The 111824-nt window shown below is 72.1% G+C and carries 109 protein-coding genes and 2 pseudogenes (2 of these 111 cut by a window edge); 58 read left to right on the plus strand and 53 right to left on the minus strand.

The window, feature by feature from the left end:
- The 4 genes from tatA to ABZS69_RS27425 all read left to right on the plus strand — a co-directional run.
- On the plus strand, positions 1-208 hold the 3' portion of the coding sequence (gene tatA / locus ABZS69_RS27410) for a Sec-independent protein translocase subunit TatA (RefSeq protein WP_355377536.1). The gene continues 143 nt to the left of window position 1, outside the view; 208 of the gene's 351 nt are visible here — the last part of the coding sequence; its start codon lies beyond the left edge, outside the window; its stop codon occupies positions 206-208.
- A gap of 31 nt (positions 209-239) precedes the next feature.
- The gene (gene tatC / locus ABZS69_RS27415) at positions 240-1139 is read left to right on the plus strand and encodes a twin-arginine translocase subunit TatC (RefSeq protein ID WP_355377538.1); all 900 of its coding nucleotides are present in this window, start codon (positions 240-242) and stop codon (positions 1137-1139) included.
- Positions 1140-1155: 16 nt separating this feature from the next.
- Complete coding sequence (locus ABZS69_RS27420; RefSeq protein WP_355377540.1) at positions 1156-2061, plus strand: YegS/Rv2252/BmrU family lipid kinase; 906 nt, start codon at positions 1156-1158, stop codon at positions 2059-2061.
- Between the two features lie 115 nt (positions 2062-2176).
- Positions 2177-4900, plus strand: a complete 2724-nt coding sequence (locus ABZS69_RS27425) for a DEAD/DEAH box helicase (RefSeq protein WP_355377542.1) — start codon at positions 2177-2179, stop codon at positions 4898-4900.
- 49 nt (positions 4901-4949) lie between these two features.
- Here ABZS69_RS27425 and ABZS69_RS27430 read toward each other — a convergent pair whose 3' ends face one another.
- Positions 4950-5135, minus strand: coding sequence for a hypothetical protein (locus ABZS69_RS27430; RefSeq protein ID WP_355377544.1), 186 nt, complete (start codon positions 5133-5135; stop codon positions 4950-4952).
- Between the two features lie 516 nt (positions 5136-5651).
- Between ABZS69_RS27430 and ABZS69_RS27435 the strand changes: the two genes are divergently transcribed.
- From ABZS69_RS27435 to ABZS69_RS27445, 3 genes are all read left to right on the plus strand, one after another.
- Positions 5652-7355, plus strand: coding sequence for an ABC transporter ATP-binding protein (locus ABZS69_RS27435; protein ID WP_355377546.1), 1704 nt, complete (start codon positions 5652-5654; stop codon positions 7353-7355).
- A gap of 323 nt (positions 7356-7678) precedes the next feature.
- Positions 7679-8248 (plus strand): helix-turn-helix domain-containing protein, encoded by a 570-nt coding sequence (locus tag ABZS69_RS27440; protein ID WP_355377548.1) that lies wholly within the window; start codon positions 7679-7681, stop codon positions 8246-8248.
- A gap of 198 nt (positions 8249-8446) precedes the next feature.
- Positions 8447-8617, plus strand: a complete 171-nt coding sequence (locus ABZS69_RS27445; protein WP_355377550.1) for a hypothetical protein — start codon at positions 8447-8449, stop codon at positions 8615-8617.
- A 59-nt stretch (positions 8618-8676) separates the two neighbouring features.
- Here the strand turns inward: ABZS69_RS27445 and ABZS69_RS27450 are convergent, their stop codons facing one another.
- The 3 genes from ABZS69_RS27450 to ABZS69_RS27460 all read right to left on the minus strand — a co-directional run bounded on the left by ABZS69_RS27450 (position 8677) and on the right by ABZS69_RS27460 (position 11246).
- On the minus strand, positions 8677-10095 hold the full coding sequence (locus ABZS69_RS27450) for an RNB domain-containing ribonuclease (RefSeq protein WP_355377551.1): 1419 nt from the start codon (positions 10093-10095) through the stop codon (positions 8677-8679).
- Between the two features lie 27 nt (positions 10096-10122).
- Positions 10123-10446: an STAS domain-containing protein gene (locus ABZS69_RS27455; RefSeq protein WP_355377553.1), complete on the minus strand. Its 324-nt coding sequence runs from the start codon at positions 10444-10446 to the stop codon at positions 10123-10125.
- Positions 10447-10661: 215 nt separating this feature from the next.
- Complete coding sequence (locus ABZS69_RS27460; protein ID WP_355377555.1) at positions 10662-11246, minus strand: TetR family transcriptional regulator; 585 nt, start codon at positions 11244-11246, stop codon at positions 10662-10664.
- Between the two features lie 229 nt (positions 11247-11475).
- On the opposite strand from ABZS69_RS27460, the gene ABZS69_RS27465 reads away from it, so the two are divergent.
- The 3 genes from ABZS69_RS27465 to ABZS69_RS27475 all read left to right on the plus strand — a co-directional run bounded on the left by ABZS69_RS27465 (position 11476) and on the right by ABZS69_RS27475 (position 15324).
- The gene (locus ABZS69_RS27465) at positions 11476-12183 is read left to right on the plus strand and encodes a hypothetical protein (protein ID WP_355377557.1); all 708 of its coding nucleotides are present in this window, start codon (positions 11476-11478) and stop codon (positions 12181-12183) included.
- 150 nt (positions 12184-12333) lie between these two features.
- Positions 12334-14406, plus strand: a complete 2073-nt coding sequence (locus ABZS69_RS27470) for an alpha-galactosidase (RefSeq protein WP_355377559.1) — start codon at positions 12334-12336, stop codon at positions 14404-14406.
- 99 nt (positions 14407-14505) lie between these two features.
- Complete coding sequence (locus ABZS69_RS27475; RefSeq protein WP_355377561.1) at positions 14506-15324, plus strand: hypothetical protein; 819 nt, start codon at positions 14506-14508, stop codon at positions 15322-15324.
- 65 nt (positions 15325-15389) lie between these two features.
- Here the strand turns inward: ABZS69_RS27475 and ABZS69_RS27480 are convergent, their stop codons facing one another.
- From ABZS69_RS27480 to ABZS69_RS27535, 12 genes are all read right to left on the minus strand, one after another.
- Positions 15390-16715, minus strand: coding sequence for an aminopeptidase P family protein (locus ABZS69_RS27480; protein WP_355377563.1), 1326 nt, complete (start codon positions 16713-16715; stop codon positions 15390-15392).
- The gene (locus ABZS69_RS27485) at positions 16708-17982 is read right to left on the minus strand and encodes an alpha/beta fold hydrolase (protein ID WP_355377564.1); all 1275 of its coding nucleotides are present in this window, start codon (positions 17980-17982) and stop codon (positions 16708-16710) included. Before ABZS69_RS27485 ends, ABZS69_RS27480 begins: the two co-directional genes overlap by 8 nt.
- Positions 17979-18791 (minus strand): ATP-binding cassette domain-containing protein, encoded by an 813-nt coding sequence (locus ABZS69_RS27490; protein ID WP_355377566.1) that lies wholly within the window; start codon positions 18789-18791, stop codon positions 17979-17981. Before ABZS69_RS27490 ends, ABZS69_RS27485 begins: the two co-directional genes overlap by 4 nt.
- Complete coding sequence (locus tag ABZS69_RS27495; protein ID WP_355377568.1) at positions 18788-19600, minus strand: ABC transporter ATP-binding protein; 813 nt, start codon at positions 19598-19600, stop codon at positions 18788-18790. Before ABZS69_RS27495 ends, ABZS69_RS27490 begins: the two co-directional genes overlap by 4 nt.
- The gene (locus ABZS69_RS27500) at positions 19597-20595 is read right to left on the minus strand and encodes an ABC transporter permease (RefSeq protein WP_355377570.1); all 999 of its coding nucleotides are present in this window, start codon (positions 20593-20595) and stop codon (positions 19597-19599) included. The genes ABZS69_RS27495 and ABZS69_RS27500 overlap by 4 nt, the downstream gene beginning before the upstream one ends.
- The gene (locus tag ABZS69_RS27505; RefSeq protein ID WP_355377572.1) at positions 20592-21506 is read right to left on the minus strand and encodes an ABC transporter permease; all 915 of its coding nucleotides are present in this window, start codon (positions 21504-21506) and stop codon (positions 20592-20594) included. The genes ABZS69_RS27500 and ABZS69_RS27505 overlap by 4 nt, the downstream gene beginning before the upstream one ends.
- Complete coding sequence (locus ABZS69_RS27510; RefSeq protein ID WP_355377573.1) at positions 21507-23207, minus strand: ABC transporter substrate-binding protein; 1701 nt, start codon at positions 23205-23207, stop codon at positions 21507-21509.
- The gene (locus ABZS69_RS27515) at positions 23204-25117 is read right to left on the minus strand and encodes a beta-L-arabinofuranosidase domain-containing protein (protein WP_355377575.1); all 1914 of its coding nucleotides are present in this window, start codon (positions 25115-25117) and stop codon (positions 23204-23206) included. The genes ABZS69_RS27510 and ABZS69_RS27515 overlap by 4 nt, the downstream gene beginning before the upstream one ends.
- 132 nt (positions 25118-25249) lie before the next feature.
- On the minus strand, positions 25250-25627 hold the full coding sequence (locus tag ABZS69_RS27520) for a hypothetical protein (protein ID WP_355377577.1): 378 nt from the start codon (positions 25625-25627) through the stop codon (positions 25250-25252).
- Positions 25628-25749: 122 nt separating this feature from the next.
- The gene (locus tag ABZS69_RS27525; protein WP_355377578.1) at positions 25750-26043 is read right to left on the minus strand and encodes a hypothetical protein; all 294 of its coding nucleotides are present in this window, start codon (positions 26041-26043) and stop codon (positions 25750-25752) included.
- Positions 26044-26063: 20 nt separating this feature from the next.
- Positions 26064-26351: a hypothetical protein gene (locus tag ABZS69_RS27530; RefSeq protein ID WP_355377579.1), complete on the minus strand. Its 288-nt coding sequence runs from the start codon at positions 26349-26351 to the stop codon at positions 26064-26066.
- Positions 26352-26373: 22 nt separating this feature from the next.
- Positions 26374-26691 carry a hypothetical protein gene (locus ABZS69_RS27535; protein WP_355377581.1) on the minus strand — a complete coding sequence of 106 codons (318 nt, stop codon included), beginning with the start codon at positions 26689-26691 and terminating at the stop codon, positions 26374-26376.
- 148 nt (positions 26692-26839) lie between these two features.
- On the opposite strand from ABZS69_RS27535, the gene ABZS69_RS27540 reads away from it, so the two are divergent.
- Both ABZS69_RS27540 and ABZS69_RS27545 read left to right on the plus strand, forming a co-directional pair.
- On the plus strand, positions 26840-27829 hold the full coding sequence (locus ABZS69_RS27540) for an aldo/keto reductase (protein ID WP_355377582.1): 990 nt from the start codon (positions 26840-26842) through the stop codon (positions 27827-27829).
- Positions 27830-27898: 69 nt separating this feature from the next.
- Positions 27899-28546 (plus strand): DedA family protein, encoded by a 648-nt coding sequence (locus tag ABZS69_RS27545; protein WP_355377584.1) that lies wholly within the window; start codon positions 27899-27901, stop codon positions 28544-28546.
- Here the strand turns inward: ABZS69_RS27545 and ABZS69_RS27550 are convergent.
- Entirely contained in the window at positions 28490-29230 is a 741-nt protein-coding gene (locus tag ABZS69_RS27550) for a GntR family transcriptional regulator (protein ID WP_355377585.1), read from the minus strand. The genes ABZS69_RS27545 and ABZS69_RS27550 overlap by 57 nt on opposite strands.
- A gap of 104 nt (positions 29231-29334) precedes the next feature.
- On the opposite strand from ABZS69_RS27550, the gene ABZS69_RS27555 reads away from it, so the two are divergent.
- The gene (locus ABZS69_RS27555; RefSeq protein WP_355377587.1) at positions 29335-30108 is read left to right on the plus strand and encodes an inositol monophosphatase family protein; all 774 of its coding nucleotides are present in this window, start codon (positions 29335-29337) and stop codon (positions 30106-30108) included.
- Positions 30109-30131: 23 nt separating this feature from the next.
- On the opposite strand, the gene ABZS69_RS27560 is transcribed toward ABZS69_RS27555, so the two are convergent.
- The 3 genes from ABZS69_RS27560 to ABZS69_RS27570 form a co-directional block, all read right to left on the minus strand.
- Positions 30132-30860 carry an HAD family hydrolase gene (locus ABZS69_RS27560; protein ID WP_355377588.1) on the minus strand — a complete coding sequence of 243 codons (729 nt, stop codon included), beginning with the start codon at positions 30858-30860 and terminating at the stop codon, positions 30132-30134.
- A gap of 26 nt (positions 30861-30886) precedes the next feature.
- On the minus strand, positions 30887-31612 hold the full coding sequence (locus ABZS69_RS27565; protein ID WP_355377589.1) for a hypothetical protein: 726 nt from the start codon (positions 31610-31612) through the stop codon (positions 30887-30889).
- A 124-nt stretch (positions 31613-31736) separates the two neighbouring features.
- Positions 31737-32390, minus strand: coding sequence for a GntR family transcriptional regulator (locus ABZS69_RS27570; RefSeq protein WP_355377591.1), 654 nt, complete (start codon positions 32388-32390; stop codon positions 31737-31739).
- 70 nt (positions 32391-32460) lie between these two features.
- Here ABZS69_RS27570 and ABZS69_RS27575 point away from each other — a divergent pair, with 70 nt between their 5' ends.
- Positions 32461-33648: a CoA transferase gene (locus ABZS69_RS27575; RefSeq protein ID WP_355377592.1), complete on the plus strand. Its 1188-nt coding sequence runs from the start codon at positions 32461-32463 to the stop codon at positions 33646-33648.
- A complete protein-coding gene (locus tag ABZS69_RS27580; protein WP_355377593.1) occupies positions 33645-34472 on the plus strand; it encodes a CoA ester lyase in 828 nt (275 codons plus the stop codon). Before ABZS69_RS27575 ends, ABZS69_RS27580 begins: the two co-directional genes overlap by 4 nt.
- Here the strand turns inward: ABZS69_RS27580 and ABZS69_RS27585 are convergent.
- Entirely contained in the window at positions 34469-35107 is a 639-nt protein-coding gene (locus tag ABZS69_RS27585; protein ID WP_355377594.1) for a TetR/AcrR family transcriptional regulator, read from the minus strand. The two genes, ABZS69_RS27580 and ABZS69_RS27585, sit on opposite strands and share 4 nt — an antisense overlap.
- 118 nt (positions 35108-35225) lie before the next feature.
- On the opposite strand from ABZS69_RS27585, the gene ABZS69_RS27590 reads away from it, so the two are divergent.
- The 9 genes from ABZS69_RS27590 to ABZS69_RS27630 all read left to right on the plus strand — a co-directional run bounded on the left by ABZS69_RS27590 (position 35226) and on the right by ABZS69_RS27630 (position 46210).
- Positions 35226-36209 (plus strand): sugar ABC transporter substrate-binding protein, encoded by a 984-nt coding sequence (locus tag ABZS69_RS27590; protein ID WP_355377595.1) that lies wholly within the window; start codon positions 35226-35228, stop codon positions 36207-36209.
- On the plus strand, positions 36206-37237 hold the full coding sequence (locus ABZS69_RS27595; protein ID WP_355377597.1) for an ABC transporter permease: 1032 nt from the start codon (positions 36206-36208) through the stop codon (positions 37235-37237). The genes ABZS69_RS27590 and ABZS69_RS27595 overlap by 4 nt, the downstream gene beginning before the upstream one ends.
- The gene (locus ABZS69_RS27600) at positions 37234-37989 is read left to right on the plus strand and encodes an ATP-binding cassette domain-containing protein (RefSeq protein ID WP_355377598.1); all 756 of its coding nucleotides are present in this window, start codon (positions 37234-37236) and stop codon (positions 37987-37989) included. The genes ABZS69_RS27595 and ABZS69_RS27600 overlap by 4 nt, the downstream gene beginning before the upstream one ends.
- 103 nt (positions 37990-38092) lie before the next feature.
- Positions 38093-39049 (plus strand): alpha/beta hydrolase, encoded by a 957-nt coding sequence (locus ABZS69_RS27605; protein ID WP_355377600.1) that lies wholly within the window; start codon positions 38093-38095, stop codon positions 39047-39049.
- A gap of 168 nt (positions 39050-39217) precedes the next feature.
- Entirely contained in the window at positions 39218-40525 is a 1308-nt protein-coding gene (locus ABZS69_RS27610; protein WP_355377602.1) for an MFS transporter, read from the plus strand.
- Positions 40522-41442 carry a hypothetical protein gene (locus ABZS69_RS27615; protein WP_355377604.1) on the plus strand — a complete coding sequence of 307 codons (921 nt, stop codon included), beginning with the start codon at positions 40522-40524 and terminating at the stop codon, positions 41440-41442. Before ABZS69_RS27610 ends, ABZS69_RS27615 begins: the two co-directional genes overlap by 4 nt.
- Positions 41439-42479, plus strand: coding sequence for a DUF917 domain-containing protein (locus tag ABZS69_RS27620; protein WP_355377606.1), 1041 nt, complete (start codon positions 41439-41441; stop codon positions 42477-42479). Before ABZS69_RS27615 ends, ABZS69_RS27620 begins: the two co-directional genes overlap by 4 nt.
- A complete protein-coding gene (locus tag ABZS69_RS27625; protein ID WP_355377608.1) occupies positions 42476-44035 on the plus strand; it encodes a helix-turn-helix domain-containing protein in 1560 nt (519 codons plus the stop codon). Before ABZS69_RS27620 ends, ABZS69_RS27625 begins: the two co-directional genes overlap by 4 nt.
- A gap of 93 nt (positions 44036-44128) precedes the next feature.
- Positions 44129-46210, plus strand: coding sequence for a hydantoinase/oxoprolinase family protein (locus ABZS69_RS27630; RefSeq protein ID WP_355377610.1), 2082 nt, complete (start codon positions 44129-44131; stop codon positions 46208-46210).
- 341 nt (positions 46211-46551) lie between these two features.
- Here the strand turns inward: ABZS69_RS27630 and ABZS69_RS27635 are convergent.
- Together ABZS69_RS27635 and ABZS69_RS27640 are read right to left on the minus strand one after the other, a co-directional pair.
- A pseudogene (locus ABZS69_RS27635) lies at positions 46552-46680 on the minus strand (helix-turn-helix domain-containing protein); the annotation flags it as partial.
- Positions 46677-47129 carry a recombinase family protein gene (locus tag ABZS69_RS27640; protein WP_355377612.1) on the minus strand — a complete coding sequence of 151 codons (453 nt, stop codon included), beginning with the start codon at positions 47127-47129 and terminating at the stop codon, positions 46677-46679. The pseudogene ABZS69_RS27635 and the gene ABZS69_RS27640, both read right to left, overlap by 4 nt.
- A gap of 36 nt (positions 47130-47165) precedes the next feature.
- Between ABZS69_RS27640 and ABZS69_RS27645 the strand changes: the two genes are divergently transcribed.
- On the plus strand, positions 47166-48809 hold the full coding sequence (locus ABZS69_RS27645; protein WP_355377615.1) for a hydantoinase B/oxoprolinase family protein: 1644 nt from the start codon (positions 47166-47168) through the stop codon (positions 48807-48809).
- On the opposite strand, the gene ABZS69_RS27650 is transcribed toward ABZS69_RS27645, so the two are convergent.
- The 4 genes from ABZS69_RS27650 to ABZS69_RS27665 all read right to left on the minus strand — a co-directional run bounded on the left by ABZS69_RS27650 (position 48810) and on the right by ABZS69_RS27665 (position 51970).
- The gene (locus ABZS69_RS27650; RefSeq protein WP_355377616.1) at positions 48810-50102 is read right to left on the minus strand and encodes an MFS transporter; all 1293 of its coding nucleotides are present in this window, start codon (positions 50100-50102) and stop codon (positions 48810-48812) included.
- On the minus strand, positions 50102-50686 hold the full coding sequence (locus ABZS69_RS27655) for a winged helix-turn-helix domain-containing protein (protein ID WP_355377617.1): 585 nt from the start codon (positions 50684-50686) through the stop codon (positions 50102-50104). Before ABZS69_RS27655 ends, ABZS69_RS27650 begins: the two co-directional genes overlap by 1 nt.
- A gap of 87 nt (positions 50687-50773) precedes the next feature.
- Positions 50774-51610 carry a metallophosphoesterase gene (locus ABZS69_RS27660; RefSeq protein WP_355377618.1) on the minus strand — a complete coding sequence of 279 codons (837 nt, stop codon included), beginning with the start codon at positions 51608-51610 and terminating at the stop codon, positions 50774-50776.
- 18 nt (positions 51611-51628) lie between these two features.
- A complete protein-coding gene (locus ABZS69_RS27665) occupies positions 51629-51970 on the minus strand; it encodes a hypothetical protein (RefSeq protein ID WP_355377621.1) in 342 nt (113 codons plus the stop codon).
- A gap of 80 nt (positions 51971-52050) precedes the next feature.
- Between ABZS69_RS27665 and ABZS69_RS27670 the strand changes: the two genes are divergently transcribed.
- Complete coding sequence (locus ABZS69_RS27670; protein ID WP_355377622.1) at positions 52051-52671, plus strand: YigZ family protein; 621 nt, start codon at positions 52051-52053, stop codon at positions 52669-52671.
- On the opposite strand, the gene ABZS69_RS27675 is transcribed toward ABZS69_RS27670, so the two are convergent.
- Positions 52672-53901: an isochorismate synthase gene (locus tag ABZS69_RS27675; RefSeq protein ID WP_355377623.1), complete on the minus strand. Its 1230-nt coding sequence runs from the start codon at positions 53899-53901 to the stop codon at positions 52672-52674. It abuts the gene before it with no gap.
- A gap of 216 nt (positions 53902-54117) precedes the next feature.
- Here ABZS69_RS27675 and ABZS69_RS27680 point away from each other — a divergent pair, with 216 nt between their 5' ends.
- Positions 54118-54951 carry a GDSL-type esterase/lipase family protein gene (locus ABZS69_RS27680; RefSeq protein WP_355377625.1) on the plus strand — a complete coding sequence of 278 codons (834 nt, stop codon included), beginning with the start codon at positions 54118-54120 and terminating at the stop codon, positions 54949-54951.
- 8 nt (positions 54952-54959) lie between these two features.
- On the opposite strand, the gene ABZS69_RS27685 is transcribed toward ABZS69_RS27680, so the two are convergent.
- A complete protein-coding gene (locus tag ABZS69_RS27685; protein WP_355377626.1) occupies positions 54960-55673 on the minus strand; it encodes an HNH endonuclease family protein in 714 nt (237 codons plus the stop codon).
- Between the two features lie 72 nt (positions 55674-55745).
- Between ABZS69_RS27685 and ABZS69_RS27690 the strand changes: the two genes are divergently transcribed.
- The 6 genes from ABZS69_RS27690 to ABZS69_RS27715 all read left to right on the plus strand — a co-directional run bounded on the left by ABZS69_RS27690 (position 55746) and on the right by ABZS69_RS27715 (position 63662).
- Complete coding sequence (locus tag ABZS69_RS27690; protein WP_355377628.1) at positions 55746-56207, plus strand: CrcB family protein; 462 nt, start codon at positions 55746-55748, stop codon at positions 56205-56207.
- Positions 56204-56560 (plus strand): fluoride efflux transporter CrcB, encoded by a 357-nt coding sequence (gene crcB, locus ABZS69_RS27695; RefSeq protein ID WP_355377630.1) that lies wholly within the window; start codon positions 56204-56206, stop codon positions 56558-56560. The genes ABZS69_RS27690 and crcB overlap by 4 nt, the downstream gene beginning before the upstream one ends.
- Positions 56561-56696: 136 nt before the next feature.
- Positions 56697-58562 (plus strand): translation factor GTPase family protein, encoded by a 1866-nt coding sequence (locus ABZS69_RS27700; RefSeq protein ID WP_355377632.1) that lies wholly within the window; start codon positions 56697-56699, stop codon positions 58560-58562.
- Positions 58563-58648: 86 nt separating this feature from the next.
- Positions 58649-58774 (plus strand): hypothetical protein, encoded by a 126-nt coding sequence (locus ABZS69_RS27705; protein ID WP_355377634.1) that lies wholly within the window; start codon positions 58649-58651, stop codon positions 58772-58774.
- A 159-nt stretch (positions 58775-58933) separates the two neighbouring features.
- Positions 58934-62053 carry a PDZ domain-containing protein gene (locus ABZS69_RS27710; RefSeq protein WP_355377636.1) on the plus strand — a complete coding sequence of 1040 codons (3120 nt, stop codon included), beginning with the start codon at positions 58934-58936 and terminating at the stop codon, positions 62051-62053.
- Positions 62054-62210: 157 nt separating this feature from the next.
- On the plus strand, positions 62211-63662 hold the full coding sequence (locus tag ABZS69_RS27715) for a glycosyltransferase family 4 protein (protein ID WP_355377638.1): 1452 nt from the start codon (positions 62211-62213) through the stop codon (positions 63660-63662).
- 78 nt (positions 63663-63740) lie between these two features.
- Here ABZS69_RS27715 and ABZS69_RS27720 read toward each other — a convergent pair whose 3' ends face one another.
- Positions 63741-64700: a trypsin-like peptidase domain-containing protein gene (locus tag ABZS69_RS27720; RefSeq protein ID WP_355377639.1), complete on the minus strand. Its 960-nt coding sequence runs from the start codon at positions 64698-64700 to the stop codon at positions 63741-63743.
- Positions 64701-64960: 260 nt separating this feature from the next.
- On the opposite strand from ABZS69_RS27720, the gene ABZS69_RS27725 reads away from it, so the two are divergent.
- On the plus strand, positions 64961-65419 hold the full coding sequence (locus ABZS69_RS27725; protein ID WP_355377641.1) for a hypothetical protein: 459 nt from the start codon (positions 64961-64963) through the stop codon (positions 65417-65419).
- A gap of 272 nt (positions 65420-65691) precedes the next feature.
- On the opposite strand, the gene ABZS69_RS27730 is transcribed toward ABZS69_RS27725, so the two are convergent.
- The 3 genes from ABZS69_RS27730 to ABZS69_RS27740 form a co-directional block, all read right to left on the minus strand.
- Entirely contained in the window at positions 65692-67251 is a 1560-nt protein-coding gene (locus ABZS69_RS27730; RefSeq protein WP_355377643.1) for an endonuclease/exonuclease/phosphatase family protein, read from the minus strand.
- 234 nt (positions 67252-67485) lie between these two features.
- On the minus strand, positions 67486-68454 hold the full coding sequence (locus ABZS69_RS27735) for a DMT family transporter (RefSeq protein WP_355377645.1): 969 nt from the start codon (positions 68452-68454) through the stop codon (positions 67486-67488).
- Positions 68455-69243: 789 nt separating this feature from the next.
- Positions 69244-70278, minus strand: coding sequence for an Rv2578c family radical SAM protein (locus ABZS69_RS27740; RefSeq protein WP_355377647.1), 1035 nt, complete (start codon positions 70276-70278; stop codon positions 69244-69246).
- A 134-nt stretch (positions 70279-70412) separates the two neighbouring features.
- Between ABZS69_RS27740 and ABZS69_RS27745 the strand changes: the two genes are divergently transcribed.
- Both ABZS69_RS27745 and ABZS69_RS27750 read left to right on the plus strand, forming a co-directional pair.
- Positions 70413-70694, plus strand: coding sequence for a DUF3040 domain-containing protein (locus ABZS69_RS27745; protein ID WP_355377649.1), 282 nt, complete (start codon positions 70413-70415; stop codon positions 70692-70694).
- 633 nt (positions 70695-71327) lie between these two features.
- Complete coding sequence (locus tag ABZS69_RS27750) at positions 71328-71501, plus strand: hypothetical protein (RefSeq protein WP_355377650.1); 174 nt, start codon at positions 71328-71330, stop codon at positions 71499-71501.
- A gap of 23 nt (positions 71502-71524) precedes the next feature.
- On the opposite strand, the gene ABZS69_RS27755 is transcribed toward ABZS69_RS27750, so the two are convergent.
- On the minus strand, positions 71525-72013 hold the full coding sequence (locus ABZS69_RS27755; protein ID WP_355377652.1) for an OsmC family protein: 489 nt from the start codon (positions 72011-72013) through the stop codon (positions 71525-71527).
- A complete protein-coding gene (locus ABZS69_RS27760) occupies positions 72010-72654 on the minus strand; it encodes a GntR family transcriptional regulator (protein WP_355377653.1) in 645 nt (214 codons plus the stop codon). The genes ABZS69_RS27755 and ABZS69_RS27760 overlap by 4 nt, the downstream gene beginning before the upstream one ends.
- A 62-nt stretch (positions 72655-72716) precedes the next feature.
- Between ABZS69_RS27760 and ABZS69_RS27765 the strand changes: the two are divergent.
- Positions 72717-73155 (plus strand): annotated as a pseudogene (locus tag ABZS69_RS27765) (LuxR C-terminal-related transcriptional regulator); the annotation flags it as partial.
- A 166-nt stretch (positions 73156-73321) separates the two neighbouring features.
- On the opposite strand, the gene ABZS69_RS27770 reads toward ABZS69_RS27765, so the two are convergent.
- Together ABZS69_RS27770 and ABZS69_RS27775 are read right to left on the minus strand one after the other, a co-directional pair.
- A complete protein-coding gene (locus ABZS69_RS27770; protein WP_355377656.1) occupies positions 73322-73840 on the minus strand; it encodes a S26 family signal peptidase in 519 nt (172 codons plus the stop codon).
- A 79-nt stretch (positions 73841-73919) separates the two neighbouring features.
- Positions 73920-74111, minus strand: a complete 192-nt coding sequence (locus ABZS69_RS27775; RefSeq protein ID WP_355377658.1) for a hypothetical protein — start codon at positions 74109-74111, stop codon at positions 73920-73922.
- 346 nt (positions 74112-74457) lie between these two features.
- Here ABZS69_RS27775 and ABZS69_RS27780 point away from each other — a divergent pair, with 346 nt between their 5' ends.
- Complete coding sequence (locus ABZS69_RS27780) at positions 74458-76266, plus strand: ABC transporter ATP-binding protein (protein ID WP_355377660.1); 1809 nt, start codon at positions 74458-74460, stop codon at positions 76264-76266.
- 67 nt (positions 76267-76333) lie between these two features.
- Positions 76334-77554, plus strand: coding sequence for a glycosyltransferase (locus tag ABZS69_RS27785; protein ID WP_355377662.1), 1221 nt, complete (start codon positions 76334-76336; stop codon positions 77552-77554).
- 112 nt (positions 77555-77666) lie between these two features.
- On the opposite strand, the gene ABZS69_RS27790 is transcribed toward ABZS69_RS27785, so the two are convergent.
- From ABZS69_RS27790 to ABZS69_RS27815, 6 genes are all read right to left on the minus strand, one after another.
- Positions 77667-78863, minus strand: coding sequence for a M24 family metallopeptidase (locus ABZS69_RS27790; protein ID WP_355377663.1), 1197 nt, complete (start codon positions 78861-78863; stop codon positions 77667-77669).
- A gap of 51 nt (positions 78864-78914) precedes the next feature.
- Positions 78915-80519, minus strand: a complete 1605-nt coding sequence (locus ABZS69_RS27795; RefSeq protein ID WP_355377665.1) for a penicillin-binding transpeptidase domain-containing protein — start codon at positions 80517-80519, stop codon at positions 78915-78917.
- Between the two features lie 30 nt (positions 80520-80549).
- Positions 80550-81209 (minus strand): lysophospholipid acyltransferase family protein, encoded by a 660-nt coding sequence (locus ABZS69_RS27800; RefSeq protein ID WP_355377667.1) that lies wholly within the window; start codon positions 81207-81209, stop codon positions 80550-80552.
- A gap of 300 nt (positions 81210-81509) precedes the next feature.
- Positions 81510-82106, minus strand: a complete 597-nt coding sequence (locus ABZS69_RS27805; protein ID WP_355377668.1) for a CoA pyrophosphatase — start codon at positions 82104-82106, stop codon at positions 81510-81512.
- Positions 82107-82148: 42 nt separating this feature from the next.
- Positions 82149-83321, minus strand: coding sequence for a HAMP domain-containing sensor histidine kinase (locus ABZS69_RS27810; RefSeq protein WP_355377670.1), 1173 nt, complete (start codon positions 83319-83321; stop codon positions 82149-82151).
- Positions 83318-83971: a response regulator transcription factor gene (locus ABZS69_RS27815; protein ID WP_355377671.1), complete on the minus strand. Its 654-nt coding sequence runs from the start codon at positions 83969-83971 to the stop codon at positions 83318-83320. The genes ABZS69_RS27810 and ABZS69_RS27815 overlap by 4 nt, the downstream gene beginning before the upstream one ends.
- 164 nt (positions 83972-84135) lie before the next feature.
- Between ABZS69_RS27815 and ABZS69_RS27820 the strand changes: the two genes are divergently transcribed.
- Genes ABZS69_RS27820 through ABZS69_RS27835 form a run of 4 tightly spaced genes read left to right on the plus strand, consistent with a single transcriptional unit; the run spans position 84136 to position 87675 of the window.
- A complete protein-coding gene (locus ABZS69_RS27820; protein ID WP_355377673.1) occupies positions 84136-84672 on the plus strand; it encodes a hypothetical protein in 537 nt (178 codons plus the stop codon).
- Complete coding sequence (locus tag ABZS69_RS27825; RefSeq protein WP_355377675.1) at positions 84669-85727, plus strand: peptidoglycan-binding protein; 1059 nt, start codon at positions 84669-84671, stop codon at positions 85725-85727. The genes ABZS69_RS27820 and ABZS69_RS27825 overlap by 4 nt, the downstream gene beginning before the upstream one ends.
- Positions 85724-86464 (plus strand): ABC transporter ATP-binding protein, encoded by a 741-nt coding sequence (locus tag ABZS69_RS27830; RefSeq protein WP_355377677.1) that lies wholly within the window; start codon positions 85724-85726, stop codon positions 86462-86464. Before ABZS69_RS27825 ends, ABZS69_RS27830 begins: the two co-directional genes overlap by 4 nt.
- Positions 86461-87675, plus strand: a complete 1215-nt coding sequence (locus tag ABZS69_RS27835; RefSeq protein ID WP_355377678.1) for an ABC transporter permease — start codon at positions 86461-86463, stop codon at positions 87673-87675. The genes ABZS69_RS27830 and ABZS69_RS27835 overlap by 4 nt, the downstream gene beginning before the upstream one ends.
- An 8-nt stretch (positions 87676-87683) precedes the next feature.
- On the opposite strand, the gene ABZS69_RS27840 is transcribed toward ABZS69_RS27835, so the two are convergent.
- The 4 genes from ABZS69_RS27840 to ABZS69_RS27855 all read right to left on the minus strand — a co-directional run bounded on the left by ABZS69_RS27840 (position 87684) and on the right by ABZS69_RS27855 (position 91140).
- Positions 87684-88541, minus strand: a complete 858-nt coding sequence (locus ABZS69_RS27840) for an alpha/beta hydrolase (protein WP_355377680.1) — start codon at positions 88539-88541, stop codon at positions 87684-87686.
- A 161-nt stretch (positions 88542-88702) separates the two neighbouring features.
- Positions 88703-89350, minus strand: coding sequence for a PadR family transcriptional regulator (locus ABZS69_RS27845; protein WP_355377681.1), 648 nt, complete (start codon positions 89348-89350; stop codon positions 88703-88705).
- Positions 89351-89443: 93 nt separating this feature from the next.
- Positions 89444-90082, minus strand: coding sequence for a response regulator transcription factor (locus ABZS69_RS27850; RefSeq protein ID WP_355377683.1), 639 nt, complete (start codon positions 90080-90082; stop codon positions 89444-89446).
- Complete coding sequence (locus tag ABZS69_RS27855; protein WP_355377685.1) at positions 90079-91140, minus strand: histidine kinase; 1062 nt, start codon at positions 91138-91140, stop codon at positions 90079-90081. The genes ABZS69_RS27850 and ABZS69_RS27855 overlap by 4 nt, the downstream gene beginning before the upstream one ends.
- A 113-nt stretch (positions 91141-91253) precedes the next feature.
- On the opposite strand from ABZS69_RS27855, the gene ABZS69_RS27860 reads away from it, so the two are divergent.
- Positions 91254-92615 (plus strand): alpha/beta fold hydrolase, encoded by a 1362-nt coding sequence (locus ABZS69_RS27860; RefSeq protein WP_355377687.1) that lies wholly within the window; start codon positions 91254-91256, stop codon positions 92613-92615.
- On the plus strand, positions 92606-93337 hold the full coding sequence (locus ABZS69_RS27865) for a hypothetical protein (protein WP_355377689.1): 732 nt from the start codon (positions 92606-92608) through the stop codon (positions 93335-93337). Before ABZS69_RS27860 ends, ABZS69_RS27865 begins: the two co-directional genes overlap by 10 nt.
- A gap of 56 nt (positions 93338-93393) precedes the next feature.
- Here ABZS69_RS27865 and ABZS69_RS27870 read toward each other — a convergent pair whose 3' ends face one another.
- Together ABZS69_RS27870 and ABZS69_RS27875 are read right to left on the minus strand one after the other, a co-directional pair.
- Positions 93394-93699, minus strand: a complete 306-nt coding sequence (locus ABZS69_RS27870; protein WP_355377691.1) for a hypothetical protein — start codon at positions 93697-93699, stop codon at positions 93394-93396.
- Positions 93700-93786: 87 nt separating this feature from the next.
- Positions 93787-95769, minus strand: coding sequence for an ATP-binding domain-containing protein (locus ABZS69_RS27875; protein WP_355377693.1), 1983 nt, complete (start codon positions 95767-95769; stop codon positions 93787-93789).
- Positions 95770-95837: 68 nt separating this feature from the next.
- Here ABZS69_RS27875 and ABZS69_RS27880 point away from each other — a divergent pair, with 68 nt between their 5' ends.
- Positions 95838-96461, plus strand: coding sequence for a TetR family transcriptional regulator (locus ABZS69_RS27880; protein WP_355377695.1), 624 nt, complete (start codon positions 95838-95840; stop codon positions 96459-96461).
- A gap of 235 nt (positions 96462-96696) precedes the next feature.
- Positions 96697-98319: a SulP family inorganic anion transporter gene (locus tag ABZS69_RS27885; RefSeq protein ID WP_355377800.1), complete on the plus strand. Its 1623-nt coding sequence runs from the start codon at positions 96697-96699 to the stop codon at positions 98317-98319.
- 187 nt (positions 98320-98506) lie between these two features.
- On the opposite strand, the gene ABZS69_RS27890 is transcribed toward ABZS69_RS27885, so the two are convergent.
- Entirely contained in the window at positions 98507-99478 is a 972-nt protein-coding gene (locus tag ABZS69_RS27890; protein ID WP_355377697.1) for a tyrosine-type recombinase/integrase, read from the minus strand.
- 144 nt (positions 99479-99622) lie between these two features.
- On the opposite strand from ABZS69_RS27890, the gene ABZS69_RS27895 reads away from it, so the two are divergent.
- Positions 99623-100168 (plus strand): hypothetical protein, encoded by a 546-nt coding sequence (locus ABZS69_RS27895; protein ID WP_355377699.1) that lies wholly within the window; start codon positions 99623-99625, stop codon positions 100166-100168.
- A gap of 49 nt (positions 100169-100217) precedes the next feature.
- Here the strand turns inward: ABZS69_RS27895 and ABZS69_RS27900 are convergent, their stop codons facing one another.
- Complete coding sequence (locus ABZS69_RS27900) at positions 100218-101873, minus strand: acetolactate synthase large subunit (protein ID WP_355377701.1); 1656 nt, start codon at positions 101871-101873, stop codon at positions 100218-100220.
- 139 nt (positions 101874-102012) lie between these two features.
- Between ABZS69_RS27900 and ABZS69_RS27905 the strand changes: the two genes are divergently transcribed.
- Positions 102013-102729 carry a BTAD domain-containing putative transcriptional regulator gene (locus ABZS69_RS27905; RefSeq protein ID WP_355377702.1) on the plus strand — a complete coding sequence of 239 codons (717 nt, stop codon included), beginning with the start codon at positions 102013-102015 and terminating at the stop codon, positions 102727-102729.
- 194 nt (positions 102730-102923) lie between these two features.
- Complete coding sequence (locus tag ABZS69_RS27910; protein WP_355377704.1) at positions 102924-103139, plus strand: hypothetical protein; 216 nt, start codon at positions 102924-102926, stop codon at positions 103137-103139.
- 58 nt (positions 103140-103197) lie between these two features.
- Here ABZS69_RS27910 and ABZS69_RS27915 read toward each other — a convergent pair whose 3' ends face one another.
- Positions 103198-104388, minus strand: a complete 1191-nt coding sequence (locus ABZS69_RS27915) for a cysteine desulfurase-like protein (protein ID WP_355377706.1) — start codon at positions 104386-104388, stop codon at positions 103198-103200.
- Positions 104389-104397: 9 nt separating this feature from the next.
- On the opposite strand from ABZS69_RS27915, the gene ABZS69_RS27920 reads away from it, so the two are divergent.
- From ABZS69_RS27920 to ABZS69_RS27955, 8 genes are all read left to right on the plus strand, one after another.
- Positions 104398-105444 (plus strand): winged helix DNA-binding domain-containing protein, encoded by a 1047-nt coding sequence (locus ABZS69_RS27920; protein ID WP_355377708.1) that lies wholly within the window; start codon positions 104398-104400, stop codon positions 105442-105444.
- Between the two features lie 25 nt (positions 105445-105469).
- Positions 105470-106900, plus strand: coding sequence for a wax ester/triacylglycerol synthase family O-acyltransferase (locus ABZS69_RS27925; protein ID WP_355377710.1), 1431 nt, complete (start codon positions 105470-105472; stop codon positions 106898-106900).
- A gap of 123 nt (positions 106901-107023) precedes the next feature.
- Entirely contained in the window at positions 107024-107344 is a 321-nt protein-coding gene (locus tag ABZS69_RS27930; RefSeq protein WP_355377712.1) for a hypothetical protein, read from the plus strand.
- A 161-nt stretch (positions 107345-107505) separates the two neighbouring features.
- A complete protein-coding gene (locus ABZS69_RS27935; RefSeq protein ID WP_355377714.1) occupies positions 107506-108501 on the plus strand; it encodes an RNA polymerase sigma factor in 996 nt (331 codons plus the stop codon).
- Positions 108502-108588: 87 nt separating this feature from the next.
- Complete coding sequence (locus ABZS69_RS27940) at positions 108589-109347, plus strand: class I SAM-dependent methyltransferase (RefSeq protein ID WP_355377716.1); 759 nt, start codon at positions 108589-108591, stop codon at positions 109345-109347.
- Between the two features lie 57 nt (positions 109348-109404).
- Entirely contained in the window at positions 109405-110352 is a 948-nt protein-coding gene (gene add, locus ABZS69_RS27945; protein WP_355377717.1) for an adenosine deaminase, read from the plus strand.
- A gap of 5 nt (positions 110353-110357) precedes the next feature.
- Positions 110358-111260, plus strand: coding sequence for a phosphotransferase (locus ABZS69_RS27950; RefSeq protein ID WP_355377719.1), 903 nt, complete (start codon positions 110358-110360; stop codon positions 111258-111260).
- 17 nt (positions 111261-111277) lie between these two features.
- Entirely contained in the window at positions 111278-111742 is a 465-nt protein-coding gene (locus tag ABZS69_RS27955; protein ID WP_355377721.1) for a hypothetical protein, read from the plus strand.
- On the opposite strand, the gene ABZS69_RS27960 is transcribed toward ABZS69_RS27955, so the two are convergent.
- Positions 111739-111824, minus strand: partial view of an NUDIX hydrolase gene (locus tag ABZS69_RS27960; RefSeq protein ID WP_355377723.1) — the 3' end only. The gene runs 367 nt beyond the window's last position; the window shows 86 of its 453 coding nt (coding positions 368-453); its start codon lies off the right edge, out of view; its stop codon occupies positions 111739-111741. The two genes, ABZS69_RS27955 and ABZS69_RS27960, sit on opposite strands and share 4 nt — an antisense overlap.

The following is a 111824-nucleotide window of genomic DNA, read 5'->3' on the forward strand; positions in this document are numbered from 1 at the left end:
GGAGGACGAGGACACCCACACGGTGCAGGCCCAGGCGCAGGCCCCGGCTCAGCCGCAGCCCCAGCCCCAGCCCCAGCCGGTGCAGCCCCAGCCGATCCAGGCCGCCCCCGCCCCCACGCTCTCGGTGGAGGAGCAGGCCAGGCAGCTTGAGGAGCAGGCCGCCAGGCTGCGTGCCAGCGCCGCCCCCCAGGCTGACAAGCGCGTCTGATCCCATCCCTCCTCGTCACCTGGACTGCTAGATGGCGCTGCTCAAACGGTCGAGCCAGCCCGCACCTGACTCCGAGGGCCGCATGCCCCTCATGGAGCACCTGCGCGAGCTGCGCAACAGGTTGCTCATCGCGGCCGTCGCCGTCGTCGTGGGCATCATCATCGGGTGGATCTTCTTCGATCCGGTCTGGGCGTTCATCAAGGAGCCCTTCTGCGAGACGCCGCAGGCCCAGCAGCTGCGTGTCGGCGAGTGCACGCTGACCTACGGCGGCATCTTCCAGTCGTTCTTCCTGACGTTGAAGGTCTCGGCGATGGTGGGCATCGTCGTGGCCTCGCCCGTCTGGCTCTACCAGGTCTGGGCCTTCGTCACCCCGGCCCTCTACCGCAACGAGAAGCGCTACTCGATCGCCTTCCTCGGGCTGGCGATCCCGCTGTTCGTGGTCGGCGCGATGCTGGCGTACATCATCATGGACACCAGCCTGGCCATCCTGCTCGGGTTCGCGCCGAGCGACACCGTGGCCATCATCCAGATCGATGAGTACGTCAACTACGTGCTGATCATGGTGGTGATCTTCGGCATCTCGTTCGAGCTGCCGCTGCTGCTGGTGTTCCTCAACATCATCGGCGTGCTCCCCCACGCCACGGTCAAGAAGCACCGCCGCTGGGTGGTCTTCGCCATGTTCGTCTTCGGCGCGGTCATCACGCCCGGCGGCGACCCGCTGACGATGATGGCGCTGGCCGCGCCCATGGTCGTGCTGTACTTCCTGGCCGAGTTCTTCATGTACGTGCGCGAGAAGCGCATGCCCGCCACCGAGGACTTCTCCCACCTCGACGACGACGAGGCCTCCCCGCTGGTGGAGGACTCCACCGCGCTCGACACCACGTCGGCCGACGACGAACGGCCCGGGGAGGATTCCGGTTCCACGCGATAGGCGATAAATTCCGGGCGTGTCCCCTCAACTCGCCCTGCTGGTCAACCCCGCCGCCCGCGGCGGCCGTACGCTGCGCCTGATCGAGCCCGTGGCGCGCCGGCTGCGCGCGGGCGGGGCCGAGCTGTCGGTGATCGTCGGCGACGACGCCACCGACGCCCTTGAGCGTGCCTGCGCGGCCGTGGCCGAGCGCCCCGACGCGCTCGTGGCCTTCGGCGGTGATGGGCTGGTCCACCTGGCCGTGCAGGCCGTGGCCGGCACCGACGTGCCGCTCGGCATCATCCCCGCGGGCACCGGCAACGACTTCGCGGCCGCGCTCGGCGTGCCGCTGGGCGACCCCATGGCGGCGGCCCGCGCCGTGCTGCGCATGAAGTCGCGCCTCGTGGACGTCGCCCGGGTTCGGGCCGGGCAGGCGGACGAGCTGTTCGCCGGGGTGATGTGCTGCGGGTTCGACTCGCGGGTCAACGAGCGGGCCAACCGGATGACGTGGCCGCCCGGGATGGCGCGCTACCTGGTGGCGACGGTGGAGGAACTGCGCTCCTTCCGGCCGATCCCGTTCCGGGTGACCCTCGACGAGGAGGAGGTCGTCGAACGCGAGGCCATGCTGGTCGCGGTGGCCAACACGCGCTCGTACGGGGCGGGGATGCGGGTGTGCCCCGACGCGCGGCCCGACGACGGGCTGCTGGACGTGATGATGCTGGAGGCGGTGTCCAAGGCCGAGTTCCTGCGGGTGTTCCCGAGGGTGTACCGGGGGACGCACGTGGGGCATCGGGCGGTGTCGGTGCGGCGGGTGCGCAGCGTGCGGCTGGAGGTCATGCCGGGGGACACGGACACGGGCGCGGTCGCCTACGCCGACGGCGAACGCGTGGGCCCGGCCCCGGTCCACTGCGAGGTTCGCCCCGGGGCGTTGCGGGTCATCGTTTGAAATCTACATTGTAAAGGCGCCCGGCCGGGGCTCGTCTGCGGGGGACGGGGGCCCGGAGGGGCGGCCGGAGTACGGGGGGACTGACCGGAAAGGCGATTTCGGTAGGCTGGCGGGTATGACAACGCCAGCGGAACGCTACGCTGCCTTCCGTCAGAGACATGGGGACGACGGGGGCGCGCTGAGATCGTTCCGAGGTCTCTACGACTTCGAGCTGGACGACTTCCAGCTAGACGCCTGCCGCGCCCTGGAGGCCGGCGACGGCGTCCTGGTGGCGGCGCCGACGGGGTCGGGCAAGACGGTCGTGGGCGAGTTCGCCGTCCACCTGGCCTTGGAACAGGGCCAGAAGTGCTTCTACACCACCCCCATCAAGGCACTGTCCAACCAGAAGTACAACGACCTGGTCAAGCGCTACGGCACCGCCAAGGTCGGCCTGCTCACGGGCGACAACAGCGTCAACGGCGAGGCCCCCATCGTCGTCATGACCACCGAGGTGCTGCGCAACATGCTCTACGCCGGGTCGGCGACCCTGGCGGGGCTCGGGTTCGTGGTCATGGACGAGGTCCACTACCTCGCCGACCGGTTCCGCGGCGCGGTCTGGGAAGAGGTGATCATCCACCTGCCGGAGTCGGTGCGGCTGGTCGCGCTGTCGGCGACGGTGAGCAACGCCGAGGAGTTCGGCGAGTGGATGGGCGAGGTGCGCGGCGACACCACGGTGATCGTGGACGAGCACCGTCCGGTGCCGCTGTGGCAGCACATGATGGTCGGCAACCTCCTCTACGACATGTTCGTGAACGACGACCTGACCCTGCGCGTCAACCCCACGCTGATGCGGGTGACGCGCGACGCCGAGCGGCTGACGGCGGGGCGGGGCCGGCGCGGCTACGGCAGGCCGCAGCGTTCGCGCCCGCCGGACCGGGTGCAGGTGATCGAGAAGCTCGACGCCGAGGGGCTGCTGCCGGCGATCACGTTCATCTTCTCGCGCGCCGGGTGCGCGGCCGCCGTCCAGCAGTGCTTGTACGCCGGGATCCGGCTGACCACCGACCGCGAGCGGCACGAGATCAGGCAGCTCGTGGACGAGCGCACGGCGCATCTGCCGGACGAGGACCTGGCCGTCCTGGGCTACCTGGAGTGGCGTGACTGCCTGGAGCGCGGGCTGGCCTCCCATCACGCGGGCATGCTGCCGGCGTTCAAGGAGGTCGTGGAGGAGCTGTTCACGCGCGGGCTGGTCAAGGCCGTGTTCGCGACGGAGACGCTCGCCCTGGGCATTAACATGCCGGCCCGCAGCGTGGTGATCGAGAAGCTCGACAAGTGGAACGGCGAGACCCACGCCGACCTGACGCCGGGCGAGTACACCCAGCTCACCGGGCGGGCGGGGCGGCGCGGCATCGACGTCGAGGGCCATGCAGTGGTGCTGTGGCAGCAGGGCATGGATCCGCTGTCGGTGGCGGGTCTGGCCGGTACGCGCACGTACCCGCTGCGTTCGAGCTTCCAGCCGTCGTACAACATGGCGGTCAACCTCGTCGGTCAGTTCGGCAGGGAACGGGCCAGGACGCTGCTTGAGGAGTCGTTCGCGCAGTTCCAGGCCGACCGGGCGGTCGTCGGGCTGGCCAAGCAGCTGCGCAAGCACGAGGAGGCGCTGGAGGGCTACCAGGAGGCCATGACGTGTCACCTGGGAGACTTCCCCGAATACGCGGAGCTACGCCGTCGGCTCTCCGATCGTGAGGCGGACCTGGCCAGGCAGCGCGGCGCCGCGCGCCGGGCGGCCGCCGTGCGGTCGTTGGAGGCGCTGGAGCCGGGCGACGTCATCCGGGTGCCGGGCGGGCGCCGGGCGGGGCTGGCGATCGTGCTCGATCCCGGCCGCAACCCGCGCGGTCAGGGGCCGAGCCCGCTGGTGCTGACGATCGGCAAGCAGGTCAAGAAGCTCGACCCGGCGGACTTCCCCGTCCCGGTCGAGCCGCTGGAGAAGCTGCGCATCCCGAAGAACTTCAACGGCCGCTCGCCCAAGGAGCGCGCCAACCTGGTCTCCACGCTGCTGGCCAAGCTCGGCGACCGCGACCTGGGCAAGCCGGTGCGGGCGCGCGACCACGCGGTGGAGGACGACGAGATCAACGAGCTGCGCCGGCTCATCCGCCAGCATCCGTGCCACGGCTGCGACGAGCGTGAGGACCACGCCCGCTGGGCCGAGCGCTACCACAAGCTGCTGCGCGAGACCGAGGGGCTGCGCCGCCGGGTCGAGGGGCGCTCGCACGTCATCTCGCGGACGTTCGACCGCATCTGCTCGGTGCTGGAGCAGCTCGGCTACCTGGACGGCGAGGCCGTCACCGACGAGGGCCGCCGGCTGGGGCGCATCTACACCGAGCTCGACCTGCTGACCGCCGAGTCGCTGCGTCAGGGGCTGTGGGAGGAGCTCGACCCGGCCGAGCTGGCGGCGTGCGTGTCGGCGCTGGTGTTCGAGTCGCGGGCGCCCGACGACGCGCGCCGTCCGAAGGTGCCCGCCGGGCGGACGCAGCAGGCGCTGACGTCGATGATCCGGCTGTGGGGGGAGCTGGAGGGCATCGAGTCCGACCACCAGCTGTCCACGATCAGGGAGCCCGATCTGGGGTTCGCGTGGGCGGCGTTCCGGTGGACGAAGGGGCACAGCCTGGACGCCGTGCTCCGGGACGGTGTGAACGGCAACGAGCTGGCCGCCGGTGACTTCGTACGGTGGGTCAAGCAGCTGATGGACCTGCTGGGTCAGCTCGGGAACGCAGCCCCGCCGGGCAGCAAGATCAAGCAGACGGCGGGCAAGGCGGTCGACGCGATGCGTCGCGGCGTGGTGGCCTACTCCTCGCTCACCTGACCTTGCCCGGAGGTCCTGCCCGCCCTCTCCGGAGGGCGGGCTCGGGGCGCTAGGAGTCCTTGGCGAGCGCGCCGATCGTCAGGAGCAGGCCCGCGACGCCCACCACGGCGCCGGCGACGGTCAGGGCGGTGCCGTCGAGCACCAGGTGCAGCAGGCCGAAGTTGCTTCCGAAGAAGTGCTTGGCGATGAGGCTGCCGAAACCCTGGATCATGAGGATGACGCCGAAGAATGCCATGAGTCCATGATCCTGGCCGTAGACGTCGGATCCATCGGACGAAAGTATCGGGTCACCTACACCTTGGAACCGGTGCCGGGCGGCGTCCTTTGGCATTCCCGTTACCAGAGTTAGCGGTGCTGTTTATTTACGCTCGATTTAACGGGCGCGGGCAACGGCCTTTGTCGGCCGGTTTTGCTGGTCAAGTTCCTTTTAAAATGTCGATTTCTCGTGCTTTGTCCCATTTCGGGTGCTAACGTGCGATTTGTGCAAGTCAGCAAACGGGGGAGGAATCATGGCTGGCACTCAGCTCACCAGGATCGACTTCCAGCAGGGTTGCTGCCGTCGTAGGCGCCGGCGTTGTGGGTGGCGCGGTTGGCGCTGCCGCTCACGCCGCTGGTGGTGGGGGTGGTAAATCGCTCCCGTGAGAGCCGGTGGCCTGGCCGCCGGCTCTCATTGACTGTCTCCGGCCGAGAACTCGCTCCGGCGATTTCCATTCGCCGCACCTTTCGCGAGTTCTGGCCGGACACCCGCGGGTTGCGCCGACTATTCGCGGCCGGCGTCGTGTTCGCCGTCGTGGCCGCGCTGTGCGAGGTCGCCGCGATCCGCCTGTTCGGCCACATCACCGACGAGGTGCTGACCACCCGACGGCTGGGCGAGTTCTGGGTTCCGGCCTTCACCTGGCTGGGGCTCGCCGCGGTCGCCGGGGTGACGTCCTTCGCGGCGACGTACGTCACCGCGCTGGGCGCCGAACGGTTCCTGCTGGCCCTGCGCGACCGCGTCTACGAGCACCTGCAGACGCTCGCGCCGGACTTCTCGGAGAACCGGCGCCTCGGCGACCTGATGGCACGGCTGACCGACGACATCGAGGCCATCGAGGAGCTCGTGGGGTCAGGGGTGGTCAAGGCGCTCACCACGGCCGCCAGCGTGGTGTTCTTCGCCGGGGCGGCCTTCTTCATCCGCTGGGACCTCGCCCTCGTCACGATGGCGCTGATCCCGCTGTTCCTGGTGGTGTCCAAAGTGTTCGCGGGCAGGTTCAGGACGGCCGCGGCCCGGGAGCGCTTCAGCAACGGCGCCATGAACAGCGTCCTGGAGGAGGGGCTGGCCAACCAGCCGCTCGTGCAGGCCTACAACCGGCAGGAGGCCGAGTCGGGCCGCCTGCACCGGGAGGGCGGCATGTGGCTGCGCGCCAACATGACGCAGGCCTGGCTGTCCGGCCTGTACGGGCCCACCGTCCAGGTCATCGAGACCGTCTGCCTGATCGTCGTCCTCGGGTTCGGCGCGTGGGAGATCGCCGCAGGCCGGCTGACCCTGGGCGGCCTGCTGGCCTTCGCCGCGTACCTGGCACTGCTGTATCCGGCGGTCCAGTCGCTGGGAGAGCTGGCGCTGACGGTGTCCGAGGCGGCGGCCGGGTCCGACCGGGTCATCGAGATCCTGCGGGTCAGGCCGGCCGTCACCGACGCGCGGGACGCCGTGCCCGCAGGGAGGAGCCGGGGCCTGGTCGAGTTCGACCGGGTCGGGTTCACCTACCCGCGGCGGGGGCGGCAGGTGCTGCAGGACGTGACGTTCACCGCCTCGCCCGGCAAGGTCGTCGTCCTCACCGGGCCCAGCGGCGTCGGCAAGTCCACGCTGGCCAAGCTGATGCTGCGGTTCTACGACCCGGAAGCGGGCCGCATCCTGCTGGACGGGACCGACATCCGGCGCCTGACCCGGCGGTCGCTGCGCGAGAACATCACGATCCTGCACCAGGAGACGCTGCTGTTCTCGGCGTCCGTACGCGACAACATCGCCTACGGCCGCCCCGACGCCTCGCTGGAGGAGATCGTCGAGGCGGCGGAGGCGGCGGGGGTGCACGACTTCGCCGAACTGCTGCCGCAGGGCTACGACACGCCGGTGGGGCAGCGGGGGCGGCTCCTGTCGGGCGGGCAGCGGCAGCGGATCGCCATCGCCAGGGCCATCCTGCGGGACGCGCCGGTGCTGGTGCTCGACGAGCCCATGACGGGGCTGGACGAGGCCACGGCCGCGCAGGTCATGAAGCCGCTGCTACGGCTCATGGCCGGGCGGACGACGCTCCTCATCACGCACGACCTGCGGCTCGTGCCGGAGGGGGCGCGCATCGTGGAGCTGTCGCCGGTGCGCAGGGAGGAGCGCATCCGCCTGAAGCGCTTCGCCCGCGCCCACCCGCGCCCGCTCACCCGCAGCCGGCCGTCCCTGACCGACCACGGCCCCACACCCCCCTGACCGGCCCCCCGAAACACCCGCCCTTCCGGGGCGGGTGTTTCGGTTTTGGGAGCTTCGGGGGCACTCGCAAGCGGAGGCGAAGCGGCCACCCGGCACGTGTGGCTGGTTGGCGGCCTCGGGGTGGCGGCTCTTCGAGGGGGCGGCGCTCATGGCGGTAGGCGGTCCTCATGGCGCGCCTCACGTGGATGCGGGACGGCCGCTCGGGCCCGCCCGCGGCGTGCCGCCCCTTCGTCTTCGCCTGCGTCGGTGCGAGGGGTGCGGGTGGGGAGGGGCGGTCGATAGAATCGGAGAGATCCCTCCGGTTGTTGAAGGCAGGTTCGTTCATGGGCGACGACCACAGCTCGGCCAGGCCGTTACGGGCCGACGCCCGGCGGAACCGGGAGCGGGTGCTGCAGATCGCGCAGGAGGCGCTGGCCAGCGACGGCCTGACGATCTCCTTCGACGAGATCGCGCGGCGGGCCGGGTTCGGGGTGGGCACCGTCTACCGGCACTTCCCGACCAAGGAGGCGCTGTTCGAGGCGGTGCTGCTGGGGCGGATCGAGCGGTTCGTGGCCGACGCCCGCGCGCTGGCGACGGCGGAGGATCCCGGGAAGGCGTTCTTCGGCTGGTTCGCCAGGGTGGTCGAGCAGGCGTCGGAGAACCAGGCGCTGTGCGACATGCTCGACAGCGGGGCCGGGATGAGGGCGTCGTTGCAGGACGATCTCGGCAGGGCGGTCGCCCGATTACTGGACCGGGCCCAGCGGGCCGGGGCGGCGCGCAGGGATCTGGCGGGGGAGGACGTGCTGGATCTGCTGCGGGGGGGCCTGGCGGCCGAGCGCAGGGCGCGGGCCAGGGCGGCGGCGGTACGGATGGCGGACGTGATCTGCGACGGGATGCGGGCGAAAGGGGCCTGAGGCCGCGACCGCGCGGGAGAGACTGGCCGGCCGGTCAATGTGGTGTCGTCATTCGTTCACGGAACGTCACCTTCGGGGCAGTTTTTCGGCCGATGTTGCTGGAAATCCCCATGTCAGAGACATCCTCGGACGCACTCGCCGAGGCCCGCCCCCTCGGATGCGCGGCGTCCGGCCGGCCCCGTTCGGAGGTAGCCACCTATGTTCGCCCTCGTCGCCGCACTGCTGTTCGTGATCGCCCTCGTCTTCGAGATCGCCGGCCTCGCGGTCGGCAGCGTGGTCACGGTCACCACGCTCGGCACCGCCGGGTTGCTCTGCGTCGCGCTCCACCTCATGGGTGTGGGCGCGGGGTGGAGCCTGCTCAAGAAGTGACGCCGGCGAGGGGCCGCGCGCGGAACATGCCGTGCGCGGCCCCTCCACGCGCCGGGCCGTCACGTGGCGAGGGTGAAGCGGACCTCACGGGTCGCCGGGTCCGCCTGCGCCAGGCGTACGGTGACCTGCTCCCCGAGAGGGAGGGCGCCGTCGCAGCGGGCGATCACGGCCGGGTCGACGAGCTGCACCTGCCCGCCCCCGCGGCGCTCGTCCACGTCGATCACCATCGCCTGGAACGCCTGCCCGATCCGCTCGCGCAGCAGGAACGCCTCCACCAGGTCCACGCACGCCCGCTCCACGGCCCCGGCGCGCCGTCCGGTCGAGCCCATGATGGCGGGCAGGGCCGCCAGGCCCGCGCGGATGTCGGACGGCACCGGCTCGCCCGCCGCGACCGCCAGGCACACCTCGGTCGCGTAGCGGTCGACCAGGCGCCGCAGGGGCGCCGTGACGTGCGCGTACGGCGCCGCCACCGCCGCGTGCTCGGCCAGCTTGGGCGGAGCGCCGTCGAAGGCCACGTAGCCCGCGCCGCGCAGCAGCACCTTGGACTCGTGCAGGAACGCCGCCTGCTGCGGGTTCTTGGGGTCCAGGTCGTGCACCACGGCGCCGTAGGCGGCCCCGTCGGGCCAGGGGACCTCCAGCGCCCGGGCCACCCGGCGGACCTTCGCCAGGTCGTCGGCGCGCGGCCGGGGCAGCACGCGCAGGATGCCGATCTCGGCGTCGAGCATCATCGAGGCCGCGGCCATGCCGGTCAGCAGGGAGATCTGCGCGTTCCACGCCTCGGCGGGCAGCGGCAGCCGGAACTCCAGCCGGTAGGCGCCGTCGCCGTCGGGGACCACCTCCTGCTCGGGGGTGGGCAGGGTGACGCCACCGCGCTCGCGTTCGAGGGCCAGCCGCAGGCGGCCGATCTCGGCCAGCAGCCCCAGGACGCCGTCGGCGGTGCCGGTGTCGACGGCCGCCTGCACATAGGCGTAGTCGAGGCGTTCGCGGCTGCGGACGAGCGCGCGCCGCACGTCGGCGCCGACCGTGCGGCCGTCGGCGTCGAGGTCGATGCGCCAGACCGCGGCAGGCCGCAGCGCGCCGGGCAGCAGGCTGGCCGCGTCCTCCGACAGGACCTTGGGGTGCAGGGGCACCTTGCCCGCGGGCAGGTAGACGGTCTCGCCTCTGGTGCGGGCCTCGGCGTCGATGGGGCCGCCCGGCCGGACGAACGCGCCGACGTCGGCGATCGCGTACCAGACGCGGTAGCCGGCACGCAGCCGTTCGAGGTGCACGGCCTGGTCGAGGTCCATCGAGCCGGGCGGGTCGATGGTGACGAACGGTACGTCGGACATGTCCTCGGCGTCGAGCCGCGGCACCCGCGCCACCCACGCGGCCTCGTCGAGCACGGCGCGGGGGAAGTCGTCGGGCAGGTCGAGCTCCCGCCTGACGCGTTCGAACCCGTCCTCCAGCTTCAGGGGTATCTGATCGGGAACCTGAATCACGCCTGACAACCTACAGGTGGCGGGTGTTCAGGTGAGGCGCCCCTCCAGGCCGGTGAGGCGCAGCAGCCGTCGCATGGACGGCGGGACGCCCGTGATGAGCAGCGGGGTCTGCTGGCGCTGGGCGGCGTTGTGGGCGAAGACGAGGATGCCGAGCCCGGCGGCGTCGATGAAGGTCAGCCGGCTCACCTCGATGACCAGCGCGACCTGCTTGCGCGGGGCGCTGTCCGCCTCCCGCAGCAGGTCGAGCAGGTGGCCGCGCAGCAGCTCGGTGGTGGCGATGTCGAGCTCGCCCGACACGCTGACGGTCAGGGTGCCGTTGCGGCGGACGGTGGTCAGGTGTAGTGGCTCCATGAATTGGCTCCGCGCTCTGTCAGGGCCGGGAACCTCCTGCCCATTGCGCGGGCCAGCCCTTGCGTTGGGCACCTGCTGCCATGATGGCGTCACTGAGAGCGACAGTGTTCGAGACCGAGTGTACAGGTCCGTTCCGAGGTGAACGGTGATGCGGGTGGAGAGGATTCATCCCCGGAGAAACAATTCCCGTTACCAGATGTAAGAACATCACACCGTCAGCGGGGTTCGAGCCCGAGCAGGATGAGGTCGCACAGGGCGGTGAAGTCGTCCTCGATGCCCGGCCGGCTCCATTCGGCGGCGTGGGCCGGGTTGTGGAAGCGGGTCGCGGCGTGGAAGACGGCCCTGGCCGCGGCGGCGGGGTCGGGGGCGGCGAACTCGCCCCGCGCGAGCCCGGCGTCCACGATCTGCCTGATCTGGCCGACCAGGTCGGCGATGTGCCGGTCGACGACCTGGCTGGACTCGCCCACGAGCTTGACGTACGTGGCGAACAGCTCGGGGTCGTCGAGCGCCCGCCTGCGCTTGGAGCGGAACAGCGCGCCCAGCCACTCGCGCAGCCGCGCGCCGGCCGGGGCGCCGGAGGCCAGTACGGTGGCCAGCTCGGCGTGCGACTCGTCGAGCCAGCGCTGGGTCACGGCCTCGCGCAGGGCCGTCTTGCTCGGGAAGTGCCGGTAGACGCTGCCGTGGCTGACGCCGAGCGCCCGCGCGACGTCGACGACCGTGGCCTTGGCCGGACCGTAGCGGCGCAGGACGTCCTCGGCCGCCGCGAGGATCTGGTCCGGTGTCAGGATGCCATCTGTCACCTATCCAATTCTGTCAGTCGCCGGGGTATACACGATCCCGCGGGTCAGCTGTCCTTATTTGCAGAAATTTGAGCATTCATCCGGCCGGAGCGCACTACGCTGCTACCGCTGTCAGTTACGAGCGGCAAGCATGCAACGAGCGGCAAGCATGCAACGAGCGGCAAGCATGCAACGAGCGGCAAGCATGCAACGAGCGGCAAGCATGCAACGAGGGAAAGCAAACAACATCGTGTGGATCGCAGTCGTGGCGCTGGCCGCCGTCGTCGTGGGGGCGGTGGTCTGGTGGTTCCGCCGTGACCCGGCCGGCCAGGCCGCCGGTGACGCCGGCAACAGGGTCGAGGCGGACACGGACCTCGGGATCCCGGCCGAGGCCGAGCCCGCGTTCATGGAGGGGCTGCGGGCCTGCCCGCTGCGGGTGAGCGGCACGCGGGGGGTGCTCACGACGTACGAGCCGCCCCGGCTGATCTCGCTGTACCTGCTCGCCGACGCCTTCGCGGCCAGGGGGAACGCCGCCCTGCACGACCCGGAGGGCACGGTCGTGGCCCTGATCGCGCAGCTGGCGGCCGTGGAGCGGCCGGGCGTGCTGCACCTGCGCGAGGACTGGCTGGACGGCGAGGTGGACGGCATGGACCGGGCCCGCTTCGCCGAGGCGGTGCGCGAGGCCGTGTCCGGCGAGTGCGCCTGGTCGGCCGACCCTGCCGTTGGAGCGTTGCAGATCGCCGTGCGCGAGGCCAACGCGATGATGCTCGACCTGGCCAGGGTGCTGGAGCTGTACCGGGAGGCCCGGGAGAAGCAGCCTGAGGCCACGGCGGGGGAGCTGCTGCGCGAGGTCATGCCGCGCCTGATCGCCGCCGGCGGGCCGGGGCTCACCTGGACGAAGCCGCCCACGCAAGAGGACCTGCGCGTCGTCCTCGGAGGCGCGCCCGAGCCCGCCTGACCGGCACGGCTGCGGCAGCGCCGCTCAGGACGGTGCCCGGGCCGGGCACGATCTCCTGCTCCCGCCGCGGAGGGGCCGCCCCATGATCAAGGTAAGTGTCCTGGTCCGGTAGGTTCGCGGCGTAACGCCGAGCTGAACGAGGAGCCTGACTTGTCACCCCTCATCCTTTCCGCCGCGGGGGCCGCCCTGGTGCTCGACGCCTCGGGCCCCGGCCTGCCGCGCGTGCGCCACTTCGGCGCCGACCTCGGGCCCGCGACCGGCGCCGACCTGACGCCCGCGCTGGCCTCCCTCACCCCCGCGCCGACGCTGCTGCCCGCCCAGGGAGACAGCTGGTACGGCCGGCCGGGCCTGTCGGGCGGCCGGGACGGCGAACACTGGCCGGTGCGCTGGACGCTGGACCGGCTCGACGTGGACGCGACGCCCGGGCAGGGCGGCACGGTCACCGTGGCCGCCTCCGACGCGCGCGCGGGCCTGGCGCTGGTCAGCGAGCTGGCCATGGACGCCGGCGGCCTGGTGACGATGCGGCACACGCTCACGAACACCGCCGCCGCCCCGTACCGGCTGGGCGGGCTGACCTGCGCGCTGCCGGTGCCGGCGCGCGCCGGCGAGCTGCTGGACTTCACCGGGCGGTGGGCGCTGGAGAAGGTGCCGCAGCGCACCGCGTTCGGGCAGGGCGTGTGGTCGCGGGAGAACCGGCGCGGCCGGACCGGGCACGACGGCACGGGGCTGCTGGTGGCCGGGACCGCGGGGTTCGGGTTCCGGGGCGGCGAGGTGTGGGCGGTGCACGCGGGCTGGAGCGGCAACCACCTCCACCACGCCGAGCGGCTGGCGGAGGGCCCGGCGCTGCTGGCGGCGGGCGAGCTGCTGGAGCCGGGCGAGATCGTGCTGGCCGAGGGGGCGAGCTACCGCACGCCGCTGGTGTACTTCACCTGGTCGCGCGACGGGCTGGACGAGGCGAGCGCCCGGCTGCACGACCACCTGCGCGCCGCCCGCCCGCTGGGGGTCCGCCCGGTCACGCTGAACAACTGGGAGGCCACCTACTTCGACCACGGCCTCGACCGGCTGCTGGAGCTGGCCGGCAAGGCCGCGGCGGCGGGGATCGAGCGGTTCGTGCTCGACGACGGCTGGTTCCGCCATCGCCGCCACGACCGGGCCGGGCTCGGCGACTGGTACGTCGACGAGGGCGTCTGGCCGCAGGGCCTGCACCCCCTCGCCGAGCACGTGCGCAAGCTCGGCATGCAGTTCGGGCTGTGGTTCGAGCCGGAGATGGTCAACCCGGACTCCGACCTGCTGCGCGCGCACCCCGACTGGGTCCTCGGGCAGGCCGAGCGGATGCCGCCGCCGCAGCGCAACCAGCAGGTGCTCGACCTGGCCCGGCCCGAGGCGTACGACTACCTGCTGGAGCGGCTGGACAGCCTGGTCGGCGAGTACGCCCTCGACTACATCAAGTGGGACCACAACCGCGACATCGCCGAGCCGGTGCACGACGGGGCGCCCGGGGTGCACGCGCAGACTCTGGCGGCGTACCGGCTGCTGGACGAGCTGCGCGCCCGCCACCCCGGGCTGGAGATCGAGTCGTGCTCGTCGGGCGGCGCCCGCATCGACTACGGCGTCCTGGCCCGCACCGACCGGGTGTGGACGTCCGACTGCAACGACGCGCTCGACCGGCAGGCGATCCAGCGCTGGACCGGGCTGCTCGTGCCGCCGGAGCGGATGGGCAGCCACGTGGGCGCCCCGCAGGACCACAGCACGGGCCGGTCGCTGCCGCTGGCCTTCCGGGCCGCGACCGCGCTGTTCGGGCACATGGGCGTGGAGTGGGACCTGACTTCGGCGAGCCAGGCCGAGCTGGACGAGCTGGCCGAGTGGATCGCCCTGCACAAGCGGCTGCGACCGGCGCTGCACGCCGGGCGGGTGGTGCGCGCCGACCACCCGGACCCGTCGGCGCTGCTGCACGGGGTGGTGCTGCCGGAGCGCGGGGTGTTCGCGTTCGTCCAGCTCACCTCCAGGGTCCCCATCGGGCCCGCGCCGCTGCGGCTGCCCGGGCTCGACCCCGCGGCGACGTACGAGGTGCGGGTCGCGGGCCCCAGGCCCCGCGGGGCCGGGCTGCCGGAGTGGACGTCGGGCCCGGTGCGGCTGAGCGGCGCGGTCCTGGGCGAGCTGGGGCTGCCCGCCCCCGTGCTGCGGGCCGAGTCGGCGCTGGTCTTCGAGGTCGAACGGGTGTAAGGGGCCCGTCATGAACGGGCCATGCGGTTAGGGCGGTTTAATGCCGTCGCAATCGCGCCGTTCGTGATCAGGAAACACGTCCCGCTGACACTTGGGTGCATGAGCGATGCACCCAAGGTTATGAACGGTACTCGGCGCTCCTGGCGGCGGGAGATCGTCGAGCTGGCCGCGCTGTTCCTCGCGGTCGGCCTGGCGCACCTGCTCGCGACCCTGCTCGGCCACCGCGAACCGGGCCCGGTCGTGCTGGTCGGGCTGGGGGTGGCGTTGATCGTCGGGGCGGCGGTGCACAAGCGGATGGGCAGCCGCCCCGCACGCAAGGTCCCCGCGCTTCCCGTGGAGGAGGGCGCGGGGTCGGCCATGGTGCTGTGGCGCATCCGCATACGGGTGGTGGAGCGGCCGGGGCGGCTCGCCGTGGTGGCGGGCGCGTTCGGGCGGCTGGGCTGCAACATCCTGGCGCTGCACATCGCGCCGACCGGCAGCAGCGCGATCACGCCCGCGGGGTGTGACGCGCTGGACGAGTTCGTCATCGAGGCGCCGCCGGGGCTGGCGCTGGAGGCGCTGGCCGGGGCGCTGGCCGAGGCGGGCGGGCACGACGTCGTGATCGTGCCCGCGCAGGTGAAGGACCTCACCGATCCCGGGGTGCAGGCCCTCGTGCTGGCGCAGCGGGTGAGCGCGGACCCCGATCGGCTGCCGGAGGCGATGGGGGAGCTGCTGCGGGTCTCGCAGGTGGAGTGGCGGCGGCCGGGTGACACCGTGGACGAGGGCGCCGAGCTCAACACCACGATGGTGATCTCCGTGAATCCGGACCGGGCGCTGCTGATCCGGCGGCCCGAGCTGCCGTTCACACCGACGGAGGCGGCCAGGGCGGCGGCTCTCACCGCCGCCGCCCGCCAGGCCCGCTACACCGGCTCCGGCTGACTTCGGGGCGCCGCGGCCGGGGGCTTCCGGCACCGTGTGGGGTGGTGCCGGAAGGCCCCCGCGAGTCAGGCGGTGGACTCCTTGGCCCAGCGCTCCAGGCCGGCCGCGTCGATGGGCAGGGCGTCCGAGAGGATCTCCGTCCCGTCCGGCGTGACCAGCAGGTCGTCCTCGATCCGCACCCCGACCCCGCGCAGCTCCGGCGGGACCGTCAGATCGTGGGCGTGGAAGTACAGTCCGGGCTCGACGGTGAGCACCATCCCCGGCGCCATGACGGCCCCGTGGTAGGCCTCCGGCCGGGACTGGGCGCAGTCGTGCACGTCCAGGCCCAGGTGGTGGCCGATGCCGCAGATGAGGTAGCGGCGGTGGTGCTGGCCCTGGTCCGACAGGGCCTCGTCCACCGAGACCGGCAGCAGGCCCCAGTCGTCCAGCCCGCGCGCGATGACCTCCATGGCGGCGTGGTGGAAGTCGGTGAAGCGCCGGCCGGGGGCGACCGCCGCCAGGCCCGCCCGGTGGGCCTTCTCCACCAGGTCGTGCACCTGCCGCTGGGCGGGGGAGAAGGCTCCGGAGGCGGGGAAGGTGCGGGTGACGTCGGCGGTGTAGTGGCTGCGGACCTCCACGCCCATGTCGAGCAGCAGCAGCTCGTCCGGCAGGACGGGCCCGTCGCAGCGCACCCAGTGCAGGGTGGGGGCGTGCGGGCCGCTGCCGACGATGGTGGCGTAGCCGGGTCCGTTGCCGTACGCCCTGGCGTAGCGGTCGAAGGTGCCCTGCAGCCACCGCTCGCCCGCCCCTTCGATCGCCGCCGGGACCTCGGCCAGCACGGCCGCGAAGCCCTCGACGGTCCGGTCCACGGACTCGCGCAGCTGGCCGATCTCCCACTCGTCCTTGACCATGCGCAGCTCGGCCAGCACCCGGGGCAGCTCCTCCACCGGTTCGGATGCGTCCGTGAACTCCGACAGCGGCCGGACCGCGACCCCGAGCGCCGCCGACCACTCGGCCAGGGACGGGGACGGGCCCACCCACAGCTCCCCGTACGCGGCGTCGGAGAAGAAGCCGAGCTCGCCGGGGCGGGCGGGCGGCGGCAGGTAGAGGGTGGCGGCGCCGCCGGAGATCACGGCCACGGCGTTCTCCACGGCGCAGCCGGTAAGCCAGTAGAAGTCGCTGTCCACGCGGAAGTCGTAGGCGGTGTCGTTGCTGCGGACCGGAGCCCGGCCCGCCTTCACCACCACGGTCCTGCCGGGCAGCGCGGCGGCCAGGCGCTCGCGGTGCCCGGCCGCCGCCTCGGCCGCGCCGGGCACGAGGTCGGGGGTGCGGGCGGGGGCGTCCCAGCCCTGGGCGATGTAGTCGACGAACGCGGGGACCTCTGTCAGCCTGGGGGGTTTGCCGTCACTCACCGGTGATTCCTCCTCCTATGTCGCGTACCAGTCCGGTCAGGCGGGCGAAAACGCGTTCCTCGCCGATGCCGTCGTGCTCGTACTCGTTGGTGACCCAGGCCTGCGCGTTGCCGACCCTGGACGCGGTGTCCAGTTGCAGGCCGGAGTCGACGTACATGTCGTCGAAGTAGACCGCCGCCGCCACCGGCACCTCGTTGGCGGCCAGGCGGTCCAGGTCGTACAGGGCCGGCCAGTCGGCGCGCTCGGCGAGCAGGTCGACGGCGGCGTGGAAGGGGCGCAGCGCGCGGATCTCCTCGAACATCCAGGGATAGATCATCTCGCCGGTGAACAGCAGCGGCCGGGCGTTCTCGGCGAAGGCGGGGTGGGCGGCGCGCTCGCGCTGCGCCGCCCACGCGGTCGCGCCGGGGCCGGAGCCGTAGATGCTCTCCTGCAGGGCGGCGAACAGCGGGTTGTCGGCGTAGGAGGAGCGGGCCAGCACCTGGTGCAGGAACGTCTCGGGCAACTCGGCGGACTCGTCGAGCAGCCAGTGCATGCGCTCGTAGCCCGGCTTCATGCCGAAGTCGATCCCGAGCGACTGCAGGCGCCGCACGGTGAGGGTGTCGCCGTCGGGCAGCAGCACGTCGCCGTAGGCCAGCCGGTCGGCCAGCCGGGCCACCGTCTCGACGTGGTGCGGGTAGCGGCGGTAGAACTCGGCGTTCTTGGCCGCGACCCGCGGATAGGTGCGCCGGTAGACCTCCGACGCGTCGGGGTCCAGGGACGGCAGGCCGCCCGCCACGTAGCAGGCGCTGAGGCCCTCGGGCGCCTGCGACAGGTACGTCAGCGTCAGGAAGCCGCCGTAGCTCTGCCCGAGCGTCGACCAGCGCCGCCCGCCGAAGACGGTCCTGCGCAGGTGCTCGGCGTCGGCCACGATCGAGTCCGCGCGGAAGCGGGCCAGGTAGTCGGCGCCCTCCTGCGGGTCGAGCGCGCTCATCACCCGCCCGTCGATCCGCGAGCTGCGGCCCGTGCCCCGCTGATCGAGCAGGACCACCCGGTACGTCTCCAACGCCCTGCCGAGCCAGCCCGCCGTGCCGACGGGACGGGGCCCCTTGCCGCCGGGCCCGCCCTGCAGGAACAGCAGGCACGGCAGGTCGTCGCGGTCGCGCGCGGGGTCCACGAGCTCCCTGGCGAAGACCCTGATGGTGGCCTCGGGGTCCGACCAGTCCAGCGGCACCTCCACGACGTGGTCACGCACCCGCATCCCCGGGATCGTGTAGGTCGCGGTGATCACAGCTTCTCCCTCCTGCGGCGGTCCCACTCCGGGTTGATGCGCGGGATGGCCGCCAGCAGCGTACGCGTGTATTCGTGCCGGGGCTCGCCGAACACCTGCTCGGCGTCCCCCAGCTCGACGATCTTCCCCTTGCTCATGACCGCGACCCGCTGCGCGATCTGCCGGACGACGGCCAGGTCGTGGGCGATGAACACGTAGCTGAAGCCGCTCTCGCGCTGCAGCCGGCGCAGCAGTTCGATCACCTGGGCCTGCACCGACACGTCCAGCGCAGAGACGGCCTCGTCGCAGATCACCAGCTTGGGGTTGACGGCCAGCGCGCGGGCGATGCCGATGCGCTGCGCCTGCCCGCCGGAGAACTGCGCGGGGTAGCGCAGCGAGTGGTCGGGGTTCAGCCCGACGCGCTCCATCAGCTCCTTGGCGTGCGCCCGGCGGCTGCCGTCGGGCGGGATGCCCTGGTAGACCAGGGGCGCCATCAGGATCCGCTCGACCGTGTGACGGGGGTTGAGCGAGGAGAACGGGTCCTGGAAGACGACCTGGACGTTGGCGCGGAAGCGGGCCAGCGCCGCCCCCGTGGCGTGGGTGACGTCCTCGCCGTCGAACTCCAGCGTGCCCTCGCTCGGGTCCATCAGCTTGGCGATCATGCGGGCGGTCGTCGACTTGCCGCTGCCTGACTCGCCGACCACGGCCAGCGTCTCGCCCAGCCGTACCTCGAAGCTGACCTGGTCGACGGCCGTGAACTCGGCCCTGGCGCCCAGCGGGCCGCGCGAGACGAACCGCTTGGTCAGGTCCTTGGCCCGCAGCAGCGTCATGCGATCACCTCACCGTCTACTGGATCGTCGATGCGCGGGATGCTCTCCAGCAACATCCGGGTGTAGTCGTGGCGCGGCTCGGCGAACACCTGCTCCGCCGTGCCGTACTCGACCTGCTCGCCCTGCCGCATCACCAGCACGCGGGTCGCGATCGAGCTGATCACGGCCAGGTCGTGCGTGATGAACACCATGCCCATGCCGCTGTCCTGCCGCAGCCGGGCCAGCAGCTGGAGGATCTGCGCCTGGACGGTCACGTCCAGGGCCGTGGTCGGCTCGTCGGCGATCAGCAGCGAGGGCGCGCACACCAGGGCCATCGCGATCATGATGCGCTGCCGCTGCCCGCCGGAGAACTGGTGCGGGTAGTAGTCCACCCGCCGCTCCGCGTCGGGCAGGCCCACCTCCCGCAGCGCCTCGACCGCGATGTTCCGCGCCGCCGTGCGCGAGCCGCCGCGGTGGGCGCGGTACATCTCCTCGATCTGCAGGCCGACCGTGTAGTACGGGTTCAGGGACGACAGCGGATCCTGGAAGATCATCGAGAGCTGGTCGCCGCGCAGCCGCCGTAGCTCCCGGTCCGGGCGGCCGAGCAGCTCCGCGCCGTCCAGCCGGATGCTCCCGCTGGTCCTGGCGCCCTTGGGCAGCAGCCCCATGACCGCCAGGCTGGTCATCGACTTGCCGGACCCGGACTCGCCGACGATGCCGACCGTCTCGTCCCGTCCGACCGTGAAGGACACGCCCTTGACCACGTCCACCGGGCCGCGCGTGGTGGGGAAGGTGACGGTGAGGTCCTCCACGACAAGCAGGTCGCTCATTTCGCCGTGATCCTCACTCTCGGGTCCAGCCTCGTGTAGACGAGGTCGATCACCACGTTCCCCACCACCACGAAGAACGCCGCCAGCAGCGTCACCGCCATGATCACCGGCTGGTCGTTCTTGGCGATGGAGTCGGCGGCCATCTTGCCCACGCCGTTCAGCCCGAACACCGTCTCGGTGATGAGCGCGCCGCCCAGCAGCGCGGCGAAGTCCATGCCGAAGATCGTGGCGATGGGCGTCAGCGCCGGGCGCAGGGCGTGCCTGCGCATGGTCAGCGCCGGGCTCAGGCCCTTGCTCCTGGCTGTGCGCATGAAGTTCTCGGCCAGGGTGTCGATCACGTTCGCCCGGGTGAGCCGGGCGTACAGGCAGGCGTAGCCGGTGGCCAGCACGATCCACGGCATCAGGTACGACTGGAACCACACGACCGGATCCTCGGCGAAGGGCACGGCCCGGGGGAACGGCAGCACCTGCAGCTGCACCACCAGCACGTACTGCAGCGCCAGCGCCAGCACGTAGTTGGGGACGCTGGAGCCGCCCAGGGCCAGGCCCATGGCGGCGCGGTCCCACCAGGTGCCCTCCTTGACCGCGCTGAGCAGGCCGGCCGCGATCCCGATGAGCAGCCACAGCACCGCGGCCCCGATCGCGACGGTGGCGCTGACCGGCAGCCGCTCGACGACCATCTCCCAGACGGACTGGTTGGTCTGGAAGCTGTAGCCCAGGCACGGGGCGGCGCAGTGCACCAGGTTCGCGCCCTCGCCGTAGTCGCGCCCGGCGAAGATGCCGAACAGGAAGCCGAAGAACTGCGTCAGGAGCGGCTTGTCCAGCCCCAGCACAGTGTGGATCTGGTCGATGCGCTCGGGCGTGCACGTCTTCCCGCAGATCATCACCGCCGGATCGGGCTGGAGGGTGAAGAAGATGATGAACGTGAACAGGCACACCAGGAAGAGGATCAGCACCACCCCGGCGAGCCGCCCGACGATGTAGCGCGCCATCATGAGGCCTCCCCGGCGTCGAAGGCGGCCCGCAGCCGGTCGCCGAGCACCGTCAGCGACAGCACGGTGAGGAACAGGAACCCGCCGGGGATCGCGAAGTACATCGGATCGACGGAGTACCAGGAGACCGAGCCGGCGATCATCTGGCCCCACGACGGCGTCGGCGGCGCCACGCCGACGCCCAGGAACGACAGCCCCGCCTCGGTGCCGACGTAGCCGGGCACGGCCAGGGTGGTCATCACGATCAGCGAGCTGCGCAGGTTCGGCAGGATCTCCTTGAACACCAGCGCGCCCGTGGAGGCGCCCGACGCGCGGGCGGCCTCCACGAACTCCCTGTTCACCAGCGTCATCGTCTGCCCGCGCACGACCCGCGCCAGGTACGGCCAGCCGAACACGCTGATCACCACGACCAGCAGCACCGGCTTGTTCCCCTGCGGCAGCGACGACAGGATCGCGATCATGAAGATCAGCGCGGGGAAGGCCATGAGGAAGTCCATGACCCGGCAGATCACCTGGTCCACCCAGCCCTGGTAGAACCCGGCCAGCATGCCCAGCACCACGCCCAGCAGGGTCGTCAGCGCCGTGGCGGAGACCGCGATCAGCAGCGAGACGCGCGCCCCGTACGCGATGCGGGCCAGGATGTCGCGGCCGTTCTGCGGCTCCACGCCCAGCAGGTGGTCGGCGCTGATCCCGCCGAGCGACCCGCGCGGCACCCCGCCCAGGTCGGTGTCGACGGCGGCGGTGTCGAAGTCGTTCGGGCCGTGGCCGGTGATCGCGCTGATCAGCGGCGCGCAGATCGCCATCAGCACGATCAGCGTGAGGAACGCGGTGCTGAGCACCGCGCCCCGGTCACGCAGCAGCGCGCCCGTGATCCGCCCTCGCGACGTGCTCGGGGAGTAAGCGACGACGGCCATCTACTTCGTCGGCTTCGCCAGGCCGACGGAGATCAGGTCGATGCCGCCGGAGAAGGAGTCGGACTGGTAGGCGCCCGCGATGTTCGAGCCGACGAGGAGGATGAGCTTCTCGTAGGCCAGCGGGACGACCGGCGCCTCCTTCATGATCTGCTTGTCCAGCTCGCCGTAGGCCGCGTTGGCCGCCTGCACGTCCGTCATCGCGGCGATCTCGTCGATGCGCTGGTTGATGCCCTTGTCGTTGATCTGCGCGAGGTTGGAGTTGCCCTTTTCGGTGATGTTGCGGCCGTCGAACAGCGGCGGCAGGAACGTCGCGCCGGAGGCCCAGTCGGGGCACCAGCCGGTGACGGCGGCGTCGTGCTGCTGCGCCGGCGTGCCGATGACCTCGTAGTACGTGGAGGTGTCGATGTTGTTGATCTTGACGTCGATCTTCACCTGCTTGAGCGCGTCCTGGATCGCCACCGCGACCGCGGCCATCTTCGGGTCCGGGCGGGTGTCGAGCGTCAGGGTGAACCCGTCCGCCAGACCGGCCTCGGCCAGCAGCGTCTTGGCCTGCTCCGGGTTGTACGGGTACGGGTCGTAGTCCGCCCGGCCCGCGATCGTGGGCGGCTGGATCGAGGTGCCCTTGGCGGCCAGGGCGCCGCCGCCCATGCCCGCGACCACGGTGTCCTTGTTGACCGCGTAGTTGATCGCCTGGCGCACCCGCACGTCGTTCAGCGGCTTCTTGGTGGTGTTCAGGCCCATGTAGGTGGTGCAGCCGTTGAGCCCGGACAGCGTGCGCTGCTTGATCTGCGGCGCCTGCACCCGCGCCACGGTCCCCGCCTGGATCGAGGGGCCGATGGCGTCGGCGTCGGTGCCCTGCCCGGCCAGCATGCGCTCGTCGATCGTGGCCCAGTCCAGGCCGAACGTCCACTCGAACGCGTCCGGCTTGGCCGCCCGCACGCTGTCGGTCTCACGCTTCCACTGCGGGTTGCGCTCCAGCTTCAGCGAGGCGCCGCGCTGGTAGCTCGCCAGCTTGTACGGCCCGCTCGCGATCGGCTTGGTGTCGAACGCCGCGCCCGCCCCCGTGCCCTTGGGGAAGGGCGTGAAGTTGGCCAGCGCCAGCGCGCTCGGGAAGTCGGCGAAGGGCTTCTTCAGGTGGAAGACGACCGTCTTGTCGTCGGGCGTCTCGATCGTCTTCAGATCGCCGTCCAGGTACGGGCCCTTGTAGTCCTTCGGCGCGTCCAGGAGCAGCTTCCCGTACGGCGAGCCGACCCCGGCCTCCGGGTCGAACGTGCGCGAGAAGCCGAACTTCACCGCCTCGCTGTTGATCGGCGTGCCGTCCTCGAAGAACAGGTTGTCCTTGAGCTTGAACGTCCAGGTCTTGGCGCCGTCCGACGGCGTGCCCGTGTCGGTGGCCAGGTCGGGCACGATCTTCGTGCCCTCGGCGCCCGGACCCGCGCCGAACATCGTCAGCCCCCGGTAGATGAGCCGGTAGAAGTTGTTCACTCCGCCGTCGAAGCCGCGCACCGGGTCCAGATGGGAGAAGTCCGCCTTGGCCAGGATGTGCACGGTGCCGCCCGTCGCGGCGGGCGCGCCCGGCCCGCCCGAGGCGCCCGTGCCGGTGCCTGTGCCCGTGGCCCCCGTGCCGCCGCCCCCGCCACACGCGGTGAGCGCCAGGACGGTGGTCATGGTGACGCTCGCGAGCGCCGCCGATCTCCTCATGATGCCTTCTTTCCGTTGGTCCAGGGGGTCCTGACCCAGACCCGCATGGCCTGGGGGCCGCGGTTGCCCCACAGGAAGTAGGGGACGAAGGTCGCCGTGACCCTCGTCTCCGGGAGCGCCTCGTGCAGAGGGAGCTCGGGGTAGAGCTCGGCGGAGGGCGGGGGAGCCGCGTCCGCCTCCATGCGCAGCACGACGGCCTCGTCGCGCCGCTCGATGTGCGCGTTAACAACGTCGTGGGGCCCGACGACCAGGTCGTCGACGGGGGCCTGCGGGCTGTCGTGCTGCTCGACGCAGTACACGAGCGGCCCCCGGGCCAGGCTGAGCGCGCCCCTGGTGGCGTCCAGGTAGGGGTGCGAGCCGTGCGCCCGGACCGGCATGGGCAGGGTGAGGCGTACCTCGTCGCCCGGCGACCACGTGCGGTGCAGGGTGAGCCAGCCGCCGGACTCCGGCGCCTGGATGGGCTCGCCGTTGACGGTCACTGTCACGTTCCCGGCCCAGCCGGGGACGCGCAGCACGAGCCCGTACGGCCGCTCCGGCGCCCGCTCGACGGCGATGCGCACGTCGCCGTCCCACGGGTAGGCCGTCTCCATCGCCAGGTCCAGCTCGGCCGTCCGGATCTCGGCCTGCGTGTAGGCGGTGATCAGCACGGCGCCGTCCCGCTCGGCCGCCACGTAGTCGGCGAGCTGGGCCATCCACCGCACGATGTTGGGCGGGCAGCAGGGGCAGGTGAACCAGGCCCGGCGCAGCGGCTCGCCGCCGTCCTCCGAGCCGCTGCGCTGCGCGTGGTCGGGGCGGCGCTGCAGCGGGTTGTCGTAGAAGAACGCCGTGCCCTCGGCCGACAGGCCCACGGCGTAGGCGTTGTAGAGCACGCGCTCGAACACGTCGAGGTATTTCGCGGCGCCGCCGGCCAGGAACATCCGCCACGCCCACTGCATGACGCCGATGGCCGCGCAGGTCTCGGTGTAGGCGCGCTCGGAGGGCAGCTCGTACCGGTCGCCGATCGCCTCGTCGGAGTGGCGGCTGCCCAGGCCGCCGGTGACGTACAGCTTGGTCGCCACCATGTCGTCCCAGAGCCGCTCCAGCGCCTCGAACAGCGACCGGTCGCCGGTCTCCAGGAAGACGTCGGCCGCGCCCGCCGCCAGGTAGGCCATGCGAACCGCGTGGCCGGTCACCGACGGCAGCTCGCGCAGCGGCACGTGGTCCTGGAAGTACTCGGCGGGGAAGATGCGGTGCTCCATCTGCCCCGTGCCCCTGCGGTCGACGAACGCCGCCGCCAGCGTCAGGTAGCGGCGCTCGCCCGTCTCCCGGTAGAGCTCGACCAGCGCCATCTCCACCTCGGGATGGCCGCAGATCCCCGACTGCCCGAACCGGTCCGCCGCCAGGTCGGCGAAGCGCGTGGCCACCCGCAGCAGCCGGTCGTCGCCCATCCGCCGGTTCGCGGCGACGGCCGCCTGGATGAGGTGGCCCAGGTTGTACAGCTCGTGCCCCCAGGCCAGGTCCTCCCACGGCTTCTTGGCGGAGGTGGGGTCCTGGACGAAGGAGTTGAGGTAGCCGTCGCCGGCCTGGACCCGCTCCAGCAGGCCGACCACCTCGTCGAAGAACTCCCTGGTCGAGGTGTCGCCATCGCCGAGTTCGTACGCCAGACCTTCGAGGGTCTTGTAGAGGTCGGTGTCGAGGAACGGGTACCGGCCCCGGTAGGGGGCGGGGTCGTCCTCCAGGAGACGGCTCAGGTTGGCGACGTTGCCCGCCGCCCGGAGCTGCTCGATGGTGTGCGGGACCGTGGCCCCGCTGTTGCGGCGCTGCCAGTCATGGAGCAGACCGCCGGTGATGCGAATCCCTGACAGCGGCCTCACAGCCCCGGCGGCGGTGCGTACGGCGCCGGCCAGGGGCCTGACCTGCTTGGACGTCATGAACCTTCCCAGTAATGTGTGGCATTGCACTGAACCTTAGGTGTCTGGGAGGTAAGTTGCCAAGGGTTGGGGCCGGATGGAAAAAAGAACGTAACCCGCCCGGAAACCACCGGACGGGTTAGTTCATGACACTCAGGCGCCGTACGGGGCGGGGCGCCAGGACGTCCAGTCGATGCGCACCCGGTCGCGCCGCTGCGGGTCCACCTTGACCGGCACCACCGCGCCGGGCACGACCATGCCCATGGGCAGGCGCGGCAGCGACTGCCGGTGCGTGACCCGGTGCACCTGCCCGCCGGGCAGCCGCACGCCGAGGACGAAGCTGACGAGCGGCTGCCCGTTGATCGTCACGCCGGTGTCGGCCATCGACTCGATCACCGCCTGCGCGGCGATGCCGGTGGCGAGGAGTTGCCGGCCGTTCCGCGCGGCGATGAGGAACGGCAGCCCGACGCACGCCAGGATCAGCATCGTCGCGCCCGTGATCGCCACCGACATCCACAGTCCCGTGCCCATCGTTTCCCTGCCTTCTCCCCGCCCGCCGGAGGCGTTTGTGCCGATCTGCCGGATGCCGTTGTACGCGGACCGGATTGCACGCCGCTTGAGCGCCGATAACACAGGGGTTCGGGCGGGGGATCTCAGCAGGTGACGAGCCCGTCGAAGCGCTGCGGCCACTCCCACGTGAACTTGCTGTACGTGGTGCGCGGCTCCTTGTAGGTGCAGTAGCTGTCAGGCCCGTAGGCGAGCCGGACGCGGAAGTTCACGGGCTTCTTGCAGTTGTTCCAGACCCACAGCTCGTCCTGGGCGCCCCTGTCGTCCAGCGTGTACGCCAGACAGGACGGCGCCCGGCCGGCGGTCGACGCCTGGGCGGCCGGGGCCGCGACGCCCACCGTGGTGAGCCCGGCGAGCAGGGCGATGGCGATCGCGCGCATGTTCTCTCGCTCCTTCGGGGTCAGCAGCTGACGAGGCCGTCGAAGCGGCGGGGAAATCTCCACCACCACTTGGAGTAGCCGCTGTCGGGCGTCTTGTAGGCGCAGTGGAAGTCCGGCCCGTTGGCCAGCCTGACCTTGTAGCTCACCGGGTGCTTGCAGGTGTTCCACACGTAGAGCTCGTCCTGGGCGCCCCGGTCGTCCAGCTTGTACGTGAGGCAGGACGGGGCCGCGGCCTGCGCGGGCGCGGGCGACACGGCGATGGCGGCGGCCGCGAAGGCGCCCGCGGCGAGAATGGTCCTGGTGCGCATTTGCCTGTTCCCTTCCGTCGTCTCAGCAGGTCACCAGGCCGTCGAAGCGGCCCGGCCAGCCCCAGGTGAAGTAGTCGGCGCCGCCCGGCTTGAGCTGCCGGCACGCCAGGTCGGGCACGTTGGCGAGCCGGACCTTGTAGCTCTGGTTGGACTTGCAGCTGTTCCAGACCCAGAGCTTGTCCACGGCGCCCTTGTCGTTGAGGCGGTGCCCGAGGCACCAGGGCGCGGCGGCCTGGGCGGTGGTGGCGGCGCTGGTGGCGGCTGAGGCCGGCCCGGCGGCGAAGCCTGCCGTGACCGCCCCCGCGAGCGCCACGGCTGCCACTGACGTGCGCAAACGCATGATCTGTTCCCTCCCGTCGATCGGCTTGCGAGCCGATGACAGGAAGGTAGGTCCGGCGTTGTTGAGGAACTGTTGAGTATCCGTTGGCCGTCTCCGCGGCCTGCTGACAAAAATTGAAATCTGTCAGTCCAACTGGCATGCTGGCCGTATGAGAACTCTGGGAACCGGTGGCCCTGTCGTGTCCGACCTCGGGCTCGGCTGCATGGGCATGTCCGACCTCTACGGACCGGCCGACACGTCCGAGTCCATCGCCACCATCCACGCCGCCCTCGACGCCGGCATCACGCTGCTCGACACCGGCGACTTCTACGGCATGGGCCACAACGAGCTGCTCATCCGCCGGGCGCTCGAAGGCCGCTCGCGCGACGACGTCCTGATCAGCGTGAAGTTCGGGGCGCAGCGCGACTACGAGGGCAACTGGCTCGGCTACGACGGCCGGCCCGCGGCGGTCAAGACCTCGCTCGCCTACACCCTGCGGCGCCTCGGCACCGACCACGTGGACGTCTACCGGATCGCGCGGGTCGATCCGGACGTGCCGATCGAGGAGACCGTCGGCGCCATCGCCGAGGAGGTCGCGAAGGGGCGCGTGCGGCACGTCGGGCTGTCCGAGGCCGGGGCCGAGACCATCCGGCGGGCCCACGCCGTCCACCCGATCGCCGACGTGCAGCTCGAATACTCGCTGTTGTCCAGGGGGATCGAGCGGGACATCCTGCCCGCCTGCCGCGAGCTGGGCGTCGGCGTGACCGCGTACGGCGTGCTGTCCAGGGGCCTGCTCAGCGGCCACTGGTCCAAGGACCGCGAGCTGGGCGCCGGCGACTTCCGCTCGTTCAGCCCGCGATTCTCCGGCGACAACCTGGCCCACAACCTCACGCTGGTGGCCGCGCTGGGGGCGCTCGCCGAGGCCAAGGGGGTCACGGTCGCGCAGCTGGCCATCGCCTGGGTGCTGGCCAGGGGCGAGCACATCGTCCCGCTCGTCGGGGCGCGGCGGCGCGAGCGGCTGGCCGAGGCCCTGGGCGCCCTGGAGGTGCGGCTGTCCGCCGAGGACCTCGCGGCCGTCGAGGCGGCCGTCCCCGAGGGGGCCGCCGCCGGCTCCAGGTACGCCGAGGCGCAGCTGTCCATGCTCGACAGTGAACGCTGACCGTCCGGTGCGGAAGGAAGGTCTCGATCGCGGGTCTTGTGGTGATGTGACGGCGCTAGGGTTGCGCGCGTGCATATCGACGAATGGTTGCAGGCGATCCCGGCCGGCTGGCTGTACGCGATGGTCGCGCTGGTGATCGGGTTCGAGAGCCTCGGCATTCCGCTGCCCGGCGAGATCGTGCTGGTCAGCGCCTCGATCCTGGCCTCCAAAGGCGTGGTGCACCCCTTCTGGGTCGGCGCGTTCGCCAGCGCCGGGGCCATCCTGGGCGACTCCGCCGGGTACGCGATCGGGCGCAGGGGCGGCGCGCCCCTGTTCGACCGGCTCGGGCGGCGCTTCCCCAAGCACTTCGGGCCCCGGCACGTCGCCAAGGCCGAGGGGTACTTCCAGCGCTTCGGGGTGTGGGCGGTCTTCGTCGGGCGCTTCATCGCGCTGCTGCGCATCCTGGCCGGGCCGCTGGCGGGGGCGCTGCGGATGCCGTACTGGAAGTTCGCCGTCGCCAACGTGCTCGGCGGGATCGTGTGGGCGGGCGGCACCACCACGGTGATCTTCTATCTCGGCCTCGTCGCCGAGAAGTGGCTGAAGGGCTTCTCGTGGGTGGGGCTGGCGGTGGCCGTGGTGTTCGGGATCTGCACCACGCTCTATCTGAAGCGGCGGGCCGCCTCAGCGCTCGATGAGGGTGACCTCGAGGGAGTAGTGCGAGGCCCGGTAGACGTGTGAGCCGTGTTCGACGGCCCTGCCCTGGTCGTCGTACGTGGTGCGGATCATGGTCAGCAGCGGCGCGCCCCGGCGCTCCTCCAGCAGCCTGGCCTCGGCCTGGGTGGCGGCCCGCGCGCCGATCCGCTGGTTGGCCACCCGCATCCGCACGCCCGCGCCGCGCAGCAGCTCGTACAGGCCGCGGCTCTCCAGGTCGGCGGCGGTGAGCTGGGCCAGGCCGAGCGGCAGCCAGTTGTGCAGCAGCGCCAGGGGCTCCCCGGCCGCGAAGCGCACGCGCTCGAGATAGAGGACCTCCGTGCCCGCCTCCACGCTCAGGATCTGGGCCACCTCCTCCTCGACCGGGCGCGGCTCCAGCGCCAGCACCTGCGTGGCCGGCTCCTGGCCCGCCCTGCGCAGGTCGTCGTAGAGGCTCGTCAGCTCCACCGAGCGCTTGACCTGCCCGTGGACGACCTGGGTGCCGACGCCGCGCTTGCGCACGAGCAGGCCCTTGTCCACGAGATACTGGATCGCCTGGCGGATCGTGGGCCGCGACAGGCCCAGCTTGTCGGCCAGCAGGATCTCGTTGTCCAGCCGGGCGCCGGGCGCCAGGTCACCTCGCCGGATGGCCTCGGCGATCTGCTCGGCCACCTGGAAGTAGAGCGGCACGGGGCTGGACCGGTCCAGGTCGATGGCGAGGTTCGCGGTCATGCCGATCAGCTTAACCCAGGTCAGAATGTCCTGACAAATGACAAATGCCGTGCGGAGTGGGCATAGAGGGTCCTGATGACCTTTCCCCTGCTTCGGGAGTGAAGATGGACGTGACGCACCTGCTGGACATCGCGACCGAGGCGGCCCGCGCCGTCGGGCCCCGGCTGCGCAAGGCCTTCAGGTCCCGGCCCGAGGTGTCCACCAAACGCGACTTCCACGACCCCGTGACCGAGCACGACCGCGCCGCCGAGGAGACCATCCGCGCGGTCATCGCCGCCCGCGCGCCCGAGAGCGTGATCGTCGGCGAGGAGGCCGGCACGACCGGCTCCGGCGACCTCGTCTGGTACATCGACCCCATCGACGGCACCGCCAACTTCGCCGCCGGGCTGCCGTTCTTCTGCGTGTCCGTCGCCGTGGCCGCACGCGGGGAGCTGGTCGCCGGCGTGGTGTACGACCCCGTACGCGAGGACGAGTTCAGCGCCTCCACCGAGGGCGCCTGGTGCAACGGCACGCCGCTGAGGAGCGCGGGCGCCTCCCGGGACCGGGAGGCGATGCTGCTGTCGAGCTATCCGACGCCCGCGGACCTGGAGGCGGACGGCGAGGAGGCGCTGCGCCGCTACGGCCGGTTCCTGGAGTCCTTCTCGGCCGTGCGCAAGCCGGGCAGCGCGGCGCTCAAGCTCGCGCACGTCGCCGCCGGCTGGTCGGACGCCGCGTACGGCACCCGCGCCCACCCCTGGGACGTGGCCGCGGGGGCGCTGCTGGTGCGCCAGGCGGGCGGCGTCTACCTCGGAGACCCGCTGCGGCAGGGGGCCTATCTGGCGCATGTGGGCGGCTTCGACCTGGCCGGCTCCGTGCTGGCCGAGCTGGCGCCCAGGTGACGCGAGCGCAGGCCCGGGTGGCGCTAGTGGAGGAGCGGCGGGAGCTCGGCCAGTGAGGTGATGCGCGGGAAGCCGGCGGGCGGCGGCTCGACCCCGAGCCGGTCGAGCCAGACCGAGCGCATGCCGGTCGCCGCCGGCCCCGTCACGTCGTTGCCCACGTCGTCGCCCACCAGCAGCACCTGCTCAGGCGCCAGCCCGAGCGCCGCGGCGGCCCCCGTGTAGGAGGCGGGTGACGGCTTGAAGTGGCCGCCCAGCGTCTCGCCCGTCAGCACCGGCCCGACCACGCCGGTGAGCCCGATCGCGCGGACCTTCGCCTCCTGCATCTGCTGCACCCCGTTGGTCAGCACCCCGAGCGCGAACCCGCCCAGCTCCGCCACCGCCCGCGCCGCGTCCGGGTAGGCGGTCCAGCCCTGCCGGTAGTGTGCGGCGAAGTCGGCGTAGGCCGCGTCGAGGTCGCCGGGCGCCGGCACGGCCAGCTCCCGGCAGAGCGCGCTCAGGCGGCGGCGCCGCTGCTCCTGCACGGTGCACTCGCCCGCCTGCCACATAGCCAGGTGCGGCGCCTCCAGCTCGGCCCAGAGCGCGGGCGCCTCGCCCAGGCGCGGATGGCCGGGGGAGTACGCCGCCAGCCACGCGGCGATCGCGGCGTCGGCGGCGCTGCGATGGTCGAGCAGGGTGCCGTCCAGGTCGAACAGGACGCCTTTGACGCCCGCCATGGTCGTGATGGGTGCGGGTGTGGTCGCGGGTGTGGTCACTGTGTGTCTCCGGTGGTGGCGGCCGGTCACGAAAGGGCCGCGGCGGCGATGCGGGCGGCCGTCTCCCGAGGAGGGTATCCGAGGGTGAGACCGCGCACCGACAGCGGTGCCTGCGCGAAGCGGGCCTCGCCGTTGTCGCTGAGGATGTAGTGCAGCGCGGGGGAGTGGACGCGGTGCGCCTCCAGCGCCGCCACCTCCGGCTCGGCCAGCTCCGGCGGCAGCGCGCCGCGGTAGTCGGCGATCAGCGCGTCCAGGTCGAACAGTTGCGCGTAGCGCTCCGCCGTGCCCGCCACGACCCTGATCAGCCCGTTCACCGGCTCGGCGTGGTAGACCAGGCCCGTGCCGCCGCTCTTGGCGAACCAGCGCAGCGCCTCGGTGGCGGGCAGGGTGAACGCCCCGTACGGCTTGCGCCCGTACAGCAGGGCGTCGGCGATCCACCGGTCGCACCACAGCTCGTCGTGGTACGGCGCCGGGGCCCGCGGGTCGACGGCCAGCCCCTGGGCCAGCACCGGGTTCCAGGCCGACACCAGCGGGCTGGTGAACCGCGGCATGCGCGGCCCGTTCCAGTGGCTGAGCGCGTAGCCGTACCAGATGGTGACGACCTCGACCTGCCAGCCGGGAAGGGGGCGCTCGTAGGTGCCGTTCATGATCTGGCCGCCGTCGGGGTGCCGCCAGGGGCCTGGGTCGACGCTCGTGCCTGCGGGGACAGGAGGAGTCCGGTAGTCGGGATGCAGTGTCCACGCGTCCGCCACAGTCCCTGCCCCCTCGGGTGCCAGACCACTTGAGTGGCCATCGTGCAACAGGCGTAATCGAGTTGCAATAGAGCAGGGCCGAACGCTGATTTTTGTCATCGGCGACCGTGACGTACGTATTTGGTCAGTGCTGTTGCCGGTAATCCCCGGCCCGGCGCACGTGGTCGATCATGATGCGTTCCGCGGCCTCGGCGTCGCCGGACTCCAGCGCGGCCAGGATGCCCTCGTGCGCTTCGAGCTGGGCCCGCACCTGGGCCTCGTCCAGCCACAGCGACGCCTCGGCGGGCACCGGGAAGCTGTTGCGCACCGACCTGGCGTGCCCGGCCAGGAAGGCCGGGCCGCCGATGTCCACGATGCGCAGGTGGAACCGCCTGCTCTGCTCGCCGAGCCGGTCGTGCCTGCCCTGCGCGGCGTCCTCGGCCATCGACGCGTGCAGCTCACGCAGCCCGGCCAGCTCCTCCGGGGTGATGCGGCCGGCCGCCAGGCGCGCGCCCAGGCCCTCGACCACCGCGCGCAGGCCGTAGTACTCGGCGACGGCCTCGTCGCCCAGGTCCACGACGGTCGCGCCGTGATGCGCCTCGTAGCTGATCAGCCGGTCCTTCTCCAGCCTGCGCAGCGCCTCGCGCACGGGGGTGACCGACACGCCCAGCCGGCGGGCCACCTCCCCGGCCCGCAGCGCCGTGCCGCCCGGGATCCGCGCGGTGCGGATCTCGTCGAGCAGCACGCTGTAGACGTACTCGGCCTTGCTCATCGGCGGCCGGGGCTCCGTAGGCGACATGTCCCCAAGTTTCTCGTAGATCGGGCACTCTGGTTGGACCTATGACATATTTCTTATAAGTTACATACCTATGACGAGCCTCGCCGACCTGCGGGTCATCGACGCGGCGACCCTGTTCGCCGGCCCCTCCGCCGCGATGATGCTGGGCGACTTCGGCGCCGACGTGATCAAGATCGAGCACCCCCGGCGCGGCGACCCCTCGCGCGGCCACGGCGCTTCCGTGGACGGCGTGGGGCTGTGGTGGAAGACGCTCGCGCGCAACAAGCGCGCCGCGGCGGTGGACCTGTCGCGGGCCGAGGGCCAGGAGATCCTGCGCCGCCTGGCCGAGCGGTCCGACGTGCTGATCGAGAACTTCCGCCCCGGCACCCTGGAACGCTGGAACCTCGCCCCCGAAGCCCTGATCGAGCTCAACCCGCGGCTGATCGTGGCGCGGATGACCGGGTTCGGGCAGTTCGGGCCGATGGCCAAGCAGCCGGGGTTCGGGACGCTGGCCGAGGCCATGAGCGGGTTCGCGGCCATGACCGGGCAGCCCGACGGGCCGCCCACGCTGCCGCCGCTGGCCCTCGCCGACGGCATCGCGGGCCTGGCCATGTCGTACGCGATCATGGTGGCGCTGCGCGCCCGGGAGCAGAGCGGGCGGGGACAGGTCATCGACCTGGCGATCATCGAGCCGATCCTGGGCATCCTGGGGCCGCAGATGACGGCGTACCAGGCCCTGGGCGTCGTGCCGCGCCGCACCGGCAACCGGTCCAGCAGCAACGCGCCGCGCAACACCTATCAGACGCGCGACGGGCGTTGGCTGGCCATCTCCACCAGCGCCCAGCCCGTCGCCGAGCGCGTGGTCACCCTGGTGGGGCGGCCCGACCTGGTGGAGCAGCCGTGGTTCGCCAGCGGGAGCGGGCGCGTGCAGCACGTGGACGAGCTGGACGAGGCCGTCGCCTCCTGGATCGCCGAGCGGGACGCCGACGAGGTCATCGCCCGCTTCGAGGAGGTGCAGGCCGCGATCGCGCCCATCTACGACGTCTCCGACATCGCCGAGGACCCGCAGTACGCGGCGCTGCGCACGTTCGTGGAGGTGCCGGACGAGGAGCTCGGCTCGGTGACCCTGCAGAACGTCATGTTCCGCATGTCCGACACGCCCGGCGAGATCCGCTGGCCGGGACGGCCGCTCGGGCGCGACACCGAAGAGGTGCTCGCGGAGCTGGACTACACCGGCGAGCGGATCGCGGCCCTGCGCGAAGCGGGCGTGATCGCGTGAACGTCACCTGGCTGTACGTGCCCGGCGACCGGCCCGAGCGCTTCGACAAGGCCGTCGCCTCCGGGGCGGACGTCGTCATCATCGACCTCGAGGACGCGGTCGCGCCCGCCCGCAAGGACGAGGCCCGCGCCAACGCCGTCGCCTACCTCCGCGCCCGCCGGGACGACCCCCCGGCGGCGCGGCTGCACGTGCGGGTCAACGACCTGGCCACCGGGCGCGGGCTGGCCGACCTGGAAGCCGTCGGGGAGCTCGCCGACGCCGTGCGGCTGCCCAAGGTCGAGTCGGTGGCCGTGCTCGACGCGGTCACCGGCGCCGCCCCGGCGTACGCGCTGCTGGAGTCGGCGGCCGGGATCCTCGCGGCCCGTGAGATCGCGGCGCACCCGAAGGTCGCCGGCGTCGCGCTCGGCGAGCAGGACCTGGCCGCCGAGCTGGCCATCGCCGACGAACGGGCCATGGACCACCTGCGGCTCCAGGTGGTGCTGGCCGCGGCGGCGGCCGGCCTGCCGCCCGTGCCCATGGCCGTCTACCCGAACGTCAAGGACGAGGCCGGCCTGCTGGCCTCCTGCCTGGCGGGCCGCGCGCTCGGCCTGTTCGGCAGGACCGCCATCCACCCCCGCCAGATCCCCGTGATCAGGCGGGCGTTCCGCCCGTCGGAGGAGGAGGCGGCCAGGGCCGCGGAGATCGTCGAGGCGGCCGAACAGGCCGAGAGGGCGGGCCTCGGCGCGGTCGCGCTGCCCGACGGCCGCTTCGTGGACGCCCCCATCGTGGCCCGGGCCCGCCGCACGGTGGCGCTGGCGAGCCGTCTGGCCGACCAGGAGGGTTAGGAGGACGGGTACCAGCGCACCGACAGCTCCTCGTCCACGGGGGGAGGGCCGGGGAGCTCCCGGTGCGCCGGCGGCCTTCGCAGCGAGTCCATCACGAGCGCCAGGTAGCGGTGGCGCAACTGCGCGGTGCGCTCCTCGTCGCCGAGCTTGATCGAGGCCAGCTGCTCGAACAGCAGCGCGATGTCCGCCGTGGTCACGTCCGGCCGCAGCACGCCGGCCTCCACCGCGCGGCGGTGCGCCTCGGTGGCCAGGGACGAGGCCCGGACCGCGTCGCGGCCCAGCTCCTCGGTCGGTGTGAACGTGCCCGCCAGCTTGATCGTCAGGGAGTTGGTGTCGGCGTCCACGATGCCGCGCATGTAGGCGGCGAACGCCTCCCACGGGTCGCCTTCCTGGGCCAGCGACCGGTCGGTGATCTCGATGTAGAGCTTGAGCCCGTCGCCGCACAGCTTCTGCAGCAGCGCCTCCTTACTGGGGTAACGGCGGTAGAGCGCGCTGATTCCGACGCCCGCCTTCTCGGCCACGGCCGCGATGGGGGCGCCGGGGTCGGCGGTGAAGACCGTCCGGGCCGCCTGCAGGATCAACTCGTCGTTGCGCGCGGCCTGTGCCTTGCGGCCGCTCATGGGTGCGCTCGTCATACCTTTCAGTATATCGGAACGTAAGGTTCCGTTCTACTGTGAACAAGTCCGCATGTCTATACATAGAAATGATATTGAGGTACAACCAGGGCGAGCCCGTTGGTCTTGGAGGTGTCCTGTGAGACGTACCCCGATCGTGCTGGCACTGCTGGGCGCGCTCGCCGTGAGCGGCTGCTCCTCCTCCGGAGGACAGAGCGCGCAGAGCGCTCCCGCCGCGAGCTCCGCAGCGGCCCCGGCCGCCGCGAGCGCCAGCTTCGCCGTCATCACCCACGGAGGCGCCGGAGACTCCTTCTGGGACGTGGTCAAGAACGGCGCCGAGGCCGCGGGCAAACAGTACGGCGTCAAGGTGACCTACCAGGGCGACGGCGACCCGGCCAAACAGTCGCAGCTCATCGACCAGGCCGTCTCGGAGAAGGTGGACGGCATCGTGGTCTCCATGGCCAACCCCGACGCGCTCAAGGAGGCCATCGGCAAGGCCGTCGCGGCGAAGATCCCGGTGGTCACCATCAACTCCGGCGCCGACTCCTCCAAGGCGTTCGGCGCCATCACGCACGTCGGGCAGTCGGAGGACGTGGCCGGGCGCGGCGCGGGCGAGCAGCTCAAGGCCGCCGGCGTCACCAAGCTGCTGTGCGTCATCCACGAGGCCGGCAACGTCGGCCTCGACCAGCGCTGCAAGGGCGCGGAGCAGACGCTGGGCGGCACGGTCGAGCGGCTGCAGGTCGACGTGGGCAACCTGGCCGACGTGACCTCCAAGGTCACCGCCAAGCTCCAGTCGGACAAGCAGGTCAACGGCGTGCTCGCGCTCAACCCGGCCATCGCGATCGCCGCCAGGGACGCCATCAAGGACTCCGGCTCGCAGGCCAAGCTGGCCACGTTCGACCTGTCGGGCGACGTGGTGTCCGCGATCAAGGACGGGGAGATCCTGTTCGCCGTGGACCAGCAGCAGTACCTGCAGGGCTACCTGCCGATCACGTTCCTCAACCTCTACAAGAACAACCTCAACACGGTCGGCGGCGGCCTGCCCGTCAACACCGGGCCGGGCTTCGTGACCAAGGACAACGCCGAGCAGGTGGCCAAGCTGGCCGAGGCGGGCACGCGATGACCCTGGCGGCCGACGAGCGGGTCACCGACGTCGGCCTGGCCCGCCGCCTGCTCATCAGGCCCGAGCTGGGCGCGGTGGTCGGGCTGGTCGTGGTGTTCGCGTTCTTCGCCTCCCAGTCGCCGGTGTTCCGGTCCCTGGACGGCATCGCGAACTGGCTCGACCCGGCCGCCACGCTCGGCATCATGGCCGTCGCGGTCGCGCTGCTCATGATCGGCGGCGAGTTCGACCTGTCGGCCGGCGTGCTGACCGGCACGAGCGGGCTCATCCTCGTCACGCTGGCCACCCGCTACGGGTTCAGCGTGTGGGCGGCGATGCTCGTCGGGCTGGTCGTGGCGCTGGCCGTCGGGCTCGCCAACGGGCTGGTCGTCACCAGGACCAGGCTGCCCAGCTTCATCGTCACGCTGGGCACGTTCCTCATGCTGCAGGGCGTCAACCTCGGCGTCACCAAGGCCATCACCGGGACGGTGCAGGTCAGCGGCCTGCGCCGGGCCTCCGGCTTCGAGACCGCGAACGCGATCCTGGCCGGGACGATCCAGGTCGGCGGGACCTCCTTCCGGGTGGCGATCCTGTGGTGGATCCTGGTGACCGTCGTGGCCACCTGGGTGCTCATGCGGTCCAGGGCCGGAAACTGGATCTTCGCGGTGGGCGGCAACGAGCAGGCCGCCCGCGCGGTCGGCGTGGCCGCGGCCCGTACGAAGATCGCGCTGTTCATGACGACGGCGTTCGCCGCCTGGCTGGTCGGCTCGATCCTCGCGCTGCGGTACACCTCCGTGCAGGCCAACATCGGCATCGGCCAGGAGTTCATCTACATCATCGCCGCCGTCATCGGCGGCTGCCTGCTCACCGGCGGGTACGGCTCCGCGATCGGGGCCTCCATCGGCGCGGTCATCTTCGGCATGGCCGACAAGGGCATCGTGTTCCTGGGCTGGAACGCCGACTGGTTCAAGTTCTTCCTGGGCGCGATGCTGCTGCTGGCGACGCTGGCCAACCGCCTGGTCAGGCGGTACGCCGAGGAGGTGAAGCATTGATTCTCGAGACCAGGGGCATCGGCAAGACGTTCGGGTCGGTGCTGGCGCTGCGCGAGGTGTCGATGGGCGTGCGGGCCGGCGAGGTGACCTGCGTGCTCGGCGACAACGGCGCCGGCAAGTCCACGCTCATCAAGATCCTCGCCGGGGTGCACCAGCACGACGTCGGCACGCTCCTGGTGGACGGCCGGGAGGTGCGCTTCGCCAGCCCCCGCGACGCGCTCGACCGCGGCATCGCGACCGTCTACCAGGACCTGGCGATGATCCCGCTCATGTCGGTCTGGCGGAACTTCTTCCTCGGCTCGGAGCCGAAGAAGGGCCTGGCCTTCGACGTGGCCAAGGCCAGGAAGGTCGCCCGCGAGGAGCTGCGGGCCATGGGCATCGACATCCGCGACGTGGACCAGCCGGTCGGAACGCTGTCCGGCGGCGAGCGGCAGTCGGTCGCCATCGCCAGGGCCGTCCACTTCGGCGCCCGCGTCCTCATCCTCGACGAGCCCACCTCCGCGCTGGGCGTCAAGCAGGCCGGAGTGGTGCTGCGCTACATCGCCAGGGCCCGCGACCGGGGGCTCGGCGTGGTCTTCATCACCCACAACCCCCACCACGCCTACCCGGTGGGCGACCGGTTCCTGCTGCTCAACCGGGGCGTCAGCCTGGGCGAGTACGGCAAGGCCGACATCACCACGCAGGAGCTGACCTCGCTCATGGCGGGCGGGGCGGAGCTGGAGGAACTGGCGCACGAGCTGGAGCGAGACTGACCGTTTTAGGGGGAATTTGACGCTTTTGGGTGGTGGTCTGGAGGTACGAGCAGGCACAAAACCCTAGGTGTGACATTCACCCCGGGGGGTCATCGTGACCACAATGATCAAACGGGTCGTGCTGGAGCCGGCGGCGCAGGAGTTCGCCGACGCCACCGCACGGCGCCCGTTCATCTACGAGCTGCCGCCGGAGGAGGGGCGCGAGGCGCTGGAGCGGCTCCAGTCCGACCCGGACGTGCCCAAGCCGGAGATCGACGAGGAGTGGATCCAGGTCCAGGGCGGCCCGACCGGCCTGGTGCCGGTGCGGATCGTCCGGCCCAGGGGCGCCACCGGGACCATGCCCGTCATCTTCTACATCCACGGCGCGGGCTGGGTGTTCGGCTCCGCCCACACCCATGACCGGCTGGTGCGGGAGCTGTCCGTGCGCTGCGGGGCCGCCGTCGTCTTCCCGGAGTACGACCGTGCTCCCGAGGCGAAATACCCCACGCAGATCCAGCAGAACTACGCCGCCGCCCGCTGGGTGTCCGAGCACGGCAAGGAGAAGGACCTGGACCCGGCGCGGATGGCGGTGTGCGGGGACTCGGTCGGCGGCAACATGGCGACCGTGCTGGCCATGATGGCCAGGAAGCTCGACTTCGTGCGGCTGCGCGGGCAGTGCCTGTTCTACCCGGTCACCGACGCGAACTTCGACACCGAGTCCTACCGGCAGTTCGGCTCCGGCTACTACCTCAACCGCGACGGCATGAAGTGGTTCTGGGACCAGTACACCCCCGAGTCCTCCCAGCGGGCCGAGAGCCACGCCTCGCCGCTGCGGGCCCGGTCGGAGGAGCTGCGCGGCCTGCCGCCGGCGCTGATCATCACGGGCGAGGCGGACGTGCTGCGCGACGAGGGCGAGCTGTACGCGGCGCGGCTGCGCGAGCTGGGCAACGACGTGACGGCGGTGCGGATGGCCGGCATCGTGCACGACTTCGTCATGCTCGACAAACTGCGCGACACGCACGCCTGCCGGGCGGCCATGACCCTGGCCACGAGCATGCTGCGGCGCTGGATCGAGTCTTGATCTACGCGCCCGCGGCGGTTCCCCCGGGGCCGTTATTACCCCGCCCGCCCGCGACGCAGGGCGGGCCGCACAGATCGGGCGGCCCGCCAGTGCGGCCTGCACAGGAGCCCCGGACCAGGGCGGCCCTATGGTGCGGCCATACTCAGCGCCCCCCTCCGAGGAGCTTCCATGACCGCCGTCGACTCCCGAACGATCCCCATCGGCGCGGCATTCGATCGGATGCCGTTCACCCGCAGGCACGTGCTCATCGCGCTCGCGCTGTTCATCGCGTTCGTCATCGAGTCGTGGGAGCAGCTCGCCCTCGTCTACGTCTCCGGCGACCTCGGCACCGCCTTCGGGATCGACGAGGCGGGGGTCGGCGTCGTGCTGTCGGCGGTCGCCTTCGGCATGATCCCCGGCGTGCTGGTGTGGGGGCCGGTGGCCGACCGCGCCGGTCGCAAGCCGGTCGCGTTCTGGTCGCTGCTGGCGTACGGGGTGATCGCGCTGGCCTCGGCGTTCGCGCCGAACATGGCCACGCTGGTGGGGCTGCGGGTGGCCTCCGGGCTGGCGCTGGCCGGCGTCTACACGATCACGTTCCCGTACTTCCTCGAACTGCTGCCGACCCGTTCGCGCGGGCGGGCGGCGGTCTACCTGTCGATCGGGTGGCCGATCGGCATGCTGGCCGCGATCGGGGCCTCGACGACGCTGGGCGGCCTGGGCTGGCACGTCGTCGTGATCGCCAGCGCGGCGGCGGGACTGTGGGCGTTCGCGATCAGGGCGTGGGTGCCGGAGTCGCCGTACTGGCTGGCCGCCCGGGGCCGGCAGGAGGAGGCGCGCGCGGTGCTGCGCGTGCTGAGCAGCCCCGACGCCGACGCCGGTTTCACGGTGGCGAGCGAGCGGGTGGGACGGCCGCTCGACCTGTTCCGCGGCGGGCTGGCCCGGATCACCGTGGTCATGCTGCTGCTGAACTTCGTCTTCAACTGGGGCTACTGGGGCCTGCAGACGTGGCTGCCGACGCTGCTGCAGCAGAAGGGGCTGACGCTGTCGGCCTCGCTCGGGTTCGCGGCGCTGAGCGCGCTGATGATGATCCCCGGGTACGTGAGCGCCTCGCTGCTGACCGGCCGGTTCGGCCGCAAGAAGGTCTTCCTCGTCTACGTCGTGGCGGCGCTGCTCGGCGGCCTCTGGTTCGCCACCGCCTCCACGACCACCGGCCTCTACCTCGGCAACTTCGTGCTGTCGTTCTTCAGCCTCGGCGCCTGGGGCGTCTGGAACACCTGGAACGGCGAGTTCTACCCGACCGCCCTGCGCGGCACCGGCTACTCGTGGGCCACGGCCGCGCAGCTCGTGGCCACCACCGTGGCGCCGTCGGCGGTGGGGGCGCTGCTGGCCCACGCCACCGGGTTCACCGCTACCATGCTGATCATCAACGCGTTCATGGTGGCCACGGCGCTGCTGGCCGTGCCGCTGCCGGAGACAGAAGGACGCGAGCTGGAGTGATCCTCGGCGTCGCCCTCGCACGGCCCGCACCGGTGCTGGTGGCCGTCAGGGACGGCGCGCCCGAATGGCCGGTGAGCCGCGCCGCCGCCCGCGCGGCGGCGCGTGCGTGCGTGGCCGTGGACCTGGTCGACGTGCCCACCGCCCCGGTGGCGGCCATCCGGGTGGGCGGGCCGTGCCCGGAGGCGCTGCGACCGCGCGTCGGCTCGGGGGTGGCCACGATCGTGCGCGGCGGCCACAGCCTCACCGGGCGCGTGCTGGCGCCGCTGGACACCGGGGCGGTCCGGAGCTTCGCCGCCACGTGCGGGCTGACCGATTTCGCGGTCACCGCGACCGGTTCGCCGATGCTGGCCGATCACGAGCTGGCCGTGGCGGCGATCATCGCGGCCGAGGTGCCGCAGGCGCGGATCACGCTGTCGTACGAGTTCGGGTTCCCGGGGCTGCGCGAGCGCGAGGAGAGCACGATCCGCAACGCGGCGCTCGGCCCCGAGGCGGGGCGGATCGCCGACGAGGCGGCCCGGGAGCTGCCGGGGGTGCCGGTGTTCTTCGCCAGGTCGGGTGGCGGGCTGGTGTCGGCCCACTACTTCCGGCGCTACCCGCTGACCTGCGACCTGGGCGGGACGGCGAGCCTGGCGCGGGGGCGGGTGGCGCTGCCCGGCGTGCCCGAGGAGGTGGCGGCGGCGTACGGGGCGGCGATCGGACGGCCGGAGGCGCAGGTGGAGCGGATCGTGCAGGCGCGGGGACGGGCTGAGCTGGACCGGGTGCTCCAGGACGCCAGGGACGAGGCGCTCACCCGCGTGGTCAGCGCGGGCGCCCTGCCCGGGTCGGCCAGGATCGCCGAGACGACCGCGAACCCGCTGTCGTACCTGCCGGACGGGCTCTACCGGGTGCGGGTGACGGCAGAGGGGACGATGCCGTGAGCCGTGAGGTCATCATCGACGAGGGCGGGCTCGGGCGGTTCTCGGCGGGGGCGAGGATGTTCGCGACGGGGGCGGCGGAGTCGGCGCACGCCCTCACCCTCGACTGGGCGGCCTCGGTGATCGGGGCGGGCGTCGGGCTGGTCACGGCCGGAGAGCTGGCGCCGGACACCCTGTGCGTGGCGATCAGCCTGGTCGGGTCCACGACCGCGCTGGGGGAGCAGCTGCCGAGGGGAGACGAGCCCGCCCGTGCCGTGACGGCGCTGGAGCGCAGGCTGGAGCAGCGGGCCGGGGCCGTGGTCGCGCTCAACCTCGCCGCCGAGAACGCCCTCGTCCCGCTCATCGCGGCGGCCCAGCTGGGGGTGCCGCTGGTGGACGGCGACGGCACGGGGCGGGTCTTCCCGCTGCTGGAGCAGACGACGTACGCGCTGGGCGGGATGAGCCCGGCACCCGTGGCGCTGGCGGGCGGATCGGGCGAGCTGGTGCTCCTGGAGACGGACGGCGGCCGGGTGGAGGAGCTGATGCGCCCTGTCGTGCTGTCGGTCGGCGGGTGGGCGGTGGCGGCCTGCTACCCGATGACGGCCGGCGACCTGGCGCGGGTGCTCGTGCCCGGGACGGTGAGCCTGCTGCTGCGGGCGGGTGAGCCAGGGGCGCCCCGCTCGGCCGCGGCGCCGTTCGGCGTGCGGACCCTGTGCAGGGGGCGCATCCTGGCGGTCGAGGGCAGCACGGGGCACGGCGCCGACCTGCCGCTGCCGTCGCTGCCCTCCAGCATCGTGGTGCAGGAGTCGGAGGGGCTGCGCCGGCTGGTACGGCTGGAGGCCCACAACGAGATCGTGCTCGCGCTGGCCGACGGGGCCGCCGTGGCGATGACGCCGGACCAGATCTGCATGATCTCCACGGCCGACGGGATGGTCGTGGACGTCGACAAGGCGGTGCCCGGCCTGGAGGTGGACGTCATGGTCGTGAAGGCCGCGCCGGTCTGGCACACGGACCGGGGACAGGAGCTGGGCGGGCTGCACGCGTTCGGGATCCCGCTGTGACGGGGCCGCGGGCGGGGTGGGAGGCGCCGATCACGGTGGCCGAGCTGGTCAACGCCGGGCCGCTGGCCGGGTCCAGGATGTACGGCTCCGGCGAGAACCCCGTGCACCAGGTGCGCATCGTGGACGAGCTGTCGGTGTTCGGGACCGTGGCGCCGCACACGGCGGTGGTCCTGATCGGGGCGGCGGCCGGCGGCGGGTGGGCGGTCGAGATGGCCACCCGCCGGGCGTGGGAGCAGGCGGCGGCGTGCGTGATCGCCCCGGCGGGCGGGCTGAGCGAGGGCTCCGGCGAGGTGCTGGCGGAGCGGCTCGGCGTCACGCTGATCTTCGTGGACGAGGATCCGCTGATCGTCGCGGTCCGGATCGCCTCGGCCGCCGCCCGCCCGGAGGCGGCCCGCACCCAGCTCGTGGCCCGCTGCGCCACGCGCCTGGCCGAGGCAGGTCCCTCGGCCCGTCGCGTGCTGGGCGTGCTGAACGCCGAGCTGCCCGGCACCTCGGTGACCCTCCTCGACCGGTACGGGCGGCACCTGGCCGGGGCCCGGGCGGAGGTGAGCGCTCGGCCCGACGCGGGAGCCCAGCTCGGGGGCTGGACGGATGCGGTTGCTCGGTCTGGAGGTGGGCCGGATGCGGTTGCTCGGCCCGGGGGCGGGACCGGGGCGCGGTGGTCGGCCGAGGTGGAGGTGCCCGATGTGGACGGCGGCGTGCTGGGCACGCTCGTGGCCGGCGGGTCGTCGCGGTCGCCCGGATGGCCCGCGGCCGTGCGTACCGTGCTGGGCCTGGCGGTGGCCCCGCTGACCGCCTGGGCCGCCCAGGAGCGGCTGCGGGCCTCCCGCGACTTCGCCCTGCAGCGGGCCCTCGCCGAACGCCTGCTCGACGAGGCCCGGCGGGAGCCCGAGGGACCCGAGGAGCCCGAGGAAGGCGGGGCGAGAACGGAGGCGATCGCGCTGGGCTGGCCCGTCGAGGGCGCGCTGACCGCCTACCAGGTCCGCCCGACGGCGGAGGCGGGCGACGCCGCCCTGGCCGGGACGCTCATCACCGCGGCCGTGGGCCGGGTCCCCGTGCTGCCCAGGGGCGAGGGCTGGGCAGGATGGTCGCCGCTGGACCCCGGCGAGCTGGCCGAACGCCTCCATCGCTGCCTGCGGACGATGCCCTGGCCGTGCGCCGCCGGGGTGGGCGCGCGGATGGAGGGCCTGCGGTCCGTGGGGGAGTCGCTGCTGGGAGCCGAGGCGGCGGCGTTCGTGGCGGGAGCGGGCGCCGTGGCGCGCGCGGACCGGATGGGCCCGGCGGAGCTGCTGGGCGCCCTGCCCACGGGCGTCCTGCGCACCCCGGCCGCCGTCGTGCTGCGCCCGCTGCTGGCGGTCGACAAGGACGGGACGCTGCTGGAGACGCTGGCCGCGGTCCTGGACGAGGGCGGCGCGCTGAAGGCCGCGGAACGGCTGGGCGTGCACCGCAACACGATCACCACCCGCCTGGAGCGCATCAAGTCCGTGGGCTTCGACCTGGACGACGCCGCCACCCGGCTGGCTCTGCAACTCGCCTGCCACGTCCTCCTCCGCTGAGCGCGCCCGCCCGTGCGGGGTGCACTGGTGGCCCTCTCGCCCTGTGCGGGCCGCACATGCGGGCGGCGCCCCCGTCGGCGTACGGTGCAGCGCATGAGCTATCGCGTCGCCATGGACATCGGCGGCACCTTCACCGACGTCGTCTGCTACGACGAACGCAGCGGGACTGTCACCGCCTCGAAGGCGCCCACCACCCCGGGAGACCTGGCCGAGGGGGTGTTCGCCGCGCTCGGCCGGGTCGTCGACGATCCGGCGGAGATCTCGTTCTTCGTACACGGCACCACGCAGGGGCTCAACGCGCTGCTGGAGCGCAAGGGCGCCCGGGTGCTGCTGCTGGCCGGTCAGGGCGGCAGGGACGTTTACCAGATCGCCAGGGGAAACCGCGACCGCATGTTCGACCTGCGGTATCGCAAACCCGCGCCGCTGGTCCCGCGCCAGGACGTCATGGAGGCGGGCGGCCGGCTGGACTACCTGGGGCGCGAACTCGCGCCGCTCGACGAGGAGTCGGTGCGGGCGGCGGCGCGGCGCGCGCGGGAGGAGGGGTTCGACGCGGTGGCGGTGTGCCTGCTGTTCTCCTACGCGAACCCGGCGCACGAGCTGCGGGCGGGCGAGATCCTGCGCGCGGAGCTGGGCGAGGACGTGCTGGTCGTGCTCTCGCACGAGGTGGCGCGGGAGTGGCGCGAGTACGAGCGGACCTCGTCGGCGGTGCTGGAGGCGTACACCGGGCCGGTGGTGCGCCGCTACCTGGCCAGGATCGAGCGGCGCTTCGCCGAGCGGGGGCTGACGGTGCCGGTGCACGTGATGCAGTCGTCGGGCGGGCTGGTGAACGCCTCGTACGCGATGCGCAGGCCGCTGCAGACGCTGCTGTCCGGCCCGGTGGGCGGCACGATGGGCGGGGTCGCGGCAGCCCGGCTCCTGGGACGCGGACCCGGCGTCGATGAGCAGGGACGCGGACCCGGCGTCGATGAGCAGGGAAGCAGGGGGAACGCGATCTGCATCGACATGGGCGGGACGTCGTTCGACGTGTCGCTGGTGGTGAACGGGCGGCCGGACGTGAGCGCGGAGGCCGGCATCGAGGGCTACCCGGTGCTCATGCCGATCGTGAACCTGCACACGATCGGCGCGGGCGGCGGCTCGATCGCGTACGCCGAGGCGGGCGCGCTGCGGGTCGGGCCCGAGTCGGCCGGGGCCGTCCCCGGGCCCGCCTGCTACGGCAGGGGCGGCGCGCGGCCCACGGTGACCGACGCGAACGTGGCGCTGGGCCGGGTGGATCCGGCCTGGTTCGCGGGCGGGCTGATGACGCTGGACGTGGAGGCGGCGGGCACGGCCGTGGCCACGCTGGCCGACGAGCTGGACATGGATCCGCTGCTGCTGGCCGAGGGGATCTGCGACGTGGCCAACGCCAAGATGGCGCAGGCGATCCGCACGCTGACCGTGGAGCACGGGATCGAGCCGCGGGAGTTCGCGCTGGTGGCGTTCGGGGGCGCGGGGGCGATGCACGCCGCGTTCATCGCGCGTGAGCTGGGGATCTCCGAGGTCGTGGTGCCGCGCTTCCCCGGGGCGTTCTCGGCGTGGGGGATGCTGGAGGCCGACGTGCGCCGGGATCTGACGCATCCGTACTTCCGGTCGCAGGACACGCTCGACGGCCCCGACATGTCCCGAAATTTCGTGACCTTGGAGGAAGATGCCCTGGCGGCGCTCTCCGCCCAGGGCGTCCCCGAGGAACGGCACCGGGTCGAGCACGCCGTGGACATGCGCTACGAGGGCCAGGACTACACGCTGACCATCCCCCTGCGCGACGCCGCCGAGCCCGCCGAGCCCGAGTTCCTCGAGATGATCGCGGCCCGCTACGCCGAGGCGCACACCAGCCGCTACGGGCACGCCACCCCGGAGGCGCCGGTGGAGTTCGTCATGCTGCGCAGCACCGGGTTCGGCTCGTTCCCGCGCACCGCCGCCGCCGCGCAGGAGGCCCCCGAGGAGCGGGCGGCGTACGTACGGGATGTGATCTTCGACGGCGCCGTGCACAGCACCCCGGTGCTGCGGCGCTCCAGCCTCGACGGTGAGCTGGCCGGGCCCGCGATCGTGGTCGAGGAGACCGCGACCACGGTCATCCCGCCCGGCTGCGTGGCCACCGTGGACCCCAACGGCTTTCTCATCGTGAAGGTGAACCTTTGATCGCCGATGGCCGGCAGGCGCACGGTACGGGCGTCCACGGGTTTGGCACGGTCGGCGTCGTAGCGGAAACGGGAGCCGTGCTTGCGCTTGCGCCAGGTGGGGAAGCCCATCTTCGGTCCCCTGCGTTTGCCGTTGCGGGAGTCGAAGTAGTTTTTCAGCCCGGCCGCCCGGATCCGGCAGGCTTCTTTCGGTACCCGAGAGGACAGCTTGCCCTCGGCAAACCAGGCAAAGCGTTCAGGGTGCGCGGTACGCCACTCCTTCTCCAGCGCGGGCGCCGACCAGGGAACCTGGGTGAGCTGGTCGGCCGGGATGCCGTAGGACTCTTCCGCCTTGCGCTGAGCCCACTTCTTGCGTACGACCTCCAGGCAGAAGTTCTCCACTACCCGCGACAGCCCGGCGTGACGGCCCATCGCACCCCTCTGTTCGTGGGTGGGGGCGAGCTCGACTCGGTAGCCCTGGCGGCCGCTCACGCGGCCTCCCGGATGGCACGCCGGGCGGCCTTGGCTCGGCGTGAGGCAGAGCGGCAGCCGTACAGATGGGCGCAGACCGAGCTGAGCACCTCGGTCATTTCCCGCATAAGATCGCCATCTACCACCGTCGTCGCCGCCTCCCCGTCGATGACGACGATGCGGCGGCCGGTTGCCTCCGGTGTCGCTGACACGTGCTCCAACCCGAACCGGGCCGGCCGATCCCGACGTTCGACCACGATTCCCGTCACGGAGGCGTCCCGCCGACGCCGGGCCAGCTTCGGGTGTTTGCCGTCCAGACCGGAGCCGACCTCGGACACGACCCCAGCGATGGTCAATCCCGTCCCGGTGGCAGCGGTGACGACCGTGACCGGCATCTTCCCGTTCTTCGCCCACTGCCAGGCGGTTCGGTAGTGCACGTCGTTCCGCCGCGCCCACTCCGAAAGCTTCACACACCAATGATCATAGAGAAGAGCTGAAGAACACTGATGATTCAGCCAACAGCTATCGACCCCGTCACCACGGAGATCATCCGCTGCGCGCTGCTGCAGGCGGCCGAGGACATGAACACCACCCTCATCCGCAGCTCCTACACCCCCGTCATCTACGAGGCCAAGGACTGCGCGGTCGCGCTGCTCGACCGCGACCACAACGTGCTGGGCCAGTCGTCCGGGCTGCCGATCTTCCTGGGCAACCTGGAGGTGTGCACCCGCGAGACCGAGCGCCTGTACGGGCGGGAGGTCTGGCAGGAGGGCGACGTGTGGGTGCTCAACGACTCCTACATCGGCGGCACCCACCTCAACGACGTCACCGTCTACGGGCCGATCTTCGTGGACGGGGAGCTGGCCGGGTTCGCGGCGTCGCGGGCGCACTGGCTGGACGTCGGCTCCAAGGACCCGGGCGGCTCCATGGACTCCACGTCGATCTTCCAGGAGGGCCTGCGGATGGGCCCGGTCAAGGTCTACGCGGGCGGCGCGCCCTGCCGCGACCTGCACGAGGTGATCGCCCGCAACGTCCGCTTCCCGCACGCCACCCTCGGCGACCTGCGCGCCCAGGTGAGCTGCGCCCTGACGGGGCGGCGGCGGCTGAAGGAGATCGTGTCCCGGTGGGGCCTGGACACGGTGCTGGCCGCCCGCGACGAGATCTTCGCCCAGACCGAGCGCATGGAGCGCGCGGCCATCGCGGCCATCCCCGACGGCGTGTACGAGGCGTCCGGCTTCCTGGACAACGACGGCATCGACCTCGGCACCCCGCTGCCCGTCAACGTCACGGTCGCGGTGTCGGGCGAGTCGATGCACGTGGACCTGACCGACTGCGCCGACCAGGCGCTCGGCCCGGTCAACTGCGGCGCGGCCCAGGCCGTGGCCGCAGTCCGCGTCGGCTACAAGCTGCTGGTCTCGGGCGACGTGCCGCTGAACGGCGGCTCGTTCCGCCCGCTGTCGGTCGAGACCCGGCCCGGCTCCATGCTGGCCGCCGAGTCGCCCGCCGCCTGCCAGTACTACTACTCGCATCTGGGGCTGCTCATCGACCTGGTGGTCAAGGCGCTGGCGCCGGTGCTGCCGGACAAGTCGGCCGCGGCCTCGTACGGGGACTCGATGATCGTGCAGTTCACCGGCACGGACCCGCGCACCGGCAAGCTGTACGTCTCCCAGGAGGCCACGGTCGGCGGCTGGGGCGCCTGGGACGGCGGCGACGGCGAGACCTGCCTGATCAACAACGTCAACGGCGCGCTGCGGGACATGCCGATCGAGGTGCTGGAGACGTTGTTCCCGGTCCGCGTGCGCCGCTACGAGATCCGCCCGGACACCGGCGGGGCCGGCCGGTGGCGGGGCGGGAACGGGGTGGTGCGCGAGTACGAGTTCTGCGGGGACACCTCGTTGTCGCTCTGGTTCGAACGCTCGGTCACCCCGGCCTGGGGGCTGGCGGGCGGCGAGGCGGGCGCGCCGCCCCGCGTCACCCTCAACCCGGGCACCCCGGACGCCCGCGAGATGCTCAAGGTGAACGCGCTGCCGGTCACGGCGGGGGACGTGCTGCGCTGCGAGTCGGGCGGGGGCGGCGGCTACGGCCCCGCCGACGGCCGCTCCCACGCGGCCACGGCCGCCGACCTGGCCCAGGGCCTGATCACCCGCTGATCACCCGCCGGAGCGTCCAGCCGTACCAGCGCTTCCCTCTTGCGCTGGTACGGCGGGAGGGCCCTGGCCGCGCAGCCGGTCCATCTCCTGCCACTCGGGCCGCAGCCCGGTCAGGGTCGTGACGAGCGCGTAGGCGACCCCGCACGCCACCAGCACCGGCGCCAGGCCGGCCGCCGTCACCGCCGCCCCGCCCAGCAGCCCGCCCAGCGGGATGCCGGACCACATCACCGCGCCCTGCATGGCGCCCACCCGGCCCAGGAGGTGCCGGGGCACGCGCTCGTACGAGATCGCGCTCAGGATCGGGTTGAGGAAGCCGGCGCTGAACCCGATCACCACGCACGCGGCCACCAGCGCCCACACCGGCGTGTCCACGGCCAGGATGAGGAACTTCGGCGGCCCGCCGAGCAGGAACGCCACGAAGAACACCGGCCTGCGCCGCATCCGGTGCGCCACCGCCGTGGCCACCAGGCTGCCCCCGACGGCGGCCAGCCCTATGACGCTGACGCTCAGCCCCAGGACGGCGGGCCCGTGGCCGGACTCCTTGGCCCACACGGGCGCGAGCACCTGGCTCCAGGCCGCGTCCAGCAGGTTCGTGGCGGTGACCATGACGATCATCGCGAGCAGCAGCGGCTCGCCGCGCAGGAACGCGAAGCCCTGGCCGAACCGCCGCCAGTATCCCTCCTCCTCGTCGTGCGCGGGGGCGCGGTGCCCGAGGCCGCGGGGCAGCGCCACGGCCACGACCGCCGATCCGAGCGCGAACAGGGCGGCGCTGACGCCCACGCTGGACAGCGGGCCGAGCAGCGCCACCATCGCGCCGCCCAGCCCCGGCCCCACGGTCGTGGCCAGCCGTTCCGTCACGCCCATCAGCCCGGTGGCCCGCTCCAGCGGCACCCGCCCGCGTTCGGCCGCCTCGGGGACCATGATCTCCTTGGCCAGGTCGCCCGGCCCGCGGGCCGCGCCGATCACCGCGACCAGCGCGACGATCATGCCCAGGGGCAGCAGGCCGAGCGCGTGCAGCCCGACCATCGCGGCGGCGGCCGAGGCGCTCACGACGTCGGCGACCCACGAGATCCGGCGCGGCCCCGCCCGGTCCACCAGCGGCCCCGTCAGCGCCTTGACCAGCACGTACGGCGCCATCTCCGCGAACGCCACCAGCCCCGTCCACACCGCGCTGCCGGTGGTCGTCAGCACGAACCAGGGCAGCGCGATGGCCGACACCCGCGTCCCGGTCATCGACACGGTGATGGCCGTCAGCACCCCGGCGATCGGCCGTAAGGACCCGCGCGGCTCCATCACGGCTCCCCGGGGGTGTCCAGTTCGGGGATGACCTGGGTCATCAGGTAGACGCGGACGGCGTCCGCCGGCGCCTCGTCGCCGTCGCGCCGGTAGCGCGCGAAGAGCTCCGTCAGGTCCGCGCGCAGCCGCCCCGCCTCCTCCGGGGTGAGGCGGAACGGGACGGCGCTGAGGTCGAGCACGCCGCGCCACGGCTGCGGCATGGTCTGCAGCTCGCTGAGCGCCTGCTGGGTGCGCAGGTTGTAGAGGGCGGCGATGGACTGCATGTACGCCAGCACCGCCTCCGGCTCCCGCTCGGACAGCCCGTCGTCGTCGGTGAGCCGGGTTGTCCGGTGGACCGAGCGCCACCAGCGCTCGCGCGCGTTGCCGCGTTCGGCGTCCTCCTCCACGAACCCGGCGGCGCCCAGCCTGCGCAGGTGGTAGCTGGCCGTTCCGGAGTTCACCCCCAGGCGCTCGGCCAGGCGGGTGGCGGTGGACGGGCCGTGCTTGCGCAGCAGGTCGACGAGCTGAACCCGCAGGGGGTGGGCGAGCGCGCGCAGGCCCTTGGCGTCGAGGACGACCACGCTGTCGGGGGATGGGGTCATGGCTCGCAGCCTAAACCGCAAACACTTCTTCGCAAACACTTCTTCGCGAAGAAGTGTTTGCGATTTCCGGCGTACTGCGGGCGCCTGCTAGGTGACGAGCACGTCGCGCAGGAGCTTGCGGCCGCCCGGCCGGGCGCGCCACTCCCTGGGGTAGCCGAGCGAGACCTCCTCGAAGCGCACGCCGTCGTACCAGGTGACGCGGGGGATGTGGAGGTGGCCGTAGATCATGGCGGCGGTCGGGTAGCGCGTGTGCCAGTCCCTGGTGGCGGTCGTGCCGCACCACTGGGCGAACTCCGGGTAGCGCAGGACGTCGGTCGGCTCGCGTACCAGCGGATAGTGGTTCACGAAGACCAGCGGCAGGTCGTCCAGCAGGGCCAGCCGCTGCCTGGTCAGGCTCACCCGGGCCCGGCACCACGCCTCGCGGCTCGGGTACGGGTCGGGGTGCAGGAGGTATTCGTCGGTGCAGACCACGCCGGTGCTGTGCGCGTACGCGAGCCCGCTCGCCTTCGTGAGATGGCCCGCCGGCAGGAACGTGTAGTCGTAGAGCAGGAACAGCGGCACGATCCGGACCGGCCCGCCCGCTCCCTCCCACACCGGGTACGCGTCCTCCGGCGTCAGCACGCCCAGGCCACGGCACATGGCGACGAGGTGGTCGTAGCGGGCCACGCCGCGCAGCTCCTGCGGATCCCCCGGAGGGGTCCACAGCTCGTGGTTGCCCGGCACCCAGACGACCCGGTCGAACCGCGAGGCCAGCAGGCCCAGCGCCCAGGCGATGTCCTCCAGCCGCTCGCCGACGTCGCCCGCGACCAGCAGCCAGTCGCCGGGGTCGGCCGGTTTCAGCTCCTGGACGATGGCCCGGTTGTCCTCGTAGCCGACGTGCAGATCGCTGACGGCCAGCAGCCTGCTCCCGCCTTCGCTGGGCAAGGGGTGTCCTCCTTCGCGTCAGGGGACGGGGGCGTTCTCCCCTGTGACGATCATGTCATCCGTCATCCTGGGCAGCATCGCCACGACCTCGCGCGCCAGATGGGGGTCGGCGAGGAACGCCTCCATGATGGCCAGCTTCAACGCGGCGCGGCTCGGCTCGTCGTCCGGCTTGGCGTTCGCCACCGTCTCGATCACCTGTCTGGACGCGGCGTCACCGCGGCCGAAGACCCGCTGCAGGATGCGGGTGCCACGGGCCACGGCCGTGTCGGCGGCCAGCTCGCGGGTCTTGGCCAGCACGCTCACGCCGTAGGCGTCGATCGCGGAGGAGACGAAGGGCATGAGGTCGTTCACGGTGTCCATGAGACCCTCCCGTAGGTCCTGCTGGAATGACGAGATGGCAGCTTCCGGAGTTCGCCCGGCAAGGGCATAACCTGTCGAATGTGCCTGCGCCGTACCTGACCCTTACCTCCGTCGTCGAGCACGAGACGGAGGCGAAGCGCTCGCGGTTCATCTGCGCGCTGGCGCCGGCGCGTAGCGTCGAGGAGGCCGTCGCGTTCATCGGCGAGCGGCGGCAGAAACACCCCGGCGCCACCCACAACTGCACCGCCTACGTCGTCGGGCAGCGCGTCCAGAAGGGCGACGACGACGGCGAGCCGGGCGGCACGGCGGGCACGCCGATGGTGCAGGCCCTGGTGGGCAGGGGGTTCAGCGACGTGGTGGCGGTGGTGACCCGCTATTTCGGCGGCACCCTGCTGGGGGCGGGCGGGCTGGTGCGCGCCTACGGCTCCGCCGTGACCGAGACCCTCGACCGGGCCGAGCCGGTGCGGATGGTGCCGGCCAGGGTCGTACGCGTGGCGGTGGCCCACGACCAGGCCGGGCGGGTGGAGAACGACCTGCGGGCCTCCCGCCACCCGGTGCGCGAGGTGACGTACGCGGGCGAGGTCACCTTCGCCGTCTCCGTGGGCGAGGACGAGGTGGCGCCGTTCGCGGACTGGGTGGCCACGCTGACGGCCGGGCGGGCGCGGGTGGACGTGGGCGAGGAGATCCACGTCCCCGGCTGATCAGCCCTCCAGCGCGTACTGCATGACCCGGAACTTGGCCTGGGCCTCGGCCAGCTCGGCGACCGGGTCGGAGTCGCCCATGATGCCGCCGCCCGCGAACAGCCGGGCCCGGCGGCCCTGGACGAGCCCCGAGCGCAGCGCGATGCCCCACTCGCCGTCGCCGTGGGCGTCGATCCACCCGACGGGCCCGGCGTAGCCGGCCCGGTCCATGCCCTCCAGCTCGCGGATGACCTCGATCGCGGTGGGGGTCGGGGTGCCGCCGACGGCCGCCGTCGGGTGCATGGCGGCGACCACGTCGAGGACGGAGGCCCCGTCGGCCAGCCGCCCGGTGACGTGGCTGGCCAGGTGCTGGACGTTGGGCAGCACCAGCAGCTCGGGCTCGTCCGGCGTCTCCAGCGAGGCGCAGAGCGGGGCCAGCGTCTGGCGCACCGAGGCGATGGCGCACTCGTGCTCGTGCCGGTCCTTCGGCGAGGCGAACAGCGCGGCCCCGCGGGCGATGTCGTCGGCCGGGCCGATGCCGCGCGGGGTGGTGCCGGCCAGCACGAGCGACTCGATCTCCTGGCCCGTACGCCGGATCAGCAGCTCGGGCGTGGCCCCCACCAGCCCCGCGACCGAGAAGGTGTAGCACTCGGGATAGCGCCGGGCCAGCCGGGTGAGCAGCAGGCGCACGTCGATGGGCCGCTCGGCGGTGGCGACCAGGTCGCGCGCCAGCACGACCTTCTCCAGCTCGCCCTCGCGGATGCGCTTGGCGGCCCTGGCCACGACGTGCTCCCACTCGGGCGCGCTCAGGCTGCCGTCGCCGTAGCTGATGCGGCCGGGGTCGCGGATGGGGGAGAACGTCTCCAGCGGGGCGTCGCCGATCGTGGTGAGCCAGGCGTGACCGTCGCGGCGGGCCAGCACGGCGCGCGGGACGACGAGGACGGAGCCGTGGGCGTCCTCGTCGAAGGTGAAGCTGCCGAAGGCGACGGGGCCGGAGCCGGGGGTGCGCACGGCGTCGTCGACGTGGGCGTCGCCGAACACGCCGGCCAGCCACTGGCGGGCCCACGCGAACCTGCCCGGGCCCGGCGGCACGGCCACCCGTGCGGCCTGTCCCCAGCCGACGAGGCCCTCGCCGTTGCGCACCCAGGCGTAGGGTGCCGTCCTGGGCAGAGATGCCAGCAGGTCACCCGGGTCGCCGACAGGGGTGGTGCGAACCGGTAGCGGGCGGGTTGTTCCGAGCGCGACACTCACCCAAGACACTCTATGCGGGAACTGAACACGTTCGACTCAGACCCCCGTGAATGCGAGGTTACGGTCAACGAACCCGGATAAAACCAGACGTTGAGCTGCATTTACCCCATCCTCATCAGGGCCGGGCTGTCAAGCGGCGATATGAAGTCGGTCCGGAAATCACAGACCTTGCCGGACATCATGGTGTGCCGCTGATCCGCTTCCTACCTTGGGCTCATGATCGGTCGCCTGGGCTCAGTCCTCGCCGCAATGCTCCTCGTCTCCGCCACGGGTCCGGCCCAGGCCGCCGCGGCCCAGCCCGTCCCCGAGATCATGGCCGCGCTCGGCGACTCGATCTCCACCGGCTTCAACGCCTGCGGCTGGTACGTCTCCTGCCCCGCGCGCTCGTGGTCCTCCGGCGACAACCGCGGAGTGAGCAGCCACTACCTGCGCCTGTCGGCCATGTCGGGAACGCTCCAGAAGCACAACCTCACCTTCGCCGCCCCCGGGGCCACCAGCGCCGACCTGCTCGCCCAGGTGCGCAAGGCCGTCGCCGCCAAGGCCGACTACGTGACGATCCTGGTCGGCGCGCAGGACGCGTGCGTGCGCACCGAGCAGGACATGACGCCCGTCGACACGTACCGGAGCCGGATCGACGCGGCGCTGGCCGAGCTGCGGGCCGGGATGCCGCAGGCCCGCGTGTTCGTCGCCAGCATCCCCGACCTGCGGCGGCTGTGGCACGTGGGCAAGACCCAGCCGCTCGCCCGCACGTTCTGGACGGCCGGTCGCATCTGCCAGAGCATGCTCGCCAACCCCACCTCGACCAAGCGCGCCGACGCCGACCGCCGCGAGCGGGTGCGGGCGCGGGTCATGGCCTACAACCGCGCGGCGGCCAAGGCGTGCGCCGCGTTCGGGTCAGGCTGCCACAGCGACGGGGGCGCGGTGTTCTCGTTCCCGTTCACGCTCGACCAGGTCAGCAAGTGGGACTACTTCCACCCGAACATGGAGGGGCAGCGGATCCTGGCGCAGCAGACGTTCGAGCACGGCTTCACCTGGGACGACCCGCGCTAGCCCGCACGTCACCGGCACTGGGCCAGCATCATCTTCTTGTCGGCCGCGGTGACGGGCACGCCGTACTTGAGCGCGACCTGCGCGAAGCGGGTGACGTACGCGCAGCGGATGCGCCGCTGCGGCGGTAACCAGCTCGCCGGGCCGGAGGCGTCCTTCTGCTCGTTGGCGGGGCCGGCCACGGGCAGCAGGTTCAGCGGGTCGTTGGCGAAGTCGAGCCGCTTGGACATCCGCCAGCGCGGCGCGCCCATGCGCCAGGCGTAGTTCAGCGGCACCACGTGGTCGACCTGCACCGCGTCCGGGTTGTCCTTGTGCCAGTGGATGGTCCTGCCGGTGTAGGGGTCGGTCAGCTCCATGGAGACGACCTCGCAGCTGGAGCCCGACCGGTACTTCACGTTCCGGCCGTCGCGGGCCAGCAGGTCGTCGCGGGTGCGGCAGCCGTTGCGCGCGTACGGCACCCCGGTCGCGGTGTCGGCCCAGTTGCCGCCGTACCGGGTGCGCTCGTAGCCGGTGTTGGGGCCGAGGCCCTTGACGCGTACCCGTTTGACGAGGGCGCGTGCCCTGGCCCTGTCGGTGTCCGAGATGATGGGTGCCAGGCCGGGCCTGGTCCCGCTGGCGTTGCCCAGGGGGCTGGTGGCGGTGGCCGGAGAGGTCTTGGCGCCGCCGACGAAGGAAACGACGATGATGGCTCCCGCTAGAAGGGCGATGGCGTCCTTCGTGCTCAAGCAGGCCTCCGAACATCAAAGGTTGTCTAGAGAAATTCCCGGCATCCGGTGTTTTGACACGGGGAGGGTTATGTGACTGATCGTCCGATCGACCCGGACGTCGATCTCCACATCCCGGCGCAGCGCGCCGAGCTGCACTGGCCCGTGCTCGGCGCGATCGCGGCCGGCGGCGCGCTGGGCGCGCTGGCGAGGCATGGCCTGCAGTCGGCGATGCCGTCCGGGCCGGGGGACTTCCCCTGGGCGACGTTCCTCGTCAACGTGTCCGGGTGCCTGCTGATCGGCGTGCTCATGGTGGTGATCGCGGAGGCGCGGCCTGCCCACCGGCTCGTGCGGCCGTTCCTGGGCGTGGGGGTGCTGGGCGGGTACACGACGTTCTCCACGTACGTGGTGGACATCCAGCGGGCGGTGACGGCGGGGGCGCCGCTGACGGGGCTGGCCTACCTGGCGGCCACGCTGGTGACGGCGCTGGCGGCCGTGGTGGCGGGCATGTGGCTGACCAGGCGGGTCGTCAGGATGCTGGCGGGCGTGCGATGACGTTATTGCTGATCGTCCTGGGGGCGGCGGTCGGCGCGCCGCTGCGGTATCTCGCCGACCGGGCCGTGCAGGCGCGGCACGACACGGTGTTCCCGTGGGGGACGCTGGCGGTGAACGTGGCCGGGTCGGCGCTGCTGGGCTTCCTGGTCGGGCTGCCCGTCGGCGGCGGGGTGATGGCGCTGGCCGGCACCGGGTTCTGCGGGGCGCTGACCACGTACTCGACGTTCGGGTACGAGACGGTGCGGCTGGTCGAGGAGGGCGCCCGCTTCCACGCGGTGGCCAACGCGGGCGCCGGTGTGGTGGCCGGGCTGGGCGCGGCCTTCTGCGGCGCGGCCCTGGCTCAAGCCCTGTAAATGGTTGGCCGGCGGCCCGCCGGCGATGGCAGGATGGCCCGGCAACCGTCCGCCGACGATCAGGAGCAGCAGATGCGGCGCCTCGGAATCTCCCAGAGCCCTATTGGCACGAGAGTTCCCGAGGACTTCCATCACCGTGCACATCCTGAACATCGGCATCCTCGCGCACGTGGATGCGGGCAAGACCAGCCTCACTGAGCGGCTGCTGTTCGAGACCGGGGTCATCGACCGGCTCGGCAGCGTGGACGCGGGCAGCACCCAGACCGACACCGGCGAGATCGAGCGCCGTCGCGGCATCACCATCCGCACGGCCGTGGCCTCCTTCAGCCTGGGCGACCTGCGGGTCAACCTGGTCGACACGCCCGGCCACGCCGACTTCGTGGCCGAGGTGGAGCGCGCGCTCGGCGTGCTCGACGGCGCCGTGCTGGTGCTGTCGGCCGTCGAGGGCGTGCAGCCGCACACCCGGGTCCTGATGAAGACCCTGCGCAAGCTGCGCCTGCCCACGCTGATCTTCGTCAACAAGATCGATCGGGCCGGCGCCAGGGAGCGGGAGCTGCTGGCCGACATCCGGCGGCGGCTCTCGCCGTACAGCGTCGCCCTGAACACCGTGCGGCACCTCGGCTCCAGGGCGGCCGCCACCGCCGCCGTCGCCTCGCCGGAGGAGGCGGCCGAGGTGCTGGCCGAGCGCGACGACGGGCTGCTGGAGCTGCTCGTCGAGGGCAAGACGCCCGACTTCGGGCAGGTACGCGCGGCGCTGGCCCGGCAGTGCGCCGCCGGGCAGGCCAGTCCGGTGCTGTTCGGCTCGGCGCTGACCGGGCAGGGCGTCGGCGAGCTGCTCGACGCCGTCCACCTGCTGCCCGCCGTGACCCAGCCGGACGGGGAGCCGGACGGGGAGCCGGAGGAGGCGGCGCGGGCGGCGGTGTTCGCGATCGAGCGCGCGCCTTCCGGGGAGAAGGTGGCCTACCTGCGGGTACGCGCGGGCGCGCTGCGGGCGCGCGAGCACCTGACCTTCCACCGGGGCCGGCAGAGCTACGACGGCAGGCTCACCGCGCTGGCCGTCGCGGGCTCGCCCGGGCGGCGGCAGGCGGTGGCCGGGGACATCGTCAAGGTCTGGGGCGTGCCCGAGATCCGCGTCGGCGACCACCTGGGCGAGCCAGGGCCCGCTCACCGGGCCCACTTCACCCCGCCCAGCCTGGAGACCGTGGTGCAGCCCCGCGTCCCCGGCCACGAGCCGCGCCTGCACGCCGCGCTGCTCGCGCTGGCCGAGCAGGATCCGCTGATCGGCACCCGCACCCTGGCCGGCGGCGAGACCTCGGTGCTGCTGTACGGCGAGGTGCAGAAAGAGGTCATCGGCGAGACCCTGGCCAGGGACTTCGGCGTCGAGGCGCTGTTCGAGCCGAGCCGGCCCGTCTACTTCGAGCGCCCGTCGGGCACCGCGGAGGTCGTCGAGGAGATCCAGCGCCAGGGCCGCAACGAGTTCACGGCGACCGTGGGCCTGCGCGTCGAGCCGGGCCCGAGGGGCTCCGGCGTCGGCTACCGGCTGGAGGTCGACCTCGGCTCGCTGCCGCTGTCCTACCACCGGGCCATCGAGGAGAGCGTGCGCCTGGCCCTGGGCGAGGGCCCGCACGGCTGGCCGGTCACCGACGTGCTCGTCACGGTGACCCGGACCGGCTACGTCGCGCCGGTCACGGTCGCGGCCGACTTTCGCGGTCGCACCCCGATCGTGCTCATGCGGGCGCTGCGCCTGGCGGGCACCACCGTGTACGAGCCGTGCCACCGGTTCGAGCTGGAGGTGCCGCTGGAGGCGTTCAGCGCGGTCACCGCCAGGCTGGCGGCGCTGGGCGGCGAGCTGCACGACACCGGCAGGCGCGATGACACCTGGGTGCTGGAGGGCGAGATCCCGGCGGCGGCGGTGCACGAGTTCGAGCGGCGGCTGCCGGGGCTGTCCCACGGGGAGGGCGTCTGGTGGTCCGCCCCGGCCGGCGACCGGCCCACAAGATAGGTGTTATGTCGGGTTTCTGTGGAAGATGGGTATTAAGTGGCACAGTGCACCATTCAAGGTGCCATGTCCGTACAGGGGGGATTCCCATGGCAGACACGAAGAAGAAACCCGCCGCCAAGTCCGGTAAGTCGAAGAAGCAGGCCATCAAGACCAGCAGGCAGGCCAAGGAGACGAAGAGGGAGACCAGGAAGTCGACCTCCGAAGAGGAGTGACCCGGACGGGGCAGGCGTGGTTCCGGCTGCCCGGGCGGGACGGCCGGGCGCCGGCCGAGATCGCCGGGCAGCAGTGGCGAAATGTCTGACCCGGGTGATGTGATCTGACAGCCGGGGGCCGCGGGCCCTCGGCTGTCGGCTCTACCAGGAGTGGCGCACATGTCCGGCTACCTGCGTTTTCCCGCTGTCTTCCAGGACGTGGTCGTCTTCGCGGCCGAGGACGACCTGTGGATGGTCTCCGCCCAGGGCGGGCGGGCCTTCCGGCTGACCGCGGGGCTCGCCGAGGCGGGCTATCCGCGCATCTCACCGCGCGGCGACCAGCTCGCCTTCGTCGGGCGCGAGGAGGGCCCGGAAGAGGTGTACGTCATGCCCTCCGACGGTGGCGCCGCCCGCCGGCTCACCTTCCACGGCGCGCGCTGCACGGTCACCGGCTGGGACCCCGAAGGGCGCATCCTGTACGCCAGCGACGCCGCCCAGCCGTTCGAGGGCCGCAAATGGCTGCACCGCGTCGCGCCCGGCGGGGTCCCCGAGCGGCTCCCGTACGGCCCGGCGAACTCGATCGCGTACGGGCCAGAAGGCATGATCGTGCTCGGGCGCAACACCGCCGACCCGGCGCGGTGGAAGCGCTACCGCGGCGGCACGGTCGGCGACCTGTGGATCGACCCGCGGGGCGACGGCGAGTTCCGGCGGCTGATCCGGTTGCCGGGAAACCTGGCCTCGCCCTGCTGGAGCGGCGGCCGGGTGTGTTTCATCTCCGACCACGAGGGCGTCGGCAACGTCTACTCGTGCACCCCCGACGGCCAGGACCTGCGCAAGCACACCCACCACGACGACTACTACGCGCGCAACCTGTCGGGCGACGGGCACCGGCTGGTCTACCACGCGGGCGCCGACCTCCACCTGCTCGACCTCGGCGAGCCGGCCCACCGGCTGGACGTGCAGCTTGCCAGCTCCAGGACGCAGCGCAACCGCAGGTTCGTCGACCCCGCCGAATACCTCGACAGCGCCACGCTCAGCCCCGACGGCAGCGCGCTGGCCGTCACGGCGCGCGGCAAGGCGTACGCGATGGCCGACTGGGAGGGCCCGGTGACCCAGCACGGCTCGCCCGACGGCGTCCGCTACCGGTTCCTGACCTGGCTCAACGACGGCACCCGGCTGATCGCGGCGGCCAGCGACGAGGGCGACGAGGAGCGGCTGGTCGTCCTCGAAGGCCACGAGGGCGGCGGCGGCACGGAGGTGGCCCGGCTGGGGCGGATCACGGCGCTCGTCCCCGACCCGGTCCACGACCGGGTGGCCGTCGTCAACCACCGCTACGAGCTGCACGTGCTCGACCTGGCCGCCGGGCGGGCGGAGCTGGTGGAGGCCAACCCGCACGGCTCGCCCGAGGACCCGGCCTGGTCGCACGACGGGCGGTGGCTGGCGTACGCGAGCCCGCTCGACGCGCAGTCCAGCGCGATCAAGCTGCACCACCCCGAGACCGGGCGGACGCTGCAGGCCACGGAGCCGGTGCTGCAGGACTCGATGCCGGCGTTCGACCCGCAGGGCCGCTACCTCTACTTCATCGGCCAGCGCACGTTCTCGCCGGTCTACGACCAGCTCCAGTTCGACCTGGGCTTCCCGCTGGGGACGCGCCCGTACGCGGTGGCGCTGCAGGCGGACGCGCCCGACCCGTTCATGCCCGTCCAACGTCCCCTGGACGCGAAGGACGGGGACGGGGACGGCGAGGACGACGACGAGCCGGAGCCGCTGCGCGTCGACGTCGACGGGCTGACCCGGCGAGTCACCCAGTTCCCGCTGCCCGAGGGCCGCTACGAGAAGGTGGCCGGGCTCAAGGGCAAGGCGCTGATCCTGACCAGCCCGCTCGAAGGCGAGAGCTCGCTGCACCTGTTCGACTTCGCCAAGGGCAAGAAGGAGCACTTCGCCGACGGCGTCACCGACTTCGAGCTGGGCCGCGACCACAAGACGCTGCTCTACCGCGCCGACTCCAGGCTGCGGGTGGTCAAGGCGGGCGAGGCGCCCGAGGACGAGGAGGCGCCGGGGCGCGAGAGCGGGTGGATCGACCTGTCGCGGATCAAGGTCTCGGTCTGCCCTGAGGCGGAGTGGCGGCAGATGTTCCGGGAGGCGTGGCGGCTGCAACTGGAGAACTTCTGGAGCGAGGACATGGCGGGCGTCGACTGGGCGGCCGTCTACGACCGTTACCGGCCGCTGGTGGAGCGGGTCACGACCCGGGGTGAGTTCTCCGACCTGCTGTGGGAGCTGCACGGCGAGCTCGCCACGAGCCACGCCTTCGAGAGCGGCGGCGAATACCGCCCGGGGCCCGACTACACCCAGGGCAAGCTGGGCGTCGACTGGGACTACCGCGACGGCGTCTACCACCTCGGCTCCATCGTGACCGGTGACCCGTGGGACCCGGCGGCGACCTCGCCGCTGAACCGGCTCGGCGTCGACGTACGCAAGGGCGACGCGGTCCTGGCCATCAACGGCGCGCCCATCGGGGAGGCCGCGACCCCGAACGAGCGACTGGTCAACCAGGCCGGCGAGGAGGTCGAGCTGACGCTGCGGCGGGAGGAGCGGGTGTTCACCGTCACCGTGCGCGCCGTCTCCGACGAGCAGCCGGCCCGCTACCGCGACTGGGTCAACCTCAACCGCGCCGAGTGCCACCAGCGCTCCGGCGGCCGGGTGGGCTACCTGCACGTGCCCGACATGGGGCCCGAGGGGTTCGGGGAGTTCCACCGGGGGTTCCTGGCCGAGTGCGACCGGCAGGCGCTCATCGTGGACGTACGCTTCAACGGCGGCGGACACGTGTCCGCGCTGCTGCTGGAGAAGCTGGCCAGGCGGCGGCTCGGTTACGACTATCCGCGGTGGGGCGACCCGGAGCCGTACCCGCCGGAGTCGCCGCGCGGGCCGCTGGTGGCGATCACGAACGAGTGGGCGGGCTCCGACGGCGACATCTTCAGCCACACCTTCAAGCTGCTGAAGCTGGGCCCGCTGGTCGGCAAGCGCACCTGGGGCGGCGTCATCGGCATCTGGCCGCGCCACCGGCTCGCCGACGGCACGGTGACGACGCAGCCGGAGTTCTCCTTCGCCTTCGACGACGTCGGCTGGCAGGTCGAGAACTACGGCACCGACCCCGACATCGAGGTCGACATCACTCCGCAGGATTTCGCCAGGGGCGTGGACACCCAGCTCGAACGGGCCATCGACGCCGCGCTCGGCCTGCTGGCCGAACATCCGCCGCATACTCCCGATCTCCGGCATCGGCCGCGCATGCAACCTTAGCGAGGTTACGGGCGTCTAAGGATCATAGGTGGGGAAAGCGCATAGGGGATGAACACGTGCACTCCACTGAAGCGGGACAATAGGCCGGTGACGAGATTCCTCGTCACCGGCCATGTGTGTTGAGACTTCTTCCGGTGGACAAAGGGGGATATGTCAGGTGCGCGCATTGGCACGCAAGGGCAAGTCGGCGGTGGTCCGGCTGTATCGGGGGTACAACCGACGCAAAGTACGCAGCGCGCCCCCGCCTTCGACGCGGCAGGTCCGCATTCTGCTGCTGCACGCGTACGGGATGGGCGGCACGATCAGGACCGTGTTCAACCTGGCCAGCTACCTGGCCAAGGAGCACGACGTCGAGATCGTGAGCATCCTGAAGGAGGTCGAGGAACCGTTCTTCCCCATCGACCCGCGGGTGAAGTTCCGCTTCCTCGACGACCGGCTCAACCCCAGCGCCGACCCGGTGCGCGCGATGTTGTCGAAGATGCCGAGCCGGATCATCCCCAAGGAGGAGTCGGCCTACCACCGCTTCAACCTGTGGACCGACCTCAAGCTCGCCCGCTACATCCGCTCGCTCGACACCGGCGTGCTGATGGCCACCCGCCCCGGGCTCAACCTGGCGGTGGCCCAGTTAGCACTGCCCGGCGTCATCACGATCGGGCAGGAGCACGTGGCGCTCCGCACCCAGTCCGAGCCGATGCAGGAGCTCATCAAGTGGCGCTACCGCCGGCTGGACGCCCTGGTCACGCTCACCAAGGCCGACCTGCGCGACTACCGTGAGACGCTGCCCAAGAAGCCGAAGAAGCTGACCCGCATCCCCAACGCCGTCCCGCCGATGACCGGCGGCGTCTCCAAGCTGGACGCCAAGGTCGCCATCGCGGTCGGCCGGATGACCCGCATCAAGGGCTTCCACCGGCTCATCACCGCCTGGGAGACGGTCGCCGCCGCCCACCCCGACTGGACGCTGCGCATCTTCGGCGCCGGGCCCCAGGAGGAGAACCTCGCCCAGCAGATCGTGGAGGCCGGGCTGCAGGACAAGATCGAGCTGCCCGGGCCCACGGCCGACGTGGGGGCCGAGCTGGAGAAGGCGTCGATCTTCGTGCTCAGCTCGCGTCACGAGGGCTTCCCGATGACGATCCTGGAGGCGATGGGCAAGGGGCTGGCGATCGTCAGCTTCAACAGCCCGCACGGGCCCAAGGAGATGATCACTCACGAGGCCGACGGGCTGCTGGTCAAGCCGCGTACCAATGCCAACCTGGCCTCCTCGATCATCCGGGTGATCGAGGACGAGCAACTGCGGCGGGACCTGGCGGCGGGGGCGCTGGAGACGGCGCGGACGTATGACGTGGACGCGGTGGGGGAGAAGTGGGACGCGCTGCTGTCCGAACTCCTGGCCCGCCGCAACGGCACCTACGTCCGCCCCCAACGCCCCCCCACCCCCGAGGACCCACACACCCAGGACCCACACACCCAGGACCCACACACCCAGGACTCGAACGCCTCCGGTCCGGCCCCTGCTCCAGCTCCGGCCTCGTCTCCGGCTGCGGACGAAACGGCAGCAGCCTCAGCCGGACCGCCACCGTCAACGGCCCCGGGCGGCCCAACACCGCTCTAGGACACCCCGGCCTCCGGACGCCCAACCCCGCCCTGGGGCGGCCGCGATCTCGTGCGGTCCGGCTCCGGGCGGGGCGGGTCAGACGCCGGAGCCGGTGAGTTCCACCGGCTCCGCGATGACATCGACCAACGCCCCGTTCCGATAGACGGTGATCGGTAACGGCTGCCCGATGGCGTCGGCGAACATCAGCCGCTGCAGGCTCTGCGCGTCCCCCACCGGGCTGCGGCCCGCACTCAGCACCAGGTCACCGGCGAGCAGCCCGGCCCGGTGGGCGGGAGAGCCCGGCACCACCTCCACCACGCGCAGCGCCCCCGTCTGCCCGGTCCGCCGCCGCAGCGGCTCCGGCAGCGGCGCGGGCGAGGTCACCAGCCCCAGGAAGGCCCGTCGGACCCGCCCGTCCCTGATCAGCGCGGCGATGATGGACCGGGTCGTGGCGTTCATAGGGACGGCGAGCCCCACGCCCGCCCCGGCCACCGCCGTGTTGATCCCGACCACCCGCGCCTGCGAGTCGGCCAGCGCGCCGCCGGAGTTCCCCGGGTTGAGCGCGGCGTCGGTCTGGATCACGTCCTCGATGAGCCGTACGGCCGACCCGCTGCGCGCTGGCAACGACCGCCCGAGCCCCGACACCACCCCGGCCGTCACCGACCCGGACAGCCCCAGCGGATTGCCCACGGCCACGACGAGCTGTCCCACGACCAGTTCGTCGCTGTCGCCGAGCGTGGCCGGCGGAGGCATGGCCGTCTGAGACCTGATCACCGCCAGATCCGACAGCGGATCCCGGCCCACCACGGTGAAGTCCCCCGAGCTCCCGTCGGCGAAGGCCACGGTGCCGGCCTGGGAGGAGCCGATCACGTGCGCGTTGGTCAGCAGGAAGCTCGGCGAGCCATACGTGAAGGTCCGGCCGGTGAGGAAGTCGCTCTCATCGAGGACGACGGCCGATCCGCTGCCTCTCGTTGTGCGGACGGCAGCGACCTTCGGGAGGAGCTGGGCGGCGACAGAGGAGACGACCTGGGAGTAGGCGTCGAGAGGATCGGCCATCCATCCCTCCAGATGATTACTTGCTTACAACATAACTCCCAGGCTCGGCAGGTGCGATCGCGTCCTGGCCGAAGCCGCCGTGAGGCACCCTGGCGGGGCGGTCGACCCGGTCGCGGCGCCCACCCCGGAGACCGTCAGCCGGGCCCCGGCCAATGTCCGTGGAATGCCCGGTTGCCGCCCTGGATTTCTCTCGCCCGCCGGGCGACCATCTCCCCGTACCGAAGCCACTACTTTGGTTCCGCGCCAGGAAAAGAGGCTCCATGCGCGCCACGTTCAGGAAGCTTTATCTGGTCACGGCGGCGGTCATCATGATGACGTTGCCGATCACAACGGGTACGGCATACGCCGCCGAAACGGCGTACAACGTAAGAACTCAATGGCTGGCGGAATGGGCGTTGGGCTCGATGCCGATGGACCTCGTGAGACGAGATATCTGGCTGGCGGGAGACAGGGGAGATTACGGCTGGTACACCTACGTCAATTCCCCTGCCGAGGTCTATGTCGGTGCCCCGTGCGAGACCTACACCGGGCCCATCATCGAGGGGACGTATACGTGGACCTCGCAGATCTGGCCTGGGCAACCCTGGGACGGGTGGTATCGGATAGACAGCTATCTCACCCACAAGACCGGCGGCGCGGCATACAAAATCAGCTGCAATTTCCGGATACCTGGTGACGGCAATTACACGTGGGGCAGCGCACTCGATCCGCACTTCTGACCGCTGACGGTCACCCCCTGGTGGGCCCGACCAGTCGCATCGCGCACGCGCCGCCGCACACCACCGGCCCGGCCGTCACCGACATCGAGACCGGCGCTACCCCCGCCCCCCGCTCGCCGTACGCGAGCCGCTGCGCGTGCGCCCGCCCCGAACCAGCGCGCTTCCGCGCTTCCGAGGGTCACGTCCCGTGGTGCTCCATCGCTCCTACGGCTGGTCCGAAACCCGGAGCGCGGCCGCCGCTCCGGGTCCCGGACCCAGGGACCCGGGCCGGGTCAGCGGCGGGACGTGCGGAACGTGGTCAGGACGGCGGCGTGGTCCGAGGTCCAGTCGTTGCCGCGATGGTTGGGAACGGCCGTCGGCGTGCCCTCGACCAGCGCCTCGGAGCCGGTCACGCGCAGCGGGCCCGCGTAGTAGACGAAGTCGATCCGGTCCTGCGGCTCGGGTTCGCCCTTGTGCGAGTCGTACCCGTAGCCCCCGGTGAACACCGGATAGATCGGGGACCACGTGATGCCGGGCGCGGTCACGGGGTTCGGGTGGGCGACCCGGTAGGAGTCGCGCAGCCCCGCCTGCGTGGGCAGCACCGAGGTCGGCCACGGGACCGTGGTGTAACCGCACCGGTTCGTGGCCTTGGTCCAGTCCAGGTGGGACGGGGCGTTGAAGTCGCCCGTCAGGAGCACCGGCGTGCGCCGCGCCGCGTCCAGATCCGGCTGCATCTCCTGCAACACGGCCTTGATCTGGGGCGTACGGCCGGAGCGTTCCTCGTTTGCCAGCAGCTGATCCTGCGTCAGCTTGCCGAAGCAGGTGTCGTACGGGCCGTACGGGTTGTAGCCGAGGTGGACGTTCCACACCACGACGTCCTGGCGCTCGCCGATCCGTACCCGGACCTTCGTCGCCACCGACAGCGGGCCGCTGTCCACTGGGTCCTTGCGTTCGATGATCGGGTACCGGCTGATCACGCCGATGTCGGTGCCCGACTGGTGATAGTCCCAGCCCAGCGCCTCGGCCAGCTCACGGGTGGAGGCGGCCGAAGTCTCCTGGAGCCCCACGACGTCCACATCCGACTTGAGCAGGAACCGCAGCTCCTTCTCCCGGCCGCCGTCGACCTGGCTGCCGCTGTGCCACAGGTTGAAGCTCATGGCCCTGAGCTCGGGCACCAGGTCCTGGCCCGGCCGCCGTACGTCGATGCCGACCGTCGCCGTGCCGGTCTCGCCCCGCGCGTTGCGGGCCTCGACGCGCAGGGGCGTCGGACGCACCGAGTCGCGCACGCGCGGCGTCCCGGTGACCTCGCCGTCGGCCGACACGGCGATCCACCGCGGCCCGCTGACCTTGCGGAACGTGAGCCCGTCGGTGTCCCCGCGTACCAGACCCCCGACCTTCGCCTGGTACGGCGCGAGGGCGCGGGCGTTGCGCAGGTCGAAGGCGTCGGTGATGAAGTGCAGCGGTGCGTTGCTCGCGATCCGCACCTTCACCGGCGAGGCGAGCCACTGGTAGCCGTCCTGCGCCAGGGCGAAGACGACGTAATTGCCAGGCTCCAGCCCGTCGGTCGGTAGGGTGGCCTCACCGTTCTCCCCGGCGATATAGGTCCAACGCAACGACGGACCCACGAACTTCTCGTCCACCGGGCCGTCGCCAGGGTCGGTGTAGAGGCCGAGCCAGTTGGTCGCGTGGGGGCGGGGCGTGGTGTAGGACGCCTTGATCGGCTCACCGCTGCGCACCGTCGCCGGGGCGACCGTCAGCGTACCGTCCGGGGAGGCGGACGCCGACGCCGACGCCGGGAGCACTCCAGTGGACAGGACGAGCATCGCTATGCCGAGCGACGTGAGCCAACGCATCCGCGCCTCCTTGACCGACCTCGTGCAGCGTGGTGCGGGCTGATGACGATCATGTGAACGGACCGTGGCAAACCGCTGGCGGCCGGCGAAAACCCTGCGCCACGAGCACAGGGCAGGGCTCCGGCCCCGGCGGGGCGCCGAAACTCACACGTTCAAACGTGCCGGTACGACGCCCGCCGCCGCGGCGTCCCTCGTCATGCCACCTCGCGCATCTCGTTTCAGGAGCGGCGTCGATCAAGGGCTGGTTCGCTCCGGACGCCGGTCGGCGTCGTGGCTCGCACTGCGACCAGGACGACGCGGGGTGAGCCGCCCCTGGCTGATCAGGATGCCGAGGATCACCAGCAGGCCGCCGGCGGGTTCGTTCCAGTGGATGGTCTCGCCGAGGACGAGGATGCCCAGGATGACGCCGACGACCGGCGTCACATAGGTGACGGTGGAGGCTGCGGTGGCGCCCCATGCGGCGATCACCCGGGTGTTCCAGATGTAGGCGAGCCCGGTTCCGATCACGCCCAAAGCCAACAGACCGGTCACGACAGAGGGGCTCGCCAGGACGGGCTCGAACCCCCCGATGAAGGGCGCGAGCACGAGGCCGATGGCGGCGGCGAGAACGATCTGGCCGGCGGCGATGGTCGTGGGGTCGTACCGGTTGGTGCGCAGCAGTCGGCGGCTGAGCACGAAACCGATCCCGTAGCACAGGTTGGCGCCCAGGCACGCGAGCTGGGCGAGGAAGAGCGGGCCGCCGTGGGCCTCGCCGACAGTGCTCCAGGGAGCGGCGACGACGACCACGCCGACGGCCGCGATCAACAGTCCCGCCGTACGCGCACGCGTCAGCCGTTCATCCGGAAGAACGATCAACGACACCAGCAGCGCCGCGATCGGGGTGGTGGCGTTGTAGATGCTGGACAGCCCTGACGGGATGTACTGGCCGGCCCAGGCGTACAGCAGAAACGGCGCGACACACAGGAACACCGAGATCACCGCCAGCGATCCCCACGTCCGTACGTCGCGCGGCCACCGGCGCCGGGTGGCGAGCATGACCGCCGCCAGGAAGATCCCGCCAAGAGCGAGCCGTCCGACCATGACCTGCGCCGGCGACAGCCCCTCCAGCGAGACCTTGATGAACAGGAAGCTCGCGCCCCACACGATGGCGAGGGCCACGAACTGCGCACCAACCGAACCGGCCCGCGCCGTCGAGTCCGCCAATGCCACTCCCTCCCTCGGCCCGGTTGGTGCTGCCATGCTGCCGCGACCAGCTTTGATGCAGCAAATCGATGCCATCGATCGACAGATGAAGAGAGTCGATGAATCGAAGCCAGTCCTTGGCGCTACTCGCTCTCATCACTGATCGCGGCCGCCCGGCCCAGCGGCGGCACGGCCCACCGGCTGCCCGGCTCAGCGGCGGCACGGCCCACCGGCTGCCCGGTTCGGCGGCGGCACGGCCCACCGGCTGCCCAGCTCGGCGGCTGCCCGGCCCTTGGCTGCACGGCCGGTGAGCCGCGGGGCTTGGCGCTCTTCCCGAACGCCGACGGACGCTGGGCCGTGGCCGTTGCGGTGGGTACTGGGGCGTTCGTTCGTCGCACCGACCGAACCGGTTTGCGCCGTCGAGCCACTCCTGTCGTGGCTCGGTGGCGTCCGGCTCGTGCGCTGTCGTGCGTGCACGATCGATCACCGGACAGGGCGGCCCGTTTGCCCGGCACCCCCATCCGACATCCGGCGGGCGGGACCGCGCTCTGAACCCGTGCAAGAGGCAGCTGCGGTGACGGCGATCAGAGGGGCCGAGCGACGCGGCCTCACGAACCCGGGCCGGCTCCCTCCAGCGCAACCCATACGTATGCACGACAGCCACCTCAGGCGGTCGAGGTTGTCATCCCGTTGGCTGCTTCCTCAGCCGCCGCCATGCTTGGCATCCCGCCGGCTCGCGGTCGCCATCCACCCATGGGACCTCCCACCCATGGGACCTCGCACCGATCGGGCCGAACCGAGAGGAGGCTCTCAGAGCAGGCGTAGTTGCTCCGGCTCGTCCGGGACAGACGCCTCGGGCCGGGGTGGGAGCCGGCGGGCCATGGCCGGGGTCGCGCGGCCTACGCCGTGGCGTTCGGCCAGCTCCTTGACCAGGCCCGTCACCCGTTCCTGGTACGACTTGGGCGCGTACGCGCCTCGCCTGTACAGCTCCAGATAGCGGGGCACCAGGCGCGGATGCTCGCGCGACAGCCACCCCAGCCACCACTCCCGCGCCCCGGGCCGCAGGTGGAGCACGATCGGGGCGAGGTGGGTGGCGCCGGAGGCGGCGATCTCCTTGACGGTGGCCTCCAGTTGGGTGGGGGAGTCGGTGAGATACGGAAGGATCGGGGCCATCAGGACGCCGCAGGCGACGCCGTTGTCGTTGAGCGTCGCGCACACCTCAAGGCGCCTGCGCGGGTTTGGGGTGCCGGGCTCCACCGCGCGCCACATCCCCGGGTCGACGAAGCCGACCGACACGCTGGTGCTCACCTCCGTGACGTCCGCGGCCTCCGTCAGCAGGTCGAGGTCCCGCAGGATCAGCGTGCCCTTGGTGAGGATCGAGAACGGGTTACGCGCGTCGCGCAATGCGGACAGGATGCCGCGCATCAGCTGGTAGCGGCCTTCCGCGCGCTGGTAGCAGTCGACGTTGGTGCCCATGGCCACGTGGTGGCCGCCCCAGCGCGGCGAGGCCAGCTCCTTACGGGCCAGCTCGGCTGCGTTGACCTTGACGACGATCTTCGAATCGAAGTCTGCCCCGACATCCAAATCTAGATATTCATGCGTTTTTCGGGCAAAACAGTAAATGCAGCGATGTGTGCACCCGCGATAGGGGTTGATCGTGTACTCGAACGGGACCCGGCTGGCCCCCGGAACCCGGTTGATGATGGATCTCGCCCGGATCTCGTAGAAGGTCATCCCCCTGAACTCGGGCGTGTCGAACGTGCGGGTGACCGCGCCGCGAGCGAACAGCGGCACGGCCGGATCGTCCTGGCCGGGCCCGGCCAGGCGCAGGTTGTCCCAGCGCATGCCATGATTAGAACAAGAGTTCGAGCATGATCGCAAACTGAAAAGAGGTTGCAATTACTAGGTCAGCCGGGGGCTAATGATCTTCAGGGTTGGGCAGAAAGACGTCGCAGAGCTTGCGTTCGGGAGGTGCGCCTATGGCCTGGTCGCAGGACGAGGAGCGGATGCTGGCCCAGATCGAGCAGCACCTCGTCGCCGACGATCCGCGACTCGTCGCACGACTGGAGTCGTTCAACGAGCGGGTGCGTCGCAGCGAGGCGAGGGCCAAGGGGCAACCGGGCCGCAGGCGCCGGCCGCGCCGCTCCACGGTCATCATCCTGATCAGCTGGCTGCTCATCGCCACGCTGGTCGCCACGCTCCTGATCATGGTGCTCCGCCACGAGGCCGCCGCCGCACTGGCCCTGGCCGCCACCTTCTAGCCATTCCGTCACGGGTTGGCGCCTTTCCGGCGCCGTCCTGCACTACCTTCCGTACGCTGGGTCACGGCTCGTTCTCGAACCGTTTCCCCGCTGCTCTCCAGGCCGTCATCGACCCGTTCTGGAGCGGCTCCCGCCGGACGCATTCCGGCGGCTGCCATCTCATGCCGGTCATCAGGCGCGGCCGCTTCAAGGCCCCGGCCTGTCTTCAGGCGAGCGCCGTCTTCTGACGGATGCCATCCAGCGACGGCCGTCCGGGGCGGGCGTTTCTGACAGCGTTCTTCCTGGGGCTGCGCTTTCCGTCTGCCATCGTCCGAGGCTGCGCTTTCCGTCTGCCGTCGTCCGAGGCTGCGCTTTCCGTCTGCCGTCGTCCGAGGCTGAGCTTCCCGTCTCCTGTCGTCCGAGGCTGAGCTTCCCATCTGCCGTCGTCCGAGGCCATGTTCTCCGCTGCCCCGCTCCACCGCGCCCGCTGACGCCCTCGGGGAGAGCGTCCTACCTTCCGCTGGCAGCACCATGACGCCGCCTGCGCCGGTGTGTGGTGATCATGCTCCTCAGGCCATCCACCGGCCACCACGCCGCTTGTGCCGCTCACGCCGCTTGTGCCGCTCACGTCGCTCGTGTTGCTCGCGTCGGTGGGTGCCGCTCACACAGCTCACGCCGCTCACGTCGGTGGTGCCGCTCACACCGCTCGTGCTGCTCACGTCGGTGGTGCCGCTCACACCGCTCGTGCTGCTCACGTCGGTGGGTGCCGCTGATGCCGCTCGTGCCGCTTACGTCAGTGGTGTCGCTCTGAAGTGCGCGGGCTGTTGAACCCCCACCAGGCCGCGATCGGGCTATGGCGCGGTGGCGTCGGTGCCGGCGACGCGGATGGTCGGCTCGTGGCGTACCGGGAAATTCACGGAACTGGCGATGAAGCACGCCTTGTGGGCGTCATGGTGCAGCTCGGCGGCGGCATCGGCCATCTCGGGTGACGTCACGGTGACTGTAGGGCGCAGCACCACTTCGGTGAAGTGGCCGCCGTCCGCGGTCTCGGCCATGGTCCCGACCGCGTTGTCGACGTACTCGGTAACGACGACGCCCGCCACGGCGCACTTGTGCAGGTAAGACAGCATGTGGCACTGGGACAGCGCGCCGACCAGGAGTTGCTCAGGGTTCCAGTGGGACGGGTCGCCGCGGAAGGCCGGGTCGGAGCTGCCCGCGATGGCCGGCGGGCCCTCCGCCGTCAGCTCGTGCTCGCGGCCGTAGTCGCGGTAGCCGCTGGTGCCGGTGCCCTTGTCGCCGGTCCAGGTCACCACGACCGGGTACGTGTGCTCGCGGGTCATATCTCGCTCTCCTCGCTATGGGTGATGGCACGGGTGTCGAGTACGTGTGCGCGGGCGACCCTGGCGGCCTCCTCCGCGCGGCCGAGGACGATTGCGGCGACGAGCTCTTCGTGCTGGCCGGACACGTGCGCGGGCCGCGACGGCGGCGCCAGCGAGCGCAACGTGGACACCTGGATCTGGTCCCAGATGCGCTCCAGCGCGTTCAGCGCCATCGAGTTGCCCGCCAGCTCCGCGATCAGCCGGTGGAAGCGGCGGTTGAGCCGTACGGCCTCCGCCAACCGGCCCTCGGCGGTGGCTGTGGCGGTTTGGGTTGTGATGTTACGGAGTGCGGCGAGGTCGGCCGGGGCGATGCGGCCCTCGCGCTGGCGGGTGGCGGCCAGCTCGGAGGTGAGCGCCTCCAGTGCCGCCCGCACCTGGTAGGCCTCGTCCAGGTCACCCTGCTCCAACGCCACGACCACCACACCGCGCCCTGAGGGGCGCACCAGCCCGTCGGCGGCCAGCGCGCGGAGCGCCTCGCGTACGGGGGTGCGGCTCATGTCGAGGGCGGCCGCGACCTCTGTCTCGGTCAGCCGCGCCCCGGGCGGGTACGCGCCGTCGAGGATCAACTCCCTCAGCCGCTTCCGCGCCACATCGGTCTGCATGCGGCCCAGGCTAACAGTCGGCATGCATTGTATGCAATGGATGCAATGCATGCAGGCGGTGGTTGGGGGGTCGGCCGGTGCTGATCCTTTCGCAGTACGTGGAGCAGCTCTACGTCAGGGAGCTGTTGTCCGACCGCTCCGGCGGGGTGGGCTACCTGCTGAAGGACCGGGTGGGCGATGTCGACGGATTCGCCGACGCGGTACGCCAGGTCGCCAGAGGTGGCACCGTGATGGGGCGGGGGGTGGTGCCGTGATGGGGCCGGTGGTGGGCTCCCAACTGCTGACCCGCCGCAGCGGCGACGAGCCGCTGGCCGCGTTGACCCCCGGGAGTGTGAGGTGCTCGCGCTCATGGCGGAGGGAATGTCCAACCTGGCCATCGCCGCCCGCTTCCAGGTCACCGACACGGCGATCGGCAAGCAAACGAACAACATCTTCGCCAAGCTTGGCCTTCCTCCGTCCGATGACCACAACCGGCGCTTCATGGCGGTCCTGGCCTACCTGCAGGCCGTACTCACACCATCACGACCACCGGTGCAGCGCTGTGAAGGGGGCAGCGGAAGGTGCCACTTCGACGGTCGCCCGTGTTCCGGTCGGCAATTTCGACGGTCGCCCGTGTTCTGGCGGCAATCCGGCAGATGACCGGCCCTGAGCACGAGGGGCCACGGTGCTAGCTCGAGTGTTCGGCGGGTGTCGAGCGCAGCTTTCGGACCACCACCCCGAGCAGGGCCTCGCCGTTGAAGTAGCCCATGCGCCGCGAGTCGAGCCGAGCGGCGCCGTTGTCGCTGAGGAGGACCAGGCGACCGGGCGGTACGGTCTCATGCTCCGCCGGGAGAGCGGGAAACCGGTCTCGGGGTGCGGAGTCCCCGGGAACCGCCGCCACCCGCTTCACCAGCCACGGCGGGTCGCCGGCCAGCCTGGGCGACGGCATGGGAATCACCACGATCATGCCGGGGACGACCCGTTTCAGCGGTGTCCGGCGGACCAGGACGCGGTCGCCGTCGTACAGCGTCGGGGTCATGCTGAGACCGCTGACGTGCACGACGGCGTACCGTCGCGTCAGAACCGCCGTCGCCACGAGCAGCGAGCCCAGTACGAGGCCTCCCGCCAGCCAGATCGTCGTCCCGGCGCCGGGAACGATGACGGCCGGCGGGTCCGACGCCGCCTGGGGTATCAGGCGGTCGTGCATGGCCGGTTCCAGTCGGCGGAGATCGTGCGGGCGGTCGTGTACGGCCGGTTCCGCTCGGCGGAGATCGTGCGGGCGGTTGTCAGCAATAGCCGATCCACACGCAGTTGATGTAGTTGCAGTAGCAGTTCAGCTGGCAGTTGTAGAGGCGTCTGGTGGACAGGACGCAGACTTCGTGGAATTCGTTCGGGGAGCAGTCGCAGGCGCCGGCCTTTCTGTGGGGGACCACTCGCTCGAGGAGCCGGTCCGCCAGAGCGGTCAGAGCAGCGGTCATCGCAGCCTCCATTGTCGATCGCCGTTATTGCGTCGTGGGCCTCGGTGACGAACGGCGCCTCATCGCCGTCTCACAAAGCGAACCGGACGGGACCTGTTTTCGCATATTGAGTCGCCGTCTCCGAGGCTGATTCCCGATCAGAATAACGACCGCTGCTTTCCTCGCTCTGTCGTCGAAATAGCGCCGAATCGCGGGAATTCTCCGCCCGGCGTCAGTTCGGCGACCGAATCGCGACAGGTCGACGACAACGGCATGGCCCAATATGAGAGGACACCGGCTCGCGATCGAAGGGAAACGTCGTGACCATATTCGGTGTCGCCGGGGCCGTGTGCGCGCCGAGGCACGCATGATGATCCGGTCCGCGCTCGTGGGCACGCGGCTGGTCTGGAAGGCGGCGCCCGCGCTGTTGCTGGCCTACCTGGCGGTGACGCTGCTCGCGGGCGTCGTCCCGATCGTCGTGGCCTGGCTGACCAAGCTGGCCCTGGACCGGATCGTTTCCCCCGGCCCGCCGCTGGTGCTGCTCGGCCTGGCGGCCGGGCTGGCGATCGCCGGGCTGTTCACCTCGGTCAGCCTGCAGAGCAGCCAGTACCTCCGCGCCGAGGCCGGTCGCCGGAGCACGCTGGTCGCCACGGACGAGCTGTTCGCCGCGATGGAACGCCTCGACGGGCTGGCCCGTTTCGAGGATCCGGCCTTCCTGGACCGGCTGAGGTTCGCGCAGGAGAGCGCGCGCGGCCTGCAGTTCATGGCCGACTCGTGTTTCGGGCTGGCGCGTGGCGCGATCACCCTGGTGGGGTTCGTCGGCTCTCTGGCGGTGATCAGCCCGGCCTTCACGGGGACAGTGGTGCTCGCGGCGCTCCCTGCACTGTGGATACAGCTGCGGCTGTCCCGCAAACGGGTCGGCGTGATGTGGCGGATCGGCCCGGTGGAGCGGCGGGAGATGTTCTACGGCCAGCTCCTGTCCACGGTGAACGCCGCCAAGGAGATCCGGCTGCTCGGCCTCGGCTCGTTCCTGCGCGGACGCATGATCAAGGAGCTCCGCACGGCCAACGACGCCAAACGCCTGCTGGAGCGTCGCGAACTCCTCTACCAGTCCGGGCTCTCCCTGCTGGCGGCGGCGATCTCCGGAGGCGGGCTCATCTGGGCCATGATCAGCGCAGGACGAGGTCTGCTGAGCGTGGGCGACGTGTCGATGTTCACCGCGGCCGCCGCCGGGGTGCAGACCACGATCGCCGGCCTGGTCACCACGGCCGTGGCCGCGCACCACCAGCTGCTGATGTTCGGTCACTACGTGGAGGTCGTCGAAGCGGCCCCGGACCTGCCGTCACCCGCACAGCCCGGCCCGCTGCCGGAGCTGCGCCGCGGCATCGAGTTCCGGGACGTGTGGTTCCGCTACGGCCCCGACCACCCGTGGGTGCTGCGCGGCGTGAACCTGTTCATCCCGTACGGCGACGCCGTCGCCCTGGTGGGCCGCAACGGCAGCGGCAAGAGCACGATGGTCAAGCTGCTGTGCCGGTTCTACGACCCCACCAAGGGCGAGATCCTGTGGGACGGCGTGGACCTGCGCGACGTCGAGGTCGCCCGCCTCCGCGAGCGCATTGGGGCGGTGTTCCAGGACTTCATGTCGTACGACCTCAGCGCCGCGGACAACATCGCGGTCGGCGACCTCGCGGCACTCGGCGACCGGCCACGCATCGAGACGGCCGCCCGGCAGGCAGGCGTGCACGAGCTGGTCGCCGCCCTGCCGCGCGGCTACGACACGCTGCTGACCCGGATGTTCCGCCAGGACCCGGACGAGGACGACGACTCCGACAGCGGGGTGCCGCTCTCCGGCGGGCAGTGGCAGCGACTGGCCCTGGCGCGGGCGTTCCTGCGGCAGGAACGCGACCTGATGATCCTCGACGAGCCGAGCGCCGGGCTGGACGCGGAGGCGGAGCACGAGATCCATACGCGCCTGCGGGAGATCCGGGCGGGCCGGACCGGGATCCTGATCTCCCACCGCCTCGGCGCGGTACGCGACGCCGACCTCATCGCGGTCCTGGAGGACGGGGTGATCGTCGAGCACGGCGGGCACGGGGAACTGCTCGGCACGGGTGGCACCTACGCGCAACTGTTCACCCTGCAGGCGACCGGGTACGCCACGGCTGCTCCGTCATGACCCACACGGCGCGGCATCGCACCTTCAAACGCCGGGGTCCCCGTTCGAACGAGCGCTGGAGGTGGTCATGCGGGTTCTGATCGTCGGAGTGGGCACGCGCGGAGACGTGGCGCCCTACACCGGGCTGGGCGCGCGATTACGCGAGGCCGGTCACCGTGTCGCGATCGCTGCGCACGAGCCCCACGCGGAGCTCGTGGCCGGCGCCGGGCTGGAGCACCGGCCCATCCCCGGCGACCCGCTCCCGCTGCTGTTCCCGGGTGCGGGCGTCTCCCTCGCCGCCAGAGCCCGGATGTTCGCCCGCTACGCCGCGCAGGTGACCGACGGCATCGTCGAGGCGGCCGAGCAGGGCGCCGACATCCTCCTCCTCGGCGTGGCCGCCTCGGCCGGCTACCACGTGGCCGAGGCGATGGGCGTGCCGAGCATGGGGGTGCACCTGCAGCCGGTCGAGCCGACCGGCGACTTCCCGCCGGTCACGAGCGCCCTCGGCCGCTCGTTCGGCCGGTGGGGCAACCGCGCCGCGGGCCGGCTGGCGTTCGCCGTGCCGTCGCCCGTACACGCCGGGTCGGCCAGAGCGCTGCGGGCCCGGCTGGGGCTGCCGCCGATGAGCTCGCGCGCCGTCTACCGGCGGCGCGAGTCCACCCGGTGGCGGGTCTTCCACGGCTACAGCCCGCTCGTGCTGCCCCGCCCGGCGGACTGGCGGGAGGGGCTGGAGGTGCGGGGCTACTGGTGGCCGGAGCGCCAGCCGGGCTGGGCGCCGGACGACGTGCTGGCGGACTTCGTCGGGTCGGGGCCGCCGCCTGTCTTCGTCGGGTTCGGCAGCCAGGTGGCGGCGCGCGCGGAGGAGTTCACCGACCGCGCCGTACGCGCCCTGCGGCGGGCGGGCCTGCGCGGCGTGCTGCAGACCGGCGTGCCCGGGCTCCTGGGCGACGACGTGCTCGGGGTGGGTGACGTGCCGCACGACTGGCTGTTCCCGCGGATGGCCGCCGTGGCGCACCACTGCGGCAGCGGCACCACGGGGGCGGGGCTGCGGGCCGGCGTCCCGGCGGTGGGCCTGCCGGCGGTGAACGACCAGCCGCTGTGGGCCGCCCGGCTGGCCGCGCTCGGCGTGGCGCCCGACGCCGTCCCGTTCCGCCGTCTGTCCGCCGAACGGCTGGCCGCCGCGCTCCACGCCGCCGTGACGGAGGTCTCCTACCGGCGTAGGGCCGCGGCGCTCGCGACCCGGATCCGGGCGGAGGACGGCGCGGCGGCGGTGATCTCGGCCGTACGGGACGACATCGCGCGGACATAGGGGAGAAAGGGGCCTTTGAGATAGTCCGACTGTTCCCACCAAGCGCGAAGGAGTCACGATGCGAAGCGTCAGGATCACCCGCCCGTAGGCGGTCGGCCCGGCGGGTCCAGGGTCAGGAGGTGATGAGCTCCGGACCCGAGTCGGTGACGATGACGTCCTCCTCGTGGCTGGCGCCTCCCACGGAGTGCATCGCGATCCTGCGCTCCAGCGCCACGCACATCCCGGCCTCGACCAGGCCGTCCGCGTCCGGCCCGCCCTCCGTGATCCACGGCGGCTCCAGCGACAGGCCCAGGCCGTGGCCCCAGAGGCCGTCCGTCCGCGCCCCGGGCAGCCCGTGATGGACGGCGAACGCCGACCGCTCGAACACCTCCTGGCAGCGCCGCGCCACCTCGCCGAACCGCCGCCCGGGCCGCAGCAGCTCGATCCCGGCCAGCACGCTCTCGCGGACCGCGTCCAGCAGCCGCCGCTGCTCCGTGGTCGGCTCCCCGCCGATGACCCAGGTACGGGCCAGGTCGAACAGGTAGCCGCGCACGGAGCCGTACAGGTCGATCCTGATCAGGTCGCCCTCGGCCAGCCGCCGGTCGGCGGAGTAGGGCGTCGGGCCCGAGGCCGCGAACGTGTAGGACTCGGTGCCGGACGAGATGCCCATGCCGGAGTAGGCACCGCCGGCCCGGACGATCTCGGCGATCGCGGCCGCCGCCACGTCGGCCTCGGTGGCGCCCGGCACGGCGGCGTCGCGGGCGGCGGAGGCCGCGCGCACGCCGAGCGCTCCCGAGGCGCGCAGCAGGTCCAGCTCGGCGGGGCTCTTGATCCGGCGCGCCGCCCAGCCCAGGTCGTCGGCGCACACCAGCTCGTGCCCCGGCAGCACCGAACGCAGCCGGCACCACCACGGCGCGGCCAGCGCCTCGTAGCCGATGAGCGCGACCCTGCCCGGCGGGACCGACGCCCTGATCTGCTCGGCCAGCGCGTCCACGAGGTCGGGCGTGACACGGACCTGCGCCACGGGCCGGGGCTCCTGGAGGTCCGTGGAGTCGGTCAGCAGGACGGCGCGGACCCCGTGCCCGCCCGGAGCCGGGTCGTCGACGGGCAGGACCACGGCCGCGTGGCCCCGCGCCCGCCAGTGGCCGGGGAAGTCAGGGACGAACGGCTGGTGCTGGTAGAAGCCCGTCAGGTAGTAGACGTCGGCGTAATGGTCCTGCGCGGAACCGCCGCGCGACCAGGCCACCACCCCGCGGAACCCCGCCTGCCCGGCCAGCCGCCTCATGGCCGCCTGCCGCGCCGTGTACTCCTCGACACCTATCCCCAGCACAACCGAGTTCTGCCCAGGTCAGCGGCCGGCTCACCTGACTGGGGCCGTGGTTCAGAGCCCCTTGAGGAACGCCGCCGCGATCGGGGCCGCGATCTTGCCGCCCGCGCCGCCGCCCTCCACGACGACCGCGAACGCCACGTCGTCCTTGAAGCCCATGAACCAGGCGTGGGTGTCGAGGTCGTCGCCGGTGCCGAACTCGGCGGTGCCGGTCTTGCCGTGCGTCCCCGCGGGCAGCCCGGCCGCCTTGGCCGTGCCCTTGGACACCACGGCCGCCATCATCGAGTGCAGTTGCTCCTTGACCCCGTCGGGCAGCGCGTGCTCGGTGGCCTTCTGCTTCAACGAGGGCACCAGCGTCGGCGGACGCCACGTGCCGTCCGCGATGGCGGCGGCCACCGAGGCCATCGTCAGCGGGCTGGCCGTGATCCTGGCCTGGCCGAACGCCTCCGCGGCCAGCTCGGCGTCGGACTGCGCCCGGGGGAAGCTGGGCTTGGTGGCCGGGACCCCGATGTTCAGGGGCTGGTTGAAGCCCACGTCCTCGGCCGTCTTCAGCAGCTTGTCGGCGCCCAGCTTCTGCTCGGCCAGCGGCGCGAACGTCGTGTTGCACGAGTGGGCGAACGAGTCGAGGAACGACAGCGACCCGAACGCCTCCTTGTCGGAGTTGCGGACCTTCAGCCCGCCGATCGTCGCGTACATCGGGCACGTCACCGTGTCCGACGGCGACATCCCGGCCGCCAGCAGGCCGATCGCCGTGACCGCCTTGAACGTCGAGCCGGGCGGGTAGCGGCCGTCCAGCGCCCGGTTGAATCCGCCCTGGTTGTTGACCACGGCCAGGATCTCGCCCGAGGACGGCTTGATCGCCACCATCGACGTGGGCTTCTTCATGTCCTTGACCGCGCCCACCGCCGCCGCCTGCGCGCGCGGGTCGAGCGTGGTCTGGACGGGCTCGCCGTCGGTGCCCTCGATGGTCTCCAGCGTCTTGCCGCCGAGCTGGATCTCGGTGGCGGGCGTGCCCGCCAGCCGCCTCTGGAACGTCTCCTGCAGCCCGCCGCGCCCGATCGCCTGGCCGACCTTGTAGGAGGAGCCCAGCTTGGCCACGTCCTTCTTGTCGGCCTTGTCCAGGTAGCCGACGAGCTGCTGTACCGACCCGCCGACCGTGCCCGTGTCGATCCGGTCTCCCTGGGCGTCGGTGATCTCGGCGCGGTCGGGCCAGCGCGTCTTGAGCTTGAACTCGGCCCCAGCGGTCATCGCCGGGTAGAGCGCGGTGGGCTTCCAGTCGACCTTCCAGGTGCGGTCGGCCACCATGAGGTCGATCTGGCCCTGGTAGGACCACTTGCCGATGTTCTTGAGGTCCAGGGTCGCGGTGTAGGGGGCGCGGGCCCGGTTGTCGCCGGTCTCGGTGATCTTGCCGAGCTTGATGTCCGTCGACTCGACCGCGAGTGCGCTGCGTTGCTGGTCGTACGCGTTGAGCTGCTGTGGTTTGGCGAGCTCCGCCCCCATGGCGGCCCAGTTGCCGGACTGCCAGGCGGTGGTGAAGCGCTGCGCCGTCTCGGCGGGCGTCCCCCTGGTGTGCAGCAGGTAGTACGCGCCACCGGCCGCGGCCCCCACCGCGAGCACGGTGGCGCCGGACACGATCGCGATGGTACGACCACGCGCCACGCTAACTCCCCCTGATCCTCGACGACATTGCTATGCCACGCCGTTGGCCGCCTTGAAACTGGCGGCGTAGGTCGGCACGTATTCCTGGCCGGACAGCTTCTGGATGGCCGTCATGATCTCGTCGGTCACCCGCCGCCGGTCGCGTGCTTTGGTGTGGTCGCCCTCGAACCGCATGGGCTCGCCGATGGCGATGCCGATCCGCGCGGGCCTGGGCACCTTCGAGCCGACCGGAAGCACCCTCTCGGTCCCGCTGAGCGCCACGGGCAGCACCGGGGCGCCCGTCTTGAGCGTCAGCCAGGCCACGCCGACCTTGCCGCGGTAGAGGCGGCCGTCGGGGGAGCGGGTGCCCTCCGGGTGGATGCCGAACAGCTCGCCGCGCTCCAGCAGGTCGGCGGCGGCGTCGAGCATGGCCTGGGCGGCGTGCGCGCTCTCGCGGTCGATCGGCAGGCTGCCGCCGAGCCGCATGAAGAACCCGGAGACGGGGTTGCCCTCGAAGTACTCGTTCTTGGCGGTGAAGGTCACGTGCCGCGGCAGCAGCGCCGGCAGCAGGAACGAGTCGAGCACCGAGAGGTGGTTGGCAGCCAGGATCGCGGGCCCGCTCCTGGGCACGTGCGCCGCGCCCGTGATGTGCGGCCGGCACATCGCGTGGGCGAGTGGCGCGGCGGCGAACTTGACCACTTCGTACAGCAACGAGCTCTCCTGATCATCGGGCCGGTCGGCCACCCCACCATAAAGCAGGCGCCCCGCCGTTGGGCGGGACGCCTGGAAAAGTCGTTTAGGCCGATGTGGCGGTCGCCTCCTCGGCGAGGTGCACAACACGGCTCCAGCCGAACGGTATTCCGTGAAGGCGGTAATTTGCGGCCCGGGGGACACAGACCACATCGGCAACTCGAGTTAAGCACACGGTCCGGGCATGGGGGTAATCGTGCCCCCCTCATGGGCGACACGTGACCTGCGTCTCACGATCTTCGACCGCCGGGAGACGCGCTGTCAGGTCCTCGTCCAGCGCGGCTGCTTGACATCGAAGACCCGTTGCTCCCGGCCGCGCAGCGCCACCTCGGCGAACTGCCACAGGATCGCCCCCGTCGGCGCGTGGACCACGATGGACGGACCCAGCGGCATCTGCAGCAGCGTCCCGCGCCACCGCGGCACCCCCGGGGCCAGGAACCACTCCAGCGGCACCTCGTGCACCGAGGCCACCTCATGCTGGTCGGCCACCGGCTCCTGGACGCCGCCGAACGCCACCACCGGCGTGATCACGAAGCCGGAGTCGGTGACGAAGTCGTCGAGCAGCCCGGCCACCTCCACCCCGGTGACCCCCGTCTCCTCGGCCAGCTCGCGCAGCGCCGCGTCCACCGCGCGCTCCCCGTCGTCCAGGCGCCCGCCGGGCAGCGCCCACTGGCCCGGGTTGCGCCCGCCGGCGGCCCGCTTGATGAGGATCGTGTACGGGGCCCGCTCGGCGTCCTCCAGGACGCACACGGTGACGGCGGCCCGGCGCACCCCGCCGGCGGGCGGGACCTGCCGGCGGTCGAAGGCGGACAAATGGGTTCTGATCTGCTCCTGCAACACCTCGATTGGCGACAGCACACTTCAAGGATGTCACGAGGGTCCTGGCGGGGCCGCCCGGCCTCACGACAGGCCGTGCGGCAGCCGTACCGTGACGCTCAGCCCGCCCTCCGGCCTGGCGGCCGCGGCGACCCGGCCGCCGTGCGCGCGCACGATGGCGCGCACGATCGACAGCCCCAGCCCCGCGCCCTTGAACGAGCGCACCCGGTCGCCGTGAATCCGGCTGAACGGCTCGAACAGGTCGTCCACCTCGTACGGCGGCACCGCCGGCCCGGTGTTGCGCACCGTGACCACCGCGTCGGCCCCCTCCCGCTTCAGCGCCAGCCAGACCTCGCCGTCGCGCACGTTGTGCTTGATCGCGTTCTCCAGCAGGTTGAACACGCACCGCTCCAGGAACAGCGGATCCCCCTCGACCATCAGCGGCCGCAGGTCCTGGTGGAGTGTGACGGGCCGCCTGCGCGACTGCAGGTCGATCTGCTCCAGCGCGGTGCGCACGACCTGCTCCAGGTCGACCGGCTTGCGCACGGTGAGCTCCTGCTCCGACTGCGCGAGCAGCAGCAGGCCCTCGATGAGCCGCTCGTAGCGGGCGTTCGTGCCGAGCAGCGCCCTGGCCAGCGCCTTGAGGTCCTCGGACGCGGCCGGCTCCTCCAGCGACACCTCCAGCACCGTCCGGTTGATCGCCAGCGGCGTGCGCAGCTCGTGCGAGGCGTTGGCGATGAAGCGCCGCTGCGCGTCGAACACCCGGTGCAGCCGGCCCAGCATCGCGTCGAACGTGTCCGCCAGCCGCCTGACCTCGTCGGGCGGGCCCCGCAGCCCGATGCGCTCGTGCAGGGTGCTCTCCGACAGCCGCTGCGCCGCCTCGGTCACCCGGTCGAGCGGGCGCAGCGCCCGGTCGGCCACCACGTAGCCGAGCCCGAGCGCGACCACGCCGACCAGGATCATCACGATCACGGACGAGCGCACCACCTCGCTGAGCACGTTGCCGGCCCGGCTCTGGATGTCGCCCTGGAACATGACGTCCTGGACCATCGGGCGCGCCGCGACCACGTCCGGAGGCGGGTTCTGGATTTTCGCGAACGCGGTGACGAACTGTTCGGTCAGCGCCTGGCTGGTGGTGAGGTAGGTGAGCCAGAGCAGGATCGACCCGGCCACGAAGAACAGGCCGCCGTACAGCAGCGTGAGCCGCAGCCGCAGCCGCCTGCTGCTCCACCATGACCGGCCCCGCTCGACGATCAAAGCCGGTACCCCTTGCCGGGCACGTTCAGGATCGCCGACGGCACGCCGAGCTTCTTGCGCAGCGACGTGATCGTGACCCGCAGCGCGCCCGTGCTCGGGTCGGCGTGCTCGTCCCAGACGCTCTTGCGCAGCTCGCCGGAGGTGACCAGCTCGCCGTCCGCGCCGAGCAGCACGCGCAGCACGTCGAACTCCTTGCGGTTGAGCGACACGGGCCGCCCGTCCCTGGTGACCGTGCGGCGAGACGGGTCGAGCGCGATGCCGCCGCGCTCCAGCGGCGGCGCCGCGGAGCGGGCGGAACGGCGGGCCAGCGCCCGGACCCGGGCCACCAGCTCGGCGAACGCGAACGGCTTGACCAGGTAGTCGTCCGCGCCCAGCGACAGCCCGTCGACCTTGTCGCGGATCTGGCCCGCCGCGGTCAGCATGAGCACCCGGCCGCCCTCGCCGCCCTCGCGCAGCCGCCGGCACACGTCGTCGCCGTGCACCTCGGGCAGGTCCCGGTCGAGCACCACCACGTCGTAGTCCACGAACGCGGCCATCTCCAGGGCCTCCTGCCCGTCGTAGGCCACGTCCACGGCGATCGCGTGCAGCCGGAGCCCGCGCGCGACCGCGTCCGCCAGGCGTTCCTCGTCCTCGACGACAAGCACCCGCATCGCCGGCCCCTTTCCTCTGGCACCCGAGCGTGACGGATCACGTGTTAGCGCCGGATAAGCGCGCGGATATGAGCACTGATCGGCCTTATCCGGTTCTAGCACCCCATGGGCTGGAGTGAGGCCGCGCGCCGGGCGAAGGACCCGGGCATGGAGGAGCGAATGTCATGAACGTACGGCTGTTGCTGGTGGCCGTCCCCCTCACGCTGGCGCTGGCCGCGTGCGGGGGCGCGGCGCCCAAGGACGACGGCGTGGCCAGCGCCGGAGGCGGTACCTCGTCGGCCGGGCCCGCGGCCTCCCCGTCGGCGTCGATGGACCCGGACGAGGCCCAGCTGAAGTTCGCGCAGTGCATGCGCGAGCACGGCATCGACATGCCCGACCCGCAGAACGGCCAGATGAAGGTGGAGATCCCCCGGGGCATGAGCCGCGACAAGGTGGACAAGGCTCACAAGGCCTGCCAGCCCATCATGGACGCCGTCGTCCGCAACCGCACGCCCAGCCCGCAGGAGTACGACCAGATGGTCAAGTTCGCGCAGTGCATGCGCAAGCAGGGCGTCGACATGCCCGACCCCAAGCCCGGCGAGGGCCTGCGCTTCGAGGTCAGGAACGGCTCGCAGCAGAAGATCGAGGCCGCCCACAAGGCCTGCGAGCAGTACGCGCCCGGCGGCGGCAAGGACAAGCAGACCGCCGGGGGAGCGCCGTGAGGAAGGGGTTCCTGCTGGGCGGCGGCACCGTCCTGGCCGTCGCCGCCACGTGGACGGCGGTCGCCGTCATGAACGACGGCGTCACCGGCGCCGTCACGCCCGCGAAGGCGCCGGTCCCCGCCACCTCGGACATCACCCGTCAGGACCTGGTGGAGACCAAGACCGTGGACGGCGCCCTCACCTACGCGGGGGAGCGCCGGATCGCCTCGGGCGCCTCCGGCACCGTGACGTGGGTGGCCGCCCAGGGCACGGTGGTCCGCCGCGGCCGGCCGCTGCTCAGGGTGGACCGCAGGCCGCTGGTGCTCATGTACGGGCGGCTGCCGCTGTACCGGACCCTGGGGCGCGGGGTGTCCGACGGGCCGGACGTCGGGCAGCTGGAGCGCAACCTCAAGGCGCTCGGGTACGGCGACCGTCTCACCGTGGACGACCACTTCAGCTACGCCACCGAGCAGGCGGTGAAGGACTGGCAGGACGACAGAGGGCTGACGGAGAGCGGGCGGGTGGACGCGGCCCAGGTCGTGTTCCAGCCCGCCGCCGTACGCGTGACCGACGCCAAGGCCGAGGTCGGCGCCAGGACCGCGCCGGGGCAGCAGGCGCTGACCGTCAGCGGCGTCCGCCGCCTGGTGCACGTGGACCTGGACACCGGCGACCAGTCGCTGGCCCGCAAGGGCGCCAAGGTCACCGTGACGCTCCCCGGCGGCGAGCGGGCCGGCGGCCGGATCACCTCGGTCGGCACGGTCGCGGAGTCCTCGGGGTCGCAACAGGACACGACCACCACCATCGACGTGGACATCACCCTCGCCAAGCCGCCGCGGACGAAGCTGGACCAGGCGCCGGTCGAGGTGGAGATGGCCAGCGCGCGGCACGCGAACGTGCTGGCGGTGCCGGTCGAGGCGCTGCTGGCGCTGCGCGAGGGCGGGTTCGGGGTCGAGGTGGTGCAGGGCGCGGCCAGCCGGATCGTGGCGGTCGAGACCGGGGCGTTCGGCGGCGGCCTGGTCGAGATCAAGGGCGAGGGGCTGGCCGAGGGCATGAAGGTCGGGGTGCCAGTCCAGTGAGCGGTCCAGTGAGCGGGCAGGACCATCCCGTCGTCGAGCTGCGCGGGGTGACCAAGACGTACGCCGGAGACGTGCACGCCCTGCGCGGCGTCGACCTGACCATCGCCCCGGGCGACCTGCTGGCCATCGTCGGCCCGTCGGGATCGGGCAAGTCGACCATGCTCCACATGATCGGCACCCTCGACCGTCCCACCGGCGGCACGGTGCGGGTCGCGGGCCACGACGTCGCCGCGCTGTCGGACCGGGAGCTGTCCGCGCTGCGCTCGCGCACCCTGGGGTTCGTCTTCCAGCAGTTCCACCTGTCGCCCGGCGTCAGCGCGCTCGACAACGTGGCCGACGGCCTCCTCTACACCGGCACGGGCCGCCGCGTCCGCCGCGAACGCGCCGCCGCCGCCCTGGAACGGGTCGGGCTCGGCCACCGGCTCCGGCACCGGCCGTCGGAGCTGTCCGGCGGCGAGCAGCAGCGGGTGGCCGTCGCCAGGGCCGTGGCGGGCGACCCGCCGCTGCTCCTGGCCGACGAACCGACGGGCAACCTGGACTCCCACGCGGGCGCCGACGTGCTGGCCGTCCTGGCCGACCTGCACGAGGCCGGCACCACCGTCGCCATCATCACCCACGACGCCGAGATCGCCGGCTGGTGCCCCCGCCGGGTACGCCTGCGCGACGGCCTCGTCGTCGACGGCCACGAACACGACCACCTGAGCCCCGTGCAGCTCTTGAGAGGAGCCGGGCGTTGACCGACCACCACCACCGGGCCGGGACCAGGCTCGCGCCCGGCCGGCTCAGCCCCGGGGACGTGCTCCGTGTGGGCGCCGCCGGGCTGCGCGCCCGGCCCACGAGGGTGATCCTCTCGGCCCTCGGCATCGCCATCGGCATCGCGACGATGATCGCCGTGATCGGGATCTCGTCGTCCTCCCGCGAGCAGCTCCTGCGCCAGCTCGACAAGCTCGGCACCAACCTCCTCACGGTGGCCCCGGGCCGGACCATGTTCGGGGAGGAGGCCAAGCTGCCGACCGGCGCGCTGGCCATGGTGCAGCGCATCCGCCCGGTCCGGACGGCCGCGGCCACCGGCGGCGTGGAGGCCACCGTACGCCGCAACAACCACATCCCCGAATCCATCACCGGAGGCATCGCCGTCCAGGCCGCCAGCACGACCCTCCTGACCACCCTGGAGGGCTCGGTGGCCAAGGGCACCTGGCTCAACGACGCCACCGCCCGCCAGCCGGCGGTCGTGCTCGGCGCGCAGGCGGCCCGGCGGCTCGGGCTGGCCAGGACCGGCGTCCAGGTGTGGATGGGCGGCCGCTGGTTCACGGTCATCGGGATCCTCGGGCCGATGCCGCTGGCGCCGGAGATCGAACGTTCGGCCCTGGTCGGCTTCCCCGCGGCGCGGGAGCTGCTGGACTTCGACGGTTACCCCACCACCATCTACGAGCGCTCCTCCGACGAGGCGGTGGAGTCGGTGCGGCAGGTGCTGCCCCGCACCGTCAACCCCGAGAACCCGGAGGAGGTCACCGTCAGCAGGCCGTCGGACGCCCTGGCCGCCAAGGCCGCCGCCGCGGGCGCCTTCACCAACCTGCTGCTCGGGCTCGGCGCGGTGGCCCTGCTCGTGGGCGGGGTCGGGGTGGCCAACACCATGGTCATCTCGGTGCTGGAGCGGCGCAAGGAGATCGGCCTGCGCCGCTCGCTCGGAGCCACCCGCGGCCAGGTGCGCGTGCAGTTCCTGGCGGAGTCGCTGCTGCTGTCCGCCCTGGGCGGGGTGGTGGGCTCGATCCTGGGCGCCCTGGCGACCACGGCTTACGCCCTGTCGCGGGACTGGCCGGCGGTGGTCCCGCCGTGGTCGCTGGGCGGGGCGGTCGGGGCGACCCTCCTGATCGGGACCCTCGCCGGGCTCTACCCCGCCATGCGGGCCGCCCGCCTGTCGCCCACGGTCGCCCTGGCCACCACCTGAGGGCCCTGTCAGGACAGGAAGCGGCGGATCTCGGCCGCGACCACCTCGGGGCGCCCGCGCTGGTCGGCGTTGCAGGTGGCGCTGTGGTCGAGGCCCCGCAGGTCCACGCGCCGGGTATGGGGCAGGACGCGCTCCAGCCCGGTGAGCACGGACTTCAGGTGGGCGGGGCTCCGGGTGCCGCCGAGCAGCAGCACCTCCGTCCCGATCGACCGGTAGACGTCCAGGTCGCCGGCCGTCTCCGCGACCACGTGCCCGTCGTAGTGCAGCGTCGGGGCCAGCTCCCGGAACGTCGGCTCCCCGTCGACCGCGGCCTTGTCCTGACTTTTCAGCATCATGGCCGTGAGCAGCTCCAGGAGCGCCCGCGGCAGGACGTTGAAGATCGGCGGCCCCAGCCGCGCCGCCCGCATCCCGGTGACCAGGGCCGCCGGGACGCGGCCGGCCGCGAGCTCCCGGTCGAAGCGGGCCAGCCAGCCGGCCGGGTAGAAGTCGCCGAGGTCGAGCGGCGGCTCGAAGACGACGGCCTTGCGCGGGCCGGGCCGCACGAGCAGGGTGCGCAGCGTGACGATGGCGCCCGAGCTCACGCCGACCACGTGCTCCGCCCCGGTCGCGGTGAGCAGCGCGTCGAGGTCCTCGACCTCGCGGTCGAGGCAGTAGCCGGGGCCGTACGGGCCGCTGCGCCCCCGCCCCCGGCGGTCGGGCACGTAGCACGTGAACCCGCCGGCGAGCGCCTGGGCCAGCTCGATGTTGCTGTGGCCGCTCTGCATGACTCCGTGCAGGAGCACCAGCCCGGGGCCGTGGCCGAGCCGGCGGTAGCTGATCGTGGTGCCGTCCTTCGACGTCACGGCGTCGAGAGTGGTCGTGGTCATGATGGCTCCCCATGGTTCGGTCCGCGAAGGGAGCCCGGCTATTGTTGCGAGTGCCATCTCGTGTCCGGGGTCCCGCTTCGCGGGCATTTCGGGACGAAGATCTCCCGGCGGCGGTGTTCCCGCACCGCCGCCGGTCTTGCGCCCGGCCTGGTCGCCGGGGGTCAGTCCGCCGCGCCGCCCCTTTCCGCGATGTCCGCCACCTCGGGCGGCAGCGCGCCGGTCCGGTGGAAGGCCCGCCAGCCGTCCAGGCCGGGGAACGTGCCGGAGGTCAGCTCCGCCAGCAGCGCGCGCACCCAGCCGGCCTCCGCCTCCCGCATCGCCAGCGCGTACTCGGACTCGACGAGGAACAGCCTGGGCACCTCCTCCCGGTCCCGCTCCAGCGCCTGGCGCGCGTCCTGGAGCTGCTGCTCCAGGAGCTCCAGCCGCTGCCGCAGCAGCGGCAGCACCTCGTCGGGGCCGAGCCCGGCCAGCACCGACAGCCCCGCCTCGAACGCCGACGGCTCCCGCACGGGTGTGGACAGCAGCTCGCGCGTCCAGTCGTCGGCCTCCTCCCGGCCGGCCTCGGTGACGCGGTAGACGGTCCGCTCGGGGCGGGCGCCCTGCCTGCCGCTCTCCACCGCCTCGATCAGGCCGTGCTTCTCCAGGTTGCGGACGACGGTGTAGAGGGATCCCCACTTGATCGGCATGTCCTGGTCCTTGCCGCGCGCCCGTAGCACCGAGGCCATCTCGTACGGGTGCATCGGCCGCTGCCCGGCCACCGTCAGCACGGCGAGAGCCAGCAGGTTCGCGACCCTGCGCCGTTTCGTCATCCCGATCGTCTCCTCGCTTACGAATACTCGTACGCGAGCATACGTCCGCGAGTATGCGCCGCGCAATGCCCGGCGCGGTCTCACACCTTGTGATCAGTCGGGGAACGGCGCGTCGCGCAGGAGCAGCGCCGCCTGCACCCGGTTCGTGCAGTTCAGCTTGGCGAGGATGCGGCTGACGTAGGTCTTGACGCTGGCCTCGGTCATGTGGACGCGCCGGGCCACCTGGGCGTTGGACAGGCCCTGCGCCACCAGGGCGAGGACGTCGGCCTCGCGCGCGGTGAGGGCGGCCAGCCGGCGGGCGGCGTCGCGTCCGCGCTCGTCGTCGCCCGGCATCGCCATGTCGAGCACCTGTCGTGTCACCGCCGGAGACAGGTACGCGTGCCCGGCGTGCGCGGCGTGGACCGCGCGGATCAGCTCGTCGGGGGTGCACGTCTTCAGGACGAACCCGGACACGCCCCGCCGCACCGCCCGCCGTACGTTGTCCTCGTCGCCGAAGGCGGTGAGCAGGACCACGGGCGTCCCGGTCAGCTCGGCGGCGGCGGCCAGGCCGTCCATCACCGGCATCGCGATGTCCAGGAGCGCGACGTCGACCTGGTGGCGGCGGGCGGCCAGCACCGCCTCGCGCCCGTCGCCCGCGGTGGCCACCACCTCGATGTCCCCGGCCGACTCCAGGACCGTGCGGATGCCCGCGGTGATGAGCGGCTCGTCGTCGGCGATCAACGTCCTGATCACGAGGCGGCCCCCGCGAGGACCGGCACCAGGGGGAGCATCGCGACGACCCGGAACACCCGCGGTCCCGGGTGGACGCGCAGCAGGCCGCCCGCCGCGGCGACGCGCTCGGTCAGCCCGCGCAGGCCGTTGCCGCCGCTCCCTTCGGGGGAGGGCGGACGGCGGGGCATCGGGTTGGCCACCGAGATCAGGAGGGCGTCGGGCTGCCAGTCGAGCGACACGGTGATCGGCGCGCCGGACGCGTGCTTGACCGCGTTGGTCAGCCCCTCCTGGACGACCCGGTAGGCGGCGTGGGACGCCCTCGGGTCGGCGAGCGGGACGGCCTCGCCGGACGTCCCGATCGTCACCGGGGCGCCCGCCGCCCGCGACCGGGCGACGAGGTCGTCGATCTCCGCCAGGCCGGGGGCGTCATGGCCGCGCAGCGCGTTGACCACCTCGTGCAGCTCGGCCGCGGCGGCGCGGGCGGTGCCCGCCAGGCCGCTCACCGCCCGCCGCTGTTCGGGGGGCAAGGCGCCCACCTCCAGCGCGGCGGCCTGCACGGACACCAGGCTGAGCAGGTGGCCGAGGGAGTCGTGCATGTCGTGCGCGATGCGCAGCCGCTCGCGCAGCCGTTCCTGCTCGGCGATGAGAGCCCGCTCCCGGCGCAGGTGCTCGCGCTGCTGGGCCACGTACCGGCCGGCGAGCAGCGGCAGCGCGGTCAGCACGACGACGCGGGCCAGGCTGATCCACGGCTCCTCGGCGCCGGGGGATCGCTGCACGGCCAGCAGGAGCACGCACACGTACGCGCTGAGCGCTCCTGCCGTCACCACCACGTCTCTGCGCGCGGAGATGCGGTGCCCGGCCTGGAAGCCGGTGCAGGCCAGCAGGGCCAGCGACGCGCCGGTGAGCACCGCCAGCGCCAGCGCCGCGAAGAAGGCCGCGAACGGCAGGCGGTTCATCGCCGCCATGGCGAGCGCCACCGCCACGGCGTACGCGGCGAGCGTCCACCCCCGCGTGCCGTCCAGCCACAGCAGCGCCGTGTCCGCGACCACGACCGCGGCGATGAGCGCATACCTGGACATGCGCCTCACCTTACTCATGGCGCCACGTGGCACTCATAGTCAACTTTGGTGAACACCCATCGATGACTTTCGCGGGCAGACCCCGCCCTCCGTAGGCTCCTAGCGTTCTGCGCATGCTCAAGACATTCCTGGCGCTGGCCGTGCTCGCGGGGCCGGTGCACGCGCCGCAGCCGTCCCTCGGGTGGAGCGCCTGCCCCGTCGCGAACGCGCCCGAACTCCAGTGCGCGGACCTGCCCGTCGCCCTGTCGCCCAAGAGCGACAGGAAGATCACCCTGAAGGTCGCCCGCCTGCCCGCCACCGGGCCCAGGAAGGGGTCCGTGCTGGTCAACTTCGGCGGCCCGCAGGGGTACCAGATCGCCTCGCTGGGCGCACGCACCCAGATCTTCGACAAGATCCGTAAGTCGATGGACGTCGTGACCTGGGACCCGCGCGGCTATCCGGGGCTCAGCGGCGCGGTGCTCCAGTGCGACTGGGGCTTCGTGCGCACCCCGGCGTTCCCCGCCGACCAGGCCGGGTTCGACCGGCTCGCCGCGGCGAACAAGGCCAGGGGCGACAAATGCCGCAGCACCGACCCGGAGCTGTTCGACCACATGGACTCGGCCGCCGACGCCCGCGACGCCGACGCCATCCGCGCGGCGCTCGGCGAGGACAAGATGAACTTCATGGGCCTGTCGTACGGCGGAACGATCGCGCAGTCCTACGCCCGGCTGTTCCCGAGCCGCGTGCGTACGATGTACGTCGACGGCACCGGCAACCACAGCCTGCGCGACTGGGAACGGGAACTCGACACCTTGGCCCGCCAGAACGACCGCTTCATGGACCGCTTCTTCGCCTGGGCGCCCGCCGGGACGGAGAAGCGCTGGCGGGCGCTGATCGCCGAGGCCGACCGCGAGCCGATCCCCGCCCCGCAGGCCGACGCCCGCTTCGACGGCACGCAGTTGCGCTCGCTCGCCTTCCTCAAGCTCCGGCCCGGCCCCGCGCGCTGGGCCGAGGTCCTGGCGGCGCTCGCGGCGGCCGAGCGGGGCGACGCGTCCGGCTTCGCGCTGTCGAGCCGGCAGCCGTACCCGGGGCTGCCCGGCGGCGGGGTCAAGGAATGCCTGGACTTCCCGCGCCCGGCCGGCCAGAAGGACGTGGCCCGCACGGTCAAGCGGCTGCGCGCGATCGCCCCGAACACCGGCGCGGCCTTCCCCCTCGCCTGGCATCTGCCGCTCACCTGCGCCGGCTGGCCGGCCCCGGTGGCCAACCCGCCCACGCCGATGCCCCGCACGCTGCCGCCGATGCTGGGCGCCGGCACCTGGCAGGACTACGACTCCACCCGCCGGGTGGTCGAGCAGATCCCCGGCAGCCGCACGATCGAACACGACGGCCCAGGCCACAACCTCTTCGGCGCGATGGCCAACCCCTGCGTCATCGACCACGTCAGCGAATACGTCACCGAGCGCCGGCTGCCGCCCCGGGGGACCACATGCCCCTGATCCGGTGGGAGGGAAGGCGCTGCGGCCGGTGGATCGCGGGCGCCGTCACCGCGGTCCTCCTCGCCGCCGCCGTGGCGCTGACGGCGATCGTCTTCCCGTCCGTCGCGGCCACCACCTGCCCCGGCTGCTACGGCCTGGAGCGGCTCCGGCCCGGCCTGTACGCCGAACCCGGCCAGGCGCCGGACCGGCGCCGGCACGTGAGCGAGGTCGTCGAGCAGGCCAACGGGCGGGTGCGCGACTTCTTCGGAGGGCGGAGAAGCTCTCCGGACGTCCTCGTGTGCCTGTCGGACGACTGCTACCGCCGGATCGGCGGCGGCGGGGAACGCGGCATCGCCGTGCTCAACCGGTCGGTCATGCTCTCCCCGCGCGGCGTCGATCCCGTGATCGCCTCGCACGAGCTGACCCACGTGGAGCTGCACGCCCGGCTCGACGGCGCCGAGGTTCCGCAGTGGTTCGACGAGGGCCTCGCCGTCCTGGTCAGCGACGACCCCCGATACCTCGCGCCGACCGGCGACCGCTGCCTCCTCGACGCCCCCGGGCCCCTCCCCGCCACGCTCGACGACTGGCTGCGCGCGGCCTCCGCGGATCCCCGGCTGTACGCCAAGGCCGCCTGCCGGGTGAGCCGGTGGGCGGGGAGGAACGGGGGGAAGGAGGGCGTAAGGGCCCTCGTCGAACGGCTGTCGGCGGGGCAGCCCTTCCCCGCCATCCAGGCCGCGCGCTGAGCGGGCGGCGCCGCCCCGGGAGGGGTCACGGCCGGCGACGCCCGGGGCGGCTCGGGTCAGGACATGTTGCTCACGAGGATCACGCCGAGGACGATGCCGATGATCATCCCGACGCCCCCCGCGACGGCGGCCCACTTGCCCAGCGGCTCGCCCCGGGTGTGGCCGACGATGCCCAGCACGATGCCGGCCAGGCCGAACAGGATCGGGATGAACAGCACGGCCACCACCGCGCAGACGAACCCGATGATCGACAGGACCTGGTTGCTCGGCGGCTGCTTGTACGGAGGCGGAGGATACGGCGGCGGCTGAGACCACTGGGGGTTGGGATCGTCGCCCTGGGGCGGGTCCTGCGAAGAGGTCACTTGCGGGCTCCTCTCGAGACGTGAACAACATCACACACCGAAGTCGCCGGTCCTGTCGAGCCGAACGAACCAGGACATATAGCGATTTCAGGCCGCTTCGGCGGGATGGGAAAGCTGGGGCGGCAGGGGCCTGGCGTGCACGACGTCCAGCCGGGACACGGCCCGGGTGAGTGCGACGTACAGGCGGTTCAGGCCCCGCCGTTCGGCTTCGGCGATGGCGGCGGGCTCGGCCAGGACCACGTGGTCGTACTCCAGCCCCTTGACCAGCGAGGCGGGCAGCACGGTGAGGCGCCCGTTCACGTCGAGGCCCTCGTCCCACAGCGCGGACGTCAGCACCTCGACGTCGGCGTCCGCCGCGATCACCCCGATCGACCCCTCGAACCCCATCGCCTCGCGCACCGCCGCCACCACCCCCTTCTCCAGCCCGGTCACGCGGCTGACGCGCAGGCGGCCGTCGGAGCGGTACGAGCGGGTCGCGGGCACCTGCGCGCCGAGCGCCGCCAGCAGCGTGTTGGCCAGGTCCACCACGGCCGCCGGGACCCTGAAGCCGGTGGTCAGGGCGATGACCTGGCCGTCCGGCTTGCCCAGCAGCGCCATGCGCTCCGGCCAGGAGGCCGCCGCCCACGGGGTGGTGCCCTGGGCCAGGTCGCCGAGCACGGTGAGCGAGCCGTGCTCGCTGCGCCTGGCCACGGCCCTGCACTCCATGGGAGACAGGTCCTGGGCCTCGTCCACGATGACGTGGCCGTAGCCGCGCGGGCGCTCGATGAGGGCGGCGATCTCGTCGAGCAGCACGAGGTCGGCCGCCGTCCATTTGGCGCTCTTGACGCTGCGGGGCGGCTTGGCCCAGGTGATCGCCGCCCGTTCGGCCTCCGTCAGCGAGGCGTGCCGCGTGCCCTGCGCCGGGCCGCGCAGGACCTCGTACAGGACCTCCTCGGGCTTGACGGCGGGCCAGACGGCGTCCAGGGACGGGGTGACGGCGCGGGCGATCTTGCGGGTCCACGCCGCGCCGCCCGTCTGCCCGCGCGCCTCGGCCCGGCGCTGGATCGCGGCGACGATCCTGGCCCGCACCCGTTCGCGGCCCACCCCGTACGGCAGGGACTCGCGGCGCGTGTCGTCCACGATGCGGCGCAGCTCGTCCTCGGGCACCCGCCACCGGTACGAGTCGTCCGCCACTGTCACCGGCTCGACCGGCTTCGCGATCCGCCCGTACAGCGCCGCGCGCAGCACCTCGGCCATCCGCACGTCGTGCTTGACCACCGCGGCGGCCTCGCTGTCGGCGGCGGTGACGGGGACGCGGGCCAGCAGGCGTTCCAGGGTGGTCTGCTCGACGTCCATCTCGCCGAGCGCGGGCAGCACGGCCGAGATGTAGCCGAGGAAGGCCCGGTTCGGGCCCAGGACGAGCACGCCGGAGCGTTCGAGGCGCTGCCGGTGGGCGTACAGCAGGTACGCGGCCCGGTGCAGGCCGACCGCCGTCTTGCCGGTGCCCGGCGCGCCCTGGACGCAGATCGAGGCGTCCAGCTCGGCCCGTACGAGGTCGTCCTGCTCGGGCTGGATGGTGGCGACGATGTCGCGCATGGGGCCGATGCGGGGGCGCTCGATCTCGGCGGCCAGGATGCGGGACCCGCCTTCCTCACCCTGTTCGAGCCGTTCGTCCTCGAAGCCCGTCAGGGTCAGGCCCGACCACCCGAAGCGGCGGCGTACCGCGACGCCCTGGGGGTCACGGGCGCTGGCCCGGTAGAAGGCCCGCGAGACCGGCGCGCGCCAGTCGATCACCACGGGCGGGCCGCCGTGCTCGCCGGTGATGTGCCGCCGGCCGATGTGGTACGCGCGCCCGGGGTGCTCGGCCGAGCCCCGCCCGAAGTCCAGCCGGCCGAAGAACGGCGGGCCCTCGGGCTCCTCGCTCAGCTCCTTGGCCAGGCTCTTGAGGTGGCGGCCCAGCCGCTCGGCGCTGTAGCGGTCGCCGGCCACGGTCTCGCCGACGATCACGTTGTGGCGCGCGCCGTCGAGCATCCTGCGCAGTCCGGCCTTGCAGCGTTCGACGTACTGCCTCTCGTCATCGAGCGTGCCCATCGCGCCTCCCCAGAAGTGTTAACTCGGTTAAGAGATTAACCAGGTTAACACTTTGGTAGGCTGCGGTCATGACGGGACTACGAGAGCTCCAGCGCCGGCGGGTCCACGACGCCATCTCGACGGCGGCCATCTCGCTCTTCCTGGAGCGCGGCTTCGACGAGGTGCCCGTGACGGAGGTCGCGGCGGCGGCGGGGGTGTCGAAGCCGACGCTGTTCAAGTACTTCCCGACCAAGGAAGACCTGGTGCTGCACCGGATCGCCGACCATCAGGGCGAGGCCGCCCGCGTCGTACGGGGGAGGGAGTCGGGGGAGCTGCCGCTGGACGCGCTGCGCCGCCACTTCCTCGACGGGCTCGCCCGGCGTGACCCGGTCACCGGGCTCAACGACCATCCGGGAGTGGTCGCGTACCACCGGATGGTGTTCTCCACGCCGAGCCTGGCGGCGCGGGTGCTCCAGTACATGTCGCAGGACGAGCGGGCCCTGGCCGAGGCGCTCGCCGAGCTCGCCGACGACCTGACCGCGGAGCTGGTCGCGGGGCAGGTGCTGGCCGTGCAGCGGGTGCTCGCCCGGCGCAACTGGGAGCTGCTCGCCGAAGGCCGGCCGATGGCGGAGGTCGAGCGGGAGGCGATCCGGGCGGCCGGGCGCGCGTTCTCGCTGCTGCCTGTGTTCACGCCTCGCGAACAGCCCGTTTAGGCAGGTGGCAAGCGGTGTACTTGATACCGTGACAGCCTCTTGACCAATTGCAAAAATATGCAATTGGTGCATTGCGGGGCACTCTTTACTCGTTGGGAGTGATGGTGAGAGGACCTTTCGCGCACCAAGACGGTTACATTTCCGGACCGACAGGTAACAGCTCGTGACCGGCGGGCTGACCCTGGCCTGGGGGCGGCTGCGCGCCGTGCTGCCGGAACGCGAGTCGCTGGCCGCCATGTGCCGCCGCCCCCGCCAGGACCTGCTCGCCGGTCTCACGGTGGCGGTCGTCGCGCTGCCGCTGGCCCTCGGATTCGGCGTCTCCTCGGGGCTCGGCGCCGCGTCCGGGCTGGCCACGGCCGTCGTCGCGGGGGCGCTGGCGGCCCTGCTCGGCGGCTCCGACCTGCAGGTCTCGGGCACGAGCGGCGCCATGACGGTGATGCTCATGCCGATCGTCGACGCCCACGGCCCCGGCGGCGTGCTCACCGTCGGCGTGCTGGCCGGGCTGCTGCTGGTCGCGCTGGGGCTGACCGGCTTCGGGCGCTACATGGCCGTCGTCCCCGCCCCGGTCGTGGCGGGGTTCACCGTCGGCATCGCCTGCGTGATCGGCCTGCAACAGGTGCCCCAGGCGCTCGGCGTCCCGCCAGAAAACAGCCACAAGGTCATGATCGTCGCCGGGCACGCCGTCCTCGACTTCCTCGCGCACCCGCACTGGTGGGCCACGTTCGTCGCCATCGCCGTGGCGGCGGCGGTGCTGGTGGCCGCACGCGTGCGGCCGACCCTGCCGTTCGCGCTGCCCGCCGTGGCCCTCGCCACCATCGCCGCAGAGCAGGCCGAGCTGCCCCTGGCCAGGATCGGCGACCTGCCCGCCGGGCTGCCCGCGCCGTCACTGGGGTTCCTGGACCTGGGCGCGCTGCCGTCCCTGATCGCCCCGGCCATCGCGGTGGCCGCCCTGGCCGCGCTGGAGTCGCTGCTGTCGGCCAACGTCGCCGACAGCATGACCGCCGGACGGCGCCACGACCCCGACAGGGAGCTGTTCGGGCAGGGCGTGGCCAACCTCGTCACCCCGCTGTTCGGCGGCATGCCCGGCACGGGCGCCATCGTCCGCACCGCCGTCAACGTGCGCTCCGGCGCCCAGTCCCGGCTGGCGGCGCTGGCCCACGCGGGCATCCTGGCCGCGATCGTCTACTCCGCGGCCGGGCTCGTCGCCCAGATCCCGCTGGCCGCGCTGGCCGGGGTCCTGCTGGCCACGTCGGTGCGCATGGTCGACACCGACGCCGTCAAGGCCATGTTCAGATCCACCCGGGCCGACGCCGTGGTCCTGGTGCTGACGGCCGTCGCCACCCTGATGCTCAACACGGTGGTGGCCGTCATCCTGGGCCTGGTGGTGGCGGGCGCGCTGGCCCTGCGCGCCATGGCGCGCAACGCCAGCCTCGACGCCGAGCCGCTCCGCCACGACCTGCAGCCCCATCACACGGAGGACGAGCACGCGCTGCTCGCCGAGCACATCGTCACCTACCGCCTGGCCGGGCCGCTGTTCTTCGCCGCCGCCCACCACTTCCTGGTGGAGCTGTCGGAGGTGACGGACGTGTCCGTGGTGGTGCTGCGCATGTCCCGCGTCACCACCATCGACGCCAGCGGCGCGCTGGTCCTGGGCGACGCGATCGAGCGGCTGGAGGGGCGGGGCATCATGGTGTACGTCTCGGGCATCCCGGACGGCCACCACCAGCCGCTGGAGGCGCTGGGGGTGCTCGCGCGGCTGGACGAGGCGGGGCAGGTGTTCGCCACCACCGACGAGGCCATCGCCGCCGCCCGCGACCGCCTCCACCACACGGGCGTCGTCCCTCCGCTGGCGGGCTGACGCCTTTCCGGCCCGTTCCCGGGCACCGCACCCCCGGCCGCGCACCCGCCGCCGGGGGCCACCCGCACGTCCCCCGCTCGACCGTACGTCCGGTGCTGGGCGGCTCGCGTCTTTCCGCTCGGTCGTGCGGCAGGAAGGGCCTCCGAGGGCAGCGCGCCCCCTTCGAGGGGCCAGGCCGAGGTGAGGGTCAGGCGAGGGGGCGGGGAGCGGGGAGGCGGAGGCGGTCGACGGCGTCGCGGCGGGTCTTCTCCGGGCGGCGGTCGTAGCGGGCCGTCGTGGCGGGAGAGGCATGGCCGACCAGCGCCTGGGCCGTGGCCAGGTCGACGCCCGCGTCCAGCAGCTCGCCGATGAACGTGCGCCGGAAGTCGTGCGCCGTACGCCGGGACGCGCCCGCCTCACCCAGCCGCCGGGTGAGGATGTCGGCGATGCCCTGCCCCGTCAGCCCCACCGGCCGCCCGTCGCGCTCGCGCAGCCGGCCCGCCTTGCTGATCGGGCTGAACAGCGCCCCCGGAGTGGCCCCGCGAATCGCCAGCCATCGCTCCACCAGCCCGATGGCGTCGGTGGTGAGGTACACGAGCCGCTCCTTGTCGCGCTTGCCGCGCACCCGCAGCGACCGGGCGCCCGGGTCGTAGTCGGCCAGCGAGAGGCCGCCGATCTCGGCGCGCCGGCAGCCGGTGGAGTAGAGGACGGCGATCAGCGCCGCGTCGCGCACCCCGGCGGGCGAGTCGTCGCAGGCCGACAGGGCCGCCCCGACGACCTCGGGCGGGACGTGGTGCCCGGTGGGCAGGCGGCTCTGCCGTACCGGAGCCAGGTCGGAGGCGCGGGCGAAGTCCTCCGCGCTGGTCTGGCCCAGCCGCCACGCCTCCTTGAGCACCCGGCGCAGCGCGACCAGGTGCTTGTTGACGTAGGCCGCCGACCAGCCCTGGTCGGTGAGCATCGTGCGGATGCGCACGGTGTGCTCGTACCGCAGCAGATGCCACGGCTGGCCCGCGCCCGTGGCGCGCTCGTCACCGGTGAGCAGGCGGGCCAGCCGGTCGAGGCAGCCGCGCATCGTGCGGCGCGACTCGGGGCTGGTGAGCGAGTCGAGGTAGACGTGGTACGGGTCGCGCGCCGGCTCGACCGGCAGCGTCAGCTCATCGGGGACGGCGGGCAGGCTCACCCCGCCGATCTTACGGCCGCCACCGCCTGTCCTCGGTGGTCCGCGAGGCCGGACCTCCATGGATGGAGACCAGATCACCAGGATTCCGGACGTCGAGCGCGCGAACCCTGTGCCGCGGGCCGGTCCACCGGCGACACTCGGCCCATGAAACAAGCCGCTCAACTGCCGGCCGTCGCCCAGCGCTGGCCCACCCTGCTGGGGCTGGGCTTCGCCGCCCTCAGCCTCTTCGACTCCGAGGGCGGCCGCAGCCTGGCGTTCGTCGTGTTCCTGGCAGCGCTCATCTACCTCGGTACGGCGGTGCTCCGCAAGCCGGGCACGGTCTGGGCCCTGTTCATCGTCAGCACCGCGGCGTGGGTGGTGCTGGACCGGCTCGAGATCGATCCCTGGCCCGCCCTGGTCGGCGGCGCGCTGACCCTCGTCGTCCTCGGGCTGGCGGGCGGGCTCTTACGCGAGCCGTTGCTGATGGCGGCGCAGGTCCCGGCCATGCTGGTCTTCGGCGGGGCGGCGTTGCTGGCGCTGACCCTGTCGCCCCAGGCCGGTGCCTTCCTGGTCGCGGCGGCGCTGATCGGCCACGCCGTGCAGGACGTGCTCGTCTGGCGGGCCAAGCAGGTCGTGGCGCGGTCGATGGCGGAGTTCTGCATGGTCCTCGACTTCGCGCTCGGCGGCGGCATCATCCTGCTGAGCCTGTGAACCCGCTCAGAAGCGCGGCGGCATCATCCTGCCGAGCCTGTGAACCCGCTCAGAAGGGCCCGGTGAGCTCGCCGAGCTTGTCGGTCAGCCCCAGGTTCGCCGAGTAGTCGACCGGCACCGCGATCACCGACACCACGTCGTCGGCCAGCGCCTTGCGCAGCGTCGGCAGCAGCTCGTCCGCGGCGTTGATCCGGTAGCCGCGCGCCCCGAAGCTCTCCGCGTACTTCACGAAGTCGGGGTTGCCGAACGCGACGTTGGAGTCGCGCCCCAGCTCCAGGTCCATCTTCCACTCGATCAGCCCGTACGCGCCGTCCTCCCACACCAGCACCACGAACGGGACCCGCTCCCGCACGGCGGTCTCCAGCTCCTGCGAGTTCATCAGGAACGCCCCGTCACCCGTCGCCGCCAGCACCCGGCGGTGGGGGAAGGCCAGCTTGGCGGCCAGCGCCCCCGGCACCGAGAACCCCATGGACGACAGCCCGTTGGAGACCAGCATCGTGTTCGGCTCGTACGTCGGATACATGCGGGCCATCCACATCTTCACCGCCCCCGTGTCCGCCAGCACGATGTCCTCGCGCCCCATCGCCGCGCGGACGTCGGCCACGATCCGGCGCGGGGACAGCGGGAACCCGTCCTCGGAACGCCCCTGCTCCAGCTCCTCCCGCACCAGGCGGCGGATCTTCTCGCCGGTGCCGTTGATCTCGAAGCGCCGGTGCACGGCGTCCGCGAGCGCGTGCAGCGACCGCGAGATGTCCCCCTGGACGCCGACCTCCACCGGGTAGTGGTCGTCCACCTCGGCGGGGAACCGATGAATGTGAATGATCTTCTTGTCGCGCTGCGGGTTGATCTTGGCCGGGTCGAACTCCTGCAGCTCGTACCCCACGCTGATCAGCACGTCCGCCTCGTCGAACCCGAAGTTCACGTAGTCGTGCCGCATGAACCCCACGGCCCCCAGCGCGTGCCGGTGGTCGTCGGGGAAGACGCCCTTGCCGTTGAACGTGGTCGCCACCGGCAGCCCGAGCCGCTCCGAGAAGCGGATCAGCGCATGGGAGGCCCCGGCGCGCGTGGCCCCGTGCCCGGCCAGCACGATCGGCCGGCGCGCGGTGGCCAGCACGTCGGCCGCGCGGGCGATCTGCGCGGCGGAGGGGTCCTGCGGGCGCACCACGTTCACGGGGAGCGGCCGCAGGTCGGCGGGCACCGGCGCCGACTCGACGTCCTCGGGGATGGCGAGGTAGACGGCGCCGGGACGCTCGGTCTGGGCGGTCTTGAACGCCTTGCGGATCATCTCGGGCAGCGCCTGCGGCGACGGCGCGAGCTCCGACCACTTGGTGATCGGCCTGAACAGCGACACCAGGTCCACCACCTGGTGCGACTCCTTGTAGATGCGGTCGAGCCCGACCTGCGCGGTGATCGCCACCACGGGAGTGCTGTTGGTGGTGGCGTCGGCCACGCCGAGCTGCAGGTTGATCGCGCCGGGGCCGAGCGTGGCCGAGGCCACCCCCGCCCGGCCGGTCAGCCGGCCGTAGATCTCGGCCATGAACGCCGCGCCCTGCTCGTGCCGTACGAGGACGTAGCGGATGGAGGAGTCCTGGAGGGCGTCGACGAAGTGGATGTTCTCCTCGCCGGGGATGCCGAAGACGTACTCGACGCCTTCCGCTTCCAGGGCCTGCACGATGAGCCGGGCCGCGTCTGCCTGCGGGGACATGGACACGCCTTCTTTCCTGAGCGACTTCGTCCCTGAAAGCGTAGGAAGCTCCCAGTTCATTCCGGTGTCCCGGACCCGCCAGCGGGTATCTAAGCAGCGGCTCCCCGGACTGATCTCGCACCAGGAGAGGACCGGGGGCATGGTGGAGCGACCTTTCCGTCTCGCGCTTCTGGGGGGCTTCCGGCTGCTGGCCGGGGACGAGCAGCTCGCCGTCTCCAACGGCTCCGAGCGGCTGCTCGCGTACATCGCCATCAGCCGCAGGACGGTGCACAGGAACGTGATGGCGACGACGCTCTGGCCCGACGCGCCGGAGCGGCGCGCGCAGGCCAACCTGCGTTCCGCGCTGAAACGCCTCGACGAGGTCGGACGGGCGCTGCTGCACGTCGGGACGACCGAGATCGGCCTGTCCCCGGACGCCGGGGTGGACTTCGACGAGGCCAGGACGCTGGCGCAGCGCCTCCTCGACCCCACCGCCAGGGCCGAGGAGGCCGAGGTCGGCGCGCGGTCCGTCGAGGTGCTGGCCAACGGCCTGCTGCCCGGCTGGTACGAGGAATGGGTGCTGGCCGCCGCGGACGAATGGCACCAGCTGCGGCTGCACGCCCTGGAGGCCCTGTCGGCGATCTTCGTCCGCCAGCGGCGGTTCGCCGAGGCCGTGGCCGCCGCGAGCGTGGCCGCGCACGCGGACCCGCTGCGGGAGAGCGCGTGCGCCGCGCTCATCGAGGCGCACCTCGCGGAGGGCAACCAGGCCGAGGCGATCCGTCATTTCCGGCTCTACGAGGAGAGCCTGCGGGCCGAGCTCGGCATCGAGCCGACCGCCAGACTGCACGAGCTGGTCGCCGGACTGCGGGGCCGCTGAGCGCTCCAGGTCACGCTTCTGTCACGCTGACATCACGGCGCGGTGACACGCCTCCCTCCACGCTGGGTGGTGACAGAAGGGAGACCGGAATGCGCATCAAGAAGAGCCTGATTCTGGCTGGCCCAGCGCTTCTCACCGCTGTCACACTCGGACCCCTCGTGTCCCCATCGGCCCAGGCTCTCGCGGAGACCTCCGTGACGAGCGCGCAGACGAGCACCCACGTCGCGAGCAAGCCACCCGAGAAGAGGAAGGCCAAGAAGCAGCAGTACAACATGGGCCGCTCGGCCGGTTACACCGACGGCCGCAGCGCCTGCGTCAAGAAGGAGCCCTACAGCCTGAAGTACTCCGGTGGCGGCGCCTACCAGCGGGGCTTCACCGACGGCTACAACTCGGGCTACCACAGCTGCTAGCGATCTCGGCCACCGAGCTGGACCCCACCCGCGCCCGCGGGGTGGGGTCCACCCCTTTTCAGCCCAGGCGGGCCACCCCGTCGAGCAGCCGGTCCACGTCGGAGCGGTCGTTGTAGTGGACCAGGCCCGCGCGTACGGCCCCGCCCGAGTCGCGGATGCCGAGCGCGCCGGCCAGCTCCCAGGCGTAGTTGTGGCCGTTCCAGACGTTCACGCCGAGCCCGGCCAGGTGCTCGGCCACCTGGCGTGGGGTGTGCCCGGCCACGTTGAAGTAGGCGGTGGCGGTACGCCTGGCCGGTTTGCCGTACACCGTGACGTGCGCCATCGTCTCCAGCCCCTCGATCAGCACCGCGAACAGCGCCAGCTCGTGCTGCTCCGCCGCGGCCATCGAGGCCAGCAGGCGCTCGCGGCGGGTGCCCGTGCCCGGGACCATGCCCGGAACCATGGCGGCCAGATGGTCCACGGCCGCCGTCACCCCGGCCAGGTCGGCGAACGCCGCCGTCCCCGTCTCGAACCGCTCCGGCACCGTGTCGGGGGAGGGGGCCAGCTTGTCGGGCCGCAGCGTCTCCAGCAGCGCCGGGTCGGCCACGACCGCGCCGATGTGCGGGCCCGACCACTTGTACGCGCTCGTGGCGTAGAAGTCGGCGCCCAGGGCGCGCATGTCCACCGGGCCGTGCGGGGTGGCGTGCACGCCGTCCACGTACATGAGCGCGCCCGCCCGGTGCGCCAGCTCGGCGATGGCGGCCACGTCGGGGCGGGTGCCGAGGACGTTGCTGGCCGCCGTCACCGCGACCAGCCTGGTGCGCGGGCCGATCAGGTCCGCGTACTGCTCCACCGGCAGCTCCCCGGTGACCGGGTCCACCTCGGCCCAGCGTACGGTGGCGCCGGTCTGGGTCCAGGGCCGGACGTTCGAGTCGTGGTCCAGTCTGGAGACCACGACCTCGTCGCCCGGCCCAGCGACGGCCCTGGCCAGCCGGTAGGTCATCGTGGTCATGTTCGGGCCGAGCAGCACGCCGTCCGGGTGGCCGCCGACCAGGTCGGCCACGGCCGCGCGGCAGGCCGCCACGATGGCGCCGGAGCGGTCGCTGGCGGGGAAGGCGCCGCCGACGTTGCCGATCCCGGTCCGGTAGGCGGCGGAGATGGCGTCGATCACCGGCTGCGGGGTCTGGGTGCCGGCCGCGCCGTCGAGGTAGGCGTAGCCGTCGTCCAGCGCGGGATAGGAGGAACGTACCGATTCAATGGGAAAAGGCATGATATGTAGATGCTCACCCTCAGAGACCTCAACCGGGCCACCCTGGCCCGCCAGCACCTTCTCGACCGGCACCAGGGTGACGTGACCGACGTGGTGCACCGGCTGGCGGGGCTGCAGGCGCAGGAGCCGCGGCCGCCGTACCTGGGGGTGTGGTCCCGGCTGGCGGGGTTCGCGCGCGACGACCTGCACGCGGCGCTGCACGCCCGCACGCTGGTGCGGGCCACCATGTGGCGGGCCACGCTGCACCTGGTGACCGCCGCGGACTTCGCCGCGTTCCGCCCGGTGGTGCGGCCCGTGCTGGCCGCCGCCGCGCGCCGCTTCGACGGCATCGACTTCGACGCGGTCGCGGCCGCCGCCGACCGGCTGCTGGCCGAGGGGCCCATGACCTTCAACGAGCTGCGGCCCAGGCTGCAGGAGGAGTTCCCCGGCGCGTACGACCGGGCGCTCGGATACGCCGTGCGCATGCTCACCCCGCTGATCATGGTGCCGACCGAGGACCGGTGGAGCTTCCCGCGCGAGTCCGCGTTCGCGCTGCCCGGCATCGCGCCGGCGGCCGCCGGCGTGGAGACGCTGATCGAGCGGTACCTCGCCGCGTTCGGCCCGGCGACCCCCGCCGACGTGCAGACCTGGTCCGGGCTGGGCGGCCTCAAACGCGTCATGTCCGGCATGGAGCTGGAAAGGCTCACGGACTTCACCGGCAGGGAGCTCTACGACCTGCCCGGCGCGCCCAGGCCCGGCGGTGACGTGCCCGCGCCCGTGCGGTTCCTGCCCGACTTCGACACGCTGGTCCTGGGCCACGCCGACCGCACCCGCGTGCTGGCCGACGAGTTCAGGGGCCGGGTCGCCACCAAGAACCTGCGGGTCAAGGCGGTCTACCTGGTGGACGGCTTCGCCGCCGGGACGTGGCAGATCAAGCGCACCGCGAAGAAGGCCACGCTGCTCATCAGCCCGTTCACCTCGACCTCGCTCGACGCGCTGGAGGAGGAGGGGCTGCGGCTGCTGGCCTTCGCCGAGCCCGACGCCGCCGCGTCCCTTGAAGTGACCGGCGGAGTCTGATTGGTTCGGGGCGGAGGTGTCACCAATGGCCCAGTTGACCGCCCTGGACGCGCAGTTCCTCCATTTCGAGACCGCGACCAACATCGCCAACATCGCCGGACTGGCCATCCTCGACGGCGACCTCAACCGCGCAGACCTCCAGGCCCTGCTGGAACAGCGGTTCCCGTACGTGCCCGCGCTGCGGCGCAAGCTGGCCCCCGTGCCGTTCGGGCTGGACCACCCGTACTGGGTGCAGGAGGACGATCTCGACCTCGACTACCACGTACGCGAGATCGGCCTGCCGCCGCCGGGCGACGACCGGCAGCTCGCCGACCAGGTCTCGCGGCTGCACGCCCGGCGGCTGGACCGGAGCCGGCCGCTGTGGGAGATCTACCTGATCCACGGGCTGTCCGGCGGGCGCATGGGCCTCTACACCAAGATCCATCACGCCGCCGTGGACGGGATCGGGGGCGCCGACGTCCTGGCGGCTCTCCTGGACATCAGCCCGACGCCGGCGCCGCCGCCCGCCGAGGAGCCCTCGCGGGACGCCCCGGCTCCCGGGGCTGCGGAGATGGTGGCCCGCGGGCTGGCCCGGCTGGCCGGCAACCCCGCGCTCGCCCTGCGGTTCGCCGCCAGGGCCATCCCGCACCTGGACGAGATCCCCGTTGTGTCCTGGATCCCGGGCAGCCAGACCGTCTCCTCGCTCGCCCGGCGGCTGGCCGGGACCGGGCAGGCCCCCGAGCTGCCGGCGCTGCCCGCGCCGAGGACGCCGTTCAGCGGCCCCGTGTCGGGCCACCGTCGCTTCGCGTTCGTGTCGCTGCCGCTGGAGGAGATCAAGCGGGTGCGCAAGGCGTTCGGGGTCACCGTCAACGACGTCGTCATGGCGGTGTGCGCGGGCGCGCTGCGCACGTGGCTGGCCGCGCACGGCGGCGTCCCGCACCAGCCGCTGGTGGCCGGGGTGCCGTTCTCGCTGCGCGCCGCCGGGGTCGAGGGCCCCGGCAACCAGGTGGCGATCATGACGGCCCCGCTGGCCGTGCACGTCGAGGATCCCGTCGCCCGGCTGCACCACGTGCGGCACGCGATGCAGCGGATCAAGGACCGGTTCTCGCTGTCGCCCGCCCGCTGGCTGCGCGAGTTCAGCGAGTCGATGCCGGCCGCGCTCATGGGGCTGGCCTCGCGCTCGGCGTTCGGCCTCGTCGGGCAGACCGCGCCGCCGATCAACGTGGCCGTCTCGAACGTGCCGGGGCCGCAGTTCCCCCTGTACGTGTGCGGGGCGCGGCTGCTCACCCACTACCCGGTCTCGGTGATCACGGACGTGAGCGGCGGCGTGAACATCACCGCCTTCTCCTACGACGGCTCCCTCGACATCGGGGTCGTCACCGACCGGGAGATGGTGCCGGACGCCTGGGAGCTGGCCGGGGATCTGCGCGCCGCCCTCGACGAGCTGCTGAACGCGGAAGCGAACTTGCCGCATTAGTCTTCACGCTCGTTCGCTGTCCGTGGAGCGGCCGGTGGCGCCCCGCCTTCCTCGCCGGCGGAACTGTCGGTGGCATGTGGAACCTTGAGAACGGCGCGCCGGCGTCGAGGAAGGGAGCATCGCATGTCAACCGCCCGGGAGCTCTACGACGATCTGGTCACCGAGCAGCTCGTCCGCCCGGAGGTGAGCCTGGGGCGCATGTTCCACTCCGAGGGGCTCAAGGTCAACGGCAAGGTGTTCGCGTTCTTCTCCAAGGAGCAGCGGGTCGTGGTCAAGCTCCCGGCCACGCGGGCGGCCGAGCTGGTGAGCGAGGGGACGGCCGACGAGATGATCATGGCCGCCCGGCGGATGCGGGAGTGGGTGGCGCTGCGGACTCCCGACGAGGAGGCCTGGCGCGGCCTGCTGACGGAGGCCGCGGCCTACGTGGAGTCCCTGACCCGCTGACACGCTCGCCGAAGGCGGTCCGCTGGAGCCACTTACCGGGCCCGGTTGGGTAGTTTGGATAGTGGCGACCTGCCCAGGTCTCCCGTTTTCGCCGTTCCTCAGAGCCGAGGTGCCGATGGTTCCAGCCCCCACGTCGTAGGTCCCCACGTTAAAAGCGTCGTGTGTCCAAAGCGAGCGAGGAGTGTGTTTTGTCCGAAGCAGCAGAGGTTCTCGAACTCGACGACAACGTCGCCGGCGGTGGCGCGGCCGTCGGCGCCGACTCGGTCAAGGCTTATCTGAAGGAGATCGGCCGCGTGCCGCTGCTCACCGCGGAGCAGGAGATCGACCTGGCCAAGCGGATCGAGGCCGGGCTGTTCGCCCAGGAGCGCCTCGACACCGAGCCGTGCATGCCCGCCGATCTACGCGCCGACCTGGAGTGGATCGCCGAGGACGGCGAGCGCGCCAGGCGCCGCATGCTGGAGGCCAACCTGCGGCTGGTCGTCTCCATCGCCAAGCGCTACACCGGCCGCGGCATGCTCTTCCTCGACCTGATCCAGGAGGGCAACCTGGGCCTGATCCGGACGATCGAGAAGTTCGACTACCGGCTGGGCTACAAGTTCTCCACGTACGCCACGTGGTGGATCAAGCAGGCCATCACCCGGGCCATGGCCGACCAGGCCCGGACGATCCGCATCCCCGTGCACATGGTTGAGCTGATCAACAAGGTCGCGCGGATGGAGCGCCGCCTGCAGACCGACCTCGGCCGCGAGCCCACGCCCGAGGAGCTGGCCAAGGAGTGCGAGCTCGAGGTCGACCGCGTCATCGAGGTCCAGGGCTACGGCCGCGAGCCGATCTCCCTGAGCACCCCGCTGGGCGAGGAGGGCGACAGCGAGTTCGGCGACCTCATCGAGGACACCGAGGCCGTCTCCCCGGCCGACGCCGTCTCGTTCACCCTGCTCCAGCAGCAGCTGCACGCCCTGCTCGACCAGCTCTCCGAGCGCGAGGCGGGCGTGATCAGCATGCGTTACGGGCTCAACGACGGCAAGCCGATGACCCTCGACGAGATCGGCCGCATCTACGGCGTCACCCGTGAGCGCATCCGGCAGATCGAGGCCAAGACGATGTCCAAGCTCCGCCACCCGTCCCGGTCCCTGGCGCTGCGCGACTACCTGAGCTGACCCTGACTGAAAGGCTGCGCAAACGGACACCCAAGACTGTCGCCACGGGCCTGTAGGGGCAGGGAGGGGTGTCCTAGATTCCCAGGGGTGAAACGCTCCCGATCGAGCCTCGTCCACCAACTCACGTACGCGGCCAAGAACCCGGACCGGATCGCGCCCCACCTGCGGCGGCTGGCCCGCGACACCTGGCTGCGGCTGCGTACGCGTGACCACGTCGCCTACTACCGGGCCGTCATGAAGTCCGACACCGCGCGGGATCCCGAGGGCGCGGTCGGCTCGCACACGCACAGACGGTGGCTGGCCTTGGGGCGCATGCAGTTCGACTACCTGGTGGAGCACGGGCTCAAGCCGGACTGCCGGATGCTGGAGATCGGGTGCGGCAACCTGCGCGCCGGGCGGCTGTTCATCGACTACCTGCACACCGGAAACTACTACGGCATCGACATCTCGCCCGACATCCTCATGGCGGCCCAGGACACGCTCGTCGAGCACGGGCTCACCCACAAGCTGCCCCACCTGACACCCGTCCGCGACCTGCGCCTCGCCTTCCTGCCCGGCGAGCACTTCGACGTCGTCCACGCGCACAGCGTGTTCTCGCACTCGCCGCTGCACGTCATCGAGGAGTGCTTCGCCCACGTGGGGCGGGTCATGAAGCCGGCCGCCCGGTTCGACTTCACCTTCGACCGGACCGAGGGCAAGGAGCACCAGGTGCTGCGGGAGGACTTCTACTACCGCACCGAGACGCTCGTGGCGCTGGCCGCCAGGTACGGGCTGCGGGCGACGTTCATGGACGACTGGGAGCGCGGGCCGCACAAGCAGTCGAAGATCCGCATCACCAAGGGCTGACCGCCCCGGGGAATATCCGGCTGCGTCTGCCCTGGACCCTCCCATAATGTGTGGGACGTGAGAGACGTACGGGCTCTGCCCAAGGCCCACCTGCATGTTCACCTGGAAAGCACCGTCCGGCCGGAGACCGTGCGCGAGCTGGGAGGGACGCCCGAGCGCAGCGAGCTGTTCACGAGCTTCAGGGAGTTCGGCGACGAGCGGGCGCGGGTGCGGGAGCTGCTGCGCACCCCCGAGCACTTCCGGCGGATCGCGGTGGAGTTCTGCGAGGACGAGGCCGCCCAGGGCACCCGCTACGTCGAGGTGACCTTCACCGCCGCCGCCCACGGCGAGCGGGTGGGGGAGCCGGAGATGCCGCTGGAGGCGGTGCTCGACGGGATGGCCGAGGGCTCCGCCCGCCACGGGATCGACTACAACGTGCTGCTCGACCACTCCAGGCGGCGGCCGGTGGAGCGGCTGTGGCGCACGTTCAAGCTGGCCGGCCGCTACGACCGGGTGATCGGCCTGGGGCTGGCCGGCGACGAGAGCCACCCGCTGGCGCCGTTCGCGGAGGTGTTCGACGCGGCCAGGGACGCGGGGCTGCACCTGGTGCACCACGCGGGCGAGGCCGCCGGGGCCGCCAGCATCCGCGAGGCGCTCCACCTGGGGCACGCCGAGCGCATCGGGCACGGCATCCGGGTGCTGGACGACGCCGAGCTGGTGGCCGAGGTGCGCGAGCGCGGGATCCCGCTGGAGGTCTGCCCCACCTCCAACGTCCTGCTCGGCCTCGTCCCCTCCCTGCCCGAGCACCCGCTGCCCCGCCTGCGCGAGGCGGGGCTGGCGGTCACGATCAACACCGACGGGGAGACGGCCCTGGCCGACGAGTACGCCCGGCTGCGGGAGGTGTTCGGGTACGCGGACGAGGACCTGGCGGACCTGGCCAGGGCCTCGATCGACGCGTCCTTCGCCCCGGAGCCCGTCAAGGCGCGGCTCCGCGCGGAGGTGGACGCCTGGCTCGCCGCCGGGTGACCGGCGTGCCGCCCGAGCCCGTGCTGGCCGACGTGCTGCCCGAGCCCGTGCTGGCCGACGTTCTCGGCCGGCCGGGCGGGGTGGTGGTGACGTGCCGCGCCGAGCCGATCAGTGGGGGCACCGGGGCGGCGACCGGGGCCGTGACGCGGCTGTCGGGCGTGGCCCGGTGCGACGGCGAGGAGGTGGCCTTCCGCGTCGTGCGCAAGGAGGCCCGGCCCCTGCGCGGCGGGCGGCACGCCCCGTACGCCGGTGATCCCCGTCACTGGGCGTACTGGCGGCGCGAGCCCCTGGCCTACCGGAGCGGCCTGCTCCCCACCGGGCCCGGGCTGGCCGCGCCCCGCTGCCACGGCGTCGTGGGCGACGTGATCTACCTGGCCGAGGTCGAGGGCGGGCCCGAGTCGCCCCGGACGGCGGCGCGCAGGCTGGGGGCCTGGCAGGCGGCCGCGGCGGTGCCCGACGTGCCGTGGCTGGCCGGCCACCAGCTCGCGCAGCGGCTCGCGGCCGGCGAGTGGACCCCCGTGGACGCCGACCCGCGGGTGGCCCGGCTGTGGCGGCGGCAGGACGAGCTGCTCGGGGCCCTGGCCCGGCTGCCGGTCGTCCTGACGCACGGCGACTTCGCCGACGGGAACCTGATCGCCGCACGCGACACGACCGTGGCGCTCGACTGGGCCACGCTCGGCGCGGCGCCCGTCGGGGCGGACCTGGCGGCGCTGGCGCTGAGCACGTTCGCGGATCCGGTGGACGACTACCTGGCCGGGGCGGCGGGGCGGTTCGAGCGGGCGGACGTCGAGCTGGGCTACCGGGCGACGCTCGCGCTGACGGGGGCCGGGCGGGTGCACTGGATGTTGTCGCGCGGCCTGCGGCCGCCCGACGGGTACGAGGAGTTCATCTTGTCCCGGGCGCCATGAATGAGAAGCTGTCGAGCATGGACTTAGCGAATGCCGGCTCGCCGAGCGCGGCTCAGCGGCTGCCCGAACGGGTGGTCGTCGCGGGGGTGGCCGGGGCGATCCTGCCGTTCCTGCACTTCGGGTGGGCGCTGCTCGCCTCCGCCCTGGCGGACACCTCCCAGTGCGGGCACTACTTCGGCTGCGTCGGGCAGTTCGTCGCGGCCTGGGAGATGGGGCGCTGGCTCGTGCCGGTGCTGGCCTGGCCGCTGCTCCACCTCCTGCGCGTCCGGCCCGCGTGGCACGTCGCGCTCGCGGCCCCGCTGTTCCTGGTGCCGTTCTGGGAGCTCACCGCCGGCTCTGTGGGCCTGTTCGTCGTGCTGAGCAGCGTGCTCGCCTACCCGTTCGCCGCCCTGGTGACCGCGCCTGGCTCCTCCTGGCGGCAGCGCGGCCTGGGCGTGGCGCTGTTCCTCCTGGTCTGCGGCGCCCTCGTGCTGACCGGTTAGGCCACCCTGCCGTTGCCGGGCCGTACACGGTGGAGCTCCAGGCCGACGTCCACCACCTCGGACCGCTCAAGGCCGGCCACCT

It is taken from the genome of Nonomuraea sp. NPDC005650, assembly GCF_040605375.1.
In the GTDB taxonomy this organism is placed as follows: Bacteria; Actinomycetota; Actinomycetes; order Streptosporangiales; family Streptosporangiaceae; genus Nonomuraea.

What these genes read in the sequence shown, in the direction of transcription:
- tatC (WP_355377538.1), top strand. Translation starts at nt 240, where the DNA reads ATGGCGCTGCTCAAACGGTCGAGCCAGCCCGCACCTGACTCCGAGGGC.
- ABZS69_RS27425 (WP_355377542.1), top strand. Translation starts at nt 2,177, where the DNA reads ATGACAACGCCAGCGGAACGCTACGCTGCCTTCCGTCAGAGACATGGG.
- ABZS69_RS27430 (WP_355377544.1), bottom strand. Translation starts at nt 5,135, where the DNA reads ATGGCATTCTTCGGCGTCATCCTCATGATCCAGGGTTTCGGCAGCCTC.
- ABZS69_RS27440 (WP_355377548.1), top strand. Translation starts at nt 7,679, where the DNA reads ATGGGCGACGACCACAGCTCGGCCAGGCCGTTACGGGCCGACGCCCGG.
- ABZS69_RS27445 (WP_355377550.1), top strand. Translation starts at nt 8,447, where the DNA reads ATGTTCGCCCTCGTCGCCGCACTGCTGTTCGTGATCGCCCTCGTCTTC.
- ABZS69_RS27455 (WP_355377553.1), bottom strand. Translation starts at nt 10,446, where the DNA reads ATGGAGCCACTACACCTGACCACCGTCCGCCGCAACGGCACCCTGACC.
- ABZS69_RS27475 (WP_355377561.1), top strand. Translation starts at nt 14,506, where the DNA reads ATGAGCGATGCACCCAAGGTTATGAACGGTACTCGGCGCTCCTGGCGG.
- ABZS69_RS27490 (WP_355377566.1), bottom strand. Translation starts at nt 18,791, where the DNA reads ATGACGCTGCTGCGGGCCAAGGACCTGACCAAGCGGTTCGTCTCGCGC.
- ABZS69_RS27495 (WP_355377568.1), bottom strand. Translation starts at nt 19,600, where the DNA reads ATGAGCGACCTGCTTGTCGTGGAGGACCTCACCGTCACCTTCCCCACC.
- ABZS69_RS27500 (WP_355377570.1), bottom strand. Translation starts at nt 20,595, where the DNA reads ATGATGGCGCGCTACATCGTCGGGCGGCTCGCCGGGGTGGTGCTGATC.
- ABZS69_RS27505 (WP_355377572.1), bottom strand. Translation starts at nt 21,506, where the DNA reads ATGGCCGTCGTCGCTTACTCCCCGAGCACGTCGCGAGGGCGGATCACG.
- ABZS69_RS27510 (WP_355377573.1), bottom strand. Translation starts at nt 23,207, where the DNA reads ATGAGGAGATCGGCGGCGCTCGCGAGCGTCACCATGACCACCGTCCTG.
- ABZS69_RS27515 (WP_355377575.1), bottom strand. Translation starts at nt 25,117, where the DNA reads ATGACGTCCAAGCAGGTCAGGCCCCTGGCCGGCGCCGTACGCACCGCC.
- ABZS69_RS27520 (WP_355377577.1), bottom strand. Translation starts at nt 25,627, where the DNA reads ATGGGCACGGGACTGTGGATGTCGGTGGCGATCACGGGCGCGACGATG.
- ABZS69_RS27525 (WP_355377578.1), bottom strand. Translation starts at nt 26,043, where the DNA reads ATGCGCGCGATCGCCATCGCCCTGCTCGCCGGGCTCACCACGGTGGGC.
- ABZS69_RS27530 (WP_355377579.1), bottom strand. Translation starts at nt 26,351, where the DNA reads ATGCGCACCAGGACCATTCTCGCCGCGGGCGCCTTCGCGGCCGCCGCC.
- ABZS69_RS27535 (WP_355377581.1), bottom strand. Translation starts at nt 26,691, where the DNA reads ATGCGTTTGCGCACGTCAGTGGCAGCCGTGGCGCTCGCGGGGGCGGTC.
- ABZS69_RS27540 (WP_355377582.1), top strand. Translation starts at nt 26,840, where the DNA reads ATGAGAACTCTGGGAACCGGTGGCCCTGTCGTGTCCGACCTCGGGCTC.
- ABZS69_RS27550 (WP_355377585.1), bottom strand. Translation starts at nt 29,230, where the DNA reads ATGACCGCGAACCTCGCCATCGACCTGGACCGGTCCAGCCCCGTGCCG.
- ABZS69_RS27555 (WP_355377587.1), top strand. Translation starts at nt 29,335, where the DNA reads ATGGACGTGACGCACCTGCTGGACATCGCGACCGAGGCGGCCCGCGCC.
- ABZS69_RS27570 (WP_355377591.1), bottom strand. Translation starts at nt 32,390, where the DNA reads ATGTCGCCTACGGAGCCCCGGCCGCCGATGAGCAAGGCCGAGTACGTC.
- ABZS69_RS27575 (WP_355377592.1), top strand. Translation starts at nt 32,461, where the DNA reads ATGACGAGCCTCGCCGACCTGCGGGTCATCGACGCGGCGACCCTGTTC.
- ABZS69_RS27585 (WP_355377594.1), bottom strand. Translation starts at nt 35,107, where the DNA reads ATGACGAGCGCACCCATGAGCGGCCGCAAGGCACAGGCCGCGCGCAAC.
- ABZS69_RS27595 (WP_355377597.1), top strand. Translation starts at nt 36,206, where the DNA reads ATGACCCTGGCGGCCGACGAGCGGGTCACCGACGTCGGCCTGGCCCGC.
- ABZS69_RS27605 (WP_355377600.1), top strand. Translation starts at nt 38,093, where the DNA reads ATGATCAAACGGGTCGTGCTGGAGCCGGCGGCGCAGGAGTTCGCCGAC.
- ABZS69_RS27610 (WP_355377602.1), top strand. Translation starts at nt 39,218, where the DNA reads ATGACCGCCGTCGACTCCCGAACGATCCCCATCGGCGCGGCATTCGAT.
- ABZS69_RS27630 (WP_355377610.1), top strand. Translation starts at nt 44,129, where the DNA reads ATGAGCTATCGCGTCGCCATGGACATCGGCGGCACCTTCACCGACGTC.
- ABZS69_RS27645 (WP_355377615.1), top strand. Translation starts at nt 47,166, where the DNA reads ATGATTCAGCCAACAGCTATCGACCCCGTCACCACGGAGATCATCCGC.
- ABZS69_RS27650 (WP_355377616.1), bottom strand. Translation starts at nt 50,102, where the DNA reads ATGGAGCCGCGCGGGTCCTTACGGCCGATCGCCGGGGTGCTGACGGCC.
- ABZS69_RS27655 (WP_355377617.1), bottom strand. Translation starts at nt 50,686, where the DNA reads ATGACCCCATCCCCCGACAGCGTGGTCGTCCTCGACGCCAAGGGCCTG.
- ABZS69_RS27665 (WP_355377621.1), bottom strand. Translation starts at nt 51,970, where the DNA reads ATGGACACCGTGAACGACCTCATGCCCTTCGTCTCCTCCGCGATCGAC.
- ABZS69_RS27680 (WP_355377625.1), top strand. Translation starts at nt 54,118, where the DNA reads ATGATCGGTCGCCTGGGCTCAGTCCTCGCCGCAATGCTCCTCGTCTCC.
- crcB (WP_355377630.1), top strand. Translation starts at nt 56,204, where the DNA reads ATGACGTTATTGCTGATCGTCCTGGGGGCGGCGGTCGGCGCGCCGCTG.
- ABZS69_RS27705 (WP_355377634.1), top strand. Translation starts at nt 58,649, where the DNA reads ATGGCAGACACGAAGAAGAAACCCGCCGCCAAGTCCGGTAAGTCGAAG.
- ABZS69_RS27710 (WP_355377636.1), top strand. Translation starts at nt 58,934, where the DNA reads ATGTCCGGCTACCTGCGTTTTCCCGCTGTCTTCCAGGACGTGGTCGTC.
- ABZS69_RS27720 (WP_355377639.1), bottom strand. Translation starts at nt 64,700, where the DNA reads ATGGCCGATCCTCTCGACGCCTACTCCCAGGTCGTCTCCTCTGTCGCC.
- ABZS69_RS27725 (WP_355377641.1), top strand. Translation starts at nt 64,961, where the DNA reads ATGCGCGCCACGTTCAGGAAGCTTTATCTGGTCACGGCGGCGGTCATC.
- ABZS69_RS27730 (WP_355377643.1), bottom strand. Translation starts at nt 67,251, where the DNA reads ATGCGTTGGCTCACGTCGCTCGGCATAGCGATGCTCGTCCTGTCCACT.
- ABZS69_RS27740 (WP_355377647.1), bottom strand. Translation starts at nt 70,278, where the DNA reads ATGCGCTGGGACAACCTGCGCCTGGCCGGGCCCGGCCAGGACGATCCG.
- ABZS69_RS27745 (WP_355377649.1), top strand. Translation starts at nt 70,413, where the DNA reads ATGGCCTGGTCGCAGGACGAGGAGCGGATGCTGGCCCAGATCGAGCAG.
- ABZS69_RS27755 (WP_355377652.1), bottom strand. Translation starts at nt 72,013, where the DNA reads ATGACCCGCGAGCACACGTACCCGGTCGTGGTGACCTGGACCGGCGAC.
- ABZS69_RS27760 (WP_355377653.1), bottom strand. Translation starts at nt 72,654, where the DNA reads ATGCAGACCGATGTGGCGCGGAAGCGGCTGAGGGAGTTGATCCTCGAC.
- ABZS69_RS27770 (WP_355377656.1), bottom strand. Translation starts at nt 73,840, where the DNA reads ATGCACGACCGCCTGATACCCCAGGCGGCGTCGGACCCGCCGGCCGTC.
- ABZS69_RS27775 (WP_355377658.1), bottom strand. Translation starts at nt 74,111, where the DNA reads ATGACCGCTGCTCTGACCGCTCTGGCGGACCGGCTCCTCGAGCGAGTG.
- ABZS69_RS27780 (WP_355377660.1), top strand. Translation starts at nt 74,458, where the DNA reads ATGATGATCCGGTCCGCGCTCGTGGGCACGCGGCTGGTCTGGAAGGCG.
- ABZS69_RS27785 (WP_355377662.1), top strand. Translation starts at nt 76,334, where the DNA reads ATGCGGGTTCTGATCGTCGGAGTGGGCACGCGCGGAGACGTGGCGCCC.
- ABZS69_RS27815 (WP_355377671.1), bottom strand. Translation starts at nt 83,971, where the DNA reads ATGCGGGTGCTTGTCGTCGAGGACGAGGAACGCCTGGCGGACGCGGTC.
- ABZS69_RS27820 (WP_355377673.1), top strand. Translation starts at nt 84,136, where the DNA reads ATGAACGTACGGCTGTTGCTGGTGGCCGTCCCCCTCACGCTGGCGCTG.
- ABZS69_RS27840 (WP_355377680.1), bottom strand. Translation starts at nt 88,541, where the DNA reads ATGACCACGACCACTCTCGACGCCGTGACGTCGAAGGACGGCACCACG.
- ABZS69_RS27845 (WP_355377681.1), bottom strand. Translation starts at nt 89,350, where the DNA reads ATGACGAAACGGCGCAGGGTCGCGAACCTGCTGGCTCTCGCCGTGCTG.
- ABZS69_RS27855 (WP_355377685.1), bottom strand. Translation starts at nt 91,140, where the DNA reads ATGTCCAGGTATGCGCTCATCGCCGCGGTCGTGGTCGCGGACACGGCG.
- ABZS69_RS27860 (WP_355377687.1), top strand. Translation starts at nt 91,254, where the DNA reads ATGCTCAAGACATTCCTGGCGCTGGCCGTGCTCGCGGGGCCGGTGCAC.
- ABZS69_RS27865 (WP_355377689.1), top strand. Translation starts at nt 92,606, where the DNA reads ATGCCCCTGATCCGGTGGGAGGGAAGGCGCTGCGGCCGGTGGATCGCG.
- ABZS69_RS27875 (WP_355377693.1), bottom strand. Translation starts at nt 95,769, where the DNA reads ATGGGCACGCTCGATGACGAGAGGCAGTACGTCGAACGCTGCAAGGCC.
- ABZS69_RS27880 (WP_355377695.1), top strand. Translation starts at nt 95,838, where the DNA reads ATGACGGGACTACGAGAGCTCCAGCGCCGGCGGGTCCACGACGCCATC.
- ABZS69_RS27885 (WP_355377800.1), top strand. Translation starts at nt 96,697, where the DNA reads ATGTGCCGCCGCCCCCGCCAGGACCTGCTCGCCGGTCTCACGGTGGCG.
- ABZS69_RS27895 (WP_355377699.1), top strand. Translation starts at nt 99,623, where the DNA reads ATGAAACAAGCCGCTCAACTGCCGGCCGTCGCCCAGCGCTGGCCCACC.
- ABZS69_RS27900 (WP_355377701.1), bottom strand. Translation starts at nt 101,873, where the DNA reads ATGTCCCCGCAGGCAGACGCGGCCCGGCTCATCGTGCAGGCCCTGGAA.
- ABZS69_RS27905 (WP_355377702.1), top strand. Translation starts at nt 102,013, where the DNA reads ATGGTGGAGCGACCTTTCCGTCTCGCGCTTCTGGGGGGCTTCCGGCTG.
- ABZS69_RS27915 (WP_355377706.1), bottom strand. Translation starts at nt 104,388, where the DNA reads ATGCCTTTTCCCATTGAATCGGTACGTTCCTCCTATCCCGCGCTGGAC.
- ABZS69_RS27920 (WP_355377708.1), top strand. Translation starts at nt 104,398, where the DNA reads ATGCTCACCCTCAGAGACCTCAACCGGGCCACCCTGGCCCGCCAGCAC.
- ABZS69_RS27925 (WP_355377710.1), top strand. Translation starts at nt 105,470, where the DNA reads ATGGCCCAGTTGACCGCCCTGGACGCGCAGTTCCTCCATTTCGAGACC.
- ABZS69_RS27930 (WP_355377712.1), top strand. Translation starts at nt 107,024, where the DNA reads ATGTCAACCGCCCGGGAGCTCTACGACGATCTGGTCACCGAGCAGCTC.
- ABZS69_RS27955 (WP_355377721.1), top strand. Translation starts at nt 111,278, where the DNA reads ATGGACTTAGCGAATGCCGGCTCGCCGAGCGCGGCTCAGCGGCTGCCC.